Source organism: Stenotrophomonas sp. GD03654 (assembly GCF_029845105.1).
GTDB classification, from domain to species: domain Bacteria; phylum Pseudomonadota; class Gammaproteobacteria; order Xanthomonadales; family Xanthomonadaceae; genus Stenotrophomonas; species Stenotrophomonas africana.
Genome location: NZ_JAOCLC010000003.1, coordinates 1 through 115,343, shown reverse-complemented (window position 1 = coordinate 115,343; position 115,343 = coordinate 1). Strand labels below are relative to the sequence as shown.

Here is a 115,343-nt window from a genome sequence, read left to right as displayed (position 1 = left end):
TAAAACCATGACAGCCGAATGACAGATTGAGCACCAACCACAGATTTCTTCGTGCGGTCATGCGTACGACTCATTTGTGGCCACATGCGTGTCGATGCCTTGTGGCACAGGGCGTCACGTATCAGCGTCCCGGCCCGGGCCGATCGCCGCGCAGCCCTGACCTGCATCGATGGTTTCGTGTGGATGACGCGGCATCACTGCGGAATGCCGGGCCGGGACGGCATGACGACCACAGCGGACAGGTCATCAGCGACATATAGAACGTGATCGCAACCGGCTTACGTCCGTGTCCGGCGCAATGGTCATCACGTTGCCCGCGGTACGCAGAACCTTCACGCCCCTGCTGTACGGGCGCCGGGCAGCGCTGTAACGGCTGCGTCATACAACGGTCCCTGCGTTGTCATCGAACCGTTATGGAATGTGCGCCGGGCGGGTAACCCCGCATCCCAATCAACCCAGGAGCCACCCCGTGATCCACGCCTTCAAGTCGCGCGTTGCCGTTGCCGTCTTCGCAGCGTCGTCCGTGTTCGCCGCCAACGCCGCTGAAATCACCGGCGCGGGCGCCTCGTTCATCTACCCGGTGATGTCGAAGTGGTCGGCCGACTACAACGCCGCCACCAGCAACAAGGTCAACTACCAGTCGATCGGTTCCGGCGGCGGCATTGCGCAGATCAAGGCCAAGACCGTTGATTTCGGCTCGTCCGACGCCCCGCTGAAGCCGGAAGAACTGGCGGCGTCGGGCCTGGCGCAGTTCCCCTCGGTGATCGGCGGCGTGGTGCCGGTGGTCAACGTGGCCGGCATCGCCCCGGGCGCGCTGAAGCTGGACGGCACCGTGCTGGCCAACATCTTCCTGGGCAAGATCAAGACCTGGAACGACCCGGCCATCGCCGCGCTGAACCCGGGCGTGACGCTGCCGAGCGCCAAGATCACCGTCGTGCACCGTTCGGACGGCTCGGGCACCACCTTCAACTTCGTCAACTACCTGTCCAAGGTCAGCCCGGAGTGGAAGAGCTCGGTCGGTGAAGGCACCTCGGTCCAGTGGCCGGCCGGCATCGGCGGCAAGGGCAACGAAGGCGTTGCTGCCTACGTGAAGCAGATCAAGGGCGGCATCGGCTACGTCGAACTGTCCTATGCGCTGCAGAACAAGCTGTCGTACACCGCGATGAAGAATGCCGCCGGCCGCTTCGTGCAGCCGAGCGACACCTCGTTCGCCGCCGCCGCTGCCAGCGCTGACTGGGCCAGCGCCAAGGACTTCTACCTGGTGATGACCAACGCCCCGGGCGCCGAGTCCTGGCCGATCACCGCCACCAACTTCATCCTGGTGCACAAGAAGCCGAAGAACGCTGCCAACGGCAAGGCCACCCAGGAGTTCTTCCGTTGGGTCTACAAGAGCGGCGACGCCCAGGCCCGCCAGCTGGACTACGTGCCGCTGCCTGACAGCCTGGTCCGCCAGATCGAGACCTACTGGTCGCAGAACCTGAAGTAAGCGTTCCCCCGCAGGAACGGGATCGGCGGGTCCTCTCTCCCCTGCCGATCCCGCCCAGGGCGCGAGATCCTCGAGATCTCGCGCTCTTCTTGTTTTTTGGGGTTGGTCGTGAAGAGCGTTGCGCCTGCGCTGATCCATGGGGGAGTCGATGGGCCAGGGCGTGCAGGACACGCCGTAAACCCGTCCCTGGGGCTCGGCCACGGCATCCATGCCGTGGACGGTCCTGCACGCCCTTGCCCACCGCCTCTGGACAGTTCATCGCGGGCGCGGTGGGGTCATGGAAGGCAGGAGCAAAGGCAGGAGCGTTTGTAGAGCCGAGCCCACGCTCGGCTGGGTGCTGGAGCGTGCGGACCAACGGTCCGCACCTACCGAGGGCAGGGAGCAGTCGAGCATGGCTCGACTCTACAAGGGCCAACCGGCCGTCATATCGGTGCGCAGATCGGGGGTTTCCGGGCACCTGCCGGATCGGTGCCAACCCTGTGAAACCCTTGTCAGAACGTGATCCAGGGCACCTCTGTCATGGTCGTAATACGGCTGTAACAAAAACATCATTTCATAGCCGCATCCGCCGACGCCGTCGGCTCTACCCCGCTATGGAGTGACCATGAAACTGCACTCGGCCGGCCTTGCCGCCCTTTCCCTGGCCATCGCCCTGGGCCTGTCGGCCTGCGGTGGCGACAAGCAGGCCGCGCAGCAGCCGGCTGCCGACGGTGCCGCCGCTCCGGCCGCTGCCGCTGCCAAGGTGACCGCCGAAGTGTCCGGTGCCGGCGCTTCCTTCATCTTCCCGCTGGTCTCCAAGTGGTCGGCTGACTACAACGCCAGCACTGGCGCCAAGATCAACTACCAGTCGATCGGCTCGGGCGGCGGTATCGCCCAGATCAAGGCCGGCACCGTCGACTTCGGTTCCTCCGACAAGCCGCTGAGCAGCGAAGAGCTGGCCCAGGCCGGCCTGGCCCAGTTCCCGTCCGCCATCGGCGGCGTGGTGCCGGTGGTCAACATCGAAGGCCTGGAAGCCGGCAAGCTGCGCCTGAGCGGCGCCCTGCTGGCCGACATCTTCCTGGGCAAGGTCAAGACCTGGAACGACCCGGCCATCGTCGCCGCAAACCCGGGCGTGAAGCTGCCGGAAGGCAAGATCACCCTGGTTCACCGTTCGGACGGTTCAGGCACCACCTTCAACTTCTCCAACTACCTGTCCAAGGTCAGCCCGGAGTGGAAGAGCAAGGTCGGCGAAGGCACCTCGGTGCAGTGGCCGGACGGTGTTGGTGGCAAGGGCAACGAAGGCGTTGCTTCCTACGTGAAGCAGATCAAGGGCTCCATCGGCTACGTCGAACTGGCCTACGCGCTGCAGAACGGCATGCCGTACACCGCCATGCAGAACGCGGCCGGCAACTGGGTCGAGCCGAGCGCGGAAACCTTCGCCGCCGCGGCCGCCAGCGCCGACTGGGCCAGCGCCAAGGACTTCAACCTGGTCATCACCAACGCCCCGGGCGAGCAGGCGTGGCCGATCACCGCCACGAACTTCATGCTGATGCAGAAGCAGCCGAAGGACGCCAAGCGCAACCAGGACACCCTGGCCTTCTTCAAGTGGGCCTTCGAAAACGGCCAGGCCCAGGCCAACGAGCTGCACTACGTGCCGCTGCCGGCCGAACTGGTCAAGCAGATCGAGGCCTACTGGGCGACCGACCTGAAGTGATGGACACGACGGTGCCCGCCCCGCGCGGGCACCGCCTCTTCCACGCCGTGCCGCCCCGCCCCTTCCTGGCCCTGCCGTCCCCATGAATGCCATCGCCCAGCCTGTAGCAGCCCCGTCCACGCGTGATACGCGTGATGCCCGCAACGACAAACTGTTCCGATGGGTGCTGGTCGGCACCGTCATCTTCGTCCTGATCGCCCTGGCCTGCGCCGCACTGTCGATGCTGTGGGGCGGCCGCCATGCCCTGCAGATGCAGGGCCTGAGCTTCTTCTTCTCCGCCGACTGGAATCCGGTCGAAAACAAGTTCGGCGCCCTCGCCCCGATCTACGGCACCCTGGTCACCGCGCTCATCGCGATGGTCATCGCCGTGCCGGTCAGCTTCGGCATCGCCTTCTTCCTCACCGAAGTCGCGCCGCGCTGGCTGCGTGGCCCGGTCGGTACCGCCATCGAACTGCTGGCCGGCATTCCCTCGATCATCTACGGCATGTGGGGCCTGTTCGTGCTGGTACCGGTGATGACCGAGTACGTCACCCCGTTCCTCAACGAGACCCTGGGCGAATGGCCGATCATCGGCCCGATGTTCCAGGGCCCGCCGCTCGGCATCGGCATGCTCACCGCCGGTTTCGTGCTGGCCATCATGGTCATTCCGTTCATCTCCTCGGTGATGCGCGAAGTGTTCCTGACCGTGCCGACGCGCCTGAAGGAATCGGCCTACGCGCTGGGCTCCACCAAGTGGGAAGTGAGCTGGGACATCGTCCTGCCCTACACCCGCTCGGCGGTGATCGGCGGCATCTTCCTCGGCCTCGGCCGCGCCCTGGGCGAAACGATGGCGGTGGCCTTCGTGATCGGCAACAGCGTGCGCCTGTCGCCGTCGCTGCTGGAACCGGGCACCACCATCGCCGCGCTGATCGCCAACGATTTCGGCGAAGCCACTGAAACCTACCGCTCGGCGCTGCTGCTGCTCGGCTTCGTCCTCTTCATCGTCACCTTCGTGGTGCTGGCCATCGCCCGCCTGATGCTGATGCGCCTGTCCCGCAAGGAGGGCAACTGATGTCCACCACCGCTGATTCGCTGTACCTTCGCCGCCGCATCGGCAACGTCGTTGCGATCACCGCTTCCTGCGCCACCGCGCTGTTCGGCCTGTTCTTCCTGGGCTGGATCCTGTTCACCCTGGCCTCGAAAGGCCTGGCCGGCATCAACTGGGATCTGTTCACCAAGATGACGCCGCCGCCGATGCAGGAAGGCGGCCTTGCCAACGCCTTCTTCGGCAGTGCCGTGATGTGTGCGCTGGCGATCGGCATCGGCACGCCGCTGGGCGTGCTGGCCGGTACCTGGCTGGCCGAGTACGGCAACGCCCGCAAGGCCGGCACCGTGGTCCGCTTCGTCAACGACATCCTGCTGTCGGCCCCGTCCATCGTGCTCGGCCTGTTCGTCTATACCCTGTACGTGATGCAGACCGGCGGCAACTTCTCGGCGTTCGCCGGTGCCCTGTCGCTGGCATTCATCGTGCTGCCGGTGGTGGTGCGCACCACCGACGAGATGCTGCGGCTGGTGCCCTCGCAGATGCGCGAAGCGGCCCTGTCGCTGGGTATCCCGCAGTGGAAGGTGATCGTGCAGGTGCTGTACCGCAGTGCCTCGGCCGGCATCATCACCGGCATCCTGCTGGCGCTGGCCCGCATTTCCGGCGAGACCGCGCCGCTGCTGTTCACCGCCTTCGGCAACCAGTACTGGAACAACAACATCTTCCAGCCGATGGCCTCCGTGCCGGTGGTGATGAACCAGTTCGCCGGCAGCCCGTATGAATCCTGGCAGGTCCTGGCCTGGGCCGGTGCCCTGGTGCTGACTGTCTTCGTGTTGCTGGTCAGCCTTGCCGCCCGCGGCATCCTGCTGCGCAACCGTATCTCCCATGACTGACCTTTCCGTGGATAACGCCATGAACGACCTTTCCAACGCCGTGCCGATGCAGCGCATCGCCGTGCCGTCCTCGCACGAGAGCCTGCACACGCCGTCGCCGGTGAAGCTGGCTGCGCGTGGACTGGACTTCTACTACGACAAGTTCCATGCCCTGAAGGGCATCAACCTGGAGATTCCGGAAAAGCGCGTGACCGCGCTGATCGGTCCCTCCGGTTGCGGCAAATCGACCCTGCTGCGCATCTTCAACCGCATCTACGCGCTGTACCCGAAGCTGGAAGCGCGCGGTGAAGTGCTGCTGGACGGCGAGAACATCCTGTCGCCGAAGTACCCGATGAACCGCCTGCGCAGCAAGGTCGGCATGGTGTTCCAGAAGCCGGTGCCGTTCCCGATGACCATCTTCGAGAACGTCGCCTACGGCATCCGCCACCACGAGAAGCTGAGCAAGGCCGACATGGCCGACCGCGTCGAGCAGGCGCTGCGCCAGGGCGCGCTGTGGGACGAAGTGAAGGACAAGCTGGGGCAGAGCGCGCTGGGCCTGTCGGGTGGCCAGCAGCAGCGACTGTGCATCGCCCGTGCCGTGGCGCTGCGCCCGTCGGTGCTGCTGCTGGACGAGCCGACCTCGGCGCTGGACCCGATTTCGACCAGCCGCATCGAGCAGCTGGTGGAAGAGCTCAAGCACGAGTACACCATCGTCATCGTTACCCACAACATGCAGCAGGCCGCGCGCGTGTCCGACTACACCGCCTTCATGTACCTGGGCGACCTGATCGAGCATGACCGCACCGAAGTGATCTTCTCGCAGCCGTCGCAGCGGCAGACCGAAGACTACATCACCGGTCGCTTCGGCTGAAACGCCAGTCGAGCGAGGCTCGGCTCTACAGACAACGCCAGTCGAGCATGGCTCGACTCTACAGAGTGGAACAACCATGAACCTTCCCAACGACCACATCGTCAAGAGCTACGACGAAGAGCAGCAGCGCCTGGTGGCCGAAATCGTGCGCATGGGCGAGATGGCCGTCGCCCAGCTCGAAGCGGCGATGGACGTGATCGAGAAGCGCGACGAGAACGCTGCCCATCGCATCATCGCCAACGACGAAGCGATCGATGCGCTTGAGCAGCAGATCAGCCACGACGTGATGCGCCTGGCGCTGCGTGGCCCGATGGCGCGCGACCTGCGCGAGATCCTGGCGGGCCTGCGCATCCCGGCCGACATCGAACGCATCGGTGACTATGCAGCGAACGTGGCCAAGCGTTCGATCGCGCTGGGCAAGGTCCCGCCGCTTCCGCAGATCCAGGGCCTGCGTGCGCTGGGCCGCCTGGCCGCGCAGCAGGTGCGCCGCGCCATTGCCGCCTACCGCGACAACGACGCCGATGCCGCGCTGGAACTGCGCGAGGACGATGCCCGCCTGGACGCGCAGTACACCGCGCTGTTCCGTGAGCTGCTGACCTACATGATGGAAGACCCCCGCAACATCACCCCGTGCACGCACCTGCTGTTCATGGCCAAGAACCTGGAGCGCGTGGGCGACCACGCCACCAACATCGCCGAGAACGTCTGGTTCCTGGTGCACGGCGAGCAGCCGCTGCCGCCGCGCGAGAAGCGCGACGAGACCTCCAGCACCGGGCAGATCTGACGCTGCACTGCAACACCAGAGTTGGATCCAGGGTGGCCGCTGTCCTTGTGACGGCGGCCTTATTTTTTGGGGTATTCCCCCGCATTGTGGGCGCCGGGCTTGCCCGGTGCGAACCTGCCGGATGCTTCTGTAACAAACCTCACGAAAATTTGAGTTCTTGGCGAGGATTCGTTGAGTAGGATCGCTGCACCATCGTTTCCACCGGCATCCCCGCCGGTCACCCGGGCACCCGCCCACACCACCCAGGAGCACGACCGATGAGCAGTTCCAACAAGACCCTGTCCCTGCTGACTGCTACCGCCCTGGCCGCCGGCCTGGGCATGACCGCCAGTGCCTCGGCCCTGAGCATGAGCGACCTCGCCCAGGGCTACCTGGTGGCCGGACAGGCAGCCAAGGCCAGTACCGAGGCCAAGGCCGCCGACACCAAGATGGCCGCTGACGCGACCAAGCATGCCGAAGGCAAGTGTGGCGCCGACGGCAAGACTGCCGAAGGCAAGTGTGGCGCCGACAAGGGCAAGGCTGCCGGTGCGGCAGCTGGCGCCAAGGCCAAGACCGGCGACAAGAAGGCGGCCGAAGGCAAGTGTGGCGAAGGCAAGTGCGGTGCCAAGCACTGACGTCCGCGCCAGCGTCGTCAGCCCGCGGTCGCCGCTTCGTGCGGCGGCCGCAGGGTTGGGGCTGCGCCGGGCGCTGTTGCAGGAGCTGCGTGATGCACCGGCCGGCGACTTCGATTTCCTCGAATGCGCGCCGGAGAACTGGATTCACGTCGGCGGTCCCGCCGGTGATGCACTGGCCGAACTGGCGCAGCGCCATCCGTTGAGCTGCCACGGCCTGTCGTTGTCGCTGGGCGGCAGCGCGCCGCTGGACACCCGTCTACTGGAACAGATCGGCCAGTTCCTGGAGAAGCACCGCGTGCCGCTGTACAGCGAGCACCTGAGCTACTGCAGCGACGACGGACACCTGTACGACCTGCTGCCGATTCCGTTCACCGACGAAGCGGTGCGCCATACCGCCGCACGCATCGCCCGCGTGCAGGACCTGCTGGGTCGCCGCATCGCGGTGGAAAACGTGTCCTACTACCTGGCACCGGAACCGGCGATGGACGAACTGGCCTTCACCCTTGCCGTGCTCGCCGAGGCCGACTGCGACCTGTTGCTGGACGTCAACAACGTCTACGTCAACGCCTGCAACCATGGCTACGACGCCCACACCTTCATTGCCGGGCTGCCCGCTGAGCGCATCGTCTGCCTGCACGTGGCCGGGCACCTGGACGAGGCACCGGACCTGAAGATCGATACCCATGGCAGCGCGGTGATCGATCCCGTCTGGGACCTGCTGGCGGGTACCTACGCGCGCATCGGCCCACGCCCCACCCTGCTCGAACGCGATTTCAATTTTCCGCCCTATGCAGAACTGCAGGGCGAACTGCAGACCATCCGCCGCCTGCAGGCCGCACACGCCGGGGCTGCACATGGCTGACGCCACCGACACCCTGCGCGCGCAGCAGCACGCGTTCACTGCCCATCTGCGCGATCCGGAGAGCGTGCCGCCACCGGCCGGCCTGGAGCCACGCCGGGTGGCGGTGTACCAACGGCTGCTGTTCAACAATCTGCTCGGCCTGTTGAGCAACGGCTTCCCGGTCTGCGTGCGCCTGCTCGGCGAACCGGCCTGGAGCGGACTGGTGCGCCAGTACTTCGCGACCCATCGCTGCCAGACGCCGCTGTTCACCGAACTGGCCGCCGAATTCGTGGAGTGGCTGCAGGCGCAGCCACAGCTGCCGCACCCGGCGTTGGCCGAACTTGCTCATTACGAGTGGGTGGAAACCGCGCTGTACCAGCTTCCTGCCGAGCCGCTGCCGGTGCCAGGTGACATCGACCCGCTGCGGGTGCCGCTGCAGCGCTCGCCGCTGGCGTGGCCGCTGCTGTACCAGTGGCCCGTGCACCGGCTTGGTGCCGGGGACGCACCGTCACAACCGCCGGCAGAACCGACCGGCCTGCTGGTCCGTCGCGAGGCCGATGGCGAGGTGCGCTTTGCCGTACTCAGCCCACTGGCGGTGTACCTGCTGTCCAGCATCGGCGAACACCCCGGCCTCGATGGTCATGCCTACCTGCAGCAGCTAGCTGCTGCGCACGGCCTGGCCGATGACGCGCTGGCCCTACCCGGTGCTGCGCTGCTGCAACAGTTCCTGCAGGCCAGCGTGATCGGCCCGCTCGCAGTCCCCAGCTGACGCCCCTTCCCCCGGAGAACCACCTATGAACCTCCCGACCCTGGCCACCGCGCGCGGCCAGCTGGACCGTCTCGCCCCCTGGTTGGCCCCGCTCGGCCTGCGCCTGCTGCTGGCCTGGGAATTCTTCGAATCCGGCCGCGAGAAACTGCACGGGCAGAACTGGTTCGCCGATCTGCAGGACGCCTTCCCGTTCCCGTTCGACCAGCTGCCGGCTGCCCTGAACTGGCAGCTCGCCACCTGGTTCGAACTGATCGGCGCGGCCTGCCTGCTGGTTGGCTTCGGCACCCGGTTTGCCGCAGCCAGCCTGCTGGTGCTGACCATTGTGGCGACCTATGCAGTGCATTGGCCGATGGAGTGGAACTCGCTGGCCGACCTCGCCATGGGCTATGCGATCACTGACCAGGGCTTCGGCAACTTCAAGCTGCCGGTGCTGTTCATGGCGATGCTGCTGCCACTGATCTTCACCGGCGCCGGCAGACTGAGCGTGGATGCATGGTTGGCGCGGTGGTCTCCCTCGGCCACACCTGCGCAGCCAGTGGTTCGGTAGGTGTCGACCCTGGTCGACACACGCCCACGCCGGGAACCCATGCACAGAAGGCTGGCCGGGCACTCAGGGTCGCTCTGCTAGAATTCACGCATGACTGACCCCACTCCCGCACCTGCCGCCGCTCCCGATTCCGTAGTACCCCAGGCGCAGCGCGCGATGTCACAACGCTTCCGCGGCTTCCTGCCGGTGGTGGTGGATGTGGAAACCGGCGGCTTCGACAGCCAGCGCAACGCGCTGCTGGAAATCGCTGCCGTGCCGATCGAGATGGACGAGAACGGCCTGCTCTACCCCGGCCAGACCGCCAGCGCCCACGTGATACCGGCCGAAGGCCTGGAGATCGACCCGAAGTCGCTGGAAGTGACCGGCATCATCCTCGACCACCCGTTCCGGCTGGCCAAGGAAGAGAAAGCCGCGCTGGACCACATCTTCACCCCGGTGCGTGCGGCGATGAAGAAATACGGCTGCCAGCGCGCGATCCTGGTCGGCCACAACGCACATTTCGACCTCGGTTTCGTCAACGCGGCGGTTGCACGTACCGGTCACAAGCGCAATCCGTTTCATCCGTTCAGCGTGTTCGACACGGTGACCCTGGCCGGCATCGCCTACGGGCAGACCGTGCTGGCGCGTGCAGCCACGGCCGCCGGGCTGGGCTGGGACGCCAACGAGGCGCACAGCGCGGTGTATGACACCGAGCAGACTGCTCGGTTGTTCTGCACCATCGCCAACGCCTGGCCGCGGTAAGCCAGCCAACGGCGCAACCGCATCCACGCAGTGCGGACCAACGGTGCGCACCCACCACTCACCGCACGGTGGATCCACGCCATGCGTGGATGCAATCAACCAATGCTCGTACGATCCCGGCCGTCGCTCTTGGCGCGGTACAGCGCGCGGTCGGCGCGCTGGTACAGCAGCGCCGGGGTGCGGTCATCGGCATCCAGTTCCACCAGGCCTGCGCTGAAGGTCACGCGCAGGCCCGCCACGCCGGCCCAGTCGGGATGGTCATGGAACAGGCCGCGCAGGCGCGCGCACAGCTGTGCGGCTTCCTCCAGGCGGGTGTCGTTGAGCAGCAGCGCGAACTCTTCGCCACCGGTCCGCGCCGGCAGGTCCGAATCGCGGCTGGCGGCGGCGATCAGCCTCGCCACCTGCACCAGCACCGCATCGCCGATGCTATGGCTGTGGCGATCGTTGACGTCCTTGAAGTGGTCGATGTCCAGCACCACCAGGCACAGCGGATGACCACTGCGCTGCGCACGCGCGAAGTCGCGGGCCAGGGTTTCATCGAAGGCACGGCGGTTGGCCAGGCCGGTCAGCGCATCCTCGCGGGCCTGCCGTTCGAAGGCCTCGGCCTGGCGTGCCAGACGCTCGGCCAGTTCGGTCTTTTCCTGGTTCAGCGCCTGCAGGTGCACGGTCTTGGCCTGCAGGTCGAAGGTGGCTTCATCCACCCGCCGCGCCAGGCGCAGGTTGCTGGCCTTCAACTGCTGCAGCAGCAGGCGGTACAGCGCCACCAGCCCGGCCAGCAGCAACAGGCCACCCATCACCTGCACGCTGCGTCGCTGCCACCAGAACGGCTCCACGGTGAAGCTCCATACCGCCTCCTGCTGGCCCCAGCTGCCACCCGGATGGGCAGCGGCCACGTGCAGGGTGTAGTCGCCCGGCGGCAGGCCGACGAACTCCACGCTGCGCTGCGGGCCGCGTTCGACCCATCCCGCATCCAGGCCGTCCAGCCGCGTGCGGTAGCGGATCCGGTCAGACATCAGGTAGCTCAAGCCGACGTAGCTCACCGTCAAGCGGCGGCCGCCGGGAATGTAGTTCCGGTCCGGACCTTCCCAATGCACCGGTGCGCCATCCACCTGCACGCTTTCAATCGCTGCCGGCGGTGAAAGGCGCTCGCGGAAGCGTTGCAGGCGTTGCGGGTCGACGGTGCTCAGGCCTCCGGCGGTGACCACCCAGAACGTGCCGTCCTGGCGCAGGATGGCCGATGGCCCGGAGCTGCCGTTGGCCTGCGCGTTGGCCATCCCGTCGATCTCGTTGTAGCGCTCCACCACCACCCGCGGTGCGCGGCCATCGGCCACGGCATTGAGGGTCGCCATGTCGGTGCGCAGCACGCCGCGGTTGCTGCTGATCCACACGTTGCCAAGACGATCCGGCACCAGCTGGAACACCGCATCCACCGGCATGCCCTGCTCCAGCCCCACCCGCGCCAGCGTGCCGTTCCGCCAGCGGTACAGGCCACGGTCACTGCTGATCCACATCGCGTCGCCCAGCTGGTGGAAACCGAACACACTGCGGCCCCCGCCCAGCGGCGCCAGGTCGATCGACTGCACGTGGTCACCGCGCAGCACGCGGATTCCCTCGATGGTGCCGATCCACAGGTTGCCCTGATGATCGTGCTCAAGCGCGGTGATCAGGCCACCGGGCATCCCCGCAATGTCTGATACCTGCACGCGGTCGCCATCGATGCGCACCACGCCCTTCTGCGTGCCGGCCCAGACCACGCCCTGCGGGTCCACGCTGATCGCGCGGATGTTGCCGCCCGGCATGCCATCGGCTGCGGCATAGTTGTGCCGCAGCCTGCCATCACGGCCAAGACGGTAGACGCCATCGCCGAACGTTCCGACCCACAGGTCACCGTCCGGGCCCTGCGCCAGGCTGAGCACCGAAGGTGCCTTGCCGCCGCGGTTGTGCAGCGGCATCGCGCGGAAGCGGCCATCGGCGGTCTGCAGGTCGAGGCCGCTGGCACTGCCAACCCACAGCTGGCGGTCGCGGTCCTCGAACACGGTGCGCACATAGTCGCCACTGAGGCCATCGCGCTCGGTGTAGCTGCTGAACAGTGTTTCGCGCAGGCGGTACAGGCCACCATTGGCACCCACCCAGATGCTGCCTTCGGCGTCCTCGCGCAGGCTGACCACGCGCCCACCCGGCAGGTTCAGGCCCGCCGGCAGCCGCTCCAGGCCATGTGCGGAGATCCGCAGCAGGCCCTGGTTCTCGGTGCCCAGCCACAGGTCACCGTGGCGGTCCTGCAGCATCGAGGTCATGTGCAGCTGGCCCGGCAGACGATGCATCAACACCAGCTGGTCATCCTCCACCCGGTACAGGCGCTCGCCGGCGACGATCCACAGCGCGCCATCCGGAGCGCGGTACGGCCACGACAGCCCACTGCCGGCGCCCAGCCCCCACGCCGCGGGGGCCCGCTTGAGCACGCCGTCGTTGTCGCGCAGCACCAGCCCGTCCAGCGTGCCGGCCCAGACCCGGTCCTGCGCATCGACCACCAGCTTGGTGAAGCTCATCGCCATCGGCAGGTCGGCCGCCGGCGCCTGGTAGACGATGCCGGTGTCCGGTGTCAGATAGCCGATGCCCTTGCCTTCATACAGCAACCACAGACGGCCCTGGCTGTCCATCTGCATGGACTGGATCAGCACCTGCGGGGTATCGGCCCGATGCTCCCAGACACGCCACTGCCCATCGTTGCCGCGGTGGCTGACGTTGCCGCGCGAATCACTGATCCACAGACCACCCTGGCGATCGACCAGCAGCGCGCCGATGCCGTTGTCGCGCAGGCCCGGGCGGGTGCTGCGGTCGAACACGGTGAAATCGAGGCCGTTGTAACGCACCAGGCCTTCCCAGGTGGCGAACCACAGGTGGCCTTCGGGGGTCTGCGCGATGTCGCGCAGCGAGTTGTGCGGCAGGCCGTTGCGCGACGTCCATACATCAATGGCGTAGTCGCGCAGCGGTGGGGCACCGTCCTGTGCGGCCAGCGGCAGCGCGACCGCCAGCAGCAGCCACAGCAGCCCCTGCCGCAGCGCCCGCCTGAATCCCGATACGTGGCACTCCACCCAGCGCCCGTTGCCCCCCTGTCCGCCCATCAGTGCAGCGGCGGTGGCCAGATGCAGCCGCCGGAGCAGGCAGGGTACGGGAACGGCCGGGCAGCGCGGAACGGCATGCCGGCGGGAACAGGCTGGCTCATCGACGGGAAACTTGGGAGTTGCGCAGATGATAGGCCAAACCCCGGCCCTGGCGTCACCGCTGGCCGGCGGGCGGACTCAGCCGGCCCGGCCCGGAGGAACCACCTGCGCGCTGGCCGGCCACTGCACCACCGCCTCCAACCCACCTTCGGCGCGGTTGCGCAGCCACAGGCGAGCGCCGTCCTTCTCGGCCAGTGCGCGGGCGATGGTCAGGCCCAGCCCGGCACCGCCGGTTTCCCGCGAACGGGAGGTTTCCACCCGCACGAACGGGTCGAACACCGCCTCCAGCTGATCCTCGGCGAGGCCGGGGCCGTCATCGGCCACCACTACGGTGATCGCACCGCCACTGCGCTCCACCCGCACACGCACCCGGTAGGCATACATCACCGCGTTATCCACCAGGTTGGAAAACAGGCGGTGCATGGCCAGCGGACGCAACATCAACACCGCTCCGCTGCCGCCTTCGAAGACGACATCACCGCCGCCCTCGGCCGTGTCTTCAACAATGCTCTCCAGCAGCGAATCCAGGTCCAGCGCGGCACGCTGTTCGGCGCTTTCGGCACTGCGGGCCAGCTCAAGGCCTTCGCGCACCAGTGCCTGCATTGCCGCCAGATCACCGATCAGGCGCTCGCGCAGCGCTTCATCGCCGACGTTTTCCAGGCGCAGGCGCAGGCGGGTCAGCGGCGTCTGCAGGTCATGGGTGATCGCCGCCAGCATCTGCGTGCGCTCGGCCAGATGCCGCTGCAGGCGGTGCTGCATGGCGTTGAAGGCTTCGGCGGCACGCTGCACCTCGCGCGGCCCGCGCAGGGGCAAGGGATCACGCTGCAGGTCATCGCCGAGGTCCTCGGCGGCAGCGGCCAGTTCCTGCAGCGGCGCGCTGGCCATGCGCGCGACGATGTACGCCAGCACCGCAATCGCCAGCACCAGCAGGGTCAGGAACCATGGGTCCACGGCAAGGATGCCGTTGTGCGCCACGGCCGGTGAATCCAGTGCCAGCTTGAGCAGCGTACCGTCGTTGAGGGTCACGTCCACCGCACGGCACTTGGGTGGGATGAACGCCGGATCGCGTTCGCGCGGATGTCGGCGGTGCCCGGGCGGCGGTGGCGGCAGCAGATCCTGCAGCTTGGGAATGCACGAGCGGAACGAAGCAAAGTGCACGTGGGCGCGGGACACCGGCCCCGGACGGTCTTCCAGTACCTCCATCAGCGCGGTGTCGGCGCGTCCCAGGCGAGCACCCGGCTGCAGCGCACGCACGCTGGGCCCGCCGATCTCGAGCAGGCGCTCGCGCAGCTCCGGATTGCCATCGAGCAGATTGACGTAGCCCTGCAGGCGGTCGGCGATGCGGTTCAGGTTCTGCCGTTCGAACTCCTGCTGACGCTTGGAGGTGGCCAGCATGGTCGCGCCGATCGCGGCCACGCTCATGCCCAGCAGCAGGATCACGAACAACCGCCCGACCATCGAGGACAGGAAATGGCGCAGGCGCTTCATCGAGGCTTATTCCAGGTTCACCGACGAGGCCAGTACATAGCCTTCGTTGCGCACGGTCTTGATCAGGCCGTCCGGGCCACCGTCGTCACCCAGCTTGTTGCGCAGCCGGCTGACCTGCAGGTCGATGGCGCGGTCCTGCGCTTCGTAGTTGCGGCCACTGCTGAGCGCCACCAGCTGTTCGCGCGACAGCACCTTGTTGGCATGGGCGATGAACACCCGCAACAGGCGGAACTCGGCGCCGGACAGCACCACCACGCGGTCGTCCGGGTCCACCAGGTGGCGATGTTCCAGGTCGAACACCCAGCGCGAGAAACGTGCGCGGCGCACCGCCAGGGGCTCGAGATTGGCCGGCAGCGCCTCGGTCCGGCGCAGCACGTTGCGGATGCGCGCCAGCAGCTCGCGCGGTTCGAACGGCTTGGCCAGGTAGTCGTCGGCACCCATTTCCAGGCCCAGCACGCGGTCGATCGGCTCGGCGCGTGCGGTCAGCATGATCACCGGCGTGTTCGAGCGCGCGCGCAGGTCGCGGCACAGGGTCAGGCCATCCTCACGCGGCAGGTTGAGGTCGAGCACGATCAGGTCCACGTGCTCACGGTCCAGCAGCTGGCGCATGGCGGTGCCGTCGGCGGCCGTGCTCACCTGGTAGCCGGCACGGCCCAGCTGTTCTGCCAGCAGGGTGCGGATGTCGTTGTCGTCGTCGACGATCAGCAGTCGATGCATCGTGTTTTCAGTCTCCATGTCGCGATCATCCCGTGTCGGCAGCTGAACCGCATCCGGGGCAATGCGTACCAGTGTATCCAGCCATGGGCGGGATACCTGTGGTTACGCGTATTCACCGACAGTGTTACATACAGACATACCCCGAGGATTGGCCCCCCGTCGGTCGATCTTCACAATGCCCACCAACGCCGCCACCGCGGCCCCGAGAGTGAAGCCACGACGTGACGTTCCGCCTGCTGCCCGCGACCCGCCGAGGTCGCCTGATACTGATCGCCCTGTTTGCCCTCGCCGTCGCCGCAGGTGCCTGGTGGCTGCTGCGCAAGCCCGCCGCCCCGGCCGTAGCGACCACCCCGGTCAGCCGCGGCGACATCGAGCAGACCGTGGAGGCCACCGGCGTGATCGACGCCTACAAGGTGGTCAGCGTCGGTGCGCAGGCCTCGGGCCAGATCAAGTCGCTGAAGGTGCAGCTGGGCGATACCGTGAAGGAAGGCGACCTGATCGCCGAAATCGATGCCACCACCCAGCAGAACCAGGTGCTCAACGCGCAGGCTTCGCTGGACCAGGTCACCGCCCAGCGCGCCGTGCAGCAGGCCACCCTGCGCCAGGCCCAACTGGAGTTCGCGCGCCAGCAGCAGATGCTGGCTGCCGAGGCCACCTCGCGCCAGGAATACGATGCCGCCGAAGCACAGTTGAAGACTGCCCGCGCCCAGCTGCAGTCCTACGAGGCGCAGATCAAGGGCCGCGAAACCGAGCTGGGCACCGCACGCGCCAACCTGGCCTACACCCGCATCACCGCGCCGATGGATGGCACCGTGGTCGCGGTGGTGGCCGAGGAAGGCCGCACCGTGAACGCCAACCAGACCGCGCCCACCATCGTGATGCTGGCGCGGCTGGACGTGGTCACGGTCAACGCCGAGATCTCCGAGGCCGACGTGGTCAAGATCAAGGCCGGCATGCCGGTGTACTTCACCACGCTGGGCGAGCCGGACCGCAAGTACCACGCCACGCTGCGCCAGATCAATCCGGCGCCGGCCTCGATCGCCAACGAGAACTCCTCCAGTTCCAGCAGTTCGTCCAGCTCCAGTTCCAGCAGCGCGGTGTACTACAACGCGCTGTTCGATGTGGAGAACCCGGACGGCACGCTGCGCATCGACATGACCGCGCAGGTCTCGGTGCTGCTCAAGCAGGCCAAGGGCGTGCTGATGGTGCCGGCGGTGGCCCTGGGGCCGAAGCGCCGTGGCGACGAGCGCATGGTGCGGGTGCTGGACGACAAGGGCCAGCCGCAGCCGCGCAAGGTCACCGTGGGCATCAACAACGGCGCCTCGGCCGAGATCCTGTCCGGGCTGAAGGAAGGCGAGCGCGTGGTGGTGGGCGAAGCCGGTGCGGCCGGTGCCAGCGCCGGCGGTGGCAACCGCGGCGGCATGCAGATGCGGGTCGGCGGCCCGGGCATGGGGCGCCGATGAGCACGACGGCGCCGCTGCTGCGCCTGCGCGACCTGCGACGCGAATTCCCGGCCGGCGATGATGTGATCGCCGTGCTGCGTGACGTCAATCTCGACATCCACGCCGGTGAGATGGTGGCCATCGTCGGCCAGTCCGGCTCGGGCAAGTCGACGCTGATGAACATCCTCGGCTGCCTCGATCGTCCCACCCGTGGCAGCTACCAGGTAGCCGGCCGCGAAACCGGGAAGATGGAACCGGACGAGCTGGCCGAACTGCGCCGCGAGCATTTCGGCTTCATCTTCCAGCGCTACCACCTGCTGGGCGACCTGGATGCGCGCGGCAACGTGGAAGTACCGGCGGTGTATGCGGGCAGCCCCGGGCCCGTGCGCAACGCGCGTGCCGAGCAGCTGCTGCAACGGCTGGGCCTGAGCGACCGCATGCATCACAAGCCGGGCCAGCTGTCCGGTGGCCAGCAGCAGCGCGTGTCGATCGCACGTGCCCTGATGAACGGCGGCGAGGTGATCCTGGCCGACGAACCGACCGGCGCGCTCGACACGAAATCCGGCGAGGAAGTGATGGCGATCCTCGGCGAGCTGCACGCCGAAGGCCACACCATCATCATCGTCACCCACGACATGAGCGTTGCCGAACATGCGCAGCGCATCATCGAGATCCGCGATGGCGAGATCATCGCCGACCGCGCCAACCCGAACGCACCGAGCTACCGCGCGCAGCGCGAGGCCAGCACCGGTGTTGCCCACGGCAACAGCTGGCGGGCGGCGCGCGACCGTTTCACCGAAGCGTTCCGCATGGCGTTGCTGGCGATGAACGCACATCGGCTGCGTACCTTCCTGACCATGCTCGGCATCATCATCGGCATCGCCTCGGTGGTCTCGGTGGTGGCGCTGGGCAATGGCTCGCAGCAGCAGGTCCTGCAGAACATCAGCGCGCTCGGCACCAACACCATCGACGTCTATCCCGGCCGTGGTTTCGGCGACATGCGCTCGGCGCGGGTTCAGACGCTCAAGGCCAGCGATGCCGATGCACTGGCAAAGCAGAGCTACGTTGACAGTGCCACCCCCAGCGTGTCGACCTCGGTCACCGCCCGCTACCGCAACCAGTCCTCCACCGCCCAGGTCAGCGGCGTTGGCGAGCAGTTCTTCCGGGTCAAGGGCGTGACCCTGCTCAGCGGCAGCTTCTTCGATAGCGATGCGGTGAAGGGCCTGGGCCAGGTGGCTGTGATCGACGAGAACACCCAGACCCAGTTCTTCCCCGATGTCGATCCGGTCGGCCAGGTGATCCTGCTCGGCAACGTGCCGGCGCGCGTTGTCGGTGTGGCCAAGCGTCAGAGTTTCGGCTTCGGCGGCAGCACCAGCCTCAGCGTGTGGGTGCCGTACACCACGGTGATGTCACGCATGCTCGGTCAGAGCCACGTCTCCAGCATCACCGTGCGCGTGGACGACGACACGCCGATGGATGCCGCACAGGAAGCGATCACCCGACTGTTGACGATGCGCCATGGCACCGAGGACTTCTTCCTCAGCAACAGCGCCGAGATCCGCGAGACCATCGAGCAGACCACGCGCACGATGACCCTGTTGATCGGCGCCATCGCCGCCATCGCGCTGCTGGTGGGCGGCATCGGCGTGATGAACATCATGCTGGTGTCGGTGACCGAGCGCACCCGTGAGATCGGGGTCCGCATGGCCGTGGGTGCACGGCAGAGCGACATCCGCCAGCAGTTCCTGATCGAAGCGGTGCTGGTGTGCCTGCTCGGCGGCGTGCTCGGCATCGGCCTGGCCCTGCTGCTGGGCTCGATGATCGGCCGCTTCGCCAGTGACTTCCAGGTGCTGTTCTCCACCGCCTCGATCGTTGCCGCGTTTGCCTGCTCCACCCTGATCGGGGTGGCGTTCGGTTTCCTGCCCGCGCGCAACGCCGCGCAGCTCGACCCGGTGGAGGCCCTGGCCCGCGAATGAAGATGATGATGACCCGACTGCCCTTGCCCGCTCCCTCGCGCCTGCTGCTGGCGGGCGCTGTTCTGCTCGCCCTCTCAGGCTGTGCCTCGGTGGGCCGCTACCCGGTGCAGGCCCCCGACGTGGCGGCCAGCTACGGCCGTGGCGATGCCACCCTCAACGCACCGGCCGACGACCCGCGCAGCAGCCTGGACACACCAGGCCGCGACATCCGCCAGGACACCTGGTGGACCGGCTTCGGCGATGAACGTCTCGATCGCCTGGTGGCGCAGGCGCTGGCCGCCAACAGCGATCTGACCGCCGCCGGCCTGGCCGTGCAGCGTTCGCGCCTGCAGGCCGGCCTGGCCAGCAACGCGCTGTGGCCGCAGCCTTCATCCTCCGGGGTCAGCGGCAGCGCCAGCCGCGCCACCGACCAGGCGGATGACTGGCGACGCAGCTATTCCACCGGCGTCTCGCTGGGCTGGGAGGTCGATCTGTGGGGCCGCCTGCGCACCCAGCGCGACATCGCCCGCTGGGAAGCCGAAGCCAGCGAGGAAGACCGGCAGAACACCGCGTTGCTGGTGATCGGCGACACCATCACCCAGTACTGGAACCTGGCCTATCTCAACCAGTCCATCGCCACCGGCCAGGCCAACCTGGAACGGCTGGAGCGCACCCGCGAACTGGTGCAGGCCCGCTTCGACGCTGGTGCGGTATCGCGCCTGGAAGTGCGCCAGGCACTGCAGAACCTGCAATCGCAGCGTGCCTCGCAGAGCGCACTGGAACAGCAGCGGGTGGAGGTGCGCAATGCACTGGCAGTGCTGCTGGACGGCACGCCCTGGCCGCAACAGGACGAACCGCAGGACCTGCTGGCCGCACGCAGCCCCGGCATCAACGAAGGACTGCCGGCTGACCTGCTCGGCCGCCGTCCCGACCTGCGCGCGGCCGAACTGCGCCTGCGCAACAGCCTGAAGACCATCAAGGTGACCGCTACCCAGTACTACCCGGCGCTGAGCCTGACCGGCAGCCTGGGCTCCAGTGCAACGTCACTGGGTGACGTGCTGCGCAACCCGGTGGCCACGCTGGGCGCCGGCCTGTCGCTGCCGTTCCTCAACCTGCAGCGCGCGCAGCTGGATACCGACATCGCCGGTACGGCCTACCAGATTGCTGCGACCAACTTCCGCAAGACGCTGTACACCGCGCTCTCGGAAGTGGACAACGCGCTGTCGGCACGCGAGCAGCTGGCGCGCCAGGTGGCGGCCTCGCAGGCGTCGTATGACGAAGCGGTGGAAGTGGAGCGCGCGCAGGAAGTGCGCTACCGCGTGGGTGCCACCGACCTGCGCACGTGGCTGGAAGCGCAGCAGACCCGGCGTGATGCCGAGCTGTCGCTGGCACGCGTGCGCCAGGGCCAGCTGAACAACGACGTGACCCTGTTCAAGGCACTGGGCGGCAGCGCTGGGTGAGGCGATGCGGGGCTGCGCCCCGCACCCGCCGAAACAACGTCAACGTCAACAACGGGGCATTCCGTTGAATGGCGGGGTGGGTCCGGTGGCAGGGGGCGCCGTGAACTCGACTGATTCCAGCGCGTTGTCGGAAAGCCGTCATGCACGCTTTGGTAGGTGTCGACCCTGGTCGACACGATCCTTCCGATCAAAAAAGGGCTCAGATCACGCCGGCCGATCAACCGCGCTGGCGCACGGCCTCGAACAGGCTGACGCCGGCGGCGACGGACACGTTCAGGCTCTCGATCTCGCCCGGCATCGGGATCTTGACCAGGCCATCGCAGTTCTCGCGGGTCAGGCGGCGCAGGCCATCGGCCTCGCCACCCAGCACCAGGGCGATGTTGCCCTTCAGGTCAAGCTGGTACAGCGAGGCGGTGGCTTCGCCGGCCAGGCCATAGATCCACACGCCCTGCTTCTGCAGGTCCTTCAGGCAGCGCGACAGGTTGGTCACCGCCACCACCGGGATGAGATCGGCGGCACCGGCCGAAGTCTTGCGCACAGTGGCATTGACCGTGGCCGACTTGTCCTTCGGGATGATCACTGCAGTGGCGCCGGCCGCGGCGGCCGAGCGCAGGCAGGCGCCCAGGTTGTGCGGGTCCTGCACCTCGTCCAGCACCAGCAACAGGGCCTTGCCCTCGGCTGCAGTGACCAGGCCTTCCAGCTCGTTCTCGCTGTAGGTGCGGGCGGCGGCATAACGCGCGGCCACGCCCTGGTGGCGCACCGAACCGCCGACACCGTCCAGCGCCTGGCTGTTCACCTTGCGCACGTCGATGCCCTTGCGGCGGGCGTTTTCCTCGATCTCGGTCAGGCGCGGGTTCTTCGCACCGGCCTCGACCAGCACTTCGCGGACGTTCTCGGCGTCGTTCTCGATGGAGGAGGCGACGGCGTTGACGCCGACAATCCACTGGCTGTTCTTGCTCATGCGGGCGGGGACCGGAAAGGGGGTGGCTATGGTAGAGCATCGGCGGCGGCCGCGCTTCAAGGCAGCCGAGCATGGGCTCGGCTCTACACAAACCTCAACGGCTGCGCGGCGGCCAGTGCGGCGTGTCGTGGTCGGGGTGCTGGTGGGACACGATCGTGGCCAGGAAATCCAGCGCGGCGATGTCATCCTCGGTACGTCGCGCCGGGAGGCTGGCCAGGCTGTCGACGAAGGGCAGCTTGCGTTCGACCCCGTACTGGATCGTCGGCGGCAGGCGTTCGGGCTCGTCAAACGCGCCGGCAGCCACCGCCACGCCATCGGGCGCCTCGTAGGTCAATGGCGTACCACAGTCGGCGCAGAAGCCGCGCCGCACCACGTTGGACGACTGGAAATAGCGCGGCTGGCCCCGGGTCCAGCTGAACTGCACGCCGCGCACCGACACCAGCGGCGCGTAGTAGGCACCGAAGGCCTTCTGGCACATCCGGCAATGGCAGATCGAGCTGTCGGTCAGCTCGCCACGCGCCTGGAAGCGGATCGCGCCGCACTGGCAGCCGCCACTGTATTCGGGTTGGCCCTGCATGGTGGGTTCCTCCAGAAGATCGTGCCGACCGGGTGAGGTGGGTGCCGACCGTTGGTCGGCATACCCTTCAATATTGCTTCTTGGTGCGCTTGGCCGGCTTGCCACGCTCGGGCAGCGGCGGCAGGCCATCACCCTCGTCCTCGCCCTTGTGCTCGACCAGGCGGAAGTCGATCTTGCGCTCTTCCATGCTGGCCTTCAGCACCAGGATCCGCACGCGGTCGCCCAGCCGGTAGCTGCTGCCGCGGCGCTCGCCGGTCAGCGTCTTGCGGGTCGCGTCAAACTTGTAATAGTCCTGCGGCAGCTGGGTGACGTGGACCAGGCCCTGCACCTTCGACTCATCCAGCTCCACGAACAGGCCGAAGCTGGTCACGCCGCTGATCACGCCATCGAACTGGCCACCCACGTGCTTTTCCATCCACGCCGCGCGGTAGCGTTCGTCGACTTCGCGTTCAGCCTCGTCGGCACGACGCTCGCGCTCGGAACACTGCAGTGCCAGCGCGGCCATCTCGCGGGCGTTGTAGACGAACTTGTCCAGCGGCTTGCCGGACAGCGCGTGCTTGATGGCGCGGTGCACCAGCAGGTCGGGATAGCGACGGATCGGCGAAGTGAAGTGCGCGTACGCCTCCAGTGCCAGGCCGAAGTGACCGTGGTTTTCCGGGCTGTAGATCGCCAGGCTCTGGCTGCGCAGCAGCACCGATTCCAGCAGCGTGGCATCGGGGCGGTCGCGGATCTTCTTCAGCAGCTTGGTGTAATCGCCCGGGCGCACCTTGGACCACGGCGGCAGGCTCAGCTTGAACTCCTTGAGGAATTCCAGCAGGTCGGCGTACTTGGTTTCCGGTGGCTTCTCGTGGATGCGGTACGGAGCCGGCACGTGGCGTGACAGCAGGTACTTCGCCGCCTCGACGTTGGCCGCGATCATGCATTCCTCGATCAGCTTGTGCGCGTCGTTGCGCACCAGCATGCCGGCCTGGGTCACTTCACCGCGGTTGTCCAGCACGAAGCGCACTTCGCTGCTTTCGAACTCGATCGCGCCACGCTTGGCACGTGCCTTCGACAGCACCTTGTACAGTTGGTGCAGGCGCTGCACCTGCGGCAGCAGATCGCCCATCCAGGCCTTGGTATCAGCATCGTCCTCGCCCACCGCCTTCCACACCTGGGTGTAGGTCAGGCGCGCGTGCGAGTTCATCACCGCCTCGTAGAAGCGCGAATGCGTGACCAGGCCGTCGCGGTCGATCTGCATGTCGCAGACGAAGCACATGCGGTCGACCTTCGGCATCAGCGAGCAGATGCCGTTGGACAGTGTCTCCGGCAGCATCGGTACCACGAAGCCCGGGAAGTACACCGAGGTGGCGCGCTTCTGCGCCTCTTCGTCCAGCGGCGTACCGGGGCGAACGTAGTTCGAGACATCGGCAATCGCCACCACCAGGCGGAAGCCATCGGCATTCGGCTCGCAGTACACCGCGTCGTCGAAGTCCTTGGCATCTTCACCGTCGATGGTGACCAGCGGCGTACTGCGCAGATCGACGCGGTCGCCGATCATCGCCGGCTCGACCACCAGCGGCACCGAGGCCGCTTCGTCCAGCACTTCCTGCGGGAACTCGAACGGCAGTTCATGGCCGTGGATGGCGGTTTCCACCACCAGCGAGGCGGTCAGCTTGTCGCCGAGCACGGCGATGATGCGACCGATCGGCGGACGGCGGCTGTCCGGCGCCTGGGTCAGCTCGCAGACCACCAGCTGACCGTCGCGCGCGCCACCAGTCTGGTCTGGCGGCACCTGCACGTTGCGCTGCACGCGCTTGTCGTCGGGCACCACGTAGTTGATGCCCATCTCGATGCTGAAGCGACCGATCAGACGGGTCATGCCGCGCTCAAGCACGCGGGCGATGCTGCCTTCGCGGCGACCACGGTGATCGATGCCGGTCACGCGGGCCAGCACCTTGTCGCCGTGCATGACCTTGCGCATTTCATACGGCGGCAGGAACAGGTCGTCACCGCCCTCGACCGGGCGCAGGAAGCCGAACCCTTCCGGGTTGGCGATCACCACGCCGGTGATCAGGTTCAGGGTCTGGATCGGGGCAAAGCCACCGCGGCGGTTCTGCACCAGCTGGCCATCACGGACCATGGCGCCGAGCCGGCGCGACAGCGCCTCGGCCCGGTCGGGTGCGGTCAGGCCCAGGCGCGCGCCCAGTTCTTCAGCGGTCTGCGGCCCTTCGCAACGCTCCAGCAGGGCCAGGATGGCCTCGCGGCTGGCGATGGGCTGTTCGTATTTCTCGGCTTCGCGGGCGGCATAGGGATCGTCGATCACCTTGCCGGTCGGCGGCAGCTTGCGGCCCGGCGCCGGGCCAGGGGCGTCGGCACTGCGGACCTTGCGGCCTCGCGGTGGCGCGCCGCCTTCATTCAATTCAGGGAACCAGCCCGGCAACGGCTTGCCCGGCTTGGTGGTGCGGGCTGTGCCCGCCTTGGCGCCCTTGTTCGGGGCCTGGCTGCGGGGGGTACTCCCGCCCTTGCTTGGTTTTTTGGTAGTCATCGCCCTACATGGTAGCCGTTGACGGCGTGCAGAACGGGTCAGTGACCGTCTTCAAGGCCTTGCGTGAAAAATATTCAGGAAGTCGTTGACAGCCTGCGGATTCATCTTCACAATTGCGCCTCTGGAACGCCCAGGTGGCGGAATTGGTAGACGCACTAGTTTCAGGTACTAGCGGGTAAAACCGTGGAGGTTCGAGTCCTCTCCTGGGCACCAACGAAAAAACTCCTCGCTTCGGCGGGGATTTTTTTTGCGTGTAATCCGGCAATGGGGCCGGCCCCTGGTCGGTTCCCTTTCCACAGGAAAAGGCTCTGACCCAACGTGAGCCCCCTGGGGCCAGAGTCCGTTTCGCAGACGAAACGGGATCCGACCCCGGATCTGCAAAAGTGTTGACACCCCCGTAACAACACCCCATAATCTCGCTCCTCGACGCCCAGGTGGCGGAATTGGTAGACGCACTAGTTTCAGGTACTAGCGGGTAAAACCGTGGAGGTTCGAGTCCTCTCCTGGGCACCACGTCGAGAATGAGAAAAACCCGCGAAAGCGGGTTTTTTCATGCCCGGAACCCGGCATCAGAACAACGGCCGCAGCACCAGCTCCAGGCCGAGCAACAGCAGGAACGCAAGGAAGCAGGCGCGAAACACCCGCGCACTGATCCGCTGCCGGATCACCTGCCCCAGCCACATGCCCAGCAATGCCGGCAGCACCGCCAACGCACTCAGCCCCAGCTGCTGGATGCCGAATGCGCCGTGCAGCACCAGGCCAGTTGTCAGCGAAATCGTCGATACGGTGAACGCCAGCCCGAGCGCCTGCACCAGCTCCTCGCGCTGCAACCCCAGCGACTGCAGGTACGGCACCGCCGGCATCACGAACACGCCGGTGGCGCCGGTCACTACGCCCGACAACGCGCCCACCAGCGGCCCCAGCCAACGCTCGCGCCGCTGCGGCACGCGGAACACCGGCGCAAGCAGGGCATAGGCCGCATAGACCACCAGCGCTACACCCAGTGCAACGCGCGACCCGGTGCGATCGACCCGCACCAGCAGCGCTGCCGAACCCAGCGTCACCGCCACCACCGCCAGCATCATCGGCCACAGCCGCCGAACGATGTGACCCAGCGACGGCCCGGACAACAGCTGCCACGCATTGGTGACGAAGGTGGGAATGAACAGCATCGACGCCGCCGCCACCGGCGACAGCGTACTGCCGAGCAGCCCCATCGCCACGGTCGGCAGGCCCATGCCGGTCACGCCCTTGACCACACCGGCCAGCACGAACACCACCACCAGCAGCACGTAGAAGTACATCGATTCATTCATGCCTTCATTGGATCGGGCCGTCGCACGGCGCACAATGCGGTCTTCCCGGCCCACCCTTCGGCTGATCCGAAGGCTCGGGCATTGCGATGAGGGCATCACATGCGGATGGATATCGCCGACCTGCGCCTGTTCCTGGCGATTGCCGAGGCGGGCAGCATCACGGCCGGCGCAGCGCAGGCAAACCTGGCACTGGCGTCGGCCAGCGAACGCCTGCGCACGATCGAAGCCGATGCCGGCACCCCGCTGTTGAACCGTCATCCACGTGGCGTCAGCCTGACCGAAGCCGGCGCCGCCCTCGCCCACCATGCACGCCTGATCCTGCAGCAGCAGACGCAGCTGCGCAGCGAACTGCAGGCATTCGCGCATGGCGCGCGCGGCACCCTGCATCTGTATGCCAATACCGCAGCACTGACCAACTACCTGCCCTCGCGGCTGGCACCGTGGCTGGCCGAACGCCCACGCCTGCACGTGGAACTGCTGGAGCGCACCAGCCCCGAAGTCGTGCGTGCGATCAGCGCTGGCCAGGCCGAGGCCGGCATCATCAGTGATGCAGTCGACGCTGCCGGCCTGCAGCAGCATGTGGTAGCCGAGGACCCACTGGTGATGCTGCTGCCCGCAGACCACCGCCTTGCATCGAAGCGCAGCGTGACCTTCGCCGATGTTGTCGGCGAGACCTTCGTCGCCCTCGCGGATGGCAATGCACTGCAGACCTACATCGAGGACCAGGCGCGCGACATCGGGCGACGCCTGGATGTGCGCATCCGCATGAAGACCTTCGAAGGCGTGTGCATCATGGTCGGCCACGGTATCGGTGTCGGCATCGTGCCGCGGACCATCGCCCATCAGCATCGGCGCAGCACGCACACGGTGGGCATAGGGCTCTCGGATGCGTGGGCACAACGTCGCCTGTGTGCGTGTTTTGCCGAGTGGGCGCAGCTGTCACCGGCGATGCGCAGCCTGCTGCATCACCTGGGCGTGCAGCCGCAGAAAAAAGTGTGAAATGTTGTTGACACATCCTCTGTCGTTCCCCATAATTCGTCTCCTGAGTCGCCCAGGTGGCGGAATTGGTAGACGCACTAGCTTCAGGTGCTAGCGGGGGCAACTTCGTGGAGGTTCGAGTCCTCTCCTGGGCACCATGACTCAGCAAATGATCAAACCCGCGAAAGCGGGTTTTTTCATGTCCGGGGTTTGGGTGCACGTTGCATTGCGATTGCCGCTCAATGTGTCGTATCCGGCACCTCCTTGGCAGCTACCTGCTCGCGCGATCTCCGGCCGGCGCGTCGCTATCGCGCCCAGAACGACAACCTTTTCGGGACCCATTCCACGTTTCGTTCGAACTCGTACTTCTCCTGGATGGAATCCACTCGCGATTCCTCGCCCCCGGCAGGCAGATTCTCGGATGCCGGGTGCAGGCACTCCATCATGCCCTGCCTCTGCGCGCCTTCCTCCAATAAAGGACGCTCCATGCAGCGCAGCATCATCTGTCCCCACTGCCACACCGCCTCCAACCACGGCGTAAGTGTCTGCGTGGGATGCCAGGCCGAAGTCCACTATGGCGCATCCCGGGAAGCGTACGCGGTTGTCTTTGTCGCCGCCCTTGTCTGCGGCGCATTCGTCGGCAGCCACCTGCAGGCCACTGCCGGCTGGATCAGCGGCGGCGGCGTACTTGTGGCAGGAATGTGGGCGATGGCCCAGCTGTTCCGTGATCGCGTGGTGTTCAAGCGCGTGTATCGCACCCGCTAGACTTGGCCAATGCTCTTGGCCTGGATGTACTTCGGTACGCCACCAGATAGACACGGCGCGACGTTGCCAGCAACGCACAAACAAGAACCCCGCCATCCGGCGGGGTTTCTGCATCTGCATCCAGTAGATCCGCGCCATGCGCGGATGCATTCTGCGGGAAATCCGCCGGGCGTGGCCCGGCGCTACCGAGTGGCAGATCGATCAGTGCCCACCGCCCGCAGAGGCCGCACCCGCGCCCGCACCAAACGGCGGCTTGGCCAGCCACAGGAAGGTGATGATCGCCAGGAAGATCCAGCCCAGCAGGAAGAAGATGTCGTTGAAGCCCATCTGTGATGCCTGGTGGTTGATCATGTTGTTCAGTACCGCTGCACCGTGTTGCAGGTCGCCCTGCCCCATCGCGGCAACCTGGTCCTGCATGCCCGGCTGATAGGCCGAGATGTGCTCGGTCAGGTCGGCATGGTGCACCTGGGTGCGCCGCGCCCACAGCCACGTCGTCAGCGACGCCGCGAAGCTGCCGCCCAGCGTACGCAGGAACGTGGCCAGGCCGGAGCCCGCCGCGATCTCGCGCCCATCCAGGTCCGACAGCAGGATCTGCAGCACCGGCATGAAGAACAGCGCGACGCCGATGCCCATGATCAACTGCACGCCGGCCACATGCTGGAAGTCCACCTGCAGGTTGAAGCCGGAACGCAGGAAGCTGGTCATCGACAGGAACACGAAGGCGATGGTCGCCAGCATGCGCATGTCGAAGCGCGACGCATACTTGCCCACGAACGGCGTCATGATCACCGGCAGGACGCCGATCGGCGCCGTCGCCAGGCCCGCCCAGATCGCGGTGTAGCCCATGTCACGCTGCAACCACTGCGGAATCAGCAGGGCCACGCTGAAGAACGCCGCGTAGGCCACCACCATCGCCAGCGTACCGGCACGGAAGTTGCGATGGCGGAACAGCTTCAGGTCGACGATCGGATCCTTGTCGGTCAGTTCCCAGATCAGGAACACCGTCAGCGTCACCACCGCCACGCAGGCCAGCACCACGATCTTCATCGACGAGAACCAGTCCTCGTCGTTGCCAAGATCAAGCACCAGCTGCAGCGCACCGACACCAATCACCAGAGTGATCAGGCCGACGTAGTCCATCTTCGGCTTCTCGATCTGCTCCGGGCGCCCCTTCAGCTGGTTGCCCACCACCAGCGCAGCGAAGATGCCCAGCGGCACGTTGATCAGGAAGATCCATTCCCAGCTGTAGTTGTCGGTGATCCAGCCACCGAGGATCGGGCCACAGATCGGCGCCACCACCGTGATCATCGCCAGCAGCGCCAATGCCTGTCCGCGTTTCTCACGTGGATAGATCGAGACCAGCAGCGACTGCGTGATCGGGTACATCGGGCCGGCCACGAAGCCCTGCAATGCACGCGACAGCACCAGCATGCCCATGCTCTGCGCCAGGCCGCACAGCAGCGAGGTGATGACGAAGGCCAGCGTGGCCCAGACGAACAGCTTGCGTTCGCCGAAACGGCGGCTGAGCCAGCCGGTCAGCGGCAGCGCGATGGCCGTGCTGACCGCGAACGAGGTGATGACCCAGGTTGCCTGCTGTGAACTGGCGCCGAGGTTACCGGCGATGGTCGGCAGCGAGACGTTGGCGATGGTGGTGTCGAGCACCTGCATGAACGACGCCATGGCCAGGCCCACGGTGCACAGGGCGACGCTGGGCGGCAGGAATCCGGAGGCCGCACCCGGCGCCGCCGGAGCGCCGGGCGCGGCTGGAGCTTGTGCGGACATGGCGACCTCAGCCCACCTTCGCCTGCTGCGGCAGGTTGCCCTGGATGATCGTGTGGATCACCTCGTCGGCATCATGCAGCTGCTTGGCATACACGTCGGTGTCGAACACCGTACCCTTGGCCGGGGCGCTCGGCAGCACTTCACCCTTCTGGTCGCGCAGGCTCACTTCGGCCTTCATCGACAGGCCGATGCGCAGCGGGTGTTCGGCCAGCTGCTTGGCATCGATGGCGATGCGCACCGGCACGCGCTGCACGATCTTGATCCAGTTGCCGCTGGCGTTCTGCGCCGGCAGCAGCGAGAACGCCGAGCCGGTACCCAGGCCCAGGCTCTGGATGCGGCCCTTGTACTTCACGTCGCCGGCGTACAGGTCCGACTTCAGCTCCACTTCCTGGCCCAGGCGCATGTGGCGCAGCTGGGTTTCCTTGAAGTTGGCCTCGACCCACATCTGCTCGGTCGGCACCACGGCCATCAGCGCATTGCCCGGCTGCACGCGCTGGCCGACCTGCACCGAACGACGGGCGACATACCCGGTGACCGGCGCGACGATGCCGGCGCGGGCGTTGTTGAGGAAGGCCTGGCGCAGCTGTGCGGCGGCCGCCTGCACGTCCGGCTGGGTGGCGATCACGGTGTCGTCGACCAGCGCGCGGTTGCGCTCGACGGTCTCGCGCGAACCGGCCACGGCCGCTTCGGCAGCAGCCAGCTCGTCACGCGCGTGGGCCAGTTCTTCGTTGGAGATGGCGCCGGTGGCAGCCAGGTCCTTGCGGCGGGCGAAGTCGTCGCGCACGCGCTTCAGGGTCACCTGGCGGGCGTTCAAGTCTGCCTGCGCGCCTTCCACGCTGCGGTACAGGCCTCGAGTCTGGCGCACGGTCTTGGCCAGGTTGGCTTCGGCCTGCTGCAGCGCCACTGCGGTGTCGGACGGGTCCAGCTGCACCAGCAGCTGGCCGCGCTCCACGCGCATGCCGTCATCGGCGTTGATGGCAACCACGGTACCGGCCACCAGCGGGGTGATCTGCACCTGGTTGCCCTGCACGTAGGCGTCGTCGGTTTCTTCGAACCAACGGCCGAACATGAAGTACCACAGTGCCAGTGCGGCAAGCAGCAGCACGACGATCACGAACAGGCCGCGCAGCAGGTTGCCGCGGCGGTTGGAGGCGGCCGGGGCCGCGGTGTCTTGGGTCTGGCTCATGGCGGAGGTCTTCAGGAATGCGAGGAATCGGAATGGGAGGCGATCGGTGCGCGGTCGGCGTCAGCGGGCTGGAAACCACCACCCAGCGCCTTGCTCAGGCGCACCGAGGTCTGCACCTGCTGCGATTGCAGGCCGGCCAGCTGCTGCTGCGACTGCAGCAGGGTGGACTGCGCGGTCAGCACGTCCAGGTAGCTGCCGATGCCGGCGCGGTAGCGCTGCTGGGCCAGGTCGAAGGCCGAGCGGGCGGTGTCCACCGCCTGCTGCTGCGAGTGCGCCTGCTGTGCCAGCGAACGCACCGCGTTGACCTGGTCAGCGACATCGCGCAGTGCGTCGAGCACGGTCTGGTTGTAGTTGGCCACCGCCAGGTCGTACTGCGCATCGGTGTTGGCCAGGTTGGCGCGCAGCTTGCCGCCTTCGAAGATCGGCAGGCTCAATGCCGGGCCGATGTAGGCGAAGGTGGAACTGCTCTTCAACAGATCGCCCACGTTCGGGGCAACCACGCCGGCCAGTGCGGTCAGGTTGAAGCTGGGGTAGAACTTGGTCTTGGCGACCTTGATCTGCTTGTTGGCCGCTTCCACGCGCCAGCGTGCGGCGACGATATCCGGGCGACGGCCCAGCAGTTCGCTGGGCAGCACGCCCGGCAGCTGCAGCGCCATCGGGTTCAACGGCTGCGGGCGCTGGATCGACAGGCCACGGTCCGGGCCTTTGCCAACCAGTGCGGCCAGCGCGGTGCGGGCGGCGTCGATGCGCTGCTGCGCGGCCAGCACCTGCTGCTGCGCGGCCGGCACGCGGGCCTCAGCCTGGCGCACCTGCAGATCGCTGTCGATCCCGGCGCCGCGGCGCTGGCGGGTCAGCTGCAGCGACTTCTGCGAGCGGCTCAGTTCTTCCTCGGCCACGTCGTTGAGCTGCCATGCGTAAGCCAGGTCGGCATAGGCCTGGGCAATACCGGTGGACAGGTTCAGGCGTGCGGCCTGGGCTTCGACGGTGGCGGCATGCGCGCCATCCACCGCAGCTTCCCAGGCAGCGCGCTTGCCGCCCCATAGATCGACGCCGTAGCTGAAATCGAAGGCGACCTGGCTGCTGCCGCCATAGCGACCGCCCATTTCACTGCCAACCATCGACTCGGGCAGGCGCAGGCCGGTGTAGCCACCGGACACCGACAGGCTGGGCAGCTCATCGGCGCGTGCGGTGCCGACCTGGGCCTGTGCCTGGCGCAGGCGCGCATCGGCGGCATCCAGGCTCGGGTGGCCCGCCAGGCCCTCGGCAATCAGCGCGTCCAGCTGCGCATCGCCCAGCGCCTTCCACCAGTCCTGCGCCGGGAAGCCGGTGGCGCTCAGGTCGGTATCGGCCAGGGTGCGTTCGCTGTGCAGGCTGTCCACATCAAGCACGTGGCCCTGCGGGTTGAGGCCACGGCTGCTGGCGCAGGCGGCCAGGGCCAGGGCCAGCGCTGACACCAGCAGCGCGCGCCCGGACCGGCGGAGAGTGGAATGCGGGATCGGGTTCATGGGGTCGTCAGGGAATCGCGGATTCGGGTAAGGAGGGACAGCAGCAGCGTGCGTTCGTCGGCGGAAAGATCACGCAGGGCGTAATCCATCACCGCGTCGCCGCGCAGCTTCAACCGCGCCCACAGCGCGCGGCCTTCATCGGTCAGCACGATCTGCAGCGCACGCCGGTCCTGCGCATGCGGTTCGCGGCGGACGCAGCCCAGTGCCTCGAGCTTGTCCAGCAGGCGGGTGACTGCGCTGGGCACCTGGTCGATGGCCTGGGCCAGTTCGTTGGCCGTGCACGGGGCCATGTGCGAGAGCACCTTCAACCCGATGTAGTGGGTGAAGCCGATACCCAGGTCTTCTTCGGCCATGGACGCGTCCAGTTGCCGGACCAGGCCGTCGCGCACCTGGCGCAGCAGCAGGCCGAAGCTGGGGGGAGTGGTTGCAGGACAGATCATGGGGGAGCATTCTCTTCCAAAAAAAATATTTCTCAATGGAAATATTCGATCTGGCATCGAATGCTGTGTTGCAGCAGCGGGCTGGATCAGTGAAGGCGCCTACCTTAATGATCTGGTCAGGTGGCCCGGTAGTACAATTCAGCCAATGGATGTCACATTTCAGCCAGCGAATATGATGAACAAGGCAGAAATCCCCCCTTCCAAGCGCCTGCTCAGGGATGACGCACTGGACTGGTTCGAGCGCAATGACGGCCCACCGATTGTCGCCTTCCGCTTTGACAGCCCGCAGGGACTGGTTCGAGAAGTGGACTGGCATCATCACCAGCGCGCGCAGCTGATCTGCGTGGAGCGCGGCCTGTTGACCACCCGCACCTCGCACGGCACCTGGTCACTGGCACCGGGCTCGGCCGGCTGGATGCCGCCACTGGAGCCGCATACGGTCACTCTCGACGGCCCACTGCGTGGCTGGGGCATGGCATTGGCTGCACCGGACTGCGCCCCCCTGCCTTCCGACCCGTGCGTGCTGGGCCTGTCCAAGCTGGCACAGGCGTTGGCCGACCGCATCTGCGAGTGGCCCCAGGGCTACGACACCACGCCCGAGCGCCAGCACATCATCAGCGTGCTGCTGGACGAGATCCGCACCGCGCCGCGCCAGCGCATGCACCTGCCGATGCCGCACGACCGGCGCCTGCTGAAGATCGCCTCACAGCTGCTGGCCGACCCGTCCGACGAGCGCAGCCTGGCCGAATGGGCGCATTGGGCTGGCCTGTCGCCGCGCAGCCTGACCCGTCACTTCCGCGACGAGACCACCCTCAGCTTCGCGCAGTGGCGGCAGCAGGCCCGCCTGTCCGAGGCCCTGCGCCAGCTGACCGAAGGCCGCAGCGTGGCCGATATCGCCCATGCACTGGGTTTCAGCAGCGCCAGCGCCTTCGTCACCGTGTTCCGCCGCCACTTCGGGCTGCCGCCGGGACGCTACCTGGCACGGGCCGGGCATGGCCTGGAAACCGGGCTGGACCCTGCACGTGGCTTGGCATCCCCCGCCGCATCCGGATAATCACAGGATTGCGAGCGGCGACCGCCGTCGCCGCCTCCCGACAACAGGTAACAACGCCGCATGACCGAACTTGCCCGCCCCGTGTTCCACGGATTCGAACAACTGCCGCTGCGCGAGTACGCCGAACGCGCCTACCTCGACTACTCGATGTACGTGGTCCTGGACCGCGCCCTGCCGTTCATCGGCGACGGCCTGAAGCCGGTGCAGCGCCGCATCATCTATTCGATGAGCGAGCTGGGCCTGAATGCCGCGTCCAAGCCGAAGAAGTCCGCGCGTACCGTCGGTGACGTCATCGGTAAGTACCACCCGCACGGCGACAGCGCGTGCTACGAGGCGCTGGTGCTGATGGCCCAGCCGTTCTCGTACCGCTACCCGCTGATCGAGGGCCAGGGCAACTTCGGCTCCAGCGACGACCCGAAGTCGTTCGCGGCGATGCGTTACACCGAATCCAAGCTGACCCCGATCGCCGAAGTGCTGCTGGGCGAACTGGGCCAGGGCACCACCGACTGGGCACCGAACTTCGACGGCACCCTGCAGGAACCGACCTGGATGCCGGCACGCCTGCCGCATCTGCTGCTCAACGGCACCACCGGCATCGCCGTGGGCATGGCCACCGACGTGCCGCCGCACAATCTCAACGAGATCGTCAGCGCGCTGCTGCACCTGCTGGACAACCCCGAGGCCAGCGTGCGCGACCTGTGCGAGCACGTGCAGGGCCCGGACTATCCATCCAGCGCCGAGATCATCACCGCGGCCAACGACCTGCGCACGATGTACGAGACCGGCAACGGCAGCGTGCGTGCGCGTGCGACCTTCGCCAAGGAAGCCAACAACATCGTGGTCACCGCGCTGCCGTTCCAGGTGTCGCCGTCGAAGGTGATCGAGCAGATCGCCGCACAGATGCGCGCCAAGAAGCTGCCGTGGTTGGAAGACATCCGCGATGAGTCCGACCACGCCAACCCGGTGCGCGTGGTGCTGGTACCGCGCTCCAACCGTGTCGATGCCGAGCAGCTGATGGGCCACCTGTTCGCCACCACGGACATGGAGCGCAGCTACCGCGTCAACCTCAACGTGATCGGGCTGGACGGCCGTCCGCAGGTGAAGAACCTGAAGATGCTGCTCAGCGAATGGCTGACCTTCCGCAGCAACACCGTCACCCGCCGCCTGCAGCACCGCCTGCAGAAGGTCGAGCGCCGCCTGCACCTGTTGGAAGGCCTGCTGGTGGCCTTCCTCAACCTGGACGAGGTGATCCACATCATCCGTACCGAGGACGAACCGAAGGCAGCGCTGATCGCGCGCTTCGGCCTGTCCGACGACCAGGCCGAGTACATCCTGGAAACCAAGCTGAAGCAGCTGGCGCGCCTGGAAGAGATGAAGATCCGCGGCGAGCAGGACGAGCTGGCCAAGGAGCGCGAGAAGATCCTTGGCATCCTCGACAGCAAGGCCAAGCTGAAGAAGCTGATCCGCGACGAACTGACCGCAGATGCCAAGAAGTTCGGCGACGCGCGCCGTTCGCCGCTGGTGCAGCGCCAGGCCGCGCAGGCCATCGACGAGACCGAGCTGGTACCGAGCGAGCCGATGACCGTGGTGCTGTCGGAGAAGGGCTGGATCCGTGCCGCCAAGGGCCACGACGTCGATGCATCCGCCCTGTCCTACCGTGATGGTGACGCCCTGCAGGGCGCGGTGCGTGCGCGCAGCACGCAGCAGGTCGCGTTCCTCGACAGCGAGGGTCGCGCCTACTCGACGCCGGTGCACACCCTGCCCTCCGCGCGTGGCAACGGCGAACCGCTGACCGGCCGCTTCTCGCCGGCAGCGGGCACCAGCTTCGTGACCCTGGCCAGCGCCGAGCCGGACACCCGCTTCGTGCTGGCTTCCACCCACGGCTACGGCTTCGTCACCCGCTTCGAGAACCTGATCGGCCGCAACAAGGCCGGCAAGGCGATGCTGAACCTGTCGGCCGGCTCCACGGTGCTGACCCCGTCGGTGGTGGCCAACGTCGCCACCGACCGCATCGTGGCGGTGACCAGTTCCGGCAACCTGCTGGCGATCGCCGCCAACGACCTGCCGGAACTGGACAAGGGCAAGGGCAACAAGATCATCGAGATCCCGAAGGCCAAGCTCGCCACCGAACGCGTGGTCGCCATCGTGGCGATCAGCCCGGGGCAGACCCTGCAGGTACGCAGCGGCCAGCGCATCATGGGCCTGAAGTTCAACGAGCTCGACGCTTACCTCGGCGCCCGCGCCACCCGCGGCCACCTGCTGCCGCGCGGCTGGCAGAAGGTGGAAGGGTTGTCGGTGGAGTAAGGGCTGGGGCCCTGCCCCTGCGGGTGTCAACCTTTGTTGACACGCCTTGCCGGAGATCAGGCACGAAAAAGCCGGGGCATTCCCCGGCTTTTTTGTTGTCGGCTGGCGGGCGGCGGAACGGCTGGCTGGCGTAGGCTGGCTGGCGGTGCTCCGGTGCTGGCGGGCGACAGAACGCTGTGCTTCGTCTGGTAGAGCCGACTGTTAGTCGGCTGCTTCTGCCTCTGGTAGAGCCGACTGTTAGTCGGCTGCCGTTTGGAGAGCGGCCGACTAACAGTCGGCCCTACCGGATCGGGGTGCCGGCTCAGTGCGCCGGGGCGCCGCTGCCGTCGATCTTGCTCAGCTGGTACAGCTCCAGGCCGATGCGCTTGATCAGGCCCAGCTGCTGCTCCAGCCACCAGGCGTGGTCTTCCTCGGTGTCCTTCAGCTGCGCCAGTAGAATGTCGCGGCTCACGTAGTCGCCCTTCTCTTCGCACAGCTTCATGCCGGCGGCGAGATTGTTCCGAACCGCGTATTCAGTGTCGAGATCCTTCTGCAGCATCTCTTCCACGGTCTTGCCCGGCTCAGTGGCATGCGGGCGCATGTCCGGATCGCCGCCCAGGAACAGGATCCGGCGCAGCAGCGCATCGGCGTGCTGGGTTTCCTCTTCCATCTCGTGGTTCAGGCGTTCGTACAGCGCGAACAGGCCCTGGTCCTCGTAGCGGCGGGAATGGATGAAGTACTGGTCACGGGCAGCAAGCTCGCCGCGCAGCAGTTCCTTCAGGCAGGCGATGACGTCCGGGTTGCCTTTCATGGGGGGCTCCTGTGAATCGATGTGACATAGGGTGCCGCATTTCAAAATACGGTGATCTAATCGGAATCAGTCGCAGTTGCGCCTGCGGCTACAATCGGCCCACGAGTTCGGAAAGGACGTGCGATGCGACGTACATGGCGTTGGGTGCTGGGCGTGTTGATCGCCATCGTGCTGGTCACCGCACTGGTCCTGTGGCTGCTGCTGCGCGGCAGCCTGGCCGACCTGGACGGCGAGCATGCGCTGCCGGGGCTGGCCAAGCCGGTCACCATCGAGCGCGATGCGCTGGGCGTGGTCACCATCACTGCCGGCAGTCAGGCCGACGCGATGCGCGCACTCGGCCGCGTGCATGCGCAGGAACGCTATTTCGAGATGGATCTGATGCGCCGCAGTGCCGCCGGTGAGCTGTCAGCGCTGTTCGGACCCAAGGCCATCGACGCCGACAAACGCATGCGCGTGCATCGCCTGCGCGCACGCACCGAGGCGAATCTGCAGGCCGCGTTGGGCGACAACGGCGCGGCCGTGCGTGCCTATGTCGACGGTGTCAACGAAGGGCTGTCCGGCCTTTCCGTACGGCCCTGGGCGTACCTGCTGCTGCGGCAATCGCCGCAGCCCTGGCAGGCCAGCGACAGCGTGCTGACCGGTCTGGCCATGTACGCCGACCTGCAGGACCCGAACAACCAGACCGAGCTTGCGCTCAGCCGCATCCGCGCGGTGGTGCCGCCGGCGCTGTACGCGCTGATCGCCCACGACGGCACCGAATGGGATGCGCCACTGTTCGGCGAACCGACCGGCAACGCCGCCCTGCCCGATGCCAGCCAGCTGGATCTGCGCACATTGAAGGCGAAACCGGGCACCGAGCAGGAAGAGGCCGATGTCATCGGCAGCAACAACTTCGCCGTGGCCGGCGCGCTCACCGCCGACGGTCGCGCGATCGTCGCCGACGACATGCATCTCGGCCTGCGCGCGCCGGGCCTGTGGTTCCGCGTGCGCCTGCGCTATCCGGACCCGCAGGCGGCCGGAGGCCAGGTTGACGTCACCGGCTTCTCGCTGCCCGGCCTTCCGGCGGTGATCGTCGGCAGCAACGGGCACGTGGCCTGGGGCTTCACCAACAGCTACATCGACACCGCCGATTACCGCGCTGAACCGGCCAACGCCGCAGTCACGGTGCATGAAGAGCGCATCGCCGTGGCCGGCCGGGCCGACGTGCTGTTGCCGGTGCGCGAAACCGACTGGGGGCCGATCCTGCATACCCATGCCGATGGCAGCGGCGATGCGCTGCGCTGGGTCGCACACCTGCCCGGCGCGGTGCGCCTGGACTTCGGTGACCTGGCCCGCGCCGGTGACCTCGACGGTGCACTGCACTTCGCCGACCGTGCTGGCATTCCCGCACAGAACCTGGTGCTCGGCGACCGCAGCGGGCGCATCGCCTGGCGCCTGATCGGCGCCCGCCCCGACCGAGGCCCCGGCTGTGCACCGGCCGGCTTCACTGCGGCCAGCAACCAGGATTGCGCGCCGTGGCCGATCCGCAGCGATGCCTCGCCGGCACTGATCGATCCCCCCAACCATCGCCTGTGGACCGCCAACGGTCGCGTCCTCGACGGCGAAGCACTGGCCAGCGTTGGCAATGGCGGCTATGACCTTGGTGCCCGGGCGCGGCAGATCCGCGACCTGCTGGCAATCCAGGAGCGCTTCGACGAGCACGATCTGCTGGCGATCCAGCTCGATGATCGTGCGGTGTTCCTGCAGCGCTGGTGGGCGCTGCTGCACGACGTCATCGAACGTAGTGACGACCCTGCGCTGAAGCGTTTGAAGGCGGTCAGCCATCAATGGGGCGGCCGCGCTTCGGCCAGTTCGGTCAGCTACCGGGTGGTGCGTGAATTCCGCACGCAGGTGATGGAGACGTTGTCCGATGCGCTGCTGGCACCGGCCAACGCGGCACTGGGCGATGACTATCTGGACCCACGTCTGGCGCAGCTGGAAGGCGTGGCCTGGCCCATGCTGCAAGAGCGTCCGGCCAATCTGCTGCCGCCCGCCTTCGACAGCTGGGACGCGTTGCTGATCGATGCCGCCCGCCGTACCGAGAGCGAGCTGTCCAAGCAGGGCCCTCTGGCCAAGCGCAGCTGGGGCGAACGCAATACTGCGGCGATCTGCCATCCCATCGCCCGAGCGTTGCCCGACATCGCCAAGCGCTGGCTGTGCATGCCCGCCGACCGCCTGCCCGGCGACCGCGACATGCCGCGCGTGCAGACCCCCAACTTCGGTGCCTCCGAGCGCATGGTGGTTTCACCCGGCCACGAGGCCGACGGCATCGTGCATATGCCCGGTGGCCAGAGCGGGCATCCGCTCTCGCCATACTGGGGTGCCGGCCACGAAGACTGGGTGCATGGGCGGCCGACGCCGTTCCTGCCCGGCACGGCGCAGCACTCGATGACGCTGGTGCCTGCACGTTGACGATCGGGGGCAGATCCCCTTTCCAAGGTAGAAAAGGAACCTGCCCCCTGCTATTGCCGGCCAGCGGCCGGCGCTAGGCCAGCGCCTGTTCGTGCACGCCGGCAATCGCGCGGCCAGAAGGATCTGCAGCCGCAGCAAAGCTGGCATCCCAGGCAATGGCCGCTGGCGACGAACACGCGATCGACTTGCCGCCCGGTACGGTCTCGGCCGCCGCGCGGCTCGGGAAGAACTGCTCGAACAGATGGCGGTAGTAGTACGCCTCCTTGGTCTGCGGCGGGTTGTGCGGGAAGCGCTTGTCGGCGGCGGCCAGCACGCGATCACTGACCTGCGCCTCGGCGTGCGCCTTCAGCCCGTCGATCCAGCCATAGCCGACGCCGTCGCTGAACTGCTCCTTCTGCCGCCACAGGATGCTGTCCGGCAGGTAGCCATCGAACGCCTCGCGCAGCACCGCCTTCTCGATGCGGCGGCCACCAAAGCCGGCGCCGACCATCTTGTGCGCGGCATCGAAGCGCATCGCCACATCGAGGAACTCACGGTCCAGGAACGGTACGCGCGGCTCCACGCCCCAGGCCATCATCGACTTGTTGGCACGCAGGCAGTCGTAGTTGTGAAGCGCGTCGAGCTTGCGCACCAGCTCGTCGTGGAATTCACGCGCGTCCGGCGCCTTGTGGAAGTACAGGTAGCCACCGAAGATCTCGTCGCTGCCCTCGCCGGACAGCACCATCTTCACCCCCATGGCCTTGATCCGCCTTGCCAGCAGGAACATCGGCGTCGATGCGCGGATGGTGGTGACGTCGTAGGTCTCGATGTGGCGGATCACTTCCGGCAACGCGTCGAGGCCTTCCTCGAAGGTGTATTCGAAGCCGTGATGCACGGTGCCGAGTGCCTCGGCAGCGATCGCCGCGGCCGCCAGATCGGGCGAGCCCTTCAGGCCGATCGCGAACGAGTGCAGGCGCGGCCACCAGGCTTCGGTCTGCCCACCATCCTCGATGCGGCGACGCGCGTAGCGTGCGGCAACTGCCGCCACCAGCGATGAATCGAGGCCACCGGACAGCAGCACGCCGTACGGCACATCGCTCATCAGCTGGCGTTCCACCGCGTGCTCGAATGCCTGGCGCAGCTCGACCAGATCGGCCTGGCGGCCCTGTACGTCGGCATAGTCGCGCCACGGTTGCTGGTAGTAGCGCACCAGCTCACCGCCGGCACTGTCGAAGTAGTGGCCCGGCGGGAACTGCGCGACGTCGGCACAGGTATCGACCAGTGCTTTCATTTCCGAGGCTACGCGCAGGCGCCCCTGGGCATCGTGGCCCCAGTACAGCGGCACCACACCGACCGGGTCGCGCGCCACCAGCACGCGTCCACTCTCACGGTCCCACAACGCGAAGGCGAAGATGCCGTTGAGCTGTTCCAGCCACTGCGCCGGCGAGCCGCCCTGGCGGTACAGCGCGTTGATCACCTCGCAGTCCGAGCCGGTCTGGAAGTCATAGGCGGTGGTCAGCGCCGCCTTCAATGCCTGATGGTTGTAGATCTCGCCGTTCACTGCCAGCGCCAGCTGGCCATCGGCCGACAGCAGCGGCTGCGACCCACCGGCCGGGTCGACGATGGCCAGCCGCTCGTGGACCAGCAGCGCACCTTCGTCGAGGTACACGCCGCTCCAGTCCGGACCACGATGGCGCTGGCGCTGCGACAGTTCCAGCGCATGGCGGCGCAGGGCCGGAAGATCGTCACCGGCCTGCAGGCCGAAGATTCCGAAGATCGAACACATGGGGGAGCTCCTGTTGGGGAATTTCACGGGTGGGAAGGTGTTCGACCGGCCATCCTGGCCCGGGTGGGGCTGCGCCCGGGCACAAAAAAACCCGCATCGGCTGATGCGGGTTTTCTGGTGTCCGGGCGTGTGTTGCTGTCTATCTACCCAGGGCGCAGTCCCGCATCGGCCGCGCACGATTATTCGCGCGCAGATTATTGCGGTTGTTGTTATTGACGGCGGTGGCCAGGTGGATCGACATGGCATCGACCCTACCCCGGTTTCCGGCGCGGTGCAACAGTTGCGTCAGCAACCACGCCTGGAGCGCATAATGGCGCGCCCTGAACCGTGTAACAGGAATGCAACAGCGCAATGGACGCACCGGGGCACTGGCCGCCCTGCTCTGCCTGGGCCTGGCGGCCTGCCAGACCCTCCCCCCGCCTTCTACGCTGCCGCAATCCCAGCAGCAGGCATTGGAACAACGCGGAACCGACGGCAGCTTCGAAGGTGCCTTTGATGCCGCGGAAACCTTCGAGCGCTTCAACGATCCACGCGCCATCGCCTACTACGAGCGTGCCGCAGCGATCACCCCCTGGACCTTCCACAACACCAAGGCGGAAGAAGCACTGGGCCGGATCTGGATCTCCGGCACGCTGCGCCATGCCGACAGCCCCCACATCAACCCGGCACCGGTGCTGCACGCATCCTGGCGACGTGGCGAACGCGCCTATCTGGCAGCTGCCAACCACGGCAATCCCTACGCGTTCTTCGGGCTCGCCAAGGCCTATCGTCAGCGTGGCGACGCGCAACAGGCGCTGCGCTGGGACCTGCGCGGAATGATCTACGAGCGCTACCCCAGTTCATCGTCACGGCTACCGGATGCGGTGGCCGCACAGGGTGACACCATGCATCCGCTGCTTGCGCAGATCCAGCGTCGCGCCGAGCGTGGCGATGCCGAAGCGCAGGTGGACCTGGGCGCGCTGCTTGAGAAAGGCATGGGACTGCCGCGCGATCCGGCGCGTGCGCTGCAGCTGTACCAGCGCGCCGGTGAGAAGGGCAATGTGTTCGGCCAGTACTTCGCCGGGCTGCTGCTGGGCCGCAGTGCGCCAGGGGTGGAGAAGGACACCGAGGCGGCGGCGCGCTGGTTTGCCAAGGCCGAGGCGCAGCACTTCTACATGGCCGCGCCGGGTTACTGGAAGAAGGCGGTCGAGCCGCCGTTCTTCCTTTTTTCGGAATAGTGGAGCCGGGCCATGCTCGGCTGCTCCTGCCGGTAGACATCAGCCGAGCATGGCTCGGCTCTACAGGAAAGCGGTGCCGGCGAAAGGCGTGCCGACCAACGGTCGGCACCCGCCGTCGCAGGTTACGCCAGCAGCCGTTCCACCAGACGCTGGTACAGACCCGGCAACGCTTCCAGATCGTCCACGCGCACGTTCTCGTCCACCTGGTGGATGCTGGCGTTGACCGGCCCCACTTCGATGCACTGCGCACCCAGCGGCGCGATGAAGCGGGCATCGGACGTGCCGCCGCCGGTGCTTTCTTCCGGGGCACGGCCGATGTGCTCAGCCAGCACCGCACGCGCGGTGGCGCGCAGTGTGCCTTCCGGGGTGTAGAACGGCTCGCCGCTGCGATGCCACTTCAGCGCGTACTGCAGGCCGTGCCGGTCCAGCAGTGCGGTGATCTCCGCCTCCAGCTTCGGCGCGTCCCAGTGCGGGTTGTAGCGGATGTTGAAATCCACCTCCAGCTCGCCGGGAATCACATTGTTGGCGCCGGTGCCGGCGTGGATGTTGGAGACCTGCAGGCTGGTCGGCGGGAAGCTTTCATAGCCCTCGTCCCAGCGCCGCGCGCTCAGTTCAGCCAGGGCCGGAGCGGCCTGGTGGATGGGATTGCGCGCTTTCTCCGGATACGCCACGTGGCCCTGCACGCCCTGCACGCGCAGCTTGGCCGACAGGCTGCCACGACGCCCCACGCGCAGCAGGTCGCCCAGGATCGCGGTCGATGACGGCTCGCCGGTGATGCACCAGTCGATGCGCTGGCCGCGCTCGGCGAACAGGCGCGCGACGTGGCGCACGCCATCAATGGCGTCGCCTTCCTCGTCGCTGGTCAGCAGCACCGCCAGCGTACCGGGGTGATCGGGATGCGCGGCGACGAACTGCTCGGCGGCGACCACGAACGCGGCCACGCTGCCCTTCATGTCGGCGGCGCCACGGCCATACAGCACCCCATCGCGGATCTGCGGCGTGAACGGGTCGCTGGTCCAGGCCTCGCGCGGACCCGTCGGCACCACGTCGGTATGGCCCAGCAGTACCAACACCGGTGCGCCTTGGCCGTGGGTCGCCCACAGGTTGTCGACGTCGCCCAGGCGAAGGTGATCGCACTGGAACCCGGCCTGCTTCAGGCGTGCCGCCAACAGTGCCTGGCAGCCAGCATCATCGGGGGTCACCGAGGGCCGTGCGATCAGTTCGCAGGTCAGGTCGAGGACCGCGCTCATGCGTCACCCACACCGAAGCGGGCCTTGAAGCCGTTGTCACTGAAACCCTGGCTGACCGTGCCATCGGCAGTGACCACCAGCGGACGCTTGATCAGTTGCGGGTACTCGCGCAGCAGCAGCTTCCATTCGGCTTCGGAATCAGCGGCCTTGCGGTTGTCCGGCAGCTGCCGCCAGGTGGTCGAGGACTTGTTGACCATCGCGGCCAGGCCACCCAGCTGCTCAGCCCACGCCACCAGTGTTTCCGGGCTGGGCTTGTTGTCGCGGTAGTCGACGAAGGTGTACGGCATGCCGAAGCGGTCCAGCCACTTGGTCGCCTTCTTGCAGGTATCGCAGTTCTTCAAACCGTAGACAGTGGTGCTCATGGCCATCTGTGATGCTGGAAAACAGAGGGTCAGAATCTCACAACAGGCGCTCGGACACGACCCGGAACGGGACCCGTGGCAGCCGGAAGGCCAGCCCCTCGTGCAACGCCACGCCCATCGCCTGCAGGCGCGGGCACTGCAGTTCGTCTTCCAGCTGCAACGGCTGCAGGCGGTCGATCTCCACCGGCAGCGCGATACGGGTGCTGGCCCAGCGGCGATCACAGGTGCGGGCGATGGCCTCGTCCTGGCAGGTCAGGAAGCGCAGCAGGGCCTGATGGCCACCGAAGGCAGCCGTCCACGCCGCGTCCTCCCAGCCCGCTGCGGCCTGCCACTTCAGGTGCAGCCCAGGCGCACTGCCCTGCCCGCCTTCGATCAGGGTGTACCCACCGCCATCGGCGCGCACCACGTGCTCGAAGCGCCCGGACAGGTGTGGCTGCATGGCATCGCTGAAAGCACGCGCGCCGGCGACGAAGGCCAGCTGGTCCATCACGTTGCGGTCGAACAACACCACCGGTGTCCCGTCCGGATCGTCATCACGGCGCAGGTACCAGCGCCAGTTGCTCTGCCTTGGGGACGGCATCAAGGAACGCAGTGGCCCGGCCAGCGCCGGCCCGAAGTGGCCGTGGCGGTAACTGAGGATGGTGTAAGGCGTACATCCGGCATGGACCACGTAATGATGACCCGACGGAGGCGTTGGTGCGTGGCGCACGTCGACCCACCAGCTCACGTAGACCACGTCGCGCACATCACTGGCCAGCGCCGGCATCGGCCAGCGCCGCGACAGTGCGCGGCGCAGCCAGGTCCAGCGCGGGGCGTGCAGCAGGCGCGGCAGCATCCGCCCGAACAGGGTGTCCGACGGATGCTGGTAGATCGCGGACTGCGCCAGATCCTCCGGCGCAGTCACCTTCAGTCGGCCAGGCCGCGCAGCAGGTCGTTGACGCTGGTCTTGCTGCGGGTCCTGGCATCAACCTGCTTGACGATCACCGCGCAGTACAGCGAATGGGTACCGTCCTTGCTCGGCAGCGAGCCGGACACCACCACGCTGTACGGCGGGATGTAGCCGTAGGTGATCTCGCCGGTGGCACGGTTGTAGATGCGGGTGCTCTGGCTGAGGAACACGCCCATGCCGATCACGCTGTGGTGACCGACCACCACGCCTTCCACCACTTCCGAACGCGCACCGATGAAGCAGTGGTCCTCGATGATGGTCGGGCTGGCCTGCAGCGGCTCCAGCACGCCACCAATGCCAGCGCCACCGGACAGGTGGCAGTGCTGACCGATCTGCGCACAGGAACCGACGGTGGCCCAGGTATCGACCATGGTGCCTTCGCCGACGTAGGCGCCGATGTTGGTGAAGCTCGGCATCAGCACCACGTCCTTGCCGAAGTAGGTACCGCGGCGGGCGATCGCGCCGGGTACCACGCGAACGCCGCTACGGCGGAACTTCGCCTCGTCATAGCCGGCGAAGCGCGATTCGACCTTATCCCAGAACGGCGCCGGGCGGGCGTCGACCACGGCCATGTCGTTGACGCGGAAATACAGCAGCACGGCTTTCTTCAGCCACTCGTTGACCTTCCAGCCGCCCTGGCCGTCCGGCTCGGCGACGCGGAACTCGCCGCTTTCCAGGCCGTCGATCACGCGGTTGACCAGCGGCTTGGTCGAGCCTTCCAGCTCATGCAGGGTCAAGGTGGCGCGGCGCTCGAAGGCACTCTCGATGCCGAACTTCAGTTCTTCCACGCCTGGGGCCGACGGCTTGCGCAGCGACTTGCGGGCGATGGTTTCGGCGCGGACGGCTTCGGCGCTCCTGGCCGGCGCCGGCTTCTTCACAGCACGCTTCACCGCAGCCGTTTTCTTCGCCGGGGCCTTCACCGCAGCAGCCTTCTTCGGCGCGGTGGTCTTCTTCGCGGCCGGTGTGGCGGCAGCAGGTTTCCGGGCCGCTGCGCTCTTGGGGGTCGCGGCGGTCTTCTTGGCGGGCTTGGTGGCCATCAGGCGGGGTCTCCGGCGTTTCGATCAGGGTCCAGGCAGGCCAGCATCGCGTCATGCAGCTGCTGCCGGGCAGGTTCAGTCAGGGGGAGGTCGTGTTCGTCACTGATCACGAAGGTGTCTTCGGCGCGTTCGCCGAACGTGGCAATGCGCGCATCATGCACGCGCAGGCCCTGGTTGCGCAGAACGAACGCCACATCGGCCAGCAGACCGGGGCGGTCGGGGGCGACCAGGGCAAAACGGGTTGCGCCGGGCTCATCGCGGAACTCGATGCGCGGGGCGAAGCGGAAGTGCCGCAGCTGCCGTGGCACCACCCGGCGTGACGGCCGCAGGCGCGACAGGTCACCGCTGAGTGCCTCGCGCAGCGCCGCTTCCAGGTTGGCACTGCTGCCATCGGCGAAGGTATCGGCCGGGTTCACTTCGAAGGTATCGAAGATGGTATCGGCCGGACCATCCAGCACGCGTGCGCGGTGGATGCCGTAGCCCTTGCGGTCCAGCGTCATCACGATCGCGGCGAACAGGCCGTCGCGGTCCGGCGAATGCACGAACACTTCCAGCGCCGGATCATCGACGCTGATCCGGCGAACCTTCACCAGCGCCTGGCCCTGCTTCACCGGCACCAGCGCGGCGGCCTGCCAGGCCAGCTGCTCAGGGCGCAGGCGGATGAAGCCCTCATCCGGCATCACCGCGAACTGGCGGTCGATGGTGGCATCGTCGTAACCCCGTTCGCGCACCAGCGCGCGCACGCTGTCGCGCGCCTCGGCCACGCGCTCGGCCGCCGGCACCGGGTGCTCCAGCCCCTCGCGCAACGCGCGCCGGGTGGCGAAGTACAGGTCGGCCAGCAGGCGGTCCTTCCATGCATTCCACAGCTTGGGGCTGGTGCCGGCGATGTCGGCGCAGGTCAGCAGGTACAGATAGTCGAGGCGGTCACGGCTGCCGACCAGGGTGGCGAAGCGATGGATCACCTCCGGGTCGGCGATGTCCTGCTTCTGCGCGGTCACCGACATGCGCAGGTGCTGTTCGACCAGCCATGCCACCAGCTCGGTATCGGTGCCACTCAGCGCATGCGCATGGCAGAACGCACGTGCGTCCACCGCCCCCAGTTCCGAGTGGTCGCCACCACGGCCCTTGGCGATGTCATGGAACAGGCCGGCCAGCAGCAGCAGTTCCGGCTTGCGCAGGCGCGGCCACACTTCGTGCGCGATCGAGAAGCGCTCGTCGGCACGGCTGCTGGCAAACAGGCCGATGTTGCGCAGGACCATCAGCGTGTGCTGGTCGACGGTGTAGACATGGAACAGGTCGAACTGCATGCGCCCGCTGACCTGGGCGAAGGCGGGAATCCACTGGCCAAGCACGCCCAGCCGCGCCATGCGCGAGAGCGTATCGACAGGCCGCTGGCCGCGCAGCAGCGCCAGGAACTGTTCGCGCGCATCGGCATCGGCCTGGTCGTAGGCCGGCAGCAGCGGTAGCGCTTCAGCCAGCGCGCGCGCGGTCAGCGAATGCAGTCCACGCACCTGCGGATTGTTGGCCCAGCTGGCAAACAGCGCGAACACCTGGCCGATATCACCGCGCGGCCAGTCGGCCTCGTTGGCGGCCAGGTAGCCACGGCGCAGGGAGAAGCCCACGGTCAACGGCTCGGGCTGCGCCTCGCCGTCGAACTGCTCCTCGAAGCGCTGCAGCAGGCGGTCGCTGATCCGGCGCACCACCAGCGCGGCGCGGTAGAAGCCCTGCATCATCTTCTCGACACCGAGGTTCTCGGCATCGTCTTCGAAGCCCAGGCGCGCGGCCAGGGTCTTCTGGTAATCGAAACGCAGGCGCTCTTCCGGGCGGCGCGCGACCAGATGCAGGCCGAAGCGCAGCCGCGCCAGCACCGCACGTTCGCGCTTCAGTGCTGCCGCTTCGTCGGCGCCCAGATGGCCGAGCCCGACCAGCGCCTCCAGGTCACGCACGCCGAAGGCACGCAGTGCCATCCAGCCCAGCGTGTTCAGATCGCGCAGGCCACCCGGGCCATCCTTCAGGTCAGGCTCCAGGTTGTCGGCGGTGTCGCCGAAACGCTGGTGGCGGTTACGCAGCTCTTCCAGCTTGGCCAGGAAGAACGCGCGTGCCGGCCACAGTTCCCGATCGTCGATGGCCTCGCGCAGCGCGCGACGCGCCACATCATCGGCCAGGATCGGGCGCGCCTCGATCAACGCGGTCAGCACGGTCTGGTCCGCCGCCGCCTCGCGGCACTGCGGCGCCGAACGCACCGCATGGCTGACCGCCAGCCCGCAGTCCCACAGCAGTGCAAACAGGCGTGCCAGGGCGGATTCGTGCGCCAACTGTGCCGGCGGATCGCCGAACACCAGCAGGTCGATGTCCGATCGCGGGAACAGTTCACCACGACCGTAGCCACCCACCGCGAACAACGACAGCCCACTATCGGCCGGCAGGCAACGCTGCCACGCCAGGCGGATCAGATGGTCGGCGGCACGCGCGCGCAGCGCCAGCAGGCGCTCGATGTTGTCGCCCTGGTCGAAGCGGCGGTACAGGCGCGCGTCGGCCTGCTGCAGCGCCTGGCGCGCGGCAGCAGCCCAGTCCGGGTCGTTGAGCGACGCGGCCGGCGTGTCCAGCAGCGAACTCGCCGGCAGCATCTTCAGGAGACCTGCGACTCGCCCGGCGACAGGGTCAGCACGTCCACGCCGGTCTCGGTGACCGCGATCATGTGCTCCCACTGTGCCGACAGCTTGCGGTCCTTGGTCACCACGGTCCAGCCATCCGGCAGCACCTTGTTGTAACGGGTGCCCTCGTTGATCATCGGTTCGATGGTGAAGGTCATGCCCGGCTGCAGCACCAGGCCCTGGCCCGGGCGGCCGTAATGCACCACCTGCGGCTCATCGTGGTAGACCTTGCCGATGCCATGGCCGCAGTACTCGCGCACCACGCTGAAACGCTCGCCTTCGGCGTAGCTCTGGATGGCATGGCCGATGTCGCCCAGAGTGGCGCCCGGACGCACCGCACGGATGCCGCGCCACATGGCTTCGTAGGTGGTTTCCACCAGGCGGCGCGCCATCACCGACGGGGTGCCGACGAAGTACATGCGGCTGGTGTCGCCGTGCCAGCCATCCTTGATGACGGTGACGTCGATGTTGATGATGTCGCCATCCTTGAGCACCTTCCCTTCGCTGGGGATGCCATGGCAGATGACGTTGTTGACCGAAGTGCACACGGTCTTCGGGAAGCCGCGGTAGCCGACGTTGGCCGGAATGGCGCCCTGCACGTTCACGATGTGGTCGTGGCAGATGCGGTCCAGTTCCTCGGTGGTGACACCGGGCTTGACGTGTGGGGTGACGATGTCGAGCACTTCGCTGGCCAGGCGGCCGGCGATTCGCATCATCTCGATTTCCTGCGGGGTTTTCAGATTCACGCTCATGGCCCCCATTATCGCCGATCCGGCCGCAATCTGAACGAACGCCACCCAACTGGCGATCCGGGCCATGCACAGTTCCGGCAAGGAAAGTGAAAGCGTGATGGCATCCGCTCTTTCGACTGCCTATTTATCACGGAATACAGACACTTGCGCCTCCTAAGCTGGCCTTGCAGTCATCAAAGCGGCGCCGAGCGTGCCGTCTTCGCCTTGTTCAACGGACCTTCGGGTCAGGGAGGTTGTCCATGCGATTCCCGCTTCGTTCCCCGCTTGCCTGGACCTTGGCCGGGATCCTCCTGTCCAGCCCGGCCCTGGCCGCAGACACCACCACATTCAACGTCACCCTGGTGGTCACCAAGGCCTGCACCATCACCGCGGCAGCGGCCACGAACGTCGATTTCGGCACGGCGGCCTCGACCACCGCCACGCCAACCCTCGGCCAGGGTACGGTGACCGCGCAGTGCTCGGCACTGACCCCCTACACGATTGCGCTGAATGCGGGCGCCAATGCCGGTACCGCCAATGACGTCACCACCCGGCGGATGAAGAACACCAATGCTGCGGTGACTGCCAACAACTATGTCGGCTACCAGCTCTACCAGGATGCCGCGCATACCCTGGTCTGGGGCGCCACAACCGGCACCAACACCCAGGCGGGCATCGGCACCGGCCTGGCCGTGCCGTACATCGTCTACGGCCAGATCCTGAACCTGAGTACCAACAACCCGGCCACCGGCAACTACCTGGATACGGTCACCGCCACGATCACCTATTGATGGAGCACGCCCGCATGGCCGGACCCCGCCCGTGGCGCGCCACCGGCGTGGCGCTGCTCGCCCTGTGCCTGCTGGCGGCCGCTACGGCAGGTGCCACCAGCCTGCAGGTCGCCCCCACCAGCCTGCAGCTGGAAGCCCGCCAGCGTGCCGGCGAGCTGTGGCTGACCAACAGCGGCACCTCGCCGGTGAAGCTGCAGGTGCGGGTCTTCCGCTGGGTGCAGCAGGGCGGCCAGGAGCAGCTGCTGCCCACCAACGAACTGATGGCCTCCCCGCCGATGCAGGAGCTGGCGGCCGGCCAGCAGCAGCTGGTGCGGGTGATGCGTCCGACCCGCGAGCCACCGGTCGCGCAACAGCATTACCGTCTGATCGTGGACGAGGTGCCGGACCTGGCCACCCGTGCCGAGGGCATGCAGTTCGTCCTGCGCTACTCGATTCCGGTGTTCGTACAACCCCCGTCCGGCAAACTCGCCCCGCAGCTGCAGGCGCGCCTGGTGACGCTGGATGATGGCCGCAACGGCGTCGAGGTGGCCAATTCGGGCAACAGCTATGCACAGATTGCCGATCTCGCACTCGGCAGCGCCACGCGTCCGCGCATCGTGCATCCCGGCCTGCTGGGCTACGTGCTGCCCGGGCAGGTGATGCGCTGGCCGATCGAGCGCATGGCGATCGACCGCGACAACGACCAGATCACGGCCAAGCTCAATGGCGAGTCGGAACAGACGCCACTGTCGCCCCCATCGGCTCGCTGAGGCGTTGATGGGCGCGCTGCTTGCTGCCCTGGCTCCTGCGGCGACCGAAGCCGCCGATGTGTCCGGCGCAACGGCCACCGGGGCCGCCGACGTATCCGGCATCTCCGCCGATGCGATCCTGCCGCCCCCCACCCCGCTGACCGCCAGCCAGACGCTGTACCTGGACGTGTCGCTCAACAGCACCCCACGCGGGCTGCTTCCCTTCATCGAGAACCGCGGCCGCCTGCAGGCCAGCCCCGAGGTCCTCCGCCAGCTCGGCTTCAACGCCAGTGGCGATGCACCGGTCTACCTGGACCAGATCAGCGGCGCGGTGGTGCGCTACGACGCGCACCTGCAGACCCTGGCGCTGGACGTGCCACTGGACCAGCTGACCCTGCCGACCACCGTGCTCAGCCGCCCGCAGACGCGCGCACCCGCCGGCAGCGCCTCGCCCGGCGTGCTGCTCAACTACGACCTCTACGGCAGCCGGGTGGACACGCTCGGCAACCTCAGCCTGAGCTCGGAGCTGCGCCTGTTCGGCATCGGCGACGGCACCTTCGAGAACACCGCGATCAGCCGTCGCTACCAGCAGCCCGGCGACCGTCGCTGGCGCGGCGAAAGCGTGCGACTGGATACGCGCTGGCGCCTGGATTTCCCCGACCAGGCGATGACCCTGGAGGTGGGCGATTTCTACAGTGGCTTCGTCGACTGGACCCGCCCGGTGCGTCTGGGCGGCCTGCAGATCGGCCGCAACTACGGGCTGCAGCCCTATCGCGTCCTGACCCCCACGCCCAGCTTCCTCGGCCAGGCGGTGGTGCCGTCCACGGTCGAGCTGTACGTCGATGGCCTGCGCCAGTACAGCGGCCAGGTGCCGGTCGGACCGTTCCAGCTGGCCGCGCAGCCCGGCATCAGCGGCACCGGCAGCGCCCAGGTGGTGGTCACCGATGCGTTCGGCCGCATGCAGACGCTGGACTTCAGCTTCTACGGCACCCAGCAGCTGCTGGCCAAGGGGCTGTCGGACTGGTCGGTCGGCGTCGGCCACCTGCGCGAGGACTTCGGCCAGCGCTCCTTCGCCTACGACGACCGTACCGTGGCCAACGCCAGCTGGCGCGGCGGCATCAGCGATACCTTCACCGGCGAAGCCCATGCCGAAGGCGGCGGCGGCCTGGCCCAGGCCGGGATCGGCGGCTGGTGGCTGCTGGGCGGTGCCGGCGTGTTCAACGCGGCCTATGCACACAGCAATTACCACGGCCTGCAGGGCGGGCAGTGGGCACTGGGCTACAGCTGGAACAACCGCCGTCTCAACTTCAACCTGCGCAGCGTGCGCAGCCACGGCGACTACCGTGACCTCGGTGCGCTGCAGGGCAACCTGCCGCCGAGCGTCAGCGAACAGGCCACGGTCGGGCTGGATCTGCTGCGGCTGGGCACGCTCAGCGCCAGCTACCTGCGCCTGCGCTATCCGGATGGCGAGGACAACCGCTACGCCAGCCTGTTCTGGTCGCGCAGCTGGAGCCAGCGCTGGTCGGCCTACCTGTCGATGAACCAGAACCTGGACCAGAGCAACGACCGCAGCATCTATCTGTCACTGACCGCCAGCCTGGGCAACAACCGCCAGGCCAGTCTGTCCAGCCAGCGCAACGGCGACAGCCAGAGCTGGGTGGCCGACGTCACCCAGCCGGTGCCCGGTGACGGCAGCGCTGGCGGTGTCGGCTGGCGTGCACAGGTACGCCATGGCGAGGACGGCAATGGTGGCCTGACCGAGGTCGGCATTCTCAATGACATCGGCCGCTACTCGTTCGGCGCCTCGCGCCAGGGCGGGCTCAACTATGCCTACGGCAGCGCCAGTGGCAGCCTGGTCTGGATGGGCGGGCACGCGTTCGCCACCCGCGAGGTCTCGGACGCGTTCGCGGTGATCAGCACCAACGGCGTCGGCGGCGTGCCGGTGCGGCTGGAGAACCGCCTGATCGGCGTCACCGATGATCGCGGCCTGCTGCTGGTCAGTCCGCTGCTGTCCTGGCAGCGCAACCGGGTCTCGATCGACACGCTGGATCTGCCCGAGGACATGCGTGCCGATCGCATCGAGGACTGGGTGACGCCGCGCCAGCGTGCCGGCACGCGATTGACGTTCCAGCTGCGCTCGCGTCCATCGTTGAGCCTGACGCTGCAGGACATGGACGGAAAACCACTGGAAGTCGGCAGCGAGGTGCAGCTGCCCGATGGCCGCCGGGCCACTGTCGGCTATGACGGCCTGCTGTACCTGGAGGACGTCGCTGCCGGCAGCGTGCTGTACATCACCACCAGTCGTGGCCAGTGCCGGGTGAAGATGCCCGACCTGCCGAAGGTTGTGGCAGCCGGCGCGCGACCGAAGCCGGCACCGCTGGCGTGCATCCCGGAGGTAGCGCCATGAGGACGTTGCTGCTCGGCCTGCTGCTGGTCGCAGGCCTTCTGGCGGCAGCACCGGCCCGCGCCGTCGCGGTGTGCGCCGCCATCGCGGATCCGACGCTGCCGTTCGGCAACGTCAACAGCAATGCCCCCGGTGCGACCACCGGCACGCTCAACATCACGGTGACCTGCACCACTGCCGCGCTGAGCGTGCTGGCCACTACCGGCGTGCGGGTCTGCGTGGGCATCGGCGCCGGCAGCGGCGGCGGCAGCAGCTCCAGCTGGCGGACGATGAAGACCAGCACCAGCGACAGCATGAACTTCCAGCTCTACAACACCTCCAACTTCAGCCAGGTGACGGGGTTGACCCCGCGCGGCTCGCCGCCGGCGCAGGAGTTGACCTTGACCTACAACGTGCCCGTGACGGGTGGCAGCGGCACGCAGACCACGCAGCTGTCCGCGCAGATCCCCGCCAATCAGATCCTGGCGTCAGGCGCCTACAGCAGCGCCTTCAACGGCGCCAACGTGGTGCTGACCTGGGCCTGGAACGAGGTCCTGCTCGGCAATGCCACGGTGCCCGCCAACTGCAACGGCGGCGCCACCGGCACCAACAGCATCAGCAATGCCTTCAGCTTCACCGCCACCGCCAACGTGCTGCCGCAGTGCGGCAGCTACGTCACCACCAACATGGACTTCGGCAACGTCACCGGCGGCATTCCCGCCAACATCGACCGGACCGCCACCTTGACCCTGACCTGCCTGAAAAACACGGCCTACCAGGTCAGCCTCAACAACGGCCAGAACAACCCCTCCGCCACCAGCACGCGGCGCATGGCCACCACCATCGGCGGCAGCACCTACTACCTCACCTACGAGCTGTACCGCAATGCCGCGCGCAGCCTGCGTTGGGGCGATACCCTCAACGTCGATACCGTTGGCGGCACCGGAAGTGGCAGCGCACAGCAGCTGACCATCTATGGCCGGGTGCCGCCGGTCACCGGCCAGCCCCCGGCCGGCACCTACAACGATCTGGTGCAGGTGACCATCACCTATTGACCAGCATGCCGACCAACGGTCGGCACCCACCAGGCGCCTCCTGGCAGGTGGATGCTGGCCGTCTCCTGGTGGACCCACGCCATGGCTGGATGCTGGCATCACTCCTGCGCCAGGCGCAGTCGACTGACAGTCGACTCTACAGATTCGGCCGATCCAGCCGATACCGCGCAACGGGTCCTACAGCACGGTGGATGGCAGGTGGTTCGCGCATTTCTGATCGGGGCGATGCTGGTCGCCAGTACGCCCGCGTGGGCCGATCCCAGCAGCAATGCCCTGCAGATCCGGCTAATTGTGGTCGAGGGCTGCAGCGGTGATGCCGGCAGCAACCACTGCCCCGCACCCCACCAGCGCAGCGACACACCGCAACTTCCGCCCCAGGTCCGCGAGCTCGCGCCTCCCGTTGACAACGAAGACACGACGTCCGCCGTGACCGTCATCTACTGATGCGTGCACTTCTGACCGTGCTGGCGATGCTGCTGGCGTTGCCTGCCGCGGCATTGGACCTGTTGCCGACCACACTGCAGCTGCCCGCCGAAGGGGGGCATGGCGAGCTGTGGCTGTACAACCCCGGCCCCGGCCACTGGCAGGGAGAAGTACGGATCCTGACCTGGGAACAGCAGGCCGACGCGGAGACGCTGCGGCCCAGCGACCAGATCCTGGCCAGCCCCACCCGGCTCGACATCCCGCCCGGCATCCGACAGCGCATCTGGTTGCTGCCGCGCCAGCCTGCCCCCGTTGCCACCGAACGGGCTTACCGGGTCGTGCTCGCCCCCGGCGCCCCCGGCCTGGCGCGCTACTCGCTGCCACTGTTCCGGGGGAATTCCGGGCCACTGGCACAGCCACGACTGCATGCCGGAATCGAGCCCCATCCGTCGCATCCATCGTTGCGATTGAGCAATACCGGTACCCTGCACGCCCGCCTGAACGATCTCGCCTACATCACCAGCGACGGCCAGCGCACCCTGCTGCTGCCGGGTCTGGCCGGGTATCTGCTGGCCGGCCATGAGCGCCGCTGGGCCCTGCCCGCCCGCGCTGATGGCTACGCCGGCGGCCATTTCCAGGCCCGGCTGCAGGACGGCCGCGTGGTCGATCTGACCGCACCGGACCCGGCCATTGCAGCGAGCGCTCCCAGCGGGCTATAATCGACCGGATCCCTGCTGCCTGCGTGCGCGGGAACCCGTCCACACCGGACGTCACCGGTGAATCCACACCTGCTGCCCCCATCCGTGCCGGGGTGCTCCGCAAGGAGTTCGGCCACGGAGGCAACAGGGAAGCCCAACCCCGGAACCGATCGCGCTTCCACGCGTCCCGCATACCTATCCCGCGGGCGGAATCGCTGGTTCCATATCAGGAGTATTGCAATGCCCCAGGTCACCATGCGTCAGATGCTGGAAGCCGGCGTCCACTTCGGCCACCAGACCCGCTACTGGAACCCGAAGATGGCTCCGTACATCTTCGGCGCCCGCGGCAAGATCCACATCATCAACCTGGAAAAGACCGTCCCGCTGTTCAACGACGCGATGAACTTCATCTCGTCGGTTGCCCAGAAGCGCGGCACCGTCCTGTTCCTGGGCACCAAGCGCAGCGCCCGCGAAACCATCAAGGAAGAAGCCGAGCGTTGCGGCATGCCGTTCATGAACCAGCGTTGGCTGGGCGGCACCCTGACCAACTTCCGTACCGTCAAGCAGTCGGTTGCCCGCCTGAAGGAACTGGAAGCCGGTGAAACCGACGGCACCTTCGAGAAGCTGGTCAAGCACGAAGTGCTGGGCCTGCGTCGCGAGCGCGACAAGCTGGAAGCCTCGCTGGGCGGCATCAAGGACATGAACCGTCTGCCCGACGCCATCTTCGTGATCGACATCGGCCACGAAGACATCGCGATCAAGGAAGCCAAGAAGCTGGGCATCCCGGTCATCGCCGTGGTCGACACCAACTACAACCCGGAACTGGTGGACTACGCCATCCCGGGCAACGACGACGCCATCCGCGCTGTGCAGCTGTACGCCCGCGCCGCTGCCGACGCCGTGCTGGAAGGCAAGGCTGCTGCTCCGCACGCTGCTTCGGTGCGTGAGGAAGAGTTCGCTGAAGCCGCTGCTGAAGGCGAAGAGAAGCCGGCCCGCCGCGCTCCGGCCAAGAAGGCTGCCAAGAAGGGCGACGACGCCCAGGCCTGATCCAGGCCCCGGGGTGGACGCCCGGCGTCCACCCTCCCTGCACGCAGCCTTTGGCGCGTGACAGGACCGTGTCACACGGGCCGGCCACCATGCTGGCCCAACCCCTTTCTTTCGTGAGGTAATCCCGTGGAAATCACTGCTTCCCTGGTCAAGGAACTGCGCGAGCGCACCGGCGCCGGCATGATGGAATGCAAGAAGGCGCTTACCGAAGCCAACGGCGACATCGACGCTGCTGCTGAAGCCATGCGCAAGTCCGGCGCTGCCAAGGCCGACAAGAAGGCTGACCGCGTGGCCGCCGAAGGCCGTCTGGGCCTGGCCCAGGATGGCGGCAAGGCCGTGCTGGTCGAAGTCAACTCGGAAACCGACTTCGTCGCCAACGATGACAATTTCAAGTCCTTCGTCAATGCCGTTGCGGCTGCCGCCCTGGCATCGGGCGCCACCGACGTCGAAGCCGTGAAGGCTGCCAAGCTGGCCGATGGCCGCACCGTTGAAGAAGCCCGCGCCACCGCCGTGCAGACCCTGGGTGAGAACATCCAGATCCGTCGCATGGTGAAGGTTGATGGCAACAACACCGTCGGCGCCTACGTCCACACCAACGGCAAGGTTGGCGTGCTGGTCGACCTGGTCGGCGGCGACGTCGAGCTGGCCCGTGGCCTGGCCATGCACGTGGCTGCCCTGAAGCCGCCGCACAACAAGGCTTCGGACGTTCCGGCCGACTTCGTCGAGAAGGAAAAGGAAATCGAGCTGGCCAAGATGTCCGAAAAGGACAAGGCCAAGCCGGCCGAGATCCTGGAAAAGATCATCAGCGGCAAGATCAACAAGATCGTCAGCGACGTGACCCTGTACGGCCAGACCTACGTGCTGGGCGATACCACCGTCGAGCAGGTGGTCAAGGCCGCAGGCGCCGACGTGGCTGGCTTCAAGCTGCTGATCGTCGGCGAAGGCATCGAGAAGGTGGTGGAAGACTACGCCGCCGAAGTTGCCAAGGCGATGCAGGTCTGATTCCAGCCTTCCGGCTGTGAAGCGACCATAAGGAGCCGCGGGAAACCGCGGCTCTTTTTTTATGCATGGCCCAAGGGATGAACCCATGCCCGACCGGCGGGTGCGCACCGTTGGTGCGCACACCGGCACCTTTGCGTTGTGCGCGATTCAAGCCGATACTCAGGCGCAGGGAATCCACAGTCACATAGCAGGAACGAAAATCGCGGACTGTGATGCATTCCTAGGTATTCTTGTCCCAATGGAATTGAACGACCCGACATGCCTCCCGAGCTGACAGCTGCCCTGGCGCTCTGCCGCAACCTGCCTTCGCCACCCGGTATTGCCCTGCGCATCATCGAACTGGCACAGGACCCGGAAGCGGACATCGCCACCGCCGCCGACATCATCGCCATCGACATGGCGCTGAGCGCTCGTATGCTGCGCATCGCCAATTCACCGCTGTACGCCAGCCGTCGCCGCATCGAGAACCTCGGCCAGGCGCTGACCATGCTGGGCCTGAATGCCACGATCAGCCTTGCTCTGGGCTTCACCGTCACCCAGGGCCTGACCGGCGGTGCCGGTGCCGACCACGACCTGCGCCAGCGCGCGTGGAAGCGCAGCATCCTCAGCGCCCTGGCCGCCAGCCAGCTGGGCCAGGCCCGCGGCCTGCGCCGGCTGGAGGAACTGATGCTGGCCGGGCTGCTGCAGGACCTCGGCGTGCTGTGCCTGGCCCAGGCCGAGTCGGAGCGCTACCTGCCGCTGCTGCGCGAAGCCCGCGACAACACGGATCTGGTCGCCCGCGAGCGCGAGGAACTGGGCTGCAGCCATGCCGATGTCGGCGCCTGGGTGGCCGAGCAGTGGGGCCTGCCGCGCTATCTGGTGGAAAGCATCAGCCACAGCGAGGACGAGGACGCTGCCGAGTCGCCGTTCCAGGCCTGCGTGCAGCTGTCCGGCGCGGTCGCCGACATCTGGCTGGACGACGACGCCGATGCCGCCCGCGAGCGCGCCCTGCACCAGGTGCACGACCGCCTGGAACTGGACAGCGCCCGATTCGACCAGGTGCTGACCCGCATCAGCGAGGCCCTGCCGGACATCGCCAGCCTGTTCGAGGCCGGCCTGAACTCGCCATTGCGGGTGCGCGAACTGATCGACCACGCGCAGGAGCTGGCCACCCTGCGCAACCTGCGCGAGCTGCAGGATGCCGACCAGGCGCGCCGCCGCGCCGACGAATTCGAGGCGCGGGCCAAGCGCCTGGCCGACCAGGCCCACCGCGACGCTCTGACCGGCGTGCTCAACCGCCGCCAGCTGGAGGCGGTGCTGGAGCAGGAGTTCCTGCGCGCCGGGCGCCAGGGCTGGCCGCTGTCGGTGGCCTTCATCGACCTGGACGACTTCAAGAAGATCAACGATGCCCACGGCCATCTGACCGGCGACGAAGTGCTGCGCGCTTTTGCCGGCAAGCTGCAGGGCCAGCTGCGCAACAGTGACACTGTGGCCCGCTTCGGTGGTGAGGAGTTCGTCGCACTGCTGCCCAACACCAGCGAATCGGTGGCGCTGGACGTGATCCGCCGGGTATTGGCCAACATCGTCGCCACGCCGATGGCCGAGCTGGAGGGCGGCCCGCTGTTCGTCACCTTCTCCGCCGGCGTAGCCACCCAGGGCGGCTACGAGCGCTTCGCCGACGTGCAGGACCTGCTGCGTGCGGCCGACGATGTGCTGTACCGCTCGAAGAACCTGGGCCGCAACCGGGTGATCGCCCGCTCCCCCGGCGCCCTCGGCCACGACGAGCTTTCGGCCACCGCCAGCGCCGAGCTGGGCTGAACCGGAAGCCCCGCATGACCGGGGCGAACGCCAGGATTTTGCGCCGCAGTGCACAAAACACTTTGGCCCGACGCCGCATGCGCGTAGAATCGCCCGCGATTTCCACGCACCCGAGGTCCCCATGTCCAAGCTCGCCTATCGCCGCATCCTCCTGAAACTGTCCGGGGAGGCGCTGATGGGAGATGAGGACTACGGCATCGACCCGAAGATCATCAACCGCCTGGCCCGTGAGGTCATCGAAGCCCAGCAGGCAGGCGCCGAAGTCGCGCTGGTGATCGGCGGCGGCAACATCTTCCGCGGCGCCGGCCTGGCTGCGGGCGGCATGGACCGGGTCACCGGCGACCAGATGGGCATGCTGGCCACGGTCATCAACGCCCTGGCCATGCAGGATGCCCTGGAAAAGCTGGGCGCCAAGGCCCGCGTGATGAGCGCGATCAAGATCAACGACGTGTGCGAGGACTACATCCGCCGCCGCGCCATCCGCCACCTGGAAAAGGGCCGCCTGGTGATCTTCGCCGCCGGCGTCGGCAGCCCGTTCTTCACCACTGACTCCGGTGCTGCCCTGCGCGCGATCGAGATCGGCGCCGACCTGCTGCTGAAGGCCACCAAGGTTGACGGCGTGTACGACAAGGACCCGAACAAGCACAGCGACGCGGTCCGCTTCGACAGCCTGAGCTACGACGAAGTGATCCGCCGTGGCCTGGAGGTGATGGATACCGCCGCCTTCGCACTGGCCCGCGACAGCGATCTGCCGATGCGCGTGTTCGACATGGGCCAGCCGGGCGAGCTGCTGAAGATCCTCAGCGGCGAGAACATCGGCACCCTGGTCCAGGGCCGCGACCCGGCCTGAGCCTGAGTGCCAGGCGAGCTCCGGGCCGATTCAGGCCCGGCAGCGTCCCGTATTCGCCTATAATCGCCCGATTCCAGTTACACCCAGGACCGGGCGATGCTCAACGACATCAAGAACAACGCGCAGACGCGCATGGCCAAGAGCATCGACGCTCTGAAGCACACCCTCACCTCGATCCGCACCGGCCGCGCCACCCCGGCCCTGCTGGACCGCGTCACGGTCAGCGCCTATGGCAACGCCAGCACCCCGCTGAACCAGGTCGCCTCGATCTCCAACGCCGACGCCCACTCGCTGCTGGTGACGCCGTTCGACAAGAGCATGATCAAGGAGATCGAAAAGGGTCTCTACAACGCCGAGTTCACTCCGAACACCCTGGGCACCGCGATCCGCATCAACATGCCGCCGCCGACCGAAGAGCGCCGCAAGGAGCTGGCCAAGCAGGTGCAGAAGGAAGGCGAAGGCGCCAAGATCGCGATCCGCAACATCCGTCAGGACGCGAACAAGGAAATCGCCAAGCTGGTCAAGGACAAGGCGATCAGCGAAGACGAGAAGAAGCGCGGTGAAGACGACATCCAGAAGTTGACCGACACCAACATCAAGGACGTCGACAAGGTCGTTGCCGACAAGGAAAAAGAACTGCTGTCGGTCTGAAGTCGATGCCTTCAGTCCCGCCTCCGTTGCCGGCCGCCCTGCCCCGCCACATTGCCATCATCATGGATGGCAATGGGCGCTGGGCACAGCAGCGCCGTCGTCCGCGCGTGATCGGCCACCGGGCCGGCGCGCGTGCGGTCAACCGCACCATCGAGCGCTGCCTTGAACTGGGCATTCCGGCACTGACCCTGTTCGCGTTCTCCAGCGAAAACTGGGGCCGGCCGCAGGAAGAAGTCGATGCGTTGATGAAGCTGTTCCTCGGCGCGCTCGACCGCGAAGTGGACGAGTTGCATCGGCGTGGCGTGCGCGTGCGCTTCATCGGCGAACGCGAGCGCTTCGGCGCCGGTCTGGTCAGCCGCATGCAGCTGGCCGAACAGCGCACCGCCGACAACACCACCCTGACCCTGTCGATTGCCGCCAGCTACGGTGGCCGCCAGGACATCGCCCGCGCCGCGCGCGCTCTGGCAGCTGAAGTCGCTGCCGGCCGCCTGCTGCCCGAACAGATCGACGAATCACTGCTGGGCCGCCAGGTTGCCCTGGCTGACCTGCCGCCACCGGACCTGTTCATCCGCACCGGTGGCGATACCCGCATCAGCAACTTCCTGCTGTGGCAGCTGGCGTACACCGAGCTGTGGTTCACCGAGGCCCTGTGGCCGGACTTCGATGCCGCGCTGCTGCAGCAGGCACTGGACGCCTATGGCGGCCGCGAACGTCGTTTCGGTCTGACCAGCGCCCAGATCGCCGCACTGGCCACCGAGACCTCCAGCCCATGACCAAGATCCGAGTCCTCGCCGCGCTGATCATGGCGCCGGTCGCCATTGCCGCGATCCTGCTGTTGCCGACGCAATGGCTGGCAGCCGCCGCCGCCGCCGTGCTGCTGATCGGCCTGTGGGAGTGGCTGAAGCTGGCCGGCATCGAAGACACGCTGGCGCGCACCGTGCTGCTGGTGCTGAACCTGCTGCTGATGGTGCTGCTGGTGTGGGCCGATGGCAGCACGCTGGTGCTGTTCCAGATCACCACGTTGGCCGGTGTTGCCTGGTGGTTGGCGGCGCTGGTCTGGCTGCGTTTCTTCAACTTCGGCGCGCAACCGTCGGCCCCCTCGCGCATCGTGAAGATGCTGGCCGGCACCCTGGCCATCGTTCCGGCCTGGGCCGCGCTGGTGCTGATCCACGCCGGCGGCGATCCGCCGGGCAAGCAGGGCCACCTGTGGCTGCTGGCGGCGCTGGCACTGGTCTGGGCGGCCGATTCGGGCGCCTATTTCGCCGGTCGTCACTTCGGCAAGCACAAGCTCGCCCCGCGCATCAGCCCCAACAAGACCTGGGAAGGCCTGTTCGGCGGCCTGCTGGCCGGTGTCGCCGTGGCCCTTGGCCTGGGCTGGCTGGCGGGCATCGATGCGGGCCACCTGCCGGGCCTGCTGATCACCTCGGTGGTGGCGGTATTTGCCTCGGTCCTGGGTGATCTGTTCGAAAGCCTGATCAAGCGTCACGCCGGTGCCAAGGACTCGGGTCACCTGATTCCGGGCCATGGCGGCGTGCTCGACCGTGTCGACGGCGTCCTGGCCGCAGTGCCGGTGTTCGCACTCGGCAAGGAAATCTTCGGGTTCTGACCATGAATGCTGTCGCAGACCTGCGCCGGGTCGCCGTATTCGGCGCCACCGGTTCAATCGGTGCCTCCACGCTGGACGTGATCGCCCGCCACCCGCAGCGCTACCAGGCCACGGTGCTCGCCGCCGGCCGCCAGGTGCAGGCGCTGCTGGCACTGTGCCGCCAGCACAGGCCGGCGCACGCGGTGATCGCCGACGAAACGCTGTTCGGCGAACTGCGTGACGGCCTGCGCGATGCCGGCCTGGCGACCGAGGCCCATGCCGGCCATGCCGCGCTGGACCAGCTGGCCGCCAGCGATGCCTGTGACACCGTCGTCGCCGCCATCGTCGGCGCCGCCGGGCTGTCTTCGACCCTGGCGGCCGCGGCCGCCGGCAAGCGCATCCTGCTGGCCAACAAGGAATCGCTGGTGCTGGCCGGCGAGCTGCTGACCCGCACTGCCGAAGGTGCCGGCGCCGAAATCATCCCGATCGACAGCGAACACAGCGCGATCTTCCAGTGCCTGCGCTCGCGCGACGCCAGCATTGACGGCGCTGGTGTGCGCCGGATCCTGCTGACCGCCTCGGGTGGCCCGTTCCGCGGCCGCAGCCGGGCCGAGCTGGCCCAGGTGACACCGGCGCAGGCCGTGGCCCATCCGAAATGGTCGATGGGCCCGAAGATCTCGGTTGATTCGGCGACGTTGATGAACAAGGGCCTTGAAGTGATCGAGGCTCATCACCTGTTTGCGGTGCCGGGCGAGCGCATCGAGGTGCTGGTGCACCCGCAGAGCCTGGTGCATTCACTGGTCGAGTTCGTTGACGGTTCCACCCTGGCGCAGATGGGCCTTCCGGACATGCGCACCACCCTGGCGGTCGGCCTCGGTTGGCCGCAGCGCATCGAATCGGGCGTGGCCGGGCTGGATCTGCTGGCCCAGGGCCGGCTGGATTTCGAGGCGCCCGACACCGACGCCTTCCCCTGCCTGGCCCTGGCCTGGCAGGCGATGCAGGCCGGTGGCACCGCGCCGGCGGTGCTGAACGCTGCCAATGAAGAGGCCGTTTCAGCGTTTCTTCAGGGCCGGATCGGTTTCCTGACGATCCCGGAGCTGGTTGCTAACGCTCTTTCAACACTGCCGACGCAAGCAGCCGATACACTGGAGGTCCTGTTGTCCGCCGACCAGCGGGCCCGCCAGCTGACCCTGAACGCCATCGCCGCCGCCTGAACGACCGCCTCGCCCAGCATGACGACGCCGCCCCTGCCCGCCACTGTGAGCCTGCATGACTGACTTCATCGGATCGGTCTGGTGGATGATCGTCAGCCTCGGGCTGCTGGTCACGTTCCACGAATTCGGTCACTACTGGGTCGGTCGCCTGTGCGGGGTCAAGATCCTGCGCTTCTCGGTTGGCTTCGGCCGCCCGCTGTGGTCGCGCCGGGACCGGCACGGCACCGAGTTCGCGATCGCCGCCATCCCGCTGGGTGGCTACGTGAAATTCCTCGACGAGCGCGAGGTCGAAGTCCATCCGCACGAGCGCGGCCAGGCCTTCAACCACAAGACCGTCTGGCAGCGCATCGCCATCGTCGCCGCCGGACCGATCGCCAATCTGCTGCTGTGCATCCTGCTGCTGTGGGCGATGTTCGTGATCGGCAAGCAGGACTATTCGCCGACCATCGGCCGTGCCGATGGCATCGCCGCCAGCGCCGGCCTGGCCAGTGGCGACCGCGTACTGCGCGTGGATGAGCGCCAGGTGGCCACCCTCGGTGAAGCCAGCATGGCGCTGACCGCTGCCGCGATGGACCGCCGCGATGTGAAGCTGGAAGTGCTCGACCGCGCCGACCAGGTACGGGTTCGCACCCTGTCGCTGTCGCAGCTGCCGGCCGGCTTCGATGAACGTCGCGTGCCGATCCTGGCGGGTCTGTACTGGCAGTCGTGGCTGCAGCCGGCCCTGGTCGAGTCGCTGACCCCGGATTCGGTCGTCAGCGGGCAACTGCAGCCGGGCGACCTGATCGTGGCCATCGACGGCCAGCGCATCGACAGCGTCGACCAGGTGATCGGCGAGATCCAGGCCCTCGGCCGTGCCGGTGGCCCGGGGATGATCGAGGTCCTGCGCGGCGGTGAACGCCTGGCGCTGGAAGTGACCCCCCGTCAGGGCAAGGATGGCAAGGGCAACCCGGTCTGGCAGATCGGCGTCGGATTCCCCACCAGCTACAGCCCCGCCTACGACACCCTGCTGCGCTACGGGCCGCTCGATGCGGTGACCGTGGCCGTACGTGAAACCGGCCGCCTGGCCGCAGATTCGCTGGGCATGATGGGCCGCATCGTCACCGGCAAGGCCTCGCTGCAGAACGTTTCCGGGCCGGTCACCATCGCCCGCGTGGCCAATGTTTCGGCCAAGCGAGGTCTCGATTGGTTCCTGCAGTTCCTTGCCCTGCTGTCACTCAGCCTGTGCATCATCAACCTGTTGCCGATCCCGATCTTGGACGGCGGCCACCTGCTGTATTACCTTATCGAGTTGGTCAAGGGCAGCCCGCTGAGCGAGCGTGCCATCGCCGCCGGCCAATACATCGGCCTGGCGTTGCTGGCCGGGCTGATGGGGTTGGCGTTCTACAACGACATCCTCGGCCTGGTCCCGCGATGAACTTTTCCACGTTGTTGCCGTCTACAGCGTCGGCATCCCGCACCAATGAAATCGACCTTCCTACCGGACGTGACATGACGCGACTCCCCAATCGCCGCCTGCTGGCCCTCGCCCTCGCCGCCGTCACCGGCGCTCCCGCCCTGGCCCAGGCAGCCGAGCCCTTCACTGTCAGCGACATCCGCGTGGATGGCCTGCAGCGCATCAGCTCGGGCACGGTGTTCACCTACCTGCCGGTGGAACGTGGCGAGACCATCACCGACAACAAGGTCGGCGAGACCATCCGCGCCCTGTACAAGACCGGCTTCTTCGAAGACGTGCAGCTGGACCGCCAGGGCAGCATCCTGGTGGTGACCGTCAAGGAACGCCCGGCAATCAACAAGCTGACCGTCACCGGCAACAAGGACATCAAGTCCGAGCAGCTGCTCAAGGGCCTGTCCGACATCGGCCTGACCGAAGGCGGCACCTTCGACCGCCTGAGCCTGGACCGCGTGACCCAGGAGCTTCGCCGCCAGTACAACGACCGCGGCAAGTACACCGTCGAGATCACCCCGACCGTGAGCCCGCTGGACCGCAACCGCGTGGACATCGCGATCGCGATCAAGGAAGGCAAGGCGGCCAAGATCCGCCACGTCAACCTGGTCGGCACCGAGAAGTTCGAGAGCAAGGACATCCTGGAGACCTGGGAGTCCAAGGAGCACAACTGGGCGTCGTGGTACCGCCGTGACGACCAGTACTCCAAGGAAAAGCTGTCCGGCGACCTGGAAAAGCTCAACTCCTGGTACCTGGACCGCGGCTATGTCGACTTCAGCATCGATTCCACCCAGGTCTCGATCAGCCCCGACAAGCGCGACATGTTCCTCACCGCCGGCGTGACCGAGGGTGCGCAGTACAAGATTTCCGAGATCAAGGTCAGCGGCGACACCATCCTCCCGCAGGAGGACGTCGAGCGCATGGTGATCCAGAAGCCGGGCGACACGTTCTCGCGTGCGCTGCTGGAGTTCAGCTCGGACACCATCACCAATTCGCTGTCCAACATCGGCTACGCGTTCGCCAAGGTGAACCCGATCCCGACCACCAACCGCCCCGACCAGACCGTGGCGATCAACATGCAGGTCGTCCCCGGCCCGCGCGTGTCGGTGCGTCGCATTCTGTTCCGCGGCAATACGCGTACGTCCGACGAAGTGATGCGTCGCGAAATGCGCCAGTTCGAGAACAGCTGGTACTCGCAGGCCGCGATCGACCGTTCCAAGATCCGCCTGCAGCGCCTGGGCTACTTCGAGTCCGTTGACGTCGAGACTCCGGCCGTCAGCGGCAGCAACGACCAGGTCGACGTCGTCTACAACGTCAAGGAAACCACCTCCGGCAGCTTCGTGTTCGGCCTGGGCTATTCGCAGTCCTATGGCATGACCACGTCGGTACAGCTGTCGCAGAACAACTTCCTCGGCGGCGGCAACCGTGTGTCGGTCGAAGCCTCGCGCAGCAGCTACCTGCAGCGCTATGGTTTCAGCTACACCAATCCGTACTTCACCGATGACGGCGTGTCGCTGGGCTACAACCTGTCCTGGCGCGAACTGGACTACTCCGACTTCAACACCGCGCAGTACAACAGCACCAATGGTTCGGCGCAGGTGGTGTTCGGCGTACCGATCACCGAGACCGATACTGTCTCGCTGATGTTCGGCATCGACAGCAATCAGATCACCACCTACCCGGGCTCCACCCCGCAGTCGATCATCGACTACATCAACGTGCTGGGCAGCAAGACCTTCCACGCGTGGCGCACGGAGCTGGGCTGGGCACGCGACTCGCGCAACGACTACTTCATGCCGACCCGCGGTACCTACCAGCGCGTTGGCCTGGAGACGACGCTGCCGGGCTCGACCATCGAGTACTACAAGCTGAATTACCAGATCAGCAAGTACTGGCCGATCATGCCGTCGCTGGTCATCAACACCCGCGCTGAAGTCGGTTACGGCGACAGCTACGGCAAGGACAAGACCGCGATGGTGCCGGACAAGGACGGCAACCTGCGTCCGGTCACCGCATCGGGCCTGCCGTTCTACGAGAACTTCTATGCGGGTGGTACGAATTCGGTGCGCGGTTTCGAGGACAACACCCTCGGCCCGCGTGAAGTCACCAACGGCTATCCGGAAGGCCAGCCGCTGGGTGGTTCGCTGAAGACCGTCGGTTCGGTCGAAGCCTACTTCCCGCGCCTGTTCGACAGCCCGTCGGCACGCGTGTCGGCCTTCGTCGACTTCGGCAACGTGTACAACGGCACCAAGAACTTCAAGGCCAACGAACTGCGCGTGTCTACCGGTGTGGCCCTGCTGTGGCGCGCCCCGGTCGGCCCGATCTCGATCAGCTACGCCTTCCCGCTCAAGAAGGAAGACGATGACAAGGTCGAACGTCTGCAATTCACGTTCGGTGGCCAGTTCTGAGGAACGTCGTTCCCCAGAACTGATCCACCTCCGGTGAATTGCCCGCGCATTTCACCTATCCCCCGCGCCGCTGGCGCGCCCCCCTTAACAAAGGGGGGCTCTCCACCAGACGGGTTGCGAAGCGCCGGGCTCTGCCCGGCGTTTTCGTTGTTGCAGATGACACTGCATGGCACGGGCTTTTGGTCGCGCTCGCCGGAAATTGTCCAGAGGCGGCGGGTGGCCCTGGACAGGACCGTTGGCGCCATGGATGGCGCCATCGAGCACCATGGAGGGGCTTTTGCGTGTCCTGGCCAGGGCCACCCGCCGCCTCCCGCCCGTATCAGGCAGGCGCCAAGCCCTGCCCCCCCGCATGACCGCAATGGCGTCACACGTTAAACTCCCGCCGTGAATACTCCCACCTACACCGCCCAGCAACTCGCCGAGCAGTTCGGCCTGCAGGTCCATGGCGACCCCGCCACCGCCATCCATGGCGTGGCCACCCTCGCCCATGCCGGTCCTGGCCAGCTGACCTTCCTCGCCAATCCACGCTACCGCGCCCAGCTGGCCGACAGCCAGGCCTCGCTGGTGGTCCTGCGTGCCGACGACGCCGAGGCCGCCCCCGGCGCCGCGCTCGTGGCCAAGGACCCCTACACCACCTTCGCCAAGATCGCCGCGCTGTTCGACATCGCGCCGACGCGGCCGCCGGGCATCCACCCCAGCGCCGTCATCGATCCCAGCGCCCAGGTTGCCGCCAGCGCGCATATCGGCCCGTTCGTCTCCGTCGGCGCACGCAGCGTGGTCGGCGAGAACTGCATCATCGGCACCGGCAGCGTGATCGGCGAAGACTGCAGCCTGGACAACGGCTGCGAGCTGATCGCGCGGGTCACCCTGGTCACCCGGGTCAAGCTCGGCAAACGCGTCCGCGTGCACCCCGGTGCCGTGCTCGGCGCCGATGGCTTCGGCCTGGCAATGGACGCCGGCAAGTGGATCAAGGTGCCGCAGCTCGGCGGCGTCCGCATCGGCGACGACTGTGAGATCGGCGCAAACACCTGTGTCGACCGCGGCGCGCTGGAAGACACCGTGCTGGACGAGGACGTGCGCCTGGACAACCTGGTGCAGATCGCACACAACGTGCAGATCGGCGCGCACTCGGCCATCGCCGGCTGCACCGGCATCGCCGGCAGCGCCAAGATCGGCCGCTACTGCCTGCTCGGCGGCCACGTCGGCGTGGTCGGCCACCTTGAGATCTGCGACAAGGTCGTGATCACCGGCAAGTCGGTGGTCCGCAACTCCATCCATGAGCCGGGCGAGTACTCGTCCGGCACCCCGTTGACCGATAACCGCACGTGGCGCAAGAACGCCGCGCGCTTCAAGCAGCTGGACGCATTGGCTCGCCGCGTCCTGGCCGCTGGCAAGGAGAAAGAATGAACGACACGCTGCAGCTTCCTATCGACGTCTGCGAGATCCAGGAACTGCTCCCGCACCGTTACCCGTTCCTGCTGGTGGACCGGGTGCTTGAACTCGACATCGAGGCCAAGCGCATCCTGGCGCAGAAGAACGTCAGCATCAACGAGCCGTTTTTCCAGGGCCACTTCCCCGGCCGCCCGATCATGCCCGGCGTGCTGATCATCGAAGCGCTGGCCCAGGCCGGTGGCGTGATGACCCAGCTCACGCTTGGCCGCGATGCGCAGTCCAAGCTGTTCTACATGGTCAAGGTGGAAAACGCCCGCTTCAACAAGCAGGTCGTGCCCGGCGACGTGCTGATGCTCGATGTGCAGATGAAGCGTCTGATCCGCAACATGGGCTGGTACTACGGCGAAGCCAAGGTCAACGGTGAAGTCGTTGCCTCGGCCGAAGTCATGTGCGCCGGTGCCAAGGGCTGATCCACTGGAGGCAGGAATGACTGACAACGCACCGCGGATCCACCCGACCGCCGTCATCGACCCGGCCGCGCGCCTGGCCGATGACGTGCAGGTGGGCGCCTTCACCCTGATCGGGGCCGATGTGGAAATCGGTGCCGGCACGGTGGTCGGCCCCCACTGCAGCATCCACGGCCCGACCCGGATCGGCCGCGACAACCGCTTCATCGGCCATGCCGCGATCGGTGGCGAACCGCAGGACAAGAAGTTCGGCGGCGAGCGCACCGAACTGGTGATCGGCGACCGCAACGTGTTCCGCGAGTTCGTCACGCTGAACCGCGGCACCGGCGGCGGCGGCGGCATCACCACCATCGGCAACGACAACTGGATGCTGGCCTACACACATGTGGCGCACGACTGCCACGTCGGCAACTTCTGTGTGTTCTCCAACAACACCACGCTGGCCGGCCACGTGACCGTAGGCGACTACGTGATCATCAGCGGCTTCGCCGGCGCCCACCAGTTCTGTCGCATCGGTGCCCACGCCTTCCTCGGCATGGGTGCGCTGACCAATGGCGACGTGCCGCCCTTCACCATGGTCGGCACCGATTCGCTGGGCCGCCCGCGCGGCATCAACAGCGAAGGCCTGAAGCGCCGCGGCTTCGACGCCGAGCGTATCTCCGCCATCAAGCGTGCCTATCGGACGCTGTACGTGGCGGGCCTGCCGCTGGCCGAAGCCAAGGTGCAGCTGACAGAACAGGCGCGTGACAGCGATGACGTGAAGGCGATGCTGGACTTCATCGAGCTCGCCGAGAGGCCCTTGCTGCGATGAGCAGCATGACCGGCCAGGCGCCGGCCGGCGCCGCCGTGATTCCGCTGGCCTCGATGGCCGGCAGCGTCCCCGCGCAGCGGGTGCTCAGCGAGCGTCCGTTGCGCATAGCGCTGGTGGCGGGCGAAGCCTCCGGCGATCTGCTCGGTGCGGGCCTGGTACGCGAACTGAAAGCGCGTTTTCCGAATGCCGAGTTCGCCGGCATCGGTGGCGATGCCATGCGCAGCGCCGGCTGCCAGACCTGGCACGATGCCAGCGAGCTGGCGGTGATGGGCCTGACCGAAGTACTGCGCCACCTGCCGCGCCTGCTCAAGCTGCGCTCGGCGTTCCGGCAGCGTGCGCTGGACTGGCAGCCGGATGTGTTCATCGGCATCGACGCGCCCGACTTCAACCTGGGCATCGAGCGTTGGCTGAAGCAGCGCGGCGTACGCACCGTGCATTACGTCAGCCCCTCGGTCTGGGCCTGGCGCGAGAAGCGCGCCGAGAAGATCGGCAGCAGCGCCGACCTGGTGCTGTGCCTGTTCCCGATGGAACCGCCGATCTATGCCAAGCACGGCATCGACGCGCGCTTCGTCGGCCATCCGATGGCCGATGACATCCCGCTGCAGGGCAACCGCGAGGAAGCGCGCGCCGCGCTCGGTCTACCGACCTCGGCCAAGGTGCTGGCGGTGTTGCCCGGCAGCCGCCTGGGCGAAATCTCGCGCCTCGGTGAACCGTTCTTCGAGGCGGCCTGGCAGGTCTCCGAACGCATCCCGGGCCTGCACGTGGTGGTGCCTGCCGCCAACCCCGCCTGCAAGCGCCTGATCGAAGAGCAGCTGTCGCGCTCTGCATTGCCGGTTGCGTACTCGCATGTGCTCGACGGCCAGGCACGCAACGCGATGATCGCCGCCGACGTGGTGGTGCTGGCGTCCGGTACCGCGACGCTGGAGGCAATGCTGGTGAAGCGACCGATGGTGGTCGGCTACCGTGTCAATGAACTGACCTACCGTCTGGTCAAGGCATTCGGCCTGATCAAGGTCGACCGCTTCGCCCTGCCCAACATCCTGGCCGGCCAGGACCTGGCACCGGAACTGATGCAGCACGACTGCACGCCGGACAAGCTGGCTGCGGCCATCCAGCAGTGGTTCGACCACCCACAACGGGTAACCGACCTGCAGGACACCTACGCGCGCCTGCATGAGCGCCTGCGTCGCAACGCCTCGGCCCGCGCCGCCGATGCCGTCGGCGAGCTGCTGATGCGCAACCAGGCCCAGGCATGAGCCGCCGCCACGCCGCAGCGGCCAGCCTTGCCCTGTTCGACGGCGCAGCCGTGGTCGAGCCAGAACGCCTGGTCGCCGGCGTCGACGAAGCCGGCCGGGGTCCGCTGGCCGGGCCGGTGGCGGTGGCCGCCGTGGTGTTCGATCCATCCCGGCCGCGCATCAATGGCCTGGACGATTCCAAGCAGCTCACCGCGGCCCGCCGCGAGCAGCTGCATGACCGCATCATCGAACGTGCCCTGGCCTGGCACGTGGTGCTGGTGGACGTGGACACCATCGACCGCCTGAACATCTACCAGGCCACCCTGCAGGGCATGCGCGATGTTGTTGCTGCGGTGGCCCACGTGGCCGGCTTCGCCCGCATCGATGGCAACGTGGTGCCCAAGGGCCTGGTACTGCCGGCACAGGCGCTGGTCGGCGGCGATGGCATCGATCGCGCGATCATGGCCGCCTCGATCCTGGCCAAGGTCTCGCGCGACCGTTACATGCAGGACGTGCATGCCCGCCACCCGCAGTACGGTTTCGAACAGCACAAGGGCTATGGCACCCCGGCCCACCTGGCCGCCCTGCGCGAGCACGGCCCCTGCATGGAGCACCGGCGCAGCTTCGCCCCGGTGCGCGAGTACCTGGAAACGCCGCCGGCTGTCGCGGCCATCGCCTGAGCCTGCTGGAGTTGTAGCGCCGAGCCCATGCTCGGCTGTCCACAGCAGCCGAGCATGGGCTCGGCTCTACAGAAGGCGGCCTCCCGCACGCCTGAATCCGGCGCCACGCCGTGCCCCTGTCAAGCCTTGTCGCAACCCCCTGCCCTCGCTACCCTGACCGGGCACTCCAGCGCTTCCCGACCCCGGCGACGATTTCCCCGTCAGCACCCGGGGCCCGCGCGCTCCAACCTGGTCCGGCATGTCCAACTCCCGCTTCGTACATCTCCACGTCCACACCGAGTTCTCGCTGGCGGACTCCACCATCCGTGTGCCGGCCAAACCGGACCAGGCGGACCCGAAGAAGGCCAAGCAGGCCAACCTGCTGTCGCGCTCGGTCGAGCTGGGGCTGCCCGCGCTGGCGGTGACCGACCTCAACAACCTGTTCGCGCTGGTCAAGTTCTACAAGGCCGCCGAAGGCGTAGGCATCAAGCCGATCGCCGGCGCGGACGTGCTGATCGCCGAAGAGGGCCAGGACCCGTGGCGGATGACGCTGCTGTGCCGCGACCGCGAGGGCTACCTGAGCCTGTCGCGGCTGCTGACCCGCGCCTGGATGGAGGGCCATCGCCCCGAGGGCGGCGTGGCCGTGCACCCGGACTGGCTGAAGGCCGGCAACGCCAACCTGTTCGCATTGGCCGGGCGGCAGAGCCTGGCCGGGCGCCTGGCGCTGGACGGCAAGCATGAACTGGCCGAGCAGCAGCTGGCCGACTGGCAGCGCGTGTTCGGCGATGGCCTGCACCTGGAGCTGACCCGCACCGGCCGCGAGGGCGAGGAAACGTTCAACCAGTTCGCGCTGATGGCCGCCGGCCAGCGTGGCCTGCCGGTGGTGGCCAGCAATGATGTGCGCTTCCTGGCACCCACCGATTTCAGCGCGCACGAAGCGCGCGTGTGCATTTCCACCGGCCGCGTACTGGACGACCCCAAGCGCCCGCGCGAGTACAGCGACCAGCAGTACCTGAAGTCGGCCGAGGAGATGTGCGCGCTGTTCGCCGACATCCCCGATGCGATCGACAACACGCTGGCGCTGGCCGAGCGCTGCAACATCGAGATGCGGCTGGGCACCTACTTCCTGCCCAACTACCCGGTGCCCGACGACGAGACCCTGGACACCTGGATCCAGAAGATGTCGCGCGACGGCCTGGAAGAGCGCCTGGAGAAGAATCCGCTGGCGCCGGGCAAGACCCGCGAGGAGTACTTCGAACGCCTGGAGTTCGAGCTCAATACCATCATCAAGATGGGCTTCCCGGGCTACTTCCTGATCGTTGCCGACTTCATCCAGTGGGGCAAGAACCAGGGCATTCCGATCGGTCCCGGCCGTGGTTCGGGTGCCGGTTCGCTGGTGGCGTGGGCGCTGAAGATCACCGACCTGGACCCGCTGCCGTACAACCTGCTGTTCGAGCGCTTCCTGAACCCGGAACGCGTGTCGATGCCCGACTTCGACATCGACTTCTGCATGGACCGCCGCGACGAGGTGATCGACTACGTCGCGCGCAAGTACGGGCGCGAGCGCGTCAGCCAGATCATCACCTACGGCACCATGGCCGCCAAGGCAGTGGTGCGCGACTCCGGCCGCGTGCTGGGCTTCCCGTACGGCCTGGTCGACGGCGTCTCCAAGCTGATCCCGAACATCCTCGGCATCCACCTGAAGGATGCGCTGGGCAAGGGCAAGGAAGGCCCGAGCTCGGAAATGGCCTCGGCCGAACTGATCCAGCGCTACGAGACCGAGGACGACGTCCGCGACCTGATCGACCTGGCGCTGCAGCTGGAAGACCTGACCCGCAACGCCGGCAAGCACGCCGGTGGCGTGGTGATCGGGCCCGAGCCGCTGAGCGAGTTCTGCCCGCTCTACGCCGAACACGACGAGAACGGCCTGGGCAAGAACCCGGTCACCCAGTTCGACAAGAACGACGTGGAAGAAGTGGGCCTGGTGAAGTTCGACTTCCTGGGCCTGCGCACGCTGACCATCATCGACTGGGCGGTGAAGGCGATCAACAAGCGCCATGAGCGCGCCGGCATTCCGCCGGTGGACATCGCCGCGATTCCGCTGGACGACACGCCCACCTACAAGGACATCTTCGCCAACGGCAATACCGGCGCGGTGTTCCAGTTCGAATCCTCGGGCATGCGCCGCCTGCTGAAGGACGCGCGCCCCGACCGTTTCGAAGACCTGATCGCACTGGTGTCGCTGTACCGCCCCGGCCCGATGGACCTGATTCCTTCGTTCAACGCGCGTAAGCACGGCCAGGAAGAAATCATCTATCCCGATCCGCGCACCGAAGCCATCCTGAAGGACACCTACGGCATCATGGTGTACCAGGAGCAGGTGATGCAGATGGCGCAGATCGTCGGCGGCTACTCGCTGGGCGGCGCCGACCTGCTGCGCCGCGCGATGGGCAAGAAGGTGCCGGCCGAAATGGCCAAGCACCGCGAGATCTTCCGCGAAGGCGCGGCCAAGGACGGCGTGGACGAGGCCAAGGCCGACGCGATCTTCGACCTGATGGAGAAGTTCGCCGGCTACGGCTTCAACAAGTCGCACGCCGCCGCCTACGCGCTGGTCAGCTACCAGACCGCGTGGTTGAAGCGCCATTACCCGGCCGAGTTCATGGCGGCCACGCTGTCCTCGGACCTGGACAACACCGAGAAGGTGGTCGGCTTCCTGGATGAGGTGCGCAACCTCGGCCTGACCGTGCTGCCGCCCAAGGTGAACCACTCCGCCTTCATGTTCGAAGCGGTGACACCGGACACCATCCAGTACGGCCTCGGTGCGATCAAGGGCGTTGGCCAGGGGGCCTGCGAGGCGGTGGTCGAAGAGCGGTTGAAGGGCGGCCCGTTCAAGGACCTGCTCGACTTCTGCACCCGCGTCGGCTCGGCCAAGCTCAACCGGCGCACGCTGGAAGCGATGATCAACTGTGGTGCGCTGGACGAGCTCGGCCGCAACCGTGCCTCGCTGATGCTGCAGCTGCCGGAGGTGATCAAGGCTACCGACCAGATGGCGCGCGAACGTGCGTCGGGCCAGAACTCGCTGTTCGGCGGCCCCGATCCGAGCACCGTTTCGATCCAGCTGGACCTGCCCGAAGCCGAGGAATGGCCGCTGCTGCAGCGCCTGAACGGCGAGCGCGACACACTGGGCTTCTACCTCAGCGGACACCCGTTCGATCCCTGGCGCGACGATGTGCGCGACCTGGTCGGCAACGACCTGGGCTCGGTGGAGAAGATCTGGAGCGCCAACAGCGGTGGCGGCGGTGGTGGTGGCGAGAAGCGCTGGCGCCCGGAAGTGCAGACCGTGCTGGCCGGCCAGGTGGTCGGCGTGCGCCGCAAGGGCGAGAGCCAGATCTTCATCCAGCTCGAGGACGGCCGTGGTCGCGTCGAGTGCAGCGCGTTTTCCGACGCGATGGCCGAGTTCGGCCACCTCATGACCAAGGACCGCATCCTGGTGGTCAAGGGTGGCCTGCGTGAGGACGAATTCAACGGCGGCTTCGCGCTGCGCATCCGCCAGTGCTGGGACTTCGACGAAGTCTGCGCCAACTACGCCACGCGCCTGTCGCTGCGCCTGGACCTGCGCCAGCAGCGCCCGGTCTGGGAGCGCATCGATGCCCTGCTTGACCGCCATCGCCCGGGGCGCACGCCGCTGCGCCTGGACCTGCTGCTGAAGGGTCCGCACGGCGGCGTCGCCGGCATGCTCGATGTGTCCGGGCAGAGCGCGGTGCGCATCGATTCCAAGCTGATGGAGGCACTGCGCGCCGATCCCGCCGTGCGCACACTGAAGGTGCGCTACAGCCCGCCGTGGGCCAGCTGAGGTCGGCTCCTCCGTATTCCTGTATTTCCCGTTCCAGTCATCAAGGACGATTGCCAATGAAGACCCTGCTGTTCCCGTTCGCCGCCGCGCTGGCCCTGGCCGCCTGCTCGCCCTCGAAGGTCGAGTTCCAGATCGACAACCCGACCGATGCGCCGCTGGCCCTGAGCATCGATGGCAAGGACCTGCCGGTCGCCGCACAGGGCTCGCGCCCGATTTCGCTGGCCGTGGGCGAGCATCGCCTGCACACCGACAAGCTCGGCGACGTGCGCTTCATCGTCTACGTGGACGGTCGTGGCGGCCTGATCAACCCGACCCTGAGCGAGTACGTGATCGCCCGCGAGATCTATGTCACCGACGAGAGCAAGCTGAAGAACTTCGGCACCGGCAAGGCCGGCATCGAGCTGGGCGGTGTCGACTTCGAAGGCCCGTTCGAGAAGAGCCACGAACTGTTCATCGACAAGACCTGGACCTACGGCGTGCGCGAACCCTTCCCGAAGGAAAAGGTGGTGGCCCACGTCGACGCCAGCGGTGGCCAGATCGTGGCCAAGGTGTTCACCGCGCCGGACTTCATCGCTTACGTGGAAGAAGGCATGGGCGAGCCCGGCGCGTTCAAGCGCGAGCAGCCGGCCGGCTACGTGGCCCCGGCGTTCAGCCTGGAACCGGCCCCGGCCAGCCTGCCGGCGCTGGTGCCGGCCTTCGAGGCGCATGCCGCGCCGCTGCGCGAGGTCTATGCGCGCTGGCTGAAGGCGACCACCGCCGATGAACAGAAGGCTCTGCGCAAGCAGGACTTCGCCGCGCAGATGGCCTTCACCTCGGCCACCGCCACCCTGGGCAGCGGGCTGGGACGTGAAGCCAACGAGGCCTACAACGACTTCGTTTCCCAGCGCAGCCAGCTGATGGGCCGCAGCGCGCTGGTGGTGCCCTGAGCTGACTGGCACGCCCCGCCCGGCTGCGCTACCGTCGCCTTCCAGACGAAGGCGTACGGGTGGTTTGCACGCATTCGGCTAGAATTCCCCTCTTCTTTACACGACGGCTTCCTATGAATCCGAACTACCTCGACTTCGAGCAACCCATCGCCGACCTGGAAGCCAAGATCCAGGAACTGCGCAACGCCAGTGCCGGGCCGGCGGTCAATGTCGAGGCGGAAGTGCACGCGCTGCAGGACAAGCTGCGCATGCGCACCGCGCAGATCTTCCGCAACCTGACCTCGTGGCAGGTGCTGCAGCTGGCCCGTCACCCGTCGCGTCCGTACACCGCCGACTACCTCCGCGTCATGTTCGATGAGTTCCAGGAGCTGGCCGGCGACCGTGCCTTCGCCGACGACAAGGCGATCATGGGTGGCCTGGCCCGCATCAACGGCCGTGCAGTGATGGTGATCGGCCACCAGAAGGGCCGCGACACCAAGGAAAAGATCAAGCGCAACTTCGGCATGCCCAAGCCGGAGGGCTACCGCAAGGCGCTGCGCCTGATGAAGATGGCCGAGCGCTTCGGCCTGCCGGTGCTGACCCTGATCGACACCGCCGGCGCCTGGCCGGGCATCGACGCCGAATCGCGCGGCCAGTCCGAAGCGATCGCGCGCAACCTGATCGAGATGGCCGAGCTGAAGGTGCCGATCATCTGCACCGTGATCGGTGAGGGCGGCTCCGGCGGCGCGTTGGCGCTGGGCGTGGGCGACCGCACCGTGATGCTGGAATACTCGGTGTATTCGACCATCACCCCGGAAGGCTGCGCCTCGATCCTGTGGAAGGACGCCGGCAAGGCCAAGGACGCCGCCGAACAGCTGGGCCTGACCGCCCCGCGCCTGAAGAGCCTGGGCCTGGTCGACAAGGTCGTGCGCGAGCCGACCGGCGGCGCCCACCGCAACCCGACGCAGATGGCCAAGCGCCTGAAAGCGGTGCTGCTGAACGAACTGGACGCGCTGGACAAGCTGTCCACCGAACAGCTGCTGGAACAGCGCTACGCGCGCCTGCGCAGCTACGGCACGTACGAAGCGGCCTGATCACTACCTGAGTCGGACAAGAAAAGAGCCGGGCAGATGCCCGGCTTTTTCTGTCTGTACCTCGCACAGCTTATCCGCATGGTGTGAACCTGCTGGGTGCAGCTGCGGCCGTTGACGTTCGGGTCCGCCATGAGCGAGCCGAGCATCGCAGGGGAATCAGGGGCGAAGAGGCGCCACTGCTTCTGTAGAGCCGACTGTTAGTCGGCTGACTTCTGCGCGCCGTCCCCTGATTCACCGAGACGCGCAGGTAACCGGTGCGCAGCACCTGCTCGCGTTCGGCGGCGTGTTCTTTGGTTACTTTCTTGCACGAGCAAGAAAGTGACATGTTCGAACGCGCGGGATCTCAGAAAGGCTTGGCCAGCACCAGCCACACGATCGGAATGAAGGCCAGCAGCGGGATCTCGTTGATCCAGCGCAGCGCGCGCGACGACGGCAGCGCCCTGCCCTTGGCCACGCCCTTGAGCAGGCGGCCGATCCAGCCGAAGTACACCAACAGCAGCACCACCAGCCCCAGCTTGGCGTGCAGCCAGCCGGCGCCGCCGGGCGCGACCATGGTCGGGAAATCGGGGATGACCTTGTAGCCCAGCCACAGCACCAGACCGAGCAGGAATGCCAGCCCGAACATCGAGTGGCCGAAGCGGTACAGGCGCAGGCCCATCAGCTGCAGGCGCTCGGTCACCGCCGGCTGGCCTGCAGTCTCGGCCAGGTTCACCAGGATACGCGGCAGATAGAACACCGTGGCCATCCACGCCACCACGAACACGATGTGGAAGGTCTTGACCCAGTAGTAGCTCTGCATGCGCTCGCTCCGGCGGCTGGCGTAGGTTGGCGGCCATTCTCGCATGCCGTGGCGAAGCCGCTGCAGGCACGCACGCCGCGACACATCGACGCATGGCGCGTCGCAACACCGTACGATAGGCGCCGTTTTCCCGATCGCGCACCGCCCATGGACAAGACCTACGACGCCGCCTACTTCCAACGCTGGTACCGCCGTGCCGACATCGGCGGCAGCGCCCGCCTGGCGCGCAAGGTCGCCTTGGCCGTGGCCAGTGCCGAGTACTACCTGGAGCGGCCGATCCGCAGTGTGCTGGACATCGGCTGCGGTGAAGGCGCCTGGCGCGCGCCCCTGCTGAAGCTGCGTCCGAAGGTCGAATACCTCGGCTTCGACAGCAGCGAGTACGCTGTGCGCCGCTACGGCAGGACCCGCAACCTGCACATGGCCCGCTTCGGCGATTTCGCCTGGCTGCGGCCCTGTGCCCCGGTCGACCTGCTGATCTGCTCGGACGTGATGCACTACGTGCCCGACCGCGAGCTGCGTGCAGGACTGGCCGGCGTGGCCGAGCTGACCGGCGGCGTGGCCTTCCTGGAGACCTTCGCCGCCGAGGATGCGTTCGAGGGCGACCACGACGGCTTCCAGGCCCGCCCAGCGCGCTGGTACCGCCGCACGCTGGCCCGGCAGGGCCTGCAGCCGGTAGGGTCACACTGCTGGCTCGGCCCCGCTCTGGCAGGCGATACGGCGGCTCTGGAACGGATGTGAATCCGGATTCATTATTTTCAGCGAACTTAACCTGCGGGACACCCGGATGGGATATGCTGCGCGGCAACATATGACCATACATATTCGGTCGTCATGCTCTATCAACTGCACGAACTGACCCGCAACCTGCTCGCCCCCTGGGTGCACCAGGCCCAGGCCAACGCCAGGTTCTTCGCCAACCAGGGCCACTGGTGGTCGCAGATGCCCGGCGCTGATCGCCTGGCGGCGGTCAATGAACTCTTCCACCGCATCGGCAAGGATTACGAGAAGCCCGAGTGGGGCATCAACGAAATCGACGTCGATGGCGAACGCGTGCCGATCGTCGTGCACGAGGAAGTAAGCAAGCCGTTCTGCAAGCTGCTGCGCTTCAAGCGCCACAGCAATGAAGCCGACCAGCTGCACACCATGCTCAACCAGCCGTTCGTGCTGGTGGTGGCGCCGCTGTCCGGCCACCACGCCACGCTGCTGCGCGATACCGTGCGCACGCTGCTGCGCGACCACCGCGTGTACGTCACCGACTGGGTGGATGCGCGCATGGTGCCGGCCAGCGAAGGCGAATTCGGCCTGGACGACTACATCGCCTACATCCAGGAATTCATCCGCCACCTCGGCGTGGAGCGCCTGCACGTGGTAAGCGTGTGCCAGCCGACCGTACCGGTACTGGCTGCGGTTTCGCTGATGGCCAGCCGTGGCGAGCCGACGCCGCGCACGCTGGTGATGATGGGTGGCCCGATCGATGCGCGCTGCAGCCCGACCGCAGTGAACAACCTGGCCACGCAGAACCCGCTGTCGTGGTTCGAGAACAACGTCATCCACACTGTGCCGGCCAGCTATCCCGGCGCCGGCCGTCGCGTGTATCCGGGCTTCCTGCAGCACGCCGGCTTCCTGTCGATGAACCCCAGCCGCCACTTCAGCTCGCACTGGGATTTCTACACCGACCTGGTCAAGGGCGACCTGGAAGACGCCGACGCGCACCGTCGTTTCTACGACGAGTACAACGCGGTGCTGGACATGCCGGCCAAGTACTACCTGGATACGATTTCCGTGGTGTTCCAGGACTTCCTGCTGCCGCGTGGCGAGTGGGTGGTCAACGGCGAGAAGGTCGATCCGTCGGCGATCCGCGATACCGCGCTGCTCAGCATCGAAGGCGAGCTGGACGATATCGCCGGCCTCGGCCAGACCGAAGCCGCGCAGGCGCTGTGCACCGGCATCGACGCTGACCGCCGCGAGCATTTCATCGTCGAAGGCGCGGGCCACTACGGCATCTTCAGCGGCCGTCGCTGGCGCGAAGTGGTGTACCCGAAGGTGCGCGACTTCTTCGCCGCGCATGCCGAAGCACCGGCGGCGAAGGCCGCGAAGAAGAAGAGCAACGTCACCCCGTTGCGCCGAAAGGCGGGGTAACTCGCCTCTGGTGGGTGCCGACCTTGGTTGGCGCTCTACCATGAATCCCGGTATCTGATGGATGGTGCTAACCAAGGTTGGCACCTGCCAAAGCGAAGCCCACCAAAGCGTGGATTTCCGCTTACAACCGCACCAGCAGGTTCTTGGCGATCAGCCCATGCAGCTTGCCGATGCCGCGTGCCAGATGCATCGTCAGCAGCAGCAACAACGCGCCGACAGCAGCAACCACGATCGCCACCAGCGGCGAGGCCGCCATCGGCAGCACATTCACGTCGTTGATGTAGATGCCGGGGATGTCGCCACTGAAGATGGCCGCAACCGGTGCCCAGATCAGGCTCAGCGACAGCGACAGCAACGTCACCGCGAGGGTGAAGTAGATGACGCCCAGCGGCAGCATCAGCACGAAGTACAGCAGGGTCAGCCAGGTGCGGCCATCGGTGAACATGTCGCCGATGCGCTGCAGCCACGTGCGGCTGCGGTCGGTGTAACGCGGGCGGCGCGGCATGCGTTCATCCAGCAGCGCTTCCACCAGCCGTCCTTCCAGCAGCGCCAGCCCGCGCACCGAGCCGAAGAACAGCACGGTCAACGGAATGCCGACGATCAGGATCAGCAGGCCCAGTGACAGCGACAGGCCGGTGACCACCCAGGTGAAGAAGAAGATGCCGGTGGCCAGCGACAGCAGCATGTAGAACAGCGCGCCATAGGTGTGCGGATCGGTCACCACGCCGAAGAAGCGCGCCAGCAGCGAGCGCTGCACCGGCACCGGCAGCGGTGCAGCTGGCTCGAAGCCACTGGCTTCGGCCGCCGCACGCAGCACCGGTGCGGTATCCGCACGCGGCGTACGCAGCGCGCGGTTCACCGTCACTTCGGTCTCGCGGTAGATCTCGGCCACTTCGTCCGGCGCGCCATAGCTGCCGGCAACGTCGGCGATCACCTCGGCCTCGCTGCGGCCGGGCTGCGCCGCCAGCTCCGAACGCAGGTACTCCTCGGCGTCGTACAGCGCGTCCTGCACCATCGCCGGGTCGGCACCTTCCAGCGCCGCGCGCAGCTGCGCCAGGTACTGCGGGATGGTCGTGGGCAGGGCTCGGCCTGCCAGGCTCGGGTCGTTCATTGCGGTACCCCCTCCAACACGGAATCGACGGAATCGCGGGTGGCCTGCCAGGCCTGGCGCCACTGCGCCAGCACCTCGCGGCCACGTTCATTGATGCGGTAGTAGCGCCGCGGCGGTCCGCTGCTGGACGGCTCCACATGGCTTTCCAGCAGCCCAGCGCCCTCCAGGTTGCGCAGCACCGGGTACAGCGCGCTCTGCTTGCCGCTCAGCACGCCCTCGCCCACCCGCTCCAGCTCCTTGGCAATGAGATAGCCGTACAGCGGCTCCCCGGCCCGGGCCAGCACCGCCAGCAGGGCCAGCGACACCGTTCCGGCGCTGAGCTCCTTCTGGAACTTCTTCAGGTGGACATCGTCCTCGGACATGACCGGCCCTCCACTACGTTGAAGTCCACAGTAGTGCGAAGTTCGGTATAGCGAATGTGTCGTTAGTCATCGTGCCGGTTGGCGAGACCAGGCCGCTCGCGCAGAATCGAAGCCTCGTTCATGTTCCGGGGTTCCCATGCCGCACCGTCGTCGCCTTGGCCTGACCGCCCTCGCCCTGGCCTGCCTGTTGCCCGCCATGGCCAGCGCGGCCTCGCCTTACCGCAGCCCGCAGCAGATCCTGGACGCTTCGGCCGCCAGCGACTGGCGCACCCCGGACCCGGCCAACCTGCTGTACATGGACCTGCCGGCTGGGCGGGTGATCATCGAGCTGGCGCCGCAGTTCGCCCCGCGCCATGTCGCCAACATCCAGACCTTCGCCCACGAGCACTTCTGGGACGGCACCAGCATCTACCGCTCGCAGGACAACTTCGTGGTGCAGTTCGGCGATGCCGACGCCGATGACGCGGCCAAGGCCAAGCCGTTCGGCAGCGCCGCGCGCAAGCTGCCGGCCGAGTTCGAACGCGCCAGCGCCGGCCTGAAGGTCAGCGTGCTGCCGGACCGCGATGGCTGGGCCGCGCAGACCGGCTTCGTCGACGGCTTCCCGGTCGGCCAGGACCCGCAGGCCGGCAAGGCCTGGCTGGCACACTGTTACGGCATGCTCGGCGCCGGCCGCAGCAACGAGGAAGACAGCAGCATCGGCGCCGAACTCTATGTGGTGACCGGCCAGTCACCGCGCCAGCTGGACCGCAACATCACCCTGGTCGGCCGCGTGCTGAAGGGCATGGAACTGCTCAGCGCGACGCCGCGCGGCCCGGCGCCGATGGGCTTCTACACCGACCCGAAGCTGCGCACGCCGATCGTGTCGATCCGCCGTGCCAGCGATGTGCCGGTGGCCGAGCGCACACCGATCCAGGTACTGCGCACCGATTCGAAGACCTTCGCCGATACGGTAGAGGCGCGACGCAATCGCGTGGATGATTTCTACAAGCGCCCGGCGGGGCATATCGATCTCTGCAATATTCCGGTGCCGGTGCGGTAGGAGCCTGGCTTGCTGCGCGTTGCGCGTGCTGAAGGTACGTCACTGTTCATGGGCGTTACTTTTCTTTGTACGCAAAGAAAAGTAACCAAAAGAAACGTTCCGCCGGTCGCGAGCCGGCGCTGCGCGCCGGTACCCTGCGCTCCTCGGCCCGTCGAGGGACGGCGCGGAGAGCAGCCGAGCATGGCTCGGCTCTACAAAAGTGCGTGGCGCCTCTTCGCCCTCGCCGGACCTGCGGTGCTCGGCTCGCTCAAGGCAGATCCAAGATCAAAGGCAGAAGCGCTCGCTTCGCTCGCCGGGCCCGGCCCGGCACTACCAAGCATCGTCGTGCAGCTGTGACTCTTGACCTTGGGTCCGCCTTGAGCGAGCCGAGCATCGCAGGGGAATCAGGGGCGAAGAGGTGCCGATGTCTGAGCGCAGCGAGTTCGGCACCGTCCCCTGATTCACCGAGAAGCGCAGGGGACCGACGTGCGAAGCACGGCGGCTCGCGACCTGGCGGCGCGTTTCTTTTGGTTACTTTTCTTTTCGCGCGAAAAGAAAAGTGACGCCCATGAACAATGAAGCACCTTCAGCACGCGCCACGCGCAAAACGCCAACGCCTCAGCCCTTCTGACTCACCGCCACGCTACCCAGAATCAACGCACCGGCAATCAGCATCTGCAGCGTCACCGGCTCGCCCAGGAACAACCACGCGAACGCCGCGCCGAACAGCGGAATCAGGTACGTCACCGTCGACGCACGTGACGGGCCGATGCGGCCGATCAGGCGGTAGAACATCAGGAACGCCAACCCAGTGCAGGCCACGCCCAGGGCAATCGCCGCGCCCCACGCCTTGCCCGGAATCGCCGCCTGCGGCCAGTGACTCACCGCCATCGGCAGCATCCACAGCGAGGCGCACGACAGCGTTGCCGCAGCCGCAGCCGCCGAGGGCAGGCCGGTCATGTGCCGCTTCACCAGGTTCACCCCCAGGCCGTACAGCAGCGAAGCCGCCGCACCAGCCAGCACCGCGGTGCCGATGCTCAGGCCGGAGACCTTGGCCGTGGCCAGTACCACTACGCCGGCGAAGCCGACCAGCAACGCGCCAGCGCGGCGCATGCCGATCTTTTCACCGAAGAACAGGAAGGCGATCAGCGCGGCGAACAGCACGGTCATCGCATTGCAGATCGCACCGATCGCGGCCGGCGCCTGTTCGGCGGCATAAGCAAACAGCACGAACGGCAACGCCGAGTTGATCAGGCCGATCGGTGCCAGCCACAGCCAGCGCCGCGGCGGGAACTGCGCGCGGGCGCGCCACAGAAACGGCAGCAACACCAGCGCGCCCAGCACCAGTCGCACCTCGACCAGCGCGAACGGGCCGAACGACGGCACCGCCACCCGCATGAACAGGAACGAGCAGCCCCAGATGGCGCCCAGCAGGGTCAATTCCAGCGGTGTGCGCCAGTCGCGCTCGGCCGCCTGTGGGACCGCATTCATGCCTTGCCTCCGTACATCGTCAATTCCTCGCCAAGACGGATAGGATCAGGCGCAGACGCCCGCCGCACAAGCGCGTAGTATCGCTGCCAGCCACAAATATGGTTTGAGGCTCGACATGCTGCTACGCCCTTCCCTGCTACCCGCACTGGCCGTGTTCGCGGTCGCGGCGCGCCACCAGAATTTCGCCCAGGCCGCGCAGGAGCTGCACCTGACCGCCAGCGCGGTCAGCCACCATGTGCGCCGTCTGGAAGAAGTGCTGGAAGTTCGCCTGTTCCTGCGCCACGCCCGTGGCGTGCGCCTGACCGCCGAGGGCCGGCAGCTGGCCGATGCCGCCAGCGCTGCCTTCACCGATGTCGCGGCCGTCGCCCATCACCTGCAGCCTGATGCCGACAGCGTGCCGTTGCGGGTCACTACGCTACGCTCGCTCTCATACTGCTGGCTGCTGCCACGGCTGCCGCGCTTCACCCAGGCCTACCCGCACATCCGCATCGAGCTGCATACCGGCAGCGGGCTGGATCGCTATGACGACAACGGCCCGGAAGTGGGAATCCGCTATGGCCTGGGCCAATGGCCCGGCCTGCGTGCGCAGCACCTGATGGATGACTACCTGTTCCCGGTCGCCTCGCCGGCACTGGCCGGGGTCGAAACGCTGGTCGATCCGGCGCGCATCGCCGACCTGCCGCTGCTGACCGATCTGTCACCGCAGGGCTGGCGCGACTGGTTCCGCCACGCGGGCGTGCGCCCGCCGTCGCCGCTGCCACCGATGCACACCTTCGCCGACAGCACCGATGCGATGCGTGCAGCGGTGTATGGCATGGGCGCGGTGCTGGCGCGCACCCACATCGCCCAGCCCTATATGCAACGCTACGAAGTGGTGCGCCTGCCCGGCCCGGCGCTGAAGGCGCGCTATGCGTATCACGTGGTGCATGCCGAAGGACAACCGCCCAGCCCCGCCGCACGCCTGTTCATCGACTGGCTGCTGGAGCAGGCGCAGGACGAACGCACACCGATTCCCGCATTGCCGGACAGCCTGCTCGGGCGCCCGGCCACACGCGCCTGACTGCACCCTCACCCGTTCTTTGCCCGGCGCTGGCTAGGCTGAAGGCAACTCCACAACGTACCTACGCCATGGCCATGCTGCGACTGCGCATCACCGGAACTGAAGACGACGCCCGTGCCATCAGCGACCTGCTGCTCGGCCTGGAGGGCATCGAGCATGTCGAGGAAACCGACGACCTGATGCCGCACATGGACGACGACGATTCCAGCTCGGCTGGGCTGTCCGATGACATCGGCCCGGGCATCCATGAGCTGGAAGTGGAAGTGGGCAATGAAAGCACCGCGCAGAAGGTGCGCGACGCGGTGCAGGAACTCGCGCTGGAGTTGGACGTGTTCGTCGAGTACGAGACTGACGAGGGCTGATGCCGGCAGGCTACCGGCATCAGCCTTCACCTCAGAGGTTGGGCGGTAGCTTGCGACGGCGGCGACGCCACCACGCCCGCACACCCCAGGCCGCGAACAAGGCCAGCACCGCCACCGGCAGCAGCGCGGCAACCGCGCGGATCAGGAACGCCACGCTGGTGCTGAGGATGCTGCCCGACTCGCTCAGCGCCTCACCGATTTCGCTGCGGCTGCGTTGGCCCGAGGTGGTGTCGAAATGGATCGTCACCAGCTGGGTATCGATGCGTCGACGTTGCTGCGCTGAATCCTTGTTGGCCTGTTCGACGCCGGCTTCGATCTCGGACAGGCGCGTGGTGATCGCCATCAGGTCCTCGATCTTCAGGTCCTTGCGATCCTGGTAGGACAGCAGCCGCGCGTGCTCCTTCTCCAGCCGTGCCTTGGTCAGTGCCGTATCGGCCACCGCCTGAGCGAGGTCCTCGGCGCGCGTATTGCGTGACTGCAGCTTGCCCCCTTCACCGGCCAACGCGATCAACGGCTCGGTGCCCTTCGGTGCAATCCGCACCTTGACCTCGCCACTGGGCTGCTCGCCACTGCGCTGGTCGACCTGCAGCACCGCACAGTCACCGAACTTCGCGCTCTGGCAGGCCTGTGCCACCTGCTGGATGCGCGGTGCGATCTCTCCCGCTTCCAGCTGCACCTGCACGTCGTGTTCGTAGGCGAGGAATGCGCCTTCCGGTGAAGCAACAGCAGCTTCGGCGGCAGTGGCGCCCGCATCGGCCGCGCGCTCACCATTTTTTGCACAGGCTGCCAGCGCCAGCAGCAATACCGGCATCGCTGCCACGCGCGCCCACGTACGCACCGGCCTCACAGTGCGGCTCCGTCGTAGGAGGTCACTGCCAGCGTGGCCAGATTCACTGCAGGCACGCAGCGCACGTTCACCGCCACCATCGGCGTACCGCTGCGCGGATCCACCGCCTCGCTGTAGGGGGCAATGCCGCACTCGCGGCAATGGTGATGATTGATGTGCGCCTTGTTGAAGTGATAGGTCGCCACGTCCGCCGGGTCGGTGCTCAGCTGGAACGCCGCGCGCGGGGCGAACCACAGCAGGCCGCCCCGGCGGCGGCACATTGAGCAGTTGCAGTCGATGACGTCGCTGATCGGCGCCTCGGCCTGTACGGTGAATGCGATCCTGCCGCAATGGCAGCTTCCCTGGTATTGCATGTCCTGCGCTCCGCTGGAGGGTCCTTGTCTGCGCCCATGGTAATCCTATGGCACGGGGACAAAGCAGCCCCGGGGCCCTATGCTCGGGGTTTGACCCTGTACAGGAACGCCGATGCGCCCGCATCTTCTTGCCCTCGCCCTGGTCGCCGCCCTGGCCGGTTGCCAGCCGGCCGACGCCCCGACCAACGCTTCCACTCCGGCCGCCAGCCAGCAGGCCGGTGACGCGGCGGTCGATGCCGCCTTCGCCGATCTGTCCAAGCGCGCCCTGGACACCTGGATGCAGCTGTCGCCGGTCAGCGCCACCCAGATCGGTGACCACCGCTACGACAGCGAGCTGGACGACCTGAGTGCCGCCGGCCAGCAGAAGACCCTGGCCGCCTACAAGGCGCTGCTGGGAGAGCTGGACAAGATCGACGTGGCCAAGCTGGGCCGCGAGAACCAGGTGGACGCGGCGATCCTGCGCAACCAGCTGCAGTCGGAAATCTGGAATGCCGAAGTGCTGCAGTCCGGCAAGTGGGACCCGCAGCTGTACAACGGCATCGCCGGCAGCGCGATCTACGGCCTGATGGCCCGCGAGTTCGCGCCGCTGCCGGAGCGCCTGAAGTCGGCCACCGCGCGCATGGAAAAGCTGCCGGCGATCTTCGCCCAGGCCCGCGAGAACCTGGATCCGGCGCGCGTGCCGAAGATCCATGCCGAGACCGTGGCCAAGCAGAACAAGGGCATCCTCAGCATCGTCGATACCTTCATCACCCCGCACATCGGCGAACTGCCGCAGGCTGACCAGCAGCGCCTGCAGGCCGCCATCGACGGCCTGAAGAAGGCCGTGGACGAGCAGCAGACCTGGCTGGACAAGACCCTGGTGCCGAATGCCAAGGGCGACTTCCGCATCGGTGCGGAAAAGTACGACCAGAAGCTGAAGTTCGCACTGAGTTCCTCGCTGTCGCGCCAGGAAATCGGTGAGCGTGCACGCGCCGAACTCAAGCGCGTGCGCGAAGACATGTACGGCATCGCGCAGACCGTGCTGAAGGACAAGCCGGGCGCGCCGGAGATGCCGGCCCAGCCGACCGACGAGCAGCAGCAGAAGGCGATCGAGGCCGCACTGGAACTGGCCTACGCCGACAAGCCGGCACGCGACAAGGTGGTCGACGATGCCAAGGCCGCGCTGGAGCAGTCCACCGCGTTCGTGCGCGAGCACGACCTGATGACCCTGCCCGACGCACCGGTGGACATCATCCTGATGCCGGAATTCCAGCGCGGCGTGGCCGTGGCCTACTGCGATTCGCCGGGCCCTCTGGACAAGAACTTGAAGACCTTCTACGCCGTGTCGCCGATTCCGGACGACTGGAACGACAAGCAGGTCGACTCGTTCCTGCGTGAGTACAACTCGCGCATGATCCACCTGCTGAGCATCCACGAAGGCACCCCGGGCCACTACCTGGAAGGCTGGCACTCGGCCAAGTTCCCCTCCACCCTGCGTGCGGTACTGCGTTCGGGCCTGTTCGCCGAAGGCTGGGCGGTCTATACCGAGCGCATGATGCAGGAGCAGGGCTACCTCAACAACGACCCGCTGTTCCACCTGGTGCAGCTGAAGTTCTACCTGCGCACGATCTCCAACGCGATCCTCGACCAGGGCGTGCACGTGGACAACTGGGATCGCGAGAAGGCGATGCACCTGATGACCCACGACGCGTTCCAGCAGGAAAGCGAAGCCTCGGGCAAGTGGGTGCGCGCGCAGCTGACCTCGGCGCAGCTGCCGACCTACTTCGTCGGTGCGCAGGAGCACTTCGATACCCGCAAGGCGATGCAGGACAAGCTGGGCGACAAGTTCAACCTGAAGGCCTACCACGACCAGATGCTGTCCTACGGCGCGCCGCCGGTGCGCTTCGCACGGCAGCTGATGCTGGACCAGCCGATCGAGTGATCGGGACGGTGTGAGATGAAGCGGAGCGGCCCGGGGAAACCCGGGCCGCTTTTTTTGTTCGCCCCTGCTTGGGCTGCTGCCGGGTCAGAGCAGATGGATGTACATTTTCTTTAAGCTCAGCCGCAGATCTACGAAGTACTCGGCACCACAGCCACGACAGGCGGCAGGACAATCCTCATCACTGCCACGCTCGTTTTCCAATGAGCCAGCCACTACCGGGTATCCGCACTCGAAACAGTTGAAAGCCACATGGTTACCATGCGGATCAGCAGGGATCTCGTCACCCTCGCCGTCCATCACGAGAAAATCCGTGATTCTCATCGCCACTCCATCCCGCTGAATTGATGACGACAGACTAGCCAACTCTTGAGCTTCAGGCGCCGCTCCGGCCCTGAATACTTGCAAACCGGGCCTGTGCGGCCTCACAGCTGGCAAACGACTCCGGGCGCATCGTTCGCATCGCCTCCCCGTCCCTGCAGGTTCCCATGCCCTCCCCGGTGCTACGCCTTGGTCTCCTCTCCGCTGCCTTGGCGGCCGCTCCTGCCTTCGCCGCCTGCCCCCCGCCGCCGCCCGGCCAGCCGGACATCCGCGCTCTTGGCTACTACACCGACAAGGTGGGCTCGGTCATCGACCCGGCACTGCAGCAGCAGAACAAGGATGCCACCGCGCCACTGGACCGCTATGCCGCCGACGTGGCGCGCATGAGCGATGACTACCTGCGCAACGGCGACCCGGCGGCGGCGAAATGCACGCTGGCGTGGCTGGGTGCATGGGCCGACGATGGCGCCATGCTCGGGCAGATGATCCGGGTCAACAACGACCAGTCGTTCTACATGCGGCAATGGATGCTCGATGCAGTGGCCATGGCCTACCTGAAAGTGCACGACCAGGCCGATGCCCGGCAGCGAGCACGCATCGACCCATGGCTGCAGAAGCTGGCACGGGCCAACCTGGCGTACTGGGACAGCCCGAAACGGCGCCGCAACAACCACTACTACTGGGGCGGCCTGGGCGTACTGGCCACCGGCCTGGCCACCGACGACGATGCGCTGTGGCAGGCCGGCCACGCGGCATTCCAGAAAGGCATCGATGACATCCAGGACGATGGCAGCCTGCCGCTGGAGATGGCCCGAGGACAACGTGCCCTGCACTACCACGACTACGCATTGGCGCCGCTGGTGATGATGGCCGAGCTGGCACGACTGCGCGGCCAGGACTGGTATGCCAGCAAGGGCCATGCCATTGACCGGCTTGCCCGCAGGGTCATCGGGGGCAGCAACGACCCGGTGTGGTTCAACCAACACACCGGTGTGGCACAGCTGCCACTGCATGCCAGCGGCTGGGTCGAGTTCTACCGGCTGCGCTCACCCGATGGCGGGCTGTTTGATGCCGCGCATGCACGCGGACCGTTCCATTCCCCACGGCTGGGTGGCGACCTTACGTTGATGGCCACCCATGGCATCGTACGCACACCGCTGCGATAGACCCTTGTTTTCAGCGATGGGCGCGCTGCAGCAGCTGCTGGAACTGCACGCTGCTGCAACCCACTGGATCGCAGCCTGGCAATGGCAGCACGACACGGCCCGGCGGATGCGCTTCCGTCAACGGCAGCGCATCGCGCAACTGCGCAGTGGTCGGGTAGACGTAGGCCAGGCGGAAACGCCCGCCACCGCTTCGGCGATCACGCCAACGCTCGAACTGCAGCAGGCCGCCGATCGGCGTCTTCTCGTACTGCCCTGGCAGGGTGTAGTCGCTGATTCCCAGCGCGGCGAGCACGGACCCGATGTTGGAGTCATGGCCGACCAGCAGGGTCACCCTCGGCGTTGCCGGGTCTTCGAACAGCGCGCCCAATCGTTCCAGCAGCGGTCCGGCCACATCCCGCGCCACCTCGGGCGTTCCGAACAGGATGTCCTGGTAGCGGTTGCGGATCTGCGCAAGCGCCTGCCATTGCGCCTCGGTGGTCAGCCGACCCCAACCTTCGCGCGGGATGCCACTGCCCTGGTAGTGCTCCATCAACAAGGCATCGACCAGCCCGCTGGCCAGGGCCAGTGAGCCGGAAGCGCGTGGCTCCCTGCCCGACTCCGCACTGAAGGTCGTGTCGGCCGGCATCAGATGGCAATCCCTGCGCCCCGCACAGGCCGCCGACTGCGGATAGCGGGTGATCTCCTCCACCACGGACAGTGCCGGTGCCAGATCGGATGTGGACAACGCCTGCTGCATCGCCGACACCGCACGTGCGCGGAACGCCGCGTCATCGCGGTGGATCACCGGATTGAACAGCGGGTCCATCGTACCCAGTGGCATGCGTTGCTCGACCGCAACATGGCAGCCCGGGAAGGCACCGGCAACGAAGAACTGTGCGGTGGCCTGGGTACGCTGCAAGCTGTTGGCATGGGCGTGGAAGTCAGACGGCTGTGGGCAATCCGAGCCCGGCAACAGCTGCGCCTGACGCAGCCACTGGCCCATGTAGCGGCCCATGTAGACCTCCAGCACGCCGCCCTTGGTGGTCAGCTCGCCTGCCGCCACTTCCCAGCCTGGCCAGCGTTCCGGAGTGGCGTTGGCCAAGGCACCCGACGCCACCACCGGCGCACGCAGGTTATGGCGGCTGAGCAGGACCACCTGCTCGAGCTGGTCGCCTTCCGCGGGTGCCGGTGCGGTGGCTGCGGCCGTGGTCGCCAGACTGAGGGCCAGCAGCAGAGCAATCATTGATCGGCAGCCACGAAACCCCCGGTCTGCCGCGCCCACAACCGCGCGTACAGGCCACCGGCCGCAATCAGCTCGGCATGGGTGCCGGTCTCGACAATGCGGCCCTGATCCATCACCACCAGCCGGTCCATGCGTGCGATGGTCGACAGCCGGTGCGCGATCGCGATCACCGTCTTGCCGCCCATCAGCTGATCCAGGCTGTCCTGGATCGCCGCTTCCACCTCCGAGTCCAGCGCCGAGGTCGCTTCATCCAGTACCAGGATCGGCGCATCCTTCAGCAGCACGCGGGCAATGGCGATGCGCTGGCGCTGGCCACCGGACAGCTTCACGCCGCGCTCGCCCACGTGCGCGTCGTAGCCACGACGCCCCTGCCCGTCCACCAGCGAATCGATGAAGGCTTCGGCACGCGCCTTGGCAACGGCTGCGCGCAGCTGCTCATCGGTTGCGTCAGGACGGCCGTACAGCAGGTTGTCGCGGATCGAGCGATGCAGCAGCGAGGTGTCCTGGGTGACCACGCCGATCTGCTGGCGCAGGCTTTCCTGGGTGACGTACGCAATGTCCTGGTCGTCGATCAGGATGCGGCCGCTTTCCAGGTCGTACAGGCGCAGCAGCACGTTGACCAGGGTCGACTTGCCGGCACCGGAGGGACCGACCAGGCCGATCTTCTCGCCCGGCTTCACCACCAGGTCGAGGCCGGCGATCACACCGCCCTTCTTGCCGTAGTGGAAGTGGATGTCCTGGAAGTGCACGCCGCCACGGGTCACCTGCAACGGCACCGCATCCTCGCGGTCCTGCACGGTCAGCGGCTGGGCGATGGTGGTGATGCCGTCCTGCACCGTGCCGATGTCCTCGAAGATGCCATTGATGGTCCACATGATCCAGCCGGACATGTTGTGAATGCGGATCACCAGGCCGGTGGCCAGCGTTATCGCACCGACGGTGATGTGGCCGCCATTCCACAGCCACAGTGCCAGCCCGCAGGTGCCGACGATCAGGAAGCCGTTGACGATGGCGATGGTCAGGTCCATGCCGGTGGTGATGCGGGTCTGCGCGCGGTGCTTGACCGCCAGTTCCTGGATCGACTCGGCCACGTACGCCTGCTCGCGGCCACCATGGGCGAACAGCTTCAACGTGGGAATGTTGGTGTAGCCATCGACGATGCGGCCCATCGCCTTGGAACGCGCTTCGGACGCAATCCAGGCCCGTTCCTTCGCGCGCGGCACGAAGTAGGCCAGGATCACCGCGTAGGCCAGCAGCCACAGGATCAGCGGCACCATCAGCCGCCAGTCGGCCTGCGCGAACAGATACAGCGCGGTGCCGGTGTAGACCACGATGTACCAGAGCGAATCGACCATCTGCACCGCCGATTCGCGCAGCGAAGTACCGGTCTGCATCACCCGGTTGGCGACACTGCCGGCGAAGTCGTTCTGGAAGAAGCTCAGGCTCTGCCGCACCACGTAGTTGTGCATCAACCAGCGCGAGCGGTTGCTCAGGCCGGGCACGATGGCCTGGTTGACCAGCAGGTTGTGCAGGCCGACCAGGATCGGCCGCGCGACGACCGTGATGAACAGCATCCAGCCCAGTTCATTGGCGTGGCGCTTGAAGAAATCCGCACCGGGCTGCTCGGCGACCATGTCGACGATGCGGCCCAGGTAATCGAACATCGCCACTTCCACCAGCGCCAGCAGCAGGCCGGCGATGAGCGTGGCCAGCAGCACCGGCCACACCGGGCGCAGGTAGTGCAGGTAGAAGGGCAGCACCTTGCGCGGCGGCATGCGCCCGTCCACGGGCGGGAACACCGGAATCAGGGATTCAAACCAACGGAACATTGCACTCCCTCGCCTCTTGCAAGCGGCGAAGTATCCCACGCCGGATGTGTACGCCAGCCGATGATCACCGCTCCGCCCCTGGTAGTCGCCCACCTTGGTGGGCGCCGTGCCGCATGCCGACCAAGGTCGGCATCTACCGTTCAGTCGGGGTGAACAACAGGTCCTGGAAATCGAAGCTGAAATCGGTCAGGTCGGAGATCGACTGCATGCGCACCTCGCGTACCTTGCCGTCCGGGTCCAGGCTGAAGTTCACGAACGCGTCGGCGTTGAGCGAACGGTCGTCCCAGCGCACGATGAAGGTGTCGTGCTGCCAATGCTCCAGCCGGCCGCTCAGCTGCGCGGTCTTCATGAAGCGCAGGCGCAGGCCCTTGCCCTCGGCACTGATCTGCATGTCGCCATACCAGCGGTCACGGAAGGTACCGGTGTAGCCGGCCAGTGCCAGCGACGGCTTGCTGCCCTTGTCGCGCGCGCTCTGGTGCTTGGCCCAGGCCTCGTCGGCCTTGTCCTGGCCCTTGGCCACGGCCTTGGCATAGGCGTCCACCCAGTCGTGCTTTTCGCCGCCCAGATAGGCATCCAGCACGCTCAGGGTGATCGCGTTGAACGCCGCGCCCACTTCCTGGTTGGTCAGTACCACCACGCCCAGCTTCTCGCCCGGCACCAGGGTCAGCCGCGAAACCATGCCCGGCCAGCCACCGGTGTGCCAGACCAGCTTCTGCCCGCGGAAATCGCTCAGGCTCCAGCCTTCGCCGTAGCCGGCAAAGTTGGCCCGCGCCGGCGCCAGCTCCGGCACGCTTGGCGCCGGGATCGACTGCGGCGTGATCATCCGCCACATCTGCTGCTGGCTCTTCTCGCTGAACAGCGCGGTGCCATCGGCCAGCTTGCCCTCGGCCAGCTGCACCTGCATCCAGCGCGCCATGTCGTGCGCACTGGAATAGATGCCACCGGCGCCGGCATTGTTCGACCACGTCAGCGGTGCAACGGTGCGCAGGTCCTTGAAATCGTACTTGGCGTGGCCGACCGCAGCCTTGTCGCCCGGCTTCAGATGATCGGCGTTGTAGCGTGTGCCGGCCATGCCCACCTTGTCGAAGATGCGGGTCTGCAGGAACTGCTGGTAGCTCATGCCGGAGACATGCTCGATCACCTGCTGGGCGACTGCGTACAGGATGTTGTCGTACGCATAGCTCTCGCGGAAACCGCCCTTCAGCGGCACCTTGCCCAGCCGCTCCACCACTTCGGCGTTGCTGTAGGAGGTGGTCGGCCAGAACAGCAGGTCACCGGCGCCCAGGCTCAGCCCGCTGCGATGCGACAGCAGGTCGCGGATCGTCATCTGGCCGGTCACGAACGGGTCGGACATGCGGAACGACGGCAGGTGGTCGATCACCTTGTCGTCCATCTTCAGCTTGCCATCCTCGGCCAGCAGGTTCAGCGAAGTGGCGGTGAAGGCCTTGGTGTTGGAAGCGATGGCAAACAGCGTATCGGCCTGCACCGGCTCCGGTTTGCCCTGCTCACGCACGCCCCAGCCACGCTCCAGCACCACCTCGCCATCCTTGACTACCGCCACGGCAATGCCGGGCACGTCGAACTGCGCGCGCACGCGCTCGACAGTCGCATCCAGCTCCTGCAGCTGCGCCGGGGTGGCAGCGCTCGCCATGGTCGTGCACGCCAGCAGCACGGCTCCTCCAATCCAGGGTTTCATCCAGCACGATCTCCGAACAGGGGTGGCGGCCATGTGCAGGCCGTCACCGGGGTTTCGCGGGATGGTAACGGTCTGCGGCGCACCCTGCCCTGTGCCATAGGAGGGGTGTCATGGGCGGGAACGGCCAACCGGGCAACGGCTCCACCATCATTCCGTGCCTGCGCTATCGCGACGCGCAGGCCGCCATCGACTGGCTGCAACGCGCCTTCGGCTTCCATGCCCAGGCCGTGTATGCCGACGGCGATACGGTATTCCACGCGCAGCTGACCTTCGGCAGCGGCATGATCATGCTCGGCTCGGCCAGCAATCAGAGCGCATGGAGCGAACACGCGGCGATGCCCGATGAGGTCGACGGCCGCCAGACCCAGAGCGCCTGTGTGATCGTCACCGATACCGATGCCCACTATGCGCGGGCGAAGGCCGCCGGTGCCCGCATCGTCATCGACATCGCCGACCAGGACTATGGCGGGCGCGGCTACGCCTGCGCCGACCCGGAAGGCTATCTGTGGTGGTTCGGCAGCTACGACCCGTGGCGCGCGGACCACGGCCAGTGACCACGGCCTCCCGACAGGCCGCGATCCGCTGCGGCATCGGTGGCTGGGTGTTTCCCGAATGGCGTGGCGGCGTTTTCTACCCCGTGGGCCTGCCGCAGCGTGAAGAACTGGCCCATGCCAGCCGTGCCCTGCGTTGCATCGAAATCAACGGCACCTTCTACCGCACGCCCACCGCGGCGCAGTGCGCGCAGTGGGCCGCACAGACGCCGGAAGGCTTTCGGTTTTCGATGAAGGCGCCACGCTACCTGGTGCAGCGCCGCGACCTGTCCAGCACCGTAGAGGCAGCCGCGCCCTTCCTGCAGGCGGCGATTGCGCTCGGTGACCGGCTTGGCCCGTTGCTGTGGCAGTTCGATCCACGCCACCCGGCCGACGCCGATGCATTGGGCGCCCTGATGGCGCAGCTGCCGAAGCAGCTGCAAGGAGTGCCGCTGCAGCATGCGCTGGAGGTCCGCAACGCGGAGGCACATGGCCCGGCACTGGTCGACGCCGCGCGCCGCCACGGCGTGGCGCTGGTGATCGAAGACAGTGACGAGGCGCCATTGCATGGCGATGTCAGTGCCGGCCTCGTCTATGCGCGGATCAAGCGCAGCCAGGCCCGCTTGAACGAGGGCCTGCCGGCGCCCGTGCAGCAGCGCTGGGCCGAACGCGCGCAGCGTTGGGCGCGCGGCGAACCGGTGGACGATCTGCCCTGCCTGGCCGGACCGGCACCGTCAGAGCCGCGCGAGGTGTACCTGCTGTGCATCGGCGCGGGCAAGGCACGCAATCCCGCGGCGGCGATGGCCCTGCAGCGGCGGGCGGACGCCCCCGGGTAATTCCCCACGCGGATAGCGCTACGGTCATCGGCTTGCTTCACAATAGGCGGATGAGCACACCCGACACCCGCAAAGCGCTGTGGCAGATCCACTTCTGTGTCCTGCTGTGGGGCGTCACCGCCATCCTCGGCAAGCTGATCACCCTGCCCGCGCTGCCGCTGGTGTGGTGGCGCATGCTGCTGGTGACGGCGATGCTGGCCCTGCTGCCGCGGGTCTGGCGCGGGTTGCGCACGCTGCCCTTGCGCCTGGTGGCAGGCTACGCCGGCATCGGCGCGCTGGTCGCCCTGCACTGGCTGACGTTCTACGGCGCGGTGAAGCTGGCCAACGCCTCGGTGGCCGCCACCTGCATCGCGCTGGCGCCGGTGTTCACGTCAATCATCGAGCCGTGGGTGGCCAAGCGGCCGTTCCAGCTGCGTGAACTGGCGTTCGGCCTGGCGGTGCTGCCCGGTGTTGCACTGGTAGTCGGTGGCGTGCCCGATGGCATGCGCCTGGGTGTACTGATCGGCGCGATATCGGCGCTACTGGTGGCGGTGTTCGGCTCGCTCAACAAGCGCATGGTCAGCCACGCCGATCCCCTTACGGTCACTGCGCTGGAGCTCGGTGCCGGCACCCTCACCCTGACCCTGCTGGCACCGCTGATGCCCTACCTGCTGCCTGCGCTGGCCAGCCCATTGTGGGTGGTCCCGGACCTGCACGACGGCATCCTGCTGCTGGTGCTGGCCGGGTTCTGCACGCTGTTGCCGTTCGCCCTGGCCCTGGTTGCGCTGCGCCACCTGAGCGCCTACACGGTGCAGCTGGTGACCAACCTGGAACCGGTCTACGCGGTGGTGCTGGCGGTGGTGCTGCTGCGCGAGCAGCACGAGGTCACCCCATGGTTCTACCTGGGCGTGGCGATCATCGTCGGCGCAGTGTTCCTGCATCCGCTGCTCAATCGCCGCAGGCCGGTGCAGCATCCGGAAATCCTTGGCACGGCCGAGGCGCGCAACATCGCTGATTGAGCGCGTCCACCCCGGGCGTGGATGGCTGTATCAACGCTGCGGCCAGTGCCATGCCGGGGCATCCAGCAGGCCCTGCCCACTCAACAGCGTGCGGCCCTGTTCCTTGTGCAGGTGCAGCGAATGACAGCCGGGCGCCTGCTCCAGTGCTGCGATCAGGCGGCTCGCGTGTGAGACCACCCACACATGGCTGCGCGCACTGGCCGCGATGATCAGCCGCGCCAGCGCCGGCAGCAGGTCCGGATGCAGGCTGGTCTCCGGCTCGTTGAGCACCAGCAGCGGCGGCGGGCGTGGCGTGTGCAGTGCCGCGGCCAGCAGCAGGAAGCGCAGCGTGCCGTCGGACAGTTCGGCCATCGACAACGGCCGCAGCAACCCCGGCTGGTGGAAGCGCAGGGCCAGTCGACCGTCCAGCTCTTCGAAGCCGACCGTGGCGCCGGGGAACGCATCATCGACGCTGCGAGCCAACGCGACCGGATCCCCGACCTCGAGAATGGTCACCCAGGCCGCCGCCAGATCCCGGCCGTCGTGATGCAGCACCGGCGTGCGCGTGGCCATCGCCGGTTGTCGCGCCGGGGCATGGGCGTCGCTGCGGAAATGGTCGTAGAAGCGCCAGCGACGGATGTACTCGCGCAAGGCGATGGTTTCCGGCATGCGCTGCGGATCGCCGACCTGGGTGAACAGGCTGTCGAACAGCGACAACCGGTCATCGACCAGATCCCAGCCGCGCGAATGGCGCTGCCGCACCATCGCCCCACGACGATCAACCAGCAGGTTGGCGCTGCGCAGGAACGGCCCGGCCCAGATCGCCTCGGCCTTGATCTGCGGATCCAGCGCAAACGCGGAACGGCTGGGGGGGGGGGTACCCCAGGTCGATGGCATAGCCGAACTCGTCGGTGGTGAAGCCCAGCTTCAGCCCCACCGACGCCTGCCGGGGCCCGCCCTGCAGCGGGATCTCGCCGGCCGCAACCCGGCGATCGATGGATTCGGGGCCGGCCCACAGCGCCGAACCAAGCCCCCCTTCGCGGGCCAGCACCGCCGCCACCCCGCCCTGGGCGGTTTCCGCCAACAGGCGCAGCGCACGGTACAGGCTGGATTTGCCACTGCCGTTGTCGCCGGTAACCACATTCAACGGCTTCAGCGGCAGCACCAGTCCATGCAGTGAACGATAGTGGGCGATGGCGAGGGTCTGCAGCATGGTCGGCATCCGTGGGAACAGATGCGCCATGCTGGCTGGCCAAGGTCGCAGGGGGTGCGACGCGACGGTATTGAATCGGCCACAGCGTCCACGCGTGGCGTGGATCTACCGGGCGGGATGTTTCAGCCCGCCAGCTCCACCCGGTTGCGGCCGTTGCCCTTGGCCCGGTACAGCGCCTTGTCGGCGCGTGCCAGCGTGTCATCCACGCTTTCACCGGGCTGGTGCTGGGCCACACCAATACTGATCGTGATCGGGAATCCCAGCGGAAGGTCTGCCACCGCCAGGCGCAGGAACTCGCATTGCAGTTCGGCCGTGCGCAGATCAGTGCCCGGCATCACCGCCACGAACTCTTCGCCGCCATAGCGCGCCGCCATGCCACGGCCAGCGAAGTGCGAGCGCAGCAGCACGCCCAGCTCGGCCAGCACCCGGTCGCCGGTGGCGTGTCCCTGGAAATCGTTGATGTGCTTGAAGTGATCGATGTCCAGCAGGGCCACGCAGGCCACTCCCGGTTGCCCATCGATCTCCGCCACCGCCTCTTCCAGTGCCACCGCCATCGCGCGACGGTTCGGCAGACCGGTCAGCGCATCGGTGCGGCTCTGCTCGGCCAGGTCGGCATTCTGCGCCAGCAGCACGTCCTGGTACTCCGACAGCAGGCGCTCGTAGTCATCGCGTTCCAGCATGTGCTTCTGGATGTCGAGCGCGAAACGGCGCAGCTCCATCACCAGCATCACCTGCCGTGACAGAGCGGCCAGTGCCTCGGCCTTGTCGCTGGGCAGCTGCTGCGGATGTGCATCGAACACGCACAACGTACCCAGTGGCAGGCCATCGGAACTGATCAGTGGCGCACCGGCGTAGAAACGGATGTGCGGGTCACCGGTCACCACCGGGTTGTCGTGGAAGCGGATGTCCTGCAGCGCATCCTCGACCACCATGATTTCCTGCGGCTGCAGGATGGCGTGGCCACACATCGATTCGCTGCGCAGGTTCTCTGCCGCGTCGATGCCCTGGATCGACTTGAACCACTGCCGTTCGACATCGATCAGGGTCACCGCCGCCATCGAGGTACCGCAGACCGCCTTGGCGATCGCCACCAGGTCGTCGAATGACTTCTCGCGCTGCGAATCAAGGATCCGGTAGCGGTACAGCGCCTCGAGCCGAAGGGCTTCGTTGGCAGGCTTGTCGGGCTTGATCATGCAGCGTCACATTCCGGCAGGTCACTGCGGAGTCTAGCCGATGTAGAGCCGAGCCCATGCTCGGCTGCACCCGGACAAAAGGGCAGCCGAGCATGGGCTCGGCGCTACAGATGCCGTTTACCAGTCCAGCTGCTTCGGCAGCAGGCCCTGCAGTTCCTGCTCGGTCAGGTTGCGCCACTGGCCCGGCTTCAGCGCGCCGATCTTGATGTTGTCGATGCGCACGCGGCGCAGCTGGGTTACGCGATAGCCGAATTCGGCGGCCATCAGGCGGATCTGCCGGTTCAGGCCCTGCTGCAGGATGATGCGGAAACCGAACTTGGCGATGCGCGAGGTCTTGCACGGCAGCGTCATCTGGTCGTGGATGCGCACGCCGCGCGCCATGCCACGCAGGAACTCATCGGTCACCGGCTTGTTCACCGCCACCAGGTACTCCTTCTGGTGGCCGTTCTCGGCACGCAGGATCTGGTTGACGATGTCGCCGTTGCTGGTCATCAGGATCAGGCCTTCGGATTCCTTGTCCAGGCGCCCGATCGGGAAGATGCGCTGTTCGTGGCCAACGAAGTCGACGATGTTGCCCTTGACCGAGGTTTCGGTCGTGCAGGTGACGCCCACCGGCTTGTTCAGCGCGATGTAGACGTGGCGGCGGGCGCCGGGCTTGCGTGCCACGCGCGCGCGCAGCGGTTGGCCGTCAACCAGCACCTGGTCTTCCTCGCCCACCACCGCACCGGTGCCGGCCGGGTGACCGTTGACGGTGACGCGGCGGGCGGCGATCAGGCGATCGGCCTCGCGGCGGGAGCAGAAGCCGGTGTCGGCGATGTGTTTGTTGAGTCGGGTGGTCATCGCCCTATTATCCGGCATCGCCGCCCGCTGCGCCTCATGCCGGGCCGGGCGGATCGAGCTCTTCACCGTCGAACACACGGTTGCGACCCGCGCGCTTGGCCACGTACATGGCGTGGTCGGCCCGCCGCAGCAGTGCCGCCAGGTCATCCTCGCCCGGCCGCCACTGTGCCAGGCCGATGCTGGCGGTCACCTCCAGCCCCGCTACCTGCAGCGCCAGGCCGGCCTCGGTGATGCGCTGGCGAAGGCGGTCCAGCCGCGCCGATGCCGCCTCACGCGGCATGCCCGGCATCAGCAGCAGGAACTCCTCGCCGCCCATCCGCACCACCTCGTCCTGGCTGCGCACCGCCGTGCGCAGAGCCCGCGCGACGGCCACCAGCACCTGGTCGCCGACCGCGTGCCCATGGCGGTCGTTGATGTCCTTGAACAAGTCGATGTCGAGGAAGCCGATCACCAGCGGCCCTCCCTCGCGGTTGACACGCTCCAGATGCCGCCCCAGCTGCTGCAGGCCGGCACGACGGTTGGGCAGGCCGGTCAGGCCATCGGTCTCGGCCAGCTGGCGCAACTCGTCACGTTGCTGGCGCAGGCGGCCAAGCCGCTGGTTCAGGGCGTAGGCCGCCATCATCAACAACCAGGTCACCGCCAGCTGCAGCGCCTCCACCCGGTACTCCAACAGCCACTGCGCACCGCAGGCATCGGCGATGATCAGTGCCAGCATCGGTGCCAGCGCGGCTAGACCCGCCTGCGACCAACGGTCGCCGCGCCAGCGTGCCCATATGCCGACCAGCAGCGCCAGGCCGCACCCGGACAGATAGGACACCTGCAGGCCCTGTGCGACCCAGGCCAGATGCTCCCAGCGCAGCCACGGCACCAGCGCGGCCAGCGCCATCAGGGTCCACAACACCAGCAGCTGGGCCGGGCGCGATCGGGGCAGCACGCGGTCGCCTCCGTTCAGCCGCCACAGCGCCGGTAGCACCAGCGCCTGCGAGGCCGCGGTCAACGACAGCAGCCACCTCGCGCCATGTTCCCCCACCGGCAGCCAGGGTTCCGGGTAACCACTGAGCCCACCGAGGATGGCCTGCCACAGCACCATCACTGTGGTGCCGGCGACATAGACCAGGAAGCTGCGATCGCGCGTGGTCAGGAAGGCCATCAACGCCGACAGCGCCAGTGCGATCGCCACGGCGATGCAGGCGGCACGCATCAGCAGTCGGGCGGTGTCGTTCTGCTGCACCGGGCTGGGCGCGCCCAGCCGCAGGGTCGGTACCCAACGTGCCTTCAGCGGTGTCTGCCAAGAGACCAGGAACGGCTCATGGCTGCCGGCCGGTGGTACCGCCACCAGGCCGATGCCGGCCCGGAAACGTGAATCGCGGGTGCGCGCGTCGTGCATGTTGCCGCAGATCTCGCGGTCACCGTGCTGCACCCGGACTTCACCGGCAAACACGTTGAACACGTCCAGCGCCTGTGGCTGGCCCGACCAGCCTTCCGGCGGAGCCGGTACCAGCACGTGCTGGCGGGAGCCGGACAGCATCTGCGGCGTGCATGCCCGATGTGGCGTTGGTTCGTCGGTGGCGCCTCCCACCAGCAGATAATCGCGGCCCGACACGGCCACGGCGCCCTGAAGCGGCCACGGCATCGCCAACCACGCCAGCAGTACGACCAGCACCGCCCCTGTTCCGTACTGCCACTGCCTGCCGCCCACGCCACATCCTGTTGTCGCTTACGCCCGCGCCCACTGCACGTCGCCCCTGGCGCGCATTATCGCAGCCGGACGTGCGCCGCAGGTGTAGACCAAAGTCGCCGCCGCGCCGTTCAGCCCGCCGCCGGCGGCCCCTTCACCGCGACCAGCCGCACCGGGCGCAGATCGGCCAGGGTCATCCGCTCCAGCGGCTGCGGGCGCTCGATCGCATAGCCCTGCAGGCCCTGTACGCCGAGGCGGGTCAGTGCCCCGGCCACCTCCGTGGTCTCCACCCACTCGGCCACCACTTCCATCTGCAGCTCGCGCCCGAGCTCGCTGATCGCACGCACCGTGGCGTGGCTGACAGGGTCGGTATCCATGTCGCGCACGAAGGCACCGTCGATCTTCAGGATGTCCGCCGGCAGCTGGCGCAGGTAGCCGAAGGAAGACAGACCAGAGCCGAAGTCATCCAGCGCCATCCGGCACCCCCGTGCCTTCACCGCATCGATGAAAGCGCGGGCCTGGCTGAGGTTGCTGATCGCTGCGGTCTCGGTGATCTCGAAGCACAACTTGGAGGCCAGCGCGCGGTTGCGCTCGAGCAGGTCGCAGACGAAGGCGAGGAATCCCGGCTCGGCGATCGACTGCGCGGACACGTTGACGTTGCACAGGCCCAGCTGCCGCACGTGTGCCGGACACACCTGCAGGTGGCGGAACAGCAGCCCGAGCACATGACGATCCAGCGCCACCGCCATGCCATAGCGCTCCACCGCGGGCATGAACTGGCCGGGCAGATGCAGGCTGCCATCGGTACCACGCATGCGCACCAGCACCTCGTAATGCAGGTAGGACGGATCACCCACGCGGGCGATGCGCTGTGCATACAGCACCATGCGGTTCTCGGCCATCGCCAGGCTGACGCCCTGCAGGCGCTCGGCCTCCTGCCGCCGTTCTTCCAGCGCCATGCGGTTTTCGTTGAAGCAGTGCACGCGGTTGCGCCCGGCCTGCTTGGCTGCATAACAGGCGCTGTCGGCGGCACTCATCAACCAGTTCACGTCCGGCGCATCGGCACTGACTTCCACCACGCCGATGCTGCAGCTCAGCTGCGGACTGCCCTCGCTGATCGGGAAGGTGGCCTGGCCCAGGTTGCGGATCACCCGCTGCAGCACGCGCTTGGCCTCGTCCTGCCCGGCATGGGCGAGAAACACCGCGAACTCGTCGGCGCCAAGCCGGCCGACCCAGTCGCCGTCACGTACCGCAGCCACCAGATAGTCGGCGAAACTGCGCAGCATCTGATCACCGGCGGCGTGGCCGAAGCTGTCGTTGACCAGCTTGAAGTGGTCCAGGTTGATGTAGCACAGCGAATGCGTGCCGCCCTCGCTGCGCACCTGCAGCAGCGAACGTTCCAGCAGCCGCTCGATCTCGCGACGGTTGATCAGGCCGGTCAGCGGATCGTGGCTGGCGTGATGCTCGATCTCACGTGCCAATGCATGGTTCTGGCTGACATCCTCGATGATCGCAAACACCGACAGGCCACCTCCCGCGCTGCGCACGCCGGTGCCACTCCAGCGCCCCCACACCAGGCTGCCATCGCGGCGGCAGAAGCGCAGTTCACTCGGCCGCAGCTGCCGGTCCCAGTCGATGCGGCCGACGCCATCGATGACCAGTTCGCCTTCCATCAAAAGATCGCCGAGCGACATCTGCAGCAGCACGTCGCGTCGGTAGTCGAGGATATCGGCCATCGCCTGGTTGCCTTCGATCACCTTGCCTTCGGTGTCGAGCTTGAGCATGCCGACGTTGGCCTGGTAGAAGGCGGCGCGGAAGCGGCTTTCGTGCTCGGTCAGATCCTTGCCGACGCGACGCGCGAGGGCCACCGCCATCAGGCTGATCGCCAACACCGACAGGCCACCGACCACCAGCGTCGCGATCCGCACCATCGTGGCCATGCGCAGCAACGCTTGCGAAAATGCCTGCGCCTGCACCTGCAGCCGCCGGTCCAGATCACGCAGCTGTTGCAGGTAGCGATCACGGACAGGCGCAGGCAAAGCGCCTTCGCCATGCCGCAGCTGCAGCTCGTCGACCAGGCGCTGCACCGCCATCAGGTCACCATCGGTCTGCCGCCACAAGGCGGTCGCCTCGCGGAACGCACCGATGTCACGTGCATGGCGGAAGGAGAACACCAGCCGTGGAATGTCGGCGCGTGCGTTGCCGCCCTGCAGGAACCCCTGCCTGGCTTTGGCTTCATCCGGCTCGGCCTGTTCCAGCGCCAACCGCGCCTGCAGATCGCCCAATGGCACCTGCAGGGCCTGGCGTGCGTCGTTCAGGTCCTGGGCATCCCGCCGCGCCAGGTAGCGGCTGAGCGCAGCGGTGGCTTCCTGCTGACCACGCGACCAGTAGCCCTGGCCGGCGATCCAGGCGGTGGAGGCCGCCTGCAGTTCCTGGATCAGGGCGGACAGTGCGACCAGTCCGATCGCCATGCCCGTCAACAACGCGAATCGCAGTCCCAGCCCACGGGTCATCGGTACCCGCCGGCCCTGCTGGTCCGTGCCACTTCTACCCATCCCGGATCCCCCCGAATGTGCTGCGGTGACAACCTACCTTGGAACCCGGCCAGCCTAGGACCGGCCATGTGTGGGCCATGCGAAAAAGGGGACGGAGGGGATTAAGTCGTTTTCGGCATAAGCGCGTGGCCTGCCATTTACGACTTAATCCCCTCCGTCCCCTTTATCTGTACGCCAGCCCGGAGGCTGGCGTTGTTGCGGACGGCTGCGGGTGCGGCTTAGAAGCTACGCGGGCCGCGCGGCTTGAAGCCGTCACGACGCGGCGGGCGGCTGTCGCGATCACCGCCGCGGTCGCCACCATGGCCACCCGGGCCGCCCGGGCCGCCACGACGCGGGCCACCCGGGCCACCCGGACCGCGCTTGTCAAAGCGCGGCTTGAACGGACGCGGGGCCGGGTTGGTGTCTTCACCCGGGGCCAGCGCACGCATCTGCAGCTGCTGGCCCGACACCCAGACCTTCTGCAGGTGCGACAGCACGTCCGACGGCATCTGCGCCGGCAGGTCCAGCAGCGAGAAGTCGTCGTGGATGTCGATGCGGCCGATGAAGCGGCTTTCCAGGCCGGCTTCGTTGGCGATGGCGCCGACGATGTTGGCCGGCTTCACGCCATGCTGGTGGCCCACCGAAATACGGTAGGTCTCCATGCCCTGCTCCGGCGCACCGCGCGGCGGAACCTCACGGCGCGGACGCTGCTCGAAACCACCTTCGGCGTCATCGCGACGCGGGCCACGCTCGAAGCGCGGCCCCCGCTCGTTGCGGTCGAAGCGATCACCACGCTCCGGACGGTCACCACGGTCGAAGCGTTCGCGCGGCGCGCGCTCTTCACGCGGGGCACGCACCGGCGGCTGCAGCAGGAACGGGGTATCACCCTGCAGCATCTTGGCCAGCGCGGCGGCCACTTCGATGGCCGGCACGTTCTGCTCGCTCTCGAAGCGCTCCAGCAGCTGGCGGTAGAAGTCCAGGCCACCGGCGCCGAGGGTCTCGGTGATGCGCGTGGTGAACTTGTTGATGCGGTTGTCGTTGACCGCTTCCACGCTCGGCAGCTGCATCTCTTCGATCGGCTGGCGGGTGGCGCGTTCGATCTGGCGCAGCATGCCCTTCTCGCGCGGGGTGGCGAACAGGATCGCCTCGCCGCTGCGGCCGGCACGGCCGGTACGGCCGATGCGGTGCACGTAGCTTTCAGTGTCGTACGGGATGTCGTAGTTCAGCACGTGGCTGATGCGCTCCACGTCCAGGCCGCGGGCAGCCACGTCGGTGGCGACCAGGATGTCCAGCTTGCCTTCCTTCAGCATGGCGATGGTGCGCTCACGCTGGGCCTGCTGCATGTCACCGTTGATGGCGGCAGCGGCCAGGCCACGGGCCTGCAGCTTGCTGGCCAGTTCTTCGGTGCCGGCCTTGGTACGCGCGAAGATGATCATCGCGTCGAACGGCTCGACTTCCAGGATGCGGGTCAGCGCGTCCAGCTTGTGCATGCCGCTCACCCACCAGTAGCGCTGGCGGATGTTGGCCGAAGTGGTGGTCTTGGCCTGGATGGTGACCTCGACCGGATCCTGCAGGTAGGTCTGCGCGATGCGACGGATCTGCGGCGGCATGGTGGCCGAGAACAGGGCCACCTGGCGCTGCTCCGGCAGCTTCTTCAACACGGCTTCGACGTCGTCGATGAAGCCCATGCGCAGCATTTCATCGGCTTCGTCCAGCACCAGGGTCTTCAGCTCGGACAGGTCCAGGGTGCTGCGGTCCAGGTGATCGATCACGCGGCCGGGGGTACCGACCACGATGTGCACGCCACGGCGCAGGGCCGACAGCTGCTGGCCGTACGGCTGGCCGCCGTACACCGGCAGCACACGGAAGCCCGGGATCTTCGACGAATAGGACTGGAACGCCTCGGCGACCTGGATGGCCAGCTCGCGGGTCGGTGCCAGGATCAGGGCCTGCGGCTTGATCTGCTGCAGGTCGATGTTGGACAGTACCGGCAGCGCGAACGCTGCGGTCTTGCCGGTGCCGGTCTGGGCCTGGCCCAGCACATCGCGGCCTTCCAGCATCGCCGGGATGGTGGCGGCCTGGATCGGCGACGGAGTTTCGTAGCCGATGGCGGTGACTGCCTGCATGACAGGCTCGGACAGGCCGAGCTGCGCGAACTGCAGCGGCGCTTGGGATTCTTGGGACATGGGGAACTCCAAAGACACTGCCGTCTTCCTGGCAGTGCGATAAAAAAGGTGATGGTCCGCGCTTTGGGCGCCCTTCTTATCGCGTGCCCTGGCGCTGCTCGGTCGGAGGAGATTTCACTCACTCAGAGCGGAATCATACCGCATTGATCCTGAACGAGGCATACAGCTTTCCGGACGCGTGCTGTCAGGCCCCGCGCTGGCGCACAATACGCGGCCTCTTCCGGCACGGCCACTGGCCTGCGCCCCCTCTCCCAGGAACCCCGCTCCATGCAGATTCTCGAATTCGACCTCGACGGCGACTACGTCGAACTCAAGCAGCTGCTCAAGCTGGCTGACCTGGTCACCAGTGGCGGCGAGGCCAAGATGGTCATCAGTGACGGCCAGGTGCGGGTCGACGGCGAAGTCGAACTGCGCAAGGCCTGCAAGATCCGCGCAGGCCAGGTAGTCGAATTCGCCGACAGCCAGATCCGCGTGCTGGCCGCCGGCTGATCTGAATCTGTTCAGGCCACGCGCTGGGTCAGGTGCGAGGCAATCAGCTGCCTGAACGGTGCCACGCCCTGCGCCAGGCGCAGGCCGGCTGCCCGCAGCAGCCGCGCCGGACCGCGATCGTCGGTGTACAGGCTGGCGATCGCATTGGTGGCTTCGTACAAAGGACGCGATGCCAGCCGATGACCGCGCTGATAGCTGGCCAGCATGCCGGCCGCGGCGATGTCGGCACCGCGGCGCTGCTGCTCGACGATGCCCTGCGCCAGCCGCTGTGCGCTGGCCAGTCCCAGGTTGAAGCCATGCGCGGTGACCGGGTGCATGCCGACGGCGGCATCGCCGATCAGCGCCGAACGCTCGCCGACAAAACGGTGCGCATACACACCCACCAGCGGATACGCCTGTGGCGTGGCCACTGGCTGCATGCGGCCCAAGCGGTGTTCGAAGCAACCGCTGATGGCTTCACCGAAGGCCACCTCATCCATCGCCAGCAGTTCTTCAATCTGCCGCGGCGGCAGCGTGATCACTGCTGATGCCTGGCCCTCGTTGAGCGGCAGCAACGCCATGGTGCGGCCGTAGCCGAACCATTCCCAGGCAGTGTGGTGATGGTCGCGCTCGACCTGCATGCGGCACACCAGCATGGACTTGCCGAAGTCACGCATCTGCGCACCGATGCCAAGCATGCGGCGGGTGGCGGAGAAGCGACTGTCAGCGGCCACCAGCAGCCGCGCATGAAGTTGGCTGCCGTCATCAAGTTTGACCAAGTGGCCCTGCGCATCGGCCTGCACGCCCTGCACCTTGCGCCCGTCGAACAATTCCAGGCCGTCCTGGTCCTGCACGGCATCCCATGCAGCACGGCGGATCAGATGGTTGGGTACCAGCCAGCCCAGCGGCTGGCCATCGACCTGGCTGCTGGCAAAGGTCAGCGCGAACGGCGAGCCGCCGTTCATCACCTTGGCATCGCGCAGCTCAGCGACTTCGGCCTGCGGCAGGCGCTGCCACAGCCCCAGCTGCTCCATGCTCTGCCGTGAGGCATGGGTCAGCGCGATCTCGCGGCCATCGAAGGCGGCTTCGGCCAGGGCCTGGCGCGGTTGAACTTCGACCAGCCCGACCTGCAGGCCGCTGCCGGCCAGCGCGCGCGCGAAGCACAGACCCGCCGGTCCGGCGCCGACCACCACCACGTCCATCCTGCGCATGCGCGCCTCCCGCCGTTGATTCAGTCCGGGCCAGCATAGCGCCGCGCACCTGAGCGGCCTTGATCTGGATCAGGCCCGGGTCACAACAGCGCGAACACCAGCGCCAGGATCGACAGCAGCGAGACCAGCCACACCAGGCTGCGCACGTAAGGCACGCCCGCGGCATACAGCGGCAGATAGACCACGCGCGCCCAGAAGTAGGCCTGCGCGGCCAGCGCCGTGGCATCGTTGCCGCGACCGGCCACCACCACTGCGATGGCGGCGGCGGCGAAGAACGGGAACGTCTCCAGGAAGTTGGCCTGCGCACGCTGCAGGCGACCGGCCAGCGCGCTGACCGGCTTCGCATCGCCATCGCGTGCCGAGGCATTCCACTTCATCCCGCGCTCGCGGGTGACCACGGTGGAGGTGGCAAAGATGTAGACGAAGCCCAGCAATACCGACCAGGCCAGCATCGTCAGTTCAGTTGCCATCGTTCATCTCCTCAGGGTGCCGACGCACGCAGGCTGTAGCCGGCCAGGCGCCACACCTTGTCCTCGTCGAATCGGAACGAGACCAGCTCGCGCACCGGCTGTGCGCTGTTGGCGAAACGGGTCGGGAAACTGACGTTGATGTACAGCCCTTCCGGCACCGCGGCACCAGCGCTGTACTTGACCCGGGTGATGGTCGGCTGGCCGCGGCCGGCCAGCGCACCCAGGCGCGTGCGCTCGGTGGTCAACTGGCTGACGAAGGCGGCCTTTGGTACTGCGCGGCGCGCGACGGCCGAAGCGCCATCCCACAATTCGCCGGCGCGGTTGGCATCAACCAGCTGCGCCGCCTTCACTGCAGCCGCGCCCATTTCCGCATCCTGTTTCTGCACCTGTGCCTGCTGCGCGGCGGTCAACGCCGGAGCGCCGGCCGTGGCCGGTTTCGCAGCCGCCGGCGAGGCCGGGGCCGGTCGCGCGGGTGCCGGGGCGGGCGTGGCCGGCGCAGGTGCCTGCGCCAATGCGGTCAGGGGCAGCAGGGACAGCAGCAGGAGCACGCGCTTCATGGACACCACCGGTCTTCTGGAGAGAACTGCAGTCTACGCCAGCACGGTGACTACGCTGTCAGCGTGCCGGAGCGTTGCCCTCCACCGCTGCCGCATCGGCCTGCGCGGCGGGCGCGGCGGTGTTCACTGGCGCCTGCTCGGCCACCGGCGGCGGCTCCGACGGTGCCGGTGGCAGCGTTGCCACATCGATCTCCGAAAGCGGGCTTTCTTCCGGGCATACCGCATCCGGGAAGCCGAAGCGCTGCTTCAACGCCTGGCCGCAGCTGTTGATCGATTCCATGTCGGCGCCTTCGCGCTTGCACTGCTGGTCGAAGGCAATCAGGAATGCGTCCTTGCGCTGCACGAAGTCATCGCCACAGGCGCGCATCTGCTTGATCCGTTCCAGATCGTCCTGCACCGCATTGGTGCCATCCAGGCCGTACTGACGCAGCTCGTCCGGGGTGAGCAGGCGCAGGCTGCGGTTGGGCACGGTCATCATCAGGTCGGCCACGCCCACCGCAACGCCGTTGCGCTGCAGATAGTCCTTCACGTTGTCGTAGACCTCGTGCAGCTCGCGGTTGAGTTCCGCGCGTGAGGTGGCCTTGGAGCTGATGCGCATCATGCGGTGGATGCCGACCTTGCCCGACAGCAGGCGGTTGTCGCCGGCGGCCAGCACGAACACGCAGGCGCTGTGGCAGATCGAGCCTTCGCGCACCCAGATGGTCCAGCCGGATTCACCGATGCTGTCACCGGCGACGATCGCCGATTCCACCTGGCCGCCGCTGGAATCCAGATCGAGGATGCGCTTGTGGATCTTCTGCTGGTCGGCGACCACCGCCAACCGCCACATCATCTCGGCGAAGCCCGGATTGATCTTGCCGGCGTAGCGCACGCGCATCAGGCCGCGCTCGGCGCACGGCGCCAGCGCCTGGGTGATCTGCTCGCGCTGCAGGCCTTCCAGTTCGACACCGTCGCCGGCATCGCCCGCATATTCCGTGCTGCAGCTGACCCAGGCGCGGCCATTCTCCAGCTGCGCCTGCGGCCACGGCCGATCCGCCCGGCTGCGCGGCGGCACCGGTGGTGGCGGTGCGTCGGCGGCATTGATCGACACCATGTTCTCGCCATCGCTGGCTGGCGCCCGCGCCGCCTTGTCGGCAGCCGTCACATTGCCCGGATTCTCCAGCTGACTGCAGCCCGCCAGGGCCAGGCACAACAAGGGCAACCAGCGGAGTTTGGCGGACATCGGGCAACCAGTCTTCACGTGAGCAAGAACCACAGTCTACCCGTCCGAGGCGCGCATTCAGCGCGCGGCACTGAACCCCTTCTGACCCTTGGGAAAGCGTGTCGACCAAGGTCGACACCTACCAGAGCGGGATGCCCTTCCGACAGATCGCAGGAACCTGTCGAAGGCGGGGTGGGTCCGGTTGCAGGGGCGTGAGCGCCATGGATGGCGCGACCGAGTTTACAAGGACGTACTTGCAGCGTCCCCTGCAACCGGACCCGCCCCGCCCTCCCGCGGGAAGCCGCTGTTGCTGTTGCTCTGGCCTCGGCGGGTGCAGGGCGCGGCCCTGCCAGAACCCCCTTCAGCATCCATGTCCGAATGTGGCGAGTATCCCCACCCGCACACGCCTAGACTGGCGCCATGGACACCGCCCTCGCCCTCGACACCGCCGCCTGCGACCGCGCCCGCCTCGCCCGCGACGCACGCTTCGACGGCGTGTTCTTCACCGCCGTGCGCAGCACCGGCATCTATTGCCGCCCCGTGTGCCCGGCACCGCCACCGAAGCCGCGCAACATCACCTACTACCCGACCGCCGCTGCGGCCGCCGCCGCCGGCTACCGCCCGTGCCTGCGCTGCCGCCCCGAGCTGGCACCGCAGGCGCAGCAGGCATTGGCCGGGCAGACCGTGCAGCGCGCCCTCGCGCTGATCCATGGCGGTTTCCTGCAGGACCAGCCGGTGGCCGATCTCGCAGAGAAGATCGGCCTCAGCGCGCGCCAACTGCAGCGCCTGTTCGTTGAACATCTGGGCGCGACGCCGGGACAGATCCACGCCACCCATCGCCTGCTGCTGGCCAAGCAGCTGCTGACCGAGACCACGCTGCCGGTGACCGATGTTGCGCTGGCCGCCGGCTACAACAGCCTGCGTCGATTCAATACCGCGTTCCTGCAGGGCTGCGGCATGGCACCGACGGCGCTGCGTCGCCAGCACCAGCCGCTGGCCGCCGATGACGGCTGCCTGGTACTGCGTCTGGTGTACCGCCCACCGTTGGATTTCCCGCGCATGCTGGCCTTCCTGCGCAAGCGCAGCCTGCCCGGCATCGAACTGATCGGCGAAGACAGCTACCAGCGCGTGCTCGGCACGCCGGAGCGCCCCACCCTGCTGCGCGTCACCGCCGACCCGAAGCGCCCAGAGCTGCGCCTGCAGCTGGGCGTGGTGGATCCGCGCCTGATTCCGGACATCGTGCGCCGCGTGCGTCGCGTATTCGATCTGGACGCCGACCTGCAGCAGGTGCACGCCGCGCTGGGCGAAGAACCCTTGCTGGCGCGTGGCATCGCCGAACGCCCCGGGCTGCGCGTGCCTGGCGGCTGGGATGGTTTCGAGGTCGGCGTACGCGCCGTGCTCGGACAGCAGGTCAGCGTGGCCGCGGCCACCACCTTCGCCCGGCGCCTGGTCGATGCCTATGGCGCACACCTGCCGGGCATGCCATCGGAGTTCGATCGCCAGTTCCCCGCGCCCGAGGTGCTGGCTGAGGCGCCGCTGGAATCGATCGGCCTGCCGCGCAGCCGCGCCGCCACCGTGCGTGCGCTGGCCGCTGCCTGTGCCAGCGGCGAGCTCGACTTCGGTCCCGGCCAGGCGCTGGAAGAATTCGTAGCGCGCTGCGTGGCACTGCCCGGCATCGGCCCGTGGACCGCGCGGTACATCGCCCTGCGCGGACTCGGCCAGCCCGATGCCTTCCCCGCCGGCGATCTTGTGCTGCAGCAGGTGCTCGGCCACGCGCAAGGCCAGCGCCTGAGCGAACGCGCGACCGAAGCACGCTCGCAGCCCTGGCGGCCGTGGCGCGCGTATGCCGTGCTGCACCTGTGGCACTTGTCCGGCACTTTCGTTGGAGAACCGACATGACCCTGTTGTTCGATCGTTTCGACAGCCCGATCGGCGTACTGACCATCGCCGGTGACGAACGTGGCCTGTCACACGTGCTTTTCCCCGAAAACCGCCATCCGGCACGCGGACGCGATGACTGGCACTACGCACCGGATGCGCTGCCGGAAGCGCGCGAACAGCTGCTGCAGTTCCTGCACGGCGAACGCAGCAGCTTCGACCTTGAACTGGCGCCACGCGGCACGCCGTTCCAGCTGCGGGTGTGGCGGGCGCTGGCACTGATTCCGTTCGGCCAGACCTGGAGTTACCTGCAGCTGGCGCAGCACCTCGGCCAGCCCAGTGCGACCCGCGCGGTCGGTGCCGCGAACGGCCGCAACCCGCTGCCGATCATCCTGCCCTGCCATCGCGTGATCGGCAGCAATGGAGCGCTGACCGGATTCGGCGGTGGACTGGAAACAAAGGCCGCGCTGCTGCGACTGGAACAACGCCAGGCCCCGCTGTTCGCTTGAGAGGGCTGGCCGGGCTGCGCCCGGCACCCGCAGAGGCAACCGCAACGGCCGAAGCAACAGCAGCATTCCGAGGCATGGCGTGGTGGGTCCAGTTGCGGGGGACGCCGTAAACCCGTCCATGGGGGCTTGGCCGCGGCATCCATGCCGCGGACACCCCCGCAACCGGACCCACCACGCCTTCGACAGATTCCTGCGATCTGTCGGGACGGCGCACTGCGCGGCTGCTGGTAGGTGTCGACCTTGGTCGACACGGTGGATCCACGCCATGCGTGGATGGAAGCAGCAGGGACATGAAAAGCCCCCGTCTTGTTGAAGGGCGCGCACCGACAGGTGCGGGGATAAGGAAAAATGCGCGGACTCGGCGCGCGATAGCGCGTCGTGTCTTGGGCGCGTCATTGCACGGGCTTATCATGCGCGGATGACTTCCGTACGCCTGACCTGCGCGCTGGCAATGCTGCTGCCATTGGCCGCCTGCACCACCGCGCCCGCCCCTTCCGCCTCCGTTCCCACACCCGTCGCTGCGGCCACGCCGCAGAAGCTGCTGCTGATCTCCATCGACGGCCTGCGTGCCGACGCGCTGGACCGCGGCCTGACCCCGAACCTGCAGCGACTGATCGACGGCGGCGTGCGTGCACGCTGGATGACCCCGTCCTATCCATCACTGACCTTCCCCAACCATTACACCATCGTCACCGGCCTGCGCCCGGACCACCACGGCATCGTCAACAACAGCATGGACGACGAAGCACTGGGCCGGTTCGAGCTGAGCAACCGCGACGCGGTCACTACCAGCGGCTGGTGGGGCGGCGAACCGATCTGGGTCGGCGCCGAGAATGCCGGCGTGCGTTCGGCTACCACGTCATGGCCGGGCAGTGAATCGGAAATCCGCGGCGTACGCCCCAGCCAGTGGCGCGTTTACGACGGCAAGGAGCCGCTGGAGCAGCGCGCCGGCATCGTGCTCGACTGGCTTGCACAGACCGACGCCGATGCACCGCGTCTCACCACCCTGTACATGGAACACGTGGACAAGGCCGGCCACAACTACGGGCCCGAGTCGAAGCAGTATGCCGACGCCATCGTGCGCGCCGACCAGATCGTCGGCCAGGTGCTCGATGGGCTGCAGCAGCGCGGCCTGGCCGCGACCACCAACGTGATCGTGGTCTCTGACCATGGCATGGCCAGCGTCCCGGTCGGCCAAGTGATCTCCACTGAATCGATGGCCGATCCGGCCATCGCGCGCAATGTCAGCCAGGGCCAGTCGGTGGGTTTTGCGCCGGTCGCCGGCCGCGAGGCGGAAGCCGAACGCGCCCTGCTCGGACGCCACGGGCACTACGAGTGCTGGAAGAAGGAGAACCTGCCGGCGCGCTGGCACTACGGCACGCATCCGCGGGTTCCGGCCATCGTCTGCGCCATGGACGAAGGCTGGGATGCCCTGCATCAGGAGAAAATCGCCAAACGCGACCATCAGGACCGCGGCTCGCATGGCTACGACAATGCCCTGCCCTCCATGCGCGCGGTGTTTGTGGCCGGCGGCCCGTCGTTCCGCCAGGGCCTGGTGATCGATGGCTTCGACAATGTCGACGTCTACCCGCTGCTGGCGCACCTGCTGCAGGTGCCGGCCGCGCCGAACGACGGCAATCCGGAAACGCTGAAGAAGACCCTGCGCTGACTTCCCTGTAGAGCCGAGCCCATGCTCGGCTGCATTGCGCCAGCCGAGCATGGGCTCGGCTCTACAACAACGTGCATAAAAAAA

General features: G+C 67.1%; 95 protein-coding genes, 3 tRNA genes and 2 pseudogenes. 61 read left to right on the top strand and 39 right to left on the bottom strand.

The window, feature by feature from the left end; all coding sequences use genetic code 11:
* The first annotated feature begins 469 nt into the window (after window positions 1-469).
* The 11 genes from pstS (N5J73_RS02365) to rnt all read left to right on the top strand — a co-directional run bounded on the left by pstS (N5J73_RS02365) (window position 470) and on the right by rnt (window position 10,239).
* Window positions 470-1,486, top strand: a complete 1,017-nt coding sequence (pstS, locus tag N5J73_RS02365) for a phosphate ABC transporter substrate-binding protein PstS (RefSeq protein WP_049444582.1) — start codon at window positions 470-472, stop codon at window positions 1,484-1,486.
* A 604-nt stretch (window positions 1,487-2,090) separates the two neighbouring features.
* Entirely contained in the window at window positions 2,091-3,179 is a 1,089-nt protein-coding gene (pstS, locus tag N5J73_RS02360) for a phosphate ABC transporter substrate-binding protein PstS (protein WP_049444212.1), read from the top strand.
* Window positions 3,180-3,261: 82 nt separating this feature from the next.
* Window positions 3,262-4,230, top strand: a complete 969-nt coding sequence (pstC, locus tag N5J73_RS02355) for a phosphate ABC transporter permease subunit PstC (protein WP_049444211.1) — start codon at window positions 3,262-3,264, stop codon at window positions 4,228-4,230.
* Window positions 4,230-5,093, top strand: coding sequence for a phosphate ABC transporter permease PstA (gene pstA, locus N5J73_RS02350; RefSeq protein ID WP_032127902.1), 864 nt, complete (start codon window positions 4,230-4,232; stop codon window positions 5,091-5,093). Before pstC ends, pstA begins: the two co-directional genes overlap by 1 nt.
* Before the next feature lie 19 nt (window positions 5,094-5,112).
* Window positions 5,113-5,943: a phosphate ABC transporter ATP-binding protein PstB gene (gene pstB / locus N5J73_RS02345; protein WP_005408788.1), complete on the top strand. Its 831-nt coding sequence runs from the start codon at window positions 5,113-5,115 to the stop codon at window positions 5,941-5,943.
* Window positions 5,944-6,019: 76 nt separating this feature from the next.
* Window positions 6,020-6,727, top strand: a complete 708-nt coding sequence (phoU, locus tag N5J73_RS02340; protein WP_049444209.1) for a phosphate signaling complex protein PhoU — start codon at window positions 6,020-6,022, stop codon at window positions 6,725-6,727.
* 257 nt (window positions 6,728-6,984) lie between these two features.
* Complete coding sequence (locus N5J73_RS02335; RefSeq protein ID WP_049444207.1) at window positions 6,985-7,341, top strand: hypothetical protein; 357 nt, start codon at window positions 6,985-6,987, stop codon at window positions 7,339-7,341.
* A complete protein-coding gene (locus tag N5J73_RS02330) occupies window positions 7,328-8,203 on the top strand; it encodes a DUF692 domain-containing protein (protein ID WP_049444205.1) in 876 nt (291 codons plus the stop codon). Before N5J73_RS02335 ends, N5J73_RS02330 begins: the two co-directional genes overlap by 14 nt.
* A complete protein-coding gene (locus tag N5J73_RS02325; protein WP_049451460.1) occupies window positions 8,196-8,951 on the top strand; it encodes a putative DNA-binding domain-containing protein in 756 nt (251 codons plus the stop codon). Before N5J73_RS02330 ends, N5J73_RS02325 begins: the two co-directional genes overlap by 8 nt.
* A gap of 25 nt (window positions 8,952-8,976) precedes the next feature.
* Entirely contained in the window at window positions 8,977-9,498 is a 522-nt protein-coding gene (locus N5J73_RS02320; protein WP_049448386.1) for a DoxX family protein, read from the top strand.
* A gap of 156 nt (window positions 9,499-9,654) precedes the next feature.
* Window positions 9,655-10,239: a ribonuclease T gene (gene rnt / locus N5J73_RS02315; protein WP_049448385.1), complete on the top strand. Its 585-nt coding sequence runs from the start codon at window positions 9,655-9,657 to the stop codon at window positions 10,237-10,239.
* 95 nt (window positions 10,240-10,334) lie between these two features.
* Here rnt and N5J73_RS02310 read toward each other — a convergent pair whose 3' ends face one another.
* The 3 genes from N5J73_RS02310 to N5J73_RS02300 all read right to left on the bottom strand — a co-directional run bounded on the left by N5J73_RS02310 (window position 10,335) and on the right by N5J73_RS02300 (window position 15,683).
* The gene (locus N5J73_RS02310) at window positions 10,335-13,361 is read right to left on the bottom strand and encodes a ligand-binding sensor domain-containing diguanylate cyclase (RefSeq protein WP_049448384.1); all 3,027 of its coding nucleotides are present in this window, start codon (window positions 13,359-13,361) and stop codon (window positions 10,335-10,337) included.
* Between the two features lie 177 nt (window positions 13,362-13,538).
* The gene (locus N5J73_RS02305; protein WP_049448383.1) at window positions 13,539-14,948 is read right to left on the bottom strand and encodes an ATP-binding protein; all 1,410 of its coding nucleotides are present in this window, start codon (window positions 14,946-14,948) and stop codon (window positions 13,539-13,541) included.
* Between the two features lie 6 nt (window positions 14,949-14,954).
* The gene (locus N5J73_RS02300; protein ID WP_005408779.1) at window positions 14,955-15,683 is read right to left on the bottom strand and encodes a response regulator; all 729 of its coding nucleotides are present in this window, start codon (window positions 15,681-15,683) and stop codon (window positions 14,955-14,957) included.
* A gap of 203 nt (window positions 15,684-15,886) precedes the next feature.
* Here N5J73_RS02300 and N5J73_RS02295 point away from each other — a divergent pair, with 203 nt between their 5' ends.
* From N5J73_RS02295 to N5J73_RS02285, 3 genes are read left to right on the top strand one after another with little or no spacing between them, the layout of a single operon-like run.
* Window positions 15,887-17,128 carry an efflux RND transporter periplasmic adaptor subunit gene (locus tag N5J73_RS02295; protein ID WP_049448382.1) on the top strand — a complete coding sequence of 414 codons (1,242 nt, stop codon included), beginning with the start codon at window positions 15,887-15,889 and terminating at the stop codon, window positions 17,126-17,128.
* Complete coding sequence (locus N5J73_RS02290; RefSeq protein WP_049448380.1) at window positions 17,125-19,083, top strand: MacB family efflux pump subunit; 1,959 nt, start codon at window positions 17,125-17,127, stop codon at window positions 19,081-19,083. The genes N5J73_RS02295 and N5J73_RS02290 overlap by 4 nt, the downstream gene beginning before the upstream one ends.
* Complete coding sequence (locus N5J73_RS02285) at window positions 19,080-20,522, top strand: efflux transporter outer membrane subunit (protein ID WP_049448378.1); 1,443 nt, start codon at window positions 19,080-19,082, stop codon at window positions 20,520-20,522. The genes N5J73_RS02290 and N5J73_RS02285 overlap by 4 nt, the downstream gene beginning before the upstream one ends.
* Window positions 20,523-20,739: 217 nt before the next feature.
* On the opposite strand, the gene rlmB is transcribed toward N5J73_RS02285, so the two are convergent.
* The 3 genes from rlmB to rnr form a co-directional block, all read right to left on the bottom strand.
* Window positions 20,740-21,483 carry a 23S rRNA (guanosine(2251)-2'-O)-methyltransferase RlmB gene (gene rlmB / locus N5J73_RS02280; RefSeq protein WP_005408775.1) on the bottom strand — a complete coding sequence of 248 codons (744 nt, stop codon included), beginning with the start codon at window positions 21,481-21,483 and terminating at the stop codon, window positions 20,740-20,742.
* A gap of 94 nt (window positions 21,484-21,577) precedes the next feature.
* Window positions 21,578-22,060, bottom strand: coding sequence for a GFA family protein (locus N5J73_RS02275; protein WP_049448377.1), 483 nt, complete (start codon window positions 22,058-22,060; stop codon window positions 21,578-21,580).
* 67 nt (window positions 22,061-22,127) lie between these two features.
* Window positions 22,128-24,587, bottom strand: coding sequence for a ribonuclease R (rnr, locus tag N5J73_RS02270; RefSeq protein WP_049448374.1), 2,460 nt, complete (start codon window positions 24,585-24,587; stop codon window positions 22,128-22,130).
* A 128-nt stretch (window positions 24,588-24,715) separates the two neighbouring features.
* Between rnr and N5J73_RS02265 the strand changes: the two genes are divergently transcribed.
* Together N5J73_RS02265 and N5J73_RS02260 are read left to right on the top strand one after the other, a co-directional pair.
* Window positions 24,716-24,800 (top strand) — tRNA-Leu (locus N5J73_RS02265).
* Between the two features lie 215 nt (window positions 24,801-25,015).
* Window positions 25,016-25,100 (top strand) — tRNA-Leu (locus N5J73_RS02260).
* A 56-nt stretch (window positions 25,101-25,156) separates the two neighbouring features.
* Here N5J73_RS02260 and N5J73_RS02255 read toward each other — a convergent pair.
* Complete coding sequence (locus N5J73_RS02255) at window positions 25,157-25,903, bottom strand: sulfite exporter TauE/SafE family protein (protein WP_049447792.1); 747 nt, start codon at window positions 25,901-25,903, stop codon at window positions 25,157-25,159.
* 99 nt (window positions 25,904-26,002) lie between these two features.
* Here N5J73_RS02255 and N5J73_RS02250 point away from each other — a divergent pair, with 99 nt between their 5' ends.
* The 3 genes from N5J73_RS02250 (at window position 26,003) to N5J73_RS02240 (ending at window position 27,646) form a co-directional block, all read left to right on the top strand.
* Window positions 26,003-26,902 (top strand): LysR family transcriptional regulator, encoded by a 900-nt coding sequence (locus tag N5J73_RS02250; protein ID WP_049447790.1) that lies wholly within the window; start codon window positions 26,003-26,005, stop codon window positions 26,900-26,902.
* A gap of 50 nt (window positions 26,903-26,952) precedes the next feature.
* A tRNA-Leu gene (locus N5J73_RS02245) sits at window positions 26,953-27,039 on the top strand.
* A gap of 328 nt (window positions 27,040-27,367) precedes the next feature.
* Window positions 27,368-27,646 (top strand): hypothetical protein, encoded by a 279-nt coding sequence (locus tag N5J73_RS02240; protein ID WP_049447788.1) that lies wholly within the window; start codon window positions 27,368-27,370, stop codon window positions 27,644-27,646.
* A gap of 201 nt (window positions 27,647-27,847) precedes the next feature.
* Here N5J73_RS02240 and emrB read toward each other — a convergent pair whose 3' ends face one another.
* From emrB to emrR, 4 genes are read right to left on the bottom strand one after another with little or no spacing between them, the layout of a single operon-like run.
* Complete coding sequence (gene emrB / locus N5J73_RS02235; RefSeq protein ID WP_049447787.1) at window positions 27,848-29,428, bottom strand: multidrug efflux MFS transporter permease subunit EmrB; 1,581 nt, start codon at window positions 29,426-29,428, stop codon at window positions 27,848-27,850.
* A 7-nt stretch (window positions 29,429-29,435) separates the two neighbouring features.
* The gene (gene emrA, locus N5J73_RS02230; protein ID WP_049447786.1) at window positions 29,436-30,614 is read right to left on the bottom strand and encodes a multidrug efflux MFS transporter periplasmic adaptor subunit EmrA; all 1,179 of its coding nucleotides are present in this window, start codon (window positions 30,612-30,614) and stop codon (window positions 29,436-29,438) included.
* An 11-nt stretch (window positions 30,615-30,625) separates the two neighbouring features.
* Entirely contained in the window at window positions 30,626-32,119 is a 1,494-nt protein-coding gene (emrC, locus tag N5J73_RS02225) for a multidrug efflux transporter outer membrane subunit EmrC (protein WP_049447785.1), read from the bottom strand.
* A complete protein-coding gene (gene emrR, locus N5J73_RS02220) occupies window positions 32,116-32,559 on the bottom strand; it encodes a multidrug efflux system transcriptional regulator EmrR (RefSeq protein WP_005408766.1) in 444 nt (147 codons plus the stop codon). Before emrR ends, emrC begins: the two co-directional genes overlap by 4 nt.
* A gap of 172 nt (window positions 32,560-32,731) precedes the next feature.
* On the opposite strand from emrR, the gene N5J73_RS02215 reads away from it, so the two are divergent.
* The gene (locus tag N5J73_RS02215; RefSeq protein WP_049447784.1) at window positions 32,732-33,613 is read left to right on the top strand and encodes a helix-turn-helix transcriptional regulator; all 882 of its coding nucleotides are present in this window, start codon (window positions 32,732-32,734) and stop codon (window positions 33,611-33,613) included.
* Between the two features lie 60 nt (window positions 33,614-33,673).
* A complete protein-coding gene (gene parC, locus N5J73_RS02210; protein WP_049447783.1) occupies window positions 33,674-35,917 on the top strand; it encodes a DNA topoisomerase IV subunit A in 2,244 nt (747 codons plus the stop codon).
* 301 nt (window positions 35,918-36,218) lie between these two features.
* Here parC and bfr read toward each other — a convergent pair whose 3' ends face one another.
* Window positions 36,219-36,707 carry a bacterioferritin gene (gene bfr, locus N5J73_RS02205; protein ID WP_005415872.1) on the bottom strand — a complete coding sequence of 163 codons (489 nt, stop codon included), beginning with the start codon at window positions 36,705-36,707 and terminating at the stop codon, window positions 36,219-36,221.
* Between the two features lie 123 nt (window positions 36,708-36,830).
* Between bfr and N5J73_RS02200 the strand changes: the two genes are divergently transcribed.
* Window positions 36,831-39,158 carry a penicillin acylase family protein gene (locus N5J73_RS02200; RefSeq protein ID WP_049447782.1) on the top strand — a complete coding sequence of 776 codons (2,328 nt, stop codon included), beginning with the start codon at window positions 36,831-36,833 and terminating at the stop codon, window positions 39,156-39,158.
* Between the two features lie 73 nt (window positions 39,159-39,231).
* On the opposite strand, the gene asnB is transcribed toward N5J73_RS02200, so the two are convergent.
* Window positions 39,232-40,923, bottom strand: coding sequence for an asparagine synthase B (asnB, locus tag N5J73_RS02195; protein WP_049447781.1), 1,692 nt, complete (start codon window positions 40,921-40,923; stop codon window positions 39,232-39,234).
* 338 nt (window positions 40,924-41,261) lie between these two features.
* Here asnB and N5J73_RS02190 point away from each other — a divergent pair, with 338 nt between their 5' ends.
* Window positions 41,262-42,140, top strand: coding sequence for a tetratricopeptide repeat protein (locus N5J73_RS02190; RefSeq protein WP_154348738.1), 879 nt, complete (start codon window positions 41,262-41,264; stop codon window positions 42,138-42,140).
* 122 nt (window positions 42,141-42,262) lie between these two features.
* On the opposite strand, the gene dapE is transcribed toward N5J73_RS02190, so the two are convergent.
* Genes dapE through map form a run of 6 tightly spaced genes read right to left on the bottom strand, consistent with a single transcriptional unit; the run spans window position 42,263 to window position 49,210 of the window.
* Window positions 42,263-43,390, bottom strand: a complete 1,128-nt coding sequence (dapE, locus tag N5J73_RS02185) for a succinyl-diaminopimelate desuccinylase (protein ID WP_049447780.1) — start codon at window positions 43,388-43,390, stop codon at window positions 42,263-42,265.
* On the bottom strand, window positions 43,387-43,758 hold the full coding sequence (locus tag N5J73_RS02180; protein ID WP_170935766.1) for a Spx/MgsR family RNA polymerase-binding regulatory protein: 372 nt from the start codon (window positions 43,756-43,758) through the stop codon (window positions 43,387-43,389). Before N5J73_RS02180 ends, dapE begins: the two co-directional genes overlap by 4 nt.
* Before the next feature lie 31 nt (window positions 43,759-43,789).
* Window positions 43,790-44,656 carry a hypothetical protein gene (locus N5J73_RS02175; protein WP_049447779.1) on the bottom strand — a complete coding sequence of 289 codons (867 nt, stop codon included), beginning with the start codon at window positions 44,654-44,656 and terminating at the stop codon, window positions 43,790-43,792.
* A 2-nt stretch (window positions 44,657-44,658) separates the two neighbouring features.
* Window positions 44,659-45,738 (bottom strand): 2,3,4,5-tetrahydropyridine-2,6-dicarboxylate N-succinyltransferase, encoded by a 1,080-nt coding sequence (dapD, locus tag N5J73_RS02170; RefSeq protein WP_049447778.1) that lies wholly within the window; start codon window positions 45,736-45,738, stop codon window positions 44,659-44,661.
* Window positions 45,738-48,365, bottom strand: a complete 2,628-nt coding sequence (locus N5J73_RS02165; RefSeq protein WP_049447777.1) for a [protein-PII] uridylyltransferase — start codon at window positions 48,363-48,365, stop codon at window positions 45,738-45,740. Before N5J73_RS02165 ends, dapD begins: the two co-directional genes overlap by 1 nt.
* Before the next feature lie 2 nt (window positions 48,366-48,367).
* Window positions 48,368-49,210: a type I methionyl aminopeptidase gene (map, locus tag N5J73_RS02160; protein ID WP_014036515.1), complete on the bottom strand. Its 843-nt coding sequence runs from the start codon at window positions 49,208-49,210 to the stop codon at window positions 48,368-48,370.
* 173 nt (window positions 49,211-49,383) lie between these two features.
* Between map and N5J73_RS02155 the strand changes: the two genes are divergently transcribed.
* From N5J73_RS02155 to N5J73_RS02040, 24 genes and pseudogenes are all read left to right on the top strand, one after another.
* On the top strand, window positions 49,384-49,914 hold the full coding sequence (locus tag N5J73_RS02155) for a spore coat U domain-containing protein (RefSeq protein ID WP_049447776.1): 531 nt from the start codon (window positions 49,384-49,386) through the stop codon (window positions 49,912-49,914).
* Entirely contained in the window at window positions 49,914-50,663 is a 750-nt protein-coding gene (locus tag N5J73_RS02150; RefSeq protein ID WP_049447775.1) for a molecular chaperone, read from the top strand. The genes N5J73_RS02155 and N5J73_RS02150 overlap by 1 nt, the downstream gene beginning before the upstream one ends.
* Before the next feature lie 7 nt (window positions 50,664-50,670).
* Window positions 50,671-53,049 carry a fimbria/pilus outer membrane usher protein gene (locus N5J73_RS02145; protein WP_049447774.1) on the top strand — a complete coding sequence of 793 codons (2,379 nt, stop codon included), beginning with the start codon at window positions 50,671-50,673 and terminating at the stop codon, window positions 53,047-53,049.
* Window positions 53,046-54,080 (top strand): spore coat U domain-containing protein, encoded by a 1,035-nt coding sequence (locus N5J73_RS02140; protein WP_049447773.1) that lies wholly within the window; start codon window positions 53,046-53,048, stop codon window positions 54,078-54,080. Before N5J73_RS02145 ends, N5J73_RS02140 begins: the two co-directional genes overlap by 4 nt.
* A 225-nt stretch (window positions 54,081-54,305) precedes the next feature.
* Window positions 54,306-54,524: a hypothetical protein gene (locus N5J73_RS02135; RefSeq protein ID WP_049447772.1), complete on the top strand. Its 219-nt coding sequence runs from the start codon at window positions 54,306-54,308 to the stop codon at window positions 54,522-54,524.
* Window positions 54,524-55,222 carry a hypothetical protein gene (locus N5J73_RS02130; protein ID WP_049447771.1) on the top strand — a complete coding sequence of 233 codons (699 nt, stop codon included), beginning with the start codon at window positions 54,524-54,526 and terminating at the stop codon, window positions 55,220-55,222. Before N5J73_RS02135 ends, N5J73_RS02130 begins: the two co-directional genes overlap by 1 nt.
* Before the next feature lie 219 nt (window positions 55,223-55,441).
* Window positions 55,442-56,248 (top strand): 30S ribosomal protein S2, encoded by an 807-nt coding sequence (gene rpsB, locus N5J73_RS02125; protein ID WP_005408748.1) that lies wholly within the window; start codon window positions 55,442-55,444, stop codon window positions 56,246-56,248.
* A gap of 126 nt (window positions 56,249-56,374) precedes the next feature.
* On the top strand, window positions 56,375-57,250 hold the full coding sequence (gene tsf / locus N5J73_RS02120; protein WP_049436477.1) for a translation elongation factor Ts: 876 nt from the start codon (window positions 56,375-56,377) through the stop codon (window positions 57,248-57,250).
* Window positions 57,251-57,508: 258 nt separating this feature from the next.
* Window positions 57,509-59,047, top strand: a complete 1,539-nt coding sequence (locus tag N5J73_RS02115; protein ID WP_049445325.1) for a GGDEF domain-containing protein — start codon at window positions 57,509-57,511, stop codon at window positions 59,045-59,047.
* Window positions 59,048-59,168: 121 nt separating this feature from the next.
* The gene (gene pyrH, locus N5J73_RS02110) at window positions 59,169-59,897 is read left to right on the top strand and encodes a UMP kinase (protein WP_010486325.1); all 729 of its coding nucleotides are present in this window, start codon (window positions 59,169-59,171) and stop codon (window positions 59,895-59,897) included.
* A gap of 96 nt (window positions 59,898-59,993) precedes the next feature.
* Complete coding sequence (gene frr / locus N5J73_RS02105; protein ID WP_032127942.1) at window positions 59,994-60,548, top strand: ribosome recycling factor; 555 nt, start codon at window positions 59,994-59,996, stop codon at window positions 60,546-60,548.
* A 5-nt stretch (window positions 60,549-60,553) separates the two neighbouring features.
* A complete protein-coding gene (gene uppS, locus N5J73_RS02100) occupies window positions 60,554-61,321 on the top strand; it encodes a polyprenyl diphosphate synthase (protein ID WP_049445328.1) in 768 nt (255 codons plus the stop codon).
* On the top strand, window positions 61,318-62,154 hold the full coding sequence (locus tag N5J73_RS02095; protein ID WP_049445331.1) for a phosphatidate cytidylyltransferase: 837 nt from the start codon (window positions 61,318-61,320) through the stop codon (window positions 62,152-62,154). The genes uppS and N5J73_RS02095 overlap by 4 nt, the downstream gene beginning before the upstream one ends.
* A 2-nt stretch (window positions 62,155-62,156) precedes the next feature.
* A complete protein-coding gene (locus N5J73_RS02090) occupies window positions 62,157-63,347 on the top strand; it encodes a 1-deoxy-D-xylulose-5-phosphate reductoisomerase (protein WP_049445334.1) in 1,191 nt (396 codons plus the stop codon).
* 55 nt (window positions 63,348-63,402) lie between these two features.
* Window positions 63,403-64,761 (top strand): RIP metalloprotease RseP, encoded by a 1,359-nt coding sequence (gene rseP / locus N5J73_RS02085; protein WP_049445337.1) that lies wholly within the window; start codon window positions 63,403-63,405, stop codon window positions 64,759-64,761.
* 74 nt (window positions 64,762-64,835) lie between these two features.
* Window positions 64,836-67,199 carry an outer membrane protein assembly factor BamA gene (bamA, locus tag N5J73_RS02080; protein ID WP_049445340.1) on the top strand — a complete coding sequence of 788 codons (2,364 nt, stop codon included), beginning with the start codon at window positions 64,836-64,838 and terminating at the stop codon, window positions 67,197-67,199.
* A gap of 384 nt (window positions 67,200-67,583) precedes the next feature.
* Window positions 67,584-68,606 (top strand): UDP-3-O-(3-hydroxymyristoyl)glucosamine N-acyltransferase, encoded by a 1,023-nt coding sequence (gene lpxD, locus N5J73_RS02075; RefSeq protein ID WP_010486339.1) that lies wholly within the window; start codon window positions 67,584-67,586, stop codon window positions 68,604-68,606.
* Window positions 68,603-69,061, top strand: a complete 459-nt coding sequence (gene fabZ / locus N5J73_RS02070; protein ID WP_049445343.1) for a 3-hydroxyacyl-ACP dehydratase FabZ — start codon at window positions 68,603-68,605, stop codon at window positions 69,059-69,061. The genes lpxD and fabZ overlap by 4 nt, the downstream gene beginning before the upstream one ends.
* Window positions 69,062-69,077: 16 nt before the next feature.
* A complete protein-coding gene (gene lpxA, locus N5J73_RS02065) occupies window positions 69,078-69,869 on the top strand; it encodes an acyl-ACP--UDP-N-acetylglucosamine O-acyltransferase (protein ID WP_049445346.1) in 792 nt (263 codons plus the stop codon).
* A 92-nt stretch (window positions 69,870-69,961) separates the two neighbouring features.
* Window positions 69,962-71,125: pseudogene (gene lpxB / locus N5J73_RS02060) on the top strand (lipid-A-disaccharide synthase); the annotation flags it as partial.
* A complete protein-coding gene (locus N5J73_RS02055; RefSeq protein ID WP_049445351.1) occupies window positions 71,122-71,784 on the top strand; it encodes a ribonuclease HII in 663 nt (220 codons plus the stop codon). The pseudogene lpxB and the gene N5J73_RS02055, both read left to right, overlap by 4 nt.
* 238 nt (window positions 71,785-72,022) lie before the next feature.
* Window positions 72,023-75,616 (top strand): DNA polymerase III subunit alpha, encoded by a 3,594-nt coding sequence (dnaE, locus tag N5J73_RS02050; protein WP_049445354.1) that lies wholly within the window; start codon window positions 72,023-72,025, stop codon window positions 75,614-75,616.
* Between the two features lie 56 nt (window positions 75,617-75,672).
* The gene (locus N5J73_RS02045; protein ID WP_049445357.1) at window positions 75,673-76,542 is read left to right on the top strand and encodes a hypothetical protein; all 870 of its coding nucleotides are present in this window, start codon (window positions 75,673-75,675) and stop codon (window positions 76,540-76,542) included.
* A gap of 113 nt (window positions 76,543-76,655) precedes the next feature.
* Window positions 76,656-77,615, top strand: coding sequence for an acetyl-CoA carboxylase carboxyltransferase subunit alpha (locus N5J73_RS02040; protein WP_032128332.1), 960 nt, complete (start codon window positions 76,656-76,658; stop codon window positions 77,613-77,615).
* Window positions 77,616-77,958: 343 nt separating this feature from the next.
* On the opposite strand, the gene N5J73_RS02035 is transcribed toward N5J73_RS02040, so the two are convergent.
* A complete protein-coding gene (locus N5J73_RS02035; RefSeq protein WP_005408730.1) occupies window positions 77,959-78,414 on the bottom strand; it encodes a CopD family protein in 456 nt (151 codons plus the stop codon).
* Between the two features lie 147 nt (window positions 78,415-78,561).
* On the opposite strand from N5J73_RS02035, the gene N5J73_RS02030 reads away from it, so the two are divergent.
* Both N5J73_RS02030 and phaZ read left to right on the top strand, forming a co-directional pair.
* Window positions 78,562-79,152 (top strand): class I SAM-dependent methyltransferase, encoded by a 591-nt coding sequence (locus N5J73_RS02030; RefSeq protein WP_049445359.1) that lies wholly within the window; start codon window positions 78,562-78,564, stop codon window positions 79,150-79,152.
* Between the two features lie 93 nt (window positions 79,153-79,245).
* Window positions 79,246-80,553, top strand: a complete 1,308-nt coding sequence (gene phaZ / locus N5J73_RS02025) for a polyhydroxyalkanoate depolymerase (protein ID WP_049445361.1) — start codon at window positions 79,246-79,248, stop codon at window positions 80,551-80,553.
* 121 nt (window positions 80,554-80,674) lie between these two features.
* Here phaZ and N5J73_RS02020 read toward each other — a convergent pair whose 3' ends face one another.
* Window positions 80,675-81,664 (bottom strand): sensor domain-containing protein, encoded by a 990-nt coding sequence (locus tag N5J73_RS02020; RefSeq protein WP_164078523.1) that lies wholly within the window; start codon window positions 81,662-81,664, stop codon window positions 80,675-80,677.
* Complete coding sequence (locus N5J73_RS02015) at window positions 81,661-82,026, bottom strand: PadR family transcriptional regulator (protein ID WP_004150914.1); 366 nt, start codon at window positions 82,024-82,026, stop codon at window positions 81,661-81,663. The genes N5J73_RS02020 and N5J73_RS02015 overlap by 4 nt, the downstream gene beginning before the upstream one ends.
* Before the next feature lie 136 nt (window positions 82,027-82,162).
* Here N5J73_RS02015 and N5J73_RS02010 point away from each other — a divergent pair, with 136 nt between their 5' ends.
* Window positions 82,163-83,065 carry a peptidylprolyl isomerase gene (locus tag N5J73_RS02010; RefSeq protein WP_049445367.1) on the top strand — a complete coding sequence of 301 codons (903 nt, stop codon included), beginning with the start codon at window positions 82,163-82,165 and terminating at the stop codon, window positions 83,063-83,065.
* Between the two features lie 597 nt (window positions 83,066-83,662).
* Here the strand turns inward: N5J73_RS02010 and N5J73_RS02005 are convergent.
* Complete coding sequence (locus N5J73_RS02005; protein WP_049446635.1) at window positions 83,663-84,535, bottom strand: DMT family transporter; 873 nt, start codon at window positions 84,533-84,535, stop codon at window positions 83,663-83,665.
* A gap of 115 nt (window positions 84,536-84,650) precedes the next feature.
* On the opposite strand from N5J73_RS02005, the gene N5J73_RS02000 reads away from it, so the two are divergent.
* Together N5J73_RS02000 and N5J73_RS01995 are read left to right on the top strand one after the other, a co-directional pair.
* Window positions 84,651-85,595, top strand: a complete 945-nt coding sequence (locus N5J73_RS02000) for a LysR substrate-binding domain-containing protein (RefSeq protein ID WP_049446637.1) — start codon at window positions 84,651-84,653, stop codon at window positions 85,593-85,595.
* Between the two features lie 68 nt (window positions 85,596-85,663).
* On the top strand, window positions 85,664-85,957 hold the full coding sequence (locus N5J73_RS01995) for a hypothetical protein (RefSeq protein ID WP_005408721.1): 294 nt from the start codon (window positions 85,664-85,666) through the stop codon (window positions 85,955-85,957).
* A 31-nt stretch (window positions 85,958-85,988) separates the two neighbouring features.
* On the opposite strand, the gene N5J73_RS01990 is transcribed toward N5J73_RS01995, so the two are convergent.
* Together N5J73_RS01990 and N5J73_RS01985 are read right to left on the bottom strand one after the other, a co-directional pair.
* Window positions 85,989-86,768, bottom strand: a complete 780-nt coding sequence (locus N5J73_RS01990; RefSeq protein ID WP_180839121.1) for a DUF4349 domain-containing protein — start codon at window positions 86,766-86,768, stop codon at window positions 85,989-85,991.
* A 32-nt stretch (window positions 86,769-86,800) separates the two neighbouring features.
* The gene (locus N5J73_RS01985) at window positions 86,801-87,157 is read right to left on the bottom strand and encodes a GFA family protein (protein WP_049446638.1); all 357 of its coding nucleotides are present in this window, start codon (window positions 87,155-87,157) and stop codon (window positions 86,801-86,803) included.
* Between the two features lie 112 nt (window positions 87,158-87,269).
* Here N5J73_RS01985 and N5J73_RS01980 point away from each other — a divergent pair, with 112 nt between their 5' ends.
* The gene (locus tag N5J73_RS01980; RefSeq protein WP_049446640.1) at window positions 87,270-89,078 is read left to right on the top strand and encodes a DUF885 domain-containing protein; all 1,809 of its coding nucleotides are present in this window, start codon (window positions 87,270-87,272) and stop codon (window positions 89,076-89,078) included.
* A gap of 84 nt (window positions 89,079-89,162) precedes the next feature.
* Here the strand turns inward: N5J73_RS01980 and N5J73_RS01975 are convergent, their stop codons facing one another.
* Window positions 89,163-89,399 (bottom strand): hypothetical protein, encoded by a 237-nt coding sequence (locus N5J73_RS01975; RefSeq protein WP_049446642.1) that lies wholly within the window; start codon window positions 89,397-89,399, stop codon window positions 89,163-89,165.
* A 164-nt stretch (window positions 89,400-89,563) separates the two neighbouring features.
* Here N5J73_RS01975 and N5J73_RS01970 point away from each other — a divergent pair, with 164 nt between their 5' ends.
* On the top strand, window positions 89,564-90,562 hold the full coding sequence (locus tag N5J73_RS01970) for a polysaccharide lyase (protein ID WP_049446644.1): 999 nt from the start codon (window positions 89,564-89,566) through the stop codon (window positions 90,560-90,562).
* A gap of 10 nt (window positions 90,563-90,572) precedes the next feature.
* On the opposite strand, the gene agp is transcribed toward N5J73_RS01970, so the two are convergent.
* The 3 genes from agp to N5J73_RS01955 all read right to left on the bottom strand — a co-directional run bounded on the left by agp (window position 90,573) and on the right by N5J73_RS01955 (window position 95,309).
* Window positions 90,573-91,784, bottom strand: a complete 1,212-nt coding sequence (gene agp / locus N5J73_RS01965) for a bifunctional glucose-1-phosphatase/inositol phosphatase (RefSeq protein WP_049446646.1) — start codon at window positions 91,782-91,784, stop codon at window positions 90,573-90,575.
* On the bottom strand, window positions 91,781-93,613 hold the full coding sequence (gene smrA, locus N5J73_RS01960; protein WP_049446647.1) for a multidrug efflux ABC transporter SmrA: 1,833 nt from the start codon (window positions 93,611-93,613) through the stop codon (window positions 91,781-91,783). The genes agp and smrA overlap by 4 nt, the downstream gene beginning before the upstream one ends.
* A gap of 133 nt (window positions 93,614-93,746) precedes the next feature.
* Window positions 93,747-95,309: a serine hydrolase gene (locus N5J73_RS01955; protein WP_164078506.1), complete on the bottom strand. Its 1,563-nt coding sequence runs from the start codon at window positions 95,307-95,309 to the stop codon at window positions 93,747-93,749.
* A 110-nt stretch (window positions 95,310-95,419) separates the two neighbouring features.
* Here N5J73_RS01955 and N5J73_RS01950 point away from each other — a divergent pair, with 110 nt between their 5' ends.
* From N5J73_RS01950 to N5J73_RS01940, 3 genes are read left to right on the top strand one after another with little or no spacing between them, the layout of a single operon-like run.
* Window positions 95,420-95,863 carry a VOC family protein gene (locus N5J73_RS01950; RefSeq protein WP_049446651.1) on the top strand — a complete coding sequence of 148 codons (444 nt, stop codon included), beginning with the start codon at window positions 95,420-95,422 and terminating at the stop codon, window positions 95,861-95,863.
* On the top strand, window positions 95,860-96,675 hold the full coding sequence (locus N5J73_RS01945) for a DUF72 domain-containing protein (RefSeq protein WP_049446653.1): 816 nt from the start codon (window positions 95,860-95,862) through the stop codon (window positions 96,673-96,675). Before N5J73_RS01950 ends, N5J73_RS01945 begins: the two co-directional genes overlap by 4 nt.
* 50 nt (window positions 96,676-96,725) lie before the next feature.
* The gene (locus N5J73_RS01940) at window positions 96,726-97,673 is read left to right on the top strand and encodes a DMT family transporter (protein ID WP_057500159.1); all 948 of its coding nucleotides are present in this window, start codon (window positions 96,726-96,728) and stop codon (window positions 97,671-97,673) included.
* Between the two features lie 30 nt (window positions 97,674-97,703).
* Here N5J73_RS01940 and N5J73_RS01935 read toward each other — a convergent pair.
* From N5J73_RS01935 to N5J73_RS01910, 6 genes and pseudogenes are all read right to left on the bottom strand, one after another.
* Window positions 97,704-98,865 (bottom strand): annotated as a pseudogene (locus N5J73_RS01935) (AAA family ATPase).
* A 122-nt stretch (window positions 98,866-98,987) separates the two neighbouring features.
* Window positions 98,988-100,058 carry a sensor domain-containing diguanylate cyclase gene (locus tag N5J73_RS01930; protein WP_049445040.1) on the bottom strand — a complete coding sequence of 357 codons (1,071 nt, stop codon included), beginning with the start codon at window positions 100,056-100,058 and terminating at the stop codon, window positions 98,988-98,990.
* Between the two features lie 117 nt (window positions 100,059-100,175).
* Complete coding sequence (locus N5J73_RS01925) at window positions 100,176-100,898, bottom strand: pseudouridine synthase (RefSeq protein ID WP_049445038.1); 723 nt, start codon at window positions 100,896-100,898, stop codon at window positions 100,176-100,178.
* 34 nt (window positions 100,899-100,932) lie between these two features.
* Window positions 100,933-102,597, bottom strand: a complete 1,665-nt coding sequence (locus N5J73_RS01920) for a diguanylate cyclase (protein WP_049445036.1) — start codon at window positions 102,595-102,597, stop codon at window positions 100,933-100,935.
* 110 nt (window positions 102,598-102,707) lie between these two features.
* Complete coding sequence (locus N5J73_RS01915; protein ID WP_049445034.1) at window positions 102,708-105,131, bottom strand: EAL domain-containing protein; 2,424 nt, start codon at window positions 105,129-105,131, stop codon at window positions 102,708-102,710.
* 218 nt (window positions 105,132-105,349) lie between these two features.
* A complete protein-coding gene (locus N5J73_RS01910; protein ID WP_049445032.1) occupies window positions 105,350-107,296 on the bottom strand; it encodes a DEAD/DEAH box helicase in 1,947 nt (648 codons plus the stop codon).
* Window positions 107,297-107,563: 267 nt separating this feature from the next.
* On the opposite strand from N5J73_RS01910, the gene N5J73_RS01905 reads away from it, so the two are divergent.
* On the top strand, window positions 107,564-107,785 hold the full coding sequence (locus tag N5J73_RS01905; protein ID WP_012479588.1) for an RNA-binding S4 domain-containing protein: 222 nt from the start codon (window positions 107,564-107,566) through the stop codon (window positions 107,783-107,785).
* Between the two features lie 11 nt (window positions 107,786-107,796).
* Here the strand turns inward: N5J73_RS01905 and ubiM are convergent, their stop codons facing one another.
* The 4 genes from ubiM to N5J73_RS01885 all read right to left on the bottom strand — a co-directional run bounded on the left by ubiM (window position 107,797) and on the right by N5J73_RS01885 (window position 111,224).
* The gene (gene ubiM / locus N5J73_RS01900) at window positions 107,797-108,975 is read right to left on the bottom strand and encodes a 5-demethoxyubiquinol-8 5-hydroxylase UbiM (RefSeq protein ID WP_049445028.1); all 1,179 of its coding nucleotides are present in this window, start codon (window positions 108,973-108,975) and stop codon (window positions 107,797-107,799) included.
* Between the two features lie 80 nt (window positions 108,976-109,055).
* Window positions 109,056-109,445 carry an MAPEG family protein gene (locus N5J73_RS01895; protein WP_049445026.1) on the bottom strand — a complete coding sequence of 130 codons (390 nt, stop codon included), beginning with the start codon at window positions 109,443-109,445 and terminating at the stop codon, window positions 109,056-109,058.
* An 11-nt stretch (window positions 109,446-109,456) separates the two neighbouring features.
* Window positions 109,457-110,002 (bottom strand): DUF4019 domain-containing protein, encoded by a 546-nt coding sequence (locus N5J73_RS01890; protein WP_049445024.1) that lies wholly within the window; start codon window positions 110,000-110,002, stop codon window positions 109,457-109,459.
* A 58-nt stretch (window positions 110,003-110,060) separates the two neighbouring features.
* Window positions 110,061-111,224, bottom strand: a complete 1,164-nt coding sequence (locus N5J73_RS01885) for a hypothetical protein (protein ID WP_049445022.1) — start codon at window positions 111,222-111,224, stop codon at window positions 110,061-110,063.
* Window positions 111,225-111,623: 399 nt separating this feature from the next.
* Here N5J73_RS01885 and N5J73_RS01880 point away from each other — a divergent pair, with 399 nt between their 5' ends.
* The 3 genes from N5J73_RS01880 to N5J73_RS01870 all read left to right on the top strand — a co-directional run bounded on the left by N5J73_RS01880 (window position 111,624) and on the right by N5J73_RS01870 (window position 115,259).
* The gene (locus N5J73_RS01880; RefSeq protein WP_049445020.1) at window positions 111,624-113,102 is read left to right on the top strand and encodes a DNA-3-methyladenine glycosylase 2; all 1,479 of its coding nucleotides are present in this window, start codon (window positions 111,624-111,626) and stop codon (window positions 113,100-113,102) included.
* On the top strand, window positions 113,099-113,590 hold the full coding sequence (locus tag N5J73_RS01875) for a methylated-DNA--[protein]-cysteine S-methyltransferase (protein WP_049445017.1): 492 nt from the start codon (window positions 113,099-113,101) through the stop codon (window positions 113,588-113,590). The genes N5J73_RS01880 and N5J73_RS01875 overlap by 4 nt, the downstream gene beginning before the upstream one ends.
* A gap of 418 nt (window positions 113,591-114,008) precedes the next feature.
* Window positions 114,009-115,259, top strand: a complete 1,251-nt coding sequence (locus N5J73_RS01870) for an ectonucleotide pyrophosphatase/phosphodiesterase (RefSeq protein ID WP_049446771.1) — start codon at window positions 114,009-114,011, stop codon at window positions 115,257-115,259.
* Window positions 115,260-115,343 lie beyond the last annotated feature (84 nt).

Bases quoted from the DNA above. Each gene is read 5' to 3' on its own strand.
- emrR (WP_005408766.1), bottom strand. From the start codon at position 32,559: ATGATCTGTCCTGCAACCACTCCCCCCAGCTTCGGCCTGCTGCTGCGC.
- emrC (WP_049447785.1), bottom strand. From the start codon at position 32,119: ATGAACCCGATCCCGCATTCCACTCTCCGCCGGTCCGGGCGCGCGCTG.
- N5J73_RS02000 (WP_049446637.1), top strand. From the start codon at position 84,651: ATGCTGCTACGCCCTTCCCTGCTACCCGCACTGGCCGTGTTCGCGGTC.
- N5J73_RS02310 (WP_049448384.1), bottom strand. From the start codon at position 13,361: ATGGGCGGACAGGGGGGCAACGGGCGCTGGGTGGAGTGCCACGTATCG.
- N5J73_RS02010 (WP_049445367.1), top strand. From the start codon at position 82,163: ATGCCGCACCGTCGTCGCCTTGGCCTGACCGCCCTCGCCCTGGCCTGC.
- N5J73_RS02015 (WP_004150914.1), bottom strand. From the start codon at position 82,026: ATGTCCGAGGACGATGTCCACCTGAAGAAGTTCCAGAAGGAGCTCAGC.
- bamA (WP_049445340.1), top strand. From the start codon at position 64,836: ATGACGCGACTCCCCAATCGCCGCCTGCTGGCCCTCGCCCTCGCCGCC.
- N5J73_RS02030 (WP_049445359.1), top strand. From the start codon at position 78,562: ATGGACAAGACCTACGACGCCGCCTACTTCCAACGCTGGTACCGCCGT.
- N5J73_RS01975 (WP_049446642.1), bottom strand. From the start codon at position 89,399: ATGAGAATCACGGATTTTCTCGTGATGGACGGCGAGGGTGACGAGATC.
- uppS (WP_049445328.1), top strand. From the start codon at position 60,554: ATGCCTTCAGTCCCGCCTCCGTTGCCGGCCGCCCTGCCCCGCCACATT.
- N5J73_RS02090 (WP_049445334.1), top strand. From the start codon at position 62,157: ATGAATGCTGTCGCAGACCTGCGCCGGGTCGCCGTATTCGGCGCCACC.
- N5J73_RS01955 (WP_164078506.1), bottom strand. From the start codon at position 95,309: ATGAAACCCTGGATTGGAGGAGCCGTGCTGCTGGCGTGCACGACCATG.
- emrA (WP_049447786.1), bottom strand. From the start codon at position 30,614: ATGAGCCAGACCCAAGACACCGCGGCCCCGGCCGCCTCCAACCGCCGC.
- N5J73_RS01910 (WP_049445032.1), bottom strand. From the start codon at position 107,296: ATGTCCCAAGAATCCCAAGCGCCGCTGCAGTTCGCGCAGCTCGGCCTG.
- N5J73_RS02180 (WP_170935766.1), bottom strand. From the start codon at position 43,758: ATGGCCATGAGCACCACTGTCTACGGTTTGAAGAACTGCGATACCTGC.
- dapD (WP_049447778.1), bottom strand. From the start codon at position 45,738: ATGGCCACCAAGCCCGCCAAGAAGACCGCCGCGACCCCCAAGAGCGCA.
- N5J73_RS01870 (WP_049446771.1), top strand. From the start codon at position 114,009: ATGACTTCCGTACGCCTGACCTGCGCGCTGGCAATGCTGCTGCCATTG.
- N5J73_RS01985 (WP_049446638.1), bottom strand. From the start codon at position 87,157: ATGCAATACCAGGGAAGCTGCCATTGCGGCAGGATCGCATTCACCGTA.
- dnaE (WP_049445354.1), top strand. From the start codon at position 72,023: ATGTCCAACTCCCGCTTCGTACATCTCCACGTCCACACCGAGTTCTCG.
- N5J73_RS02040 (WP_032128332.1), top strand. From the start codon at position 76,656: ATGAATCCGAACTACCTCGACTTCGAGCAACCCATCGCCGACCTGGAA.
- N5J73_RS01995 (WP_005408721.1), top strand. From the start codon at position 85,664: ATGGCCATGCTGCGACTGCGCATCACCGGAACTGAAGACGACGCCCGT.
- N5J73_RS01925 (WP_049445038.1), bottom strand. From the start codon at position 100,898: ATGACCACCCGACTCAACAAACACATCGCCGACACCGGCTTCTGCTCC.
- N5J73_RS02095 (WP_049445331.1), top strand. From the start codon at position 61,318: ATGACCAAGATCCGAGTCCTCGCCGCGCTGATCATGGCGCCGGTCGCC.
- N5J73_RS02055 (WP_049445351.1), top strand. From the start codon at position 71,122: ATGAGCCGCCGCCACGCCGCAGCGGCCAGCCTTGCCCTGTTCGACGGC.
- ubiM (WP_049445028.1), bottom strand. From the start codon at position 108,975: ATGCGCAGGATGGACGTGGTGGTGGTCGGCGCCGGACCGGCGGGTCTG.
- emrB (WP_049447787.1), bottom strand. From the start codon at position 29,428: ATGTCCGCACAAGCTCCAGCCGCGCCCGGCGCTCCGGCGGCGCCGGGT.
- N5J73_RS02130 (WP_049447771.1), top strand. From the start codon at position 54,524: ATGCGTGCACTTCTGACCGTGCTGGCGATGCTGCTGGCGTTGCCTGCC.
- N5J73_RS02275 (WP_049448377.1), bottom strand. From the start codon at position 22,060: ATGCAGGGCCAACCCGAATACAGTGGCGGCTGCCAGTGCGGCGCGATC.
- pstC (WP_049444211.1), top strand. From the start codon at position 3,262: ATGAATGCCATCGCCCAGCCTGTAGCAGCCCCGTCCACGCGTGATACG.
- rseP (WP_049445337.1), top strand. From the start codon at position 63,403: ATGACTGACTTCATCGGATCGGTCTGGTGGATGATCGTCAGCCTCGGG.
- agp (WP_049446646.1), bottom strand. From the start codon at position 91,784: ATGATTGCTCTGCTGCTGGCCCTCAGTCTGGCGACCACGGCCGCAGCC.
- N5J73_RS02305 (WP_049448383.1), bottom strand. From the start codon at position 14,948: ATGAAGCGCCTGCGCCATTTCCTGTCCTCGATGGTCGGGCGGTTGTTC.
- pstB (WP_005408788.1), top strand. From the start codon at position 5,113: ATGAACGACCTTTCCAACGCCGTGCCGATGCAGCGCATCGCCGTGCCG.
- rnr (WP_049448374.1), bottom strand. From the start codon at position 24,587: ATGACTACCAAAAAACCAAGCAAGGGCGGGAGTACCCCCCGCAGCCAG.
- rnt (WP_049448385.1), top strand. From the start codon at position 9,655: ATGTCACAACGCTTCCGCGGCTTCCTGCCGGTGGTGGTGGATGTGGAA.
- N5J73_RS01905 (WP_012479588.1), top strand. From the start codon at position 107,564: ATGCAGATTCTCGAATTCGACCTCGACGGCGACTACGTCGAACTCAAG.
- N5J73_RS02145 (WP_049447774.1), top strand. From the start codon at position 50,671: ATGGGCGCGCTGCTTGCTGCCCTGGCTCCTGCGGCGACCGAAGCCGCC.
- N5J73_RS01980 (WP_049446640.1), top strand. From the start codon at position 87,270: ATGCGCCCGCATCTTCTTGCCCTCGCCCTGGTCGCCGCCCTGGCCGGT.
- fabZ (WP_049445343.1), top strand. From the start codon at position 68,603: ATGAACGACACGCTGCAGCTTCCTATCGACGTCTGCGAGATCCAGGAA.
- N5J73_RS02115 (WP_049445325.1), top strand. From the start codon at position 57,509: ATGCCTCCCGAGCTGACAGCTGCCCTGGCGCTCTGCCGCAACCTGCCT.
- pstA (WP_032127902.1), top strand. From the start codon at position 4,230: ATGTCCACCACCGCTGATTCGCTGTACCTTCGCCGCCGCATCGGCAAC.
- N5J73_RS02135 (WP_049447772.1), top strand. From the start codon at position 54,306: ATGCTGGTCGCCAGTACGCCCGCGTGGGCCGATCCCAGCAGCAATGCC.
- map (WP_014036515.1), bottom strand. From the start codon at position 49,210: ATGGCCCGGATCGCCAGTTGGGTGGCGTTCGTTCAGATTGCGGCCGGA.
- N5J73_RS01895 (WP_049445026.1), bottom strand. From the start codon at position 109,445: ATGGCAACTGAACTGACGATGCTGGCCTGGTCGGTATTGCTGGGCTTC.
- N5J73_RS01940 (WP_057500159.1), top strand. From the start codon at position 96,726: ATGAGCACACCCGACACCCGCAAAGCGCTGTGGCAGATCCACTTCTGT.
- N5J73_RS02320 (WP_049448386.1), top strand. From the start codon at position 8,977: ATGAACCTCCCGACCCTGGCCACCGCGCGCGGCCAGCTGGACCGTCTC.
- N5J73_RS01930 (WP_049445040.1), bottom strand. From the start codon at position 100,058: ATGATCAAGCCCGACAAGCCTGCCAACGAAGCCCTTCGGCTCGAGGCG.
- frr (WP_032127942.1), top strand. From the start codon at position 59,994: ATGCTCAACGACATCAAGAACAACGCGCAGACGCGCATGGCCAAGAGC.
- N5J73_RS01880 (WP_049445020.1), top strand. From the start codon at position 111,624: ATGGACACCGCCCTCGCCCTCGACACCGCCGCCTGCGACCGCGCCCGC.
- phaZ (WP_049445361.1), top strand. From the start codon at position 79,246: ATGCTCTATCAACTGCACGAACTGACCCGCAACCTGCTCGCCCCCTGG.
- lpxA (WP_049445346.1), top strand. From the start codon at position 69,078: ATGACTGACAACGCACCGCGGATCCACCCGACCGCCGTCATCGACCCG.
- N5J73_RS01885 (WP_049445022.1), bottom strand. From the start codon at position 111,224: ATGTCCGCCAAACTCCGCTGGTTGCCCTTGTTGTGCCTGGCCCTGGCG.
- pstS (WP_049444212.1), top strand. From the start codon at position 2,091: ATGAAACTGCACTCGGCCGGCCTTGCCGCCCTTTCCCTGGCCATCGCC.
- dapE (WP_049447780.1), bottom strand. From the start codon at position 43,390: ATGAGCGCGGTCCTCGACCTGACCTGCGAACTGATCGCACGGCCCTCG.
- N5J73_RS02140 (WP_049447773.1), top strand. From the start codon at position 53,046: ATGAGGACGTTGCTGCTCGGCCTGCTGCTGGTCGCAGGCCTTCTGGCG.
- N5J73_RS01990 (WP_180839121.1), bottom strand. From the start codon at position 86,768: ATGCCGGTATTGCTGCTGGCGCTGGCAGCCTGTGCAAAAAATGGTGAG.
- N5J73_RS02335 (WP_049444207.1), top strand. From the start codon at position 6,985: ATGAGCAGTTCCAACAAGACCCTGTCCCTGCTGACTGCTACCGCCCTG.
- N5J73_RS01970 (WP_049446644.1), top strand. From the start codon at position 89,564: ATGCCCTCCCCGGTGCTACGCCTTGGTCTCCTCTCCGCTGCCTTGGCG.
- asnB (WP_049447781.1), bottom strand. From the start codon at position 40,923: ATGTGTTCGATCTTCGGAATCTTCGGCCTGCAGGCCGGTGACGATCTT.
- N5J73_RS02325 (WP_049451460.1), top strand. From the start codon at position 8,196: ATGGCTGACGCCACCGACACCCTGCGCGCGCAGCAGCACGCGTTCACT.
- pyrH (WP_010486325.1), top strand. From the start codon at position 59,169: ATGTCCAAGCTCGCCTATCGCCGCATCCTCCTGAAACTGTCCGGGGAG.
- N5J73_RS01875 (WP_049445017.1), top strand. From the start codon at position 113,099: ATGACCCTGTTGTTCGATCGTTTCGACAGCCCGATCGGCGTACTGACC.
- smrA (WP_049446647.1), bottom strand. From the start codon at position 93,613: ATGTTCCGTTGGTTTGAATCCCTGATTCCGGTGTTCCCGCCCGTGGAC.
- phoU (WP_049444209.1), top strand. From the start codon at position 6,020: ATGAACCTTCCCAACGACCACATCGTCAAGAGCTACGACGAAGAGCAG.
- N5J73_RS02240 (WP_049447788.1), top strand. From the start codon at position 27,368: ATGCAGCGCAGCATCATCTGTCCCCACTGCCACACCGCCTCCAACCAC.
- rlmB (WP_005408775.1), bottom strand. From the start codon at position 21,483: ATGAGCAAGAACAGCCAGTGGATTGTCGGCGTCAACGCCGTCGCCTCC.
- N5J73_RS02290 (WP_049448380.1), top strand. From the start codon at position 17,125: ATGAGCACGACGGCGCCGCTGCTGCGCCTGCGCGACCTGCGACGCGAA.
- N5J73_RS02215 (WP_049447784.1), top strand. From the start codon at position 32,732: ATGATGAACAAGGCAGAAATCCCCCCTTCCAAGCGCCTGCTCAGGGAT.
- N5J73_RS02190 (WP_154348738.1), top strand. From the start codon at position 41,262: ATGCAACAGCGCAATGGACGCACCGGGGCACTGGCCGCCCTGCTCTGC.
- N5J73_RS02200 (WP_049447782.1), top strand. From the start codon at position 36,831: ATGCGACGTACATGGCGTTGGGTGCTGGGCGTGTTGATCGCCATCGTG.
- N5J73_RS01890 (WP_049445024.1), bottom strand. From the start codon at position 110,002: ATGAAGCGCGTGCTCCTGCTGCTGTCCCTGCTGCCCCTGACCGCATTG.
- bfr (WP_005415872.1), bottom strand. From the start codon at position 36,707: ATGAAAGGCAACCCGGACGTCATCGCCTGCCTGAAGGAACTGCTGCGC.
- N5J73_RS02255 (WP_049447792.1), bottom strand. From the start codon at position 25,903: ATGAATGAATCGATGTACTTCTACGTGCTGCTGGTGGTGGTGTTCGTG.
- N5J73_RS02045 (WP_049445357.1), top strand. From the start codon at position 75,673: ATGAAGACCCTGCTGTTCCCGTTCGCCGCCGCGCTGGCCCTGGCCGCC.
- N5J73_RS02005 (WP_049446635.1), bottom strand. From the start codon at position 84,535: ATGAATGCGGTCCCACAGGCGGCCGAGCGCGACTGGCGCACACCGCTG.
- N5J73_RS02165 (WP_049447777.1), bottom strand. From the start codon at position 48,365: ATGCTGCCGGCGAGTTCGCTGCTGGACACGCCGGCCGCGTCGCTCAAC.
- N5J73_RS02150 (WP_049447775.1), top strand. From the start codon at position 49,914: ATGGAGCACGCCCGCATGGCCGGACCCCGCCCGTGGCGCGCCACCGGC.
- parC (WP_049447783.1), top strand. From the start codon at position 33,674: ATGACCGAACTTGCCCGCCCCGTGTTCCACGGATTCGAACAACTGCCG.
- N5J73_RS02020 (WP_164078523.1), bottom strand. From the start codon at position 81,664: ATGAACGACCCGAGCCTGGCAGGCCGAGCCCTGCCCACGACCATCCCG.
- N5J73_RS01915 (WP_049445034.1), bottom strand. From the start codon at position 105,131: ATGGGTAGAAGTGGCACGGACCAGCAGGGCCGGCGGGTACCGATGACC.
- N5J73_RS02155 (WP_049447776.1), top strand. From the start codon at position 49,384: ATGCGATTCCCGCTTCGTTCCCCGCTTGCCTGGACCTTGGCCGGGATC.
- N5J73_RS02285 (WP_049448378.1), top strand. From the start codon at position 19,080: ATGAAGATGATGATGACCCGACTGCCCTTGCCCGCTCCCTCGCGCCTG.
- N5J73_RS01950 (WP_049446651.1), top strand. From the start codon at position 95,420: ATGGGCGGGAACGGCCAACCGGGCAACGGCTCCACCATCATTCCGTGC.
- N5J73_RS02300 (WP_005408779.1), bottom strand. From the start codon at position 15,683: ATGGAGACTGAAAACACGATGCATCGACTGCTGATCGTCGACGACGAC.
- N5J73_RS02035 (WP_005408730.1), bottom strand. From the start codon at position 78,414: ATGCAGAGCTACTACTGGGTCAAGACCTTCCACATCGTGTTCGTGGTG.
- N5J73_RS02250 (WP_049447790.1), top strand. From the start codon at position 26,003: ATGCGGATGGATATCGCCGACCTGCGCCTGTTCCTGGCGATTGCCGAG.
- rpsB (WP_005408748.1), top strand. From the start codon at position 55,442: ATGCCCCAGGTCACCATGCGTCAGATGCTGGAAGCCGGCGTCCACTTC.